102 protein-coding genes, 2 tRNA genes and 1 riboswitch (2 of these 105 only partly in view) are annotated in these 115343 nt (G+C 53.2%); of the genes, 24 read left to right on the plus strand and 80 right to left on the minus strand.

Translation table 11 applies throughout. The features are described 5' to 3' along the window. The 3 genes from KFE80_04515 to KFE80_04525 all read left to right on the plus strand — a co-directional run. Positions 1-1043 carry the 3' portion of an undecaprenyl-phosphate glucose phosphotransferase gene (locus tag KFE80_04515; GenBank protein UTW46166.1) on the plus strand. The gene continues 376 nt to the left of window position 1, outside the view, so 1043 of the gene's 1419 nt are visible here — the last part of the coding sequence; its start codon lies beyond the left edge, outside the window; it ends in the stop codon at positions 1041-1043. 146 nt (positions 1044-1189) lie between these two features. After that, positions 1190-1266: transfer RNA gene (locus KFE80_04520), tRNA-Arg, on the plus strand. Between the two features lie 217 nt (positions 1267-1483). Continuing rightward, positions 1484-1573, plus strand: a tRNA-Ser gene (locus KFE80_04525). 129 nt (positions 1574-1702) lie between these two features. Here the strand turns inward: KFE80_04525 and csrA are convergent. From csrA to KFE80_04575, 10 genes are all read right to left on the minus strand, one after another. Next, positions 1703-1888, minus strand: coding sequence for a carbon storage regulator CsrA (gene csrA / locus KFE80_04530; GenBank protein UTW46167.1), 186 nt, complete (start codon positions 1886-1888; stop codon positions 1703-1705). Between the two features lie 167 nt (positions 1889-2055). Beyond that, on the minus strand, positions 2056-3291 hold the full coding sequence (locus KFE80_04535; GenBank protein UTW46168.1) for an aspartate kinase: 1236 nt from the start codon (positions 3289-3291) through the stop codon (positions 2056-2058). 107 nt (positions 3292-3398) lie between these two features. Continuing rightward, positions 3399-5996, minus strand: coding sequence for an alanine--tRNA ligase (alaS, locus tag KFE80_04540; protein ID UTW46169.1), 2598 nt, complete (start codon positions 5994-5996; stop codon positions 3399-3401). A gap of 45 nt (positions 5997-6041) precedes the next feature. Next, positions 6042-6407: a histidine triad nucleotide-binding protein gene (locus KFE80_04545; GenBank protein ID UTW46170.1), complete on the minus strand. Its 366-nt coding sequence runs from the start codon at positions 6405-6407 to the stop codon at positions 6042-6044. A 7-nt stretch (positions 6408-6414) separates the two neighbouring features. Further along, complete coding sequence (locus tag KFE80_04550; protein UTW46171.1) at positions 6415-6597, minus strand: Trm112 family protein; 183 nt, start codon at positions 6595-6597, stop codon at positions 6415-6417. A gap of 110 nt (positions 6598-6707) precedes the next feature. Next, a complete protein-coding gene (locus tag KFE80_04555; GenBank protein UTW46172.1) occupies positions 6708-7514 on the minus strand; it encodes a M23 family metallopeptidase in 807 nt (268 codons plus the stop codon). 31 nt (positions 7515-7545) lie between these two features. Beyond that, complete coding sequence (locus KFE80_04560; GenBank protein ID UTW46173.1) at positions 7546-7962, minus strand: hypothetical protein; 417 nt, start codon at positions 7960-7962, stop codon at positions 7546-7548. Between the two features lie 86 nt (positions 7963-8048). After that, on the minus strand, positions 8049-8516 hold the full coding sequence (locus KFE80_04565) for a regulatory protein RecX (GenBank protein UTW46174.1): 468 nt from the start codon (positions 8514-8516) through the stop codon (positions 8049-8051). 56 nt (positions 8517-8572) lie between these two features. Next, the gene (recA, locus tag KFE80_04570) at positions 8573-9604 is read right to left on the minus strand and encodes a recombinase RecA (GenBank protein ID UTW46175.1); all 1032 of its coding nucleotides are present in this window, start codon (positions 9602-9604) and stop codon (positions 8573-8575) included. Between the two features lie 126 nt (positions 9605-9730). Then, a complete protein-coding gene (locus KFE80_04575) occupies positions 9731-10222 on the minus strand; it encodes a CinA family protein (GenBank protein UTW46622.1) in 492 nt (163 codons plus the stop codon). A gap of 228 nt (positions 10223-10450) precedes the next feature. On the opposite strand from KFE80_04575, the gene KFE80_04580 reads away from it, so the two are divergent. From KFE80_04580 to KFE80_04595, 4 genes are all read left to right on the plus strand, one after another. Beyond that, positions 10451-11626 carry an efflux RND transporter periplasmic adaptor subunit gene (locus KFE80_04580; protein ID UTW46623.1) on the plus strand — a complete coding sequence of 392 codons (1176 nt, stop codon included), beginning with the start codon at positions 10451-10453 and terminating at the stop codon, positions 11624-11626. Next, positions 11623-14742, plus strand: a complete 3120-nt coding sequence (locus tag KFE80_04585; protein UTW46176.1) for an efflux RND transporter permease subunit — start codon at positions 11623-11625, stop codon at positions 14740-14742. Before KFE80_04580 ends, KFE80_04585 begins: the two co-directional genes overlap by 4 nt. A 170-nt stretch (positions 14743-14912) precedes the next feature. Further along, complete coding sequence (gene mutS / locus KFE80_04590) at positions 14913-17477, plus strand: DNA mismatch repair protein MutS (protein ID UTW46624.1); 2565 nt, start codon at positions 14913-14915, stop codon at positions 17475-17477. 68 nt (positions 17478-17545) lie between these two features. Beyond that, complete coding sequence (locus tag KFE80_04595; protein UTW46177.1) at positions 17546-17869, plus strand: ferredoxin family protein; 324 nt, start codon at positions 17546-17548, stop codon at positions 17867-17869. A gap of 82 nt (positions 17870-17951) precedes the next feature. Here the strand turns inward: KFE80_04595 and KFE80_04600 are convergent, their stop codons facing one another. The 54 genes from KFE80_04600 to xerD all read right to left on the minus strand — a co-directional run bounded on the left by KFE80_04600 (position 17952) and on the right by xerD (position 81380). Next, complete coding sequence (locus KFE80_04600) at positions 17952-21335, minus strand: ExeM/NucH family extracellular endonuclease (protein UTW46625.1); 3384 nt, start codon at positions 21333-21335, stop codon at positions 17952-17954. 242 nt (positions 21336-21577) lie between these two features. Next, positions 21578-22408, minus strand: a complete 831-nt coding sequence (gene rpoS, locus KFE80_04605; GenBank protein UTW46626.1) for an RNA polymerase sigma factor RpoS — start codon at positions 22406-22408, stop codon at positions 21578-21580. Between the two features lie 113 nt (positions 22409-22521). After that, the gene (locus KFE80_04610; protein ID UTW46178.1) at positions 22522-23331 is read right to left on the minus strand and encodes a peptidoglycan DD-metalloendopeptidase family protein; all 810 of its coding nucleotides are present in this window, start codon (positions 23329-23331) and stop codon (positions 22522-22524) included. Beyond that, positions 23309-24196 carry a DUF368 domain-containing protein gene (locus KFE80_04615; protein UTW46627.1) on the minus strand — a complete coding sequence of 296 codons (888 nt, stop codon included), beginning with the start codon at positions 24194-24196 and terminating at the stop codon, positions 23309-23311. The genes KFE80_04610 and KFE80_04615 overlap by 23 nt, the downstream gene beginning before the upstream one ends. A gap of 73 nt (positions 24197-24269) precedes the next feature. After that, positions 24270-24911 carry a protein-L-isoaspartate(D-aspartate) O-methyltransferase gene (locus tag KFE80_04620; protein UTW46179.1) on the minus strand — a complete coding sequence of 214 codons (642 nt, stop codon included), beginning with the start codon at positions 24909-24911 and terminating at the stop codon, positions 24270-24272. Between the two features lie 38 nt (positions 24912-24949). Continuing rightward, complete coding sequence (locus KFE80_04625; GenBank protein ID UTW46180.1) at positions 24950-26029, minus strand: tRNA pseudouridine(13) synthase TruD; 1080 nt, start codon at positions 26027-26029, stop codon at positions 24950-24952. Between the two features lies 1 nt (position 26030). Then, positions 26031-26507, minus strand: a complete 477-nt coding sequence (ispF, locus tag KFE80_04630) for a 2-C-methyl-D-erythritol 2,4-cyclodiphosphate synthase (GenBank protein UTW46181.1) — start codon at positions 26505-26507, stop codon at positions 26031-26033. Next, positions 26504-27238, minus strand: a complete 735-nt coding sequence (locus KFE80_04635; protein UTW46182.1) for a 2-C-methyl-D-erythritol 4-phosphate cytidylyltransferase — start codon at positions 27236-27238, stop codon at positions 26504-26506. The genes ispF and KFE80_04635 overlap by 4 nt, the downstream gene beginning before the upstream one ends. Next, positions 27235-27534, minus strand: a complete 300-nt coding sequence (gene ftsB, locus KFE80_04640; protein ID UTW46183.1) for a cell division protein FtsB — start codon at positions 27532-27534, stop codon at positions 27235-27237. The genes KFE80_04635 and ftsB overlap by 4 nt, the downstream gene beginning before the upstream one ends. 165 nt (positions 27535-27699) lie before the next feature. Then, positions 27700-28992, minus strand: a complete 1293-nt coding sequence (gene eno, locus KFE80_04645) for a phosphopyruvate hydratase (GenBank protein ID UTW46184.1) — start codon at positions 28990-28992, stop codon at positions 27700-27702. A gap of 126 nt (positions 28993-29118) precedes the next feature. Beyond that, entirely contained in the window at positions 29119-29967 is an 849-nt protein-coding gene (kdsA, locus tag KFE80_04650) for a 3-deoxy-8-phosphooctulonate synthase (protein UTW46185.1), read from the minus strand. A gap of 9 nt (positions 29968-29976) precedes the next feature. Next, on the minus strand, positions 29977-31632 hold the full coding sequence (locus KFE80_04655) for a CTP synthase (protein ID UTW46186.1): 1656 nt from the start codon (positions 31630-31632) through the stop codon (positions 29977-29979). A 247-nt stretch (positions 31633-31879) separates the two neighbouring features. After that, complete coding sequence (gene tilS, locus KFE80_04660; protein UTW46187.1) at positions 31880-33154, minus strand: tRNA lysidine(34) synthetase TilS; 1275 nt, start codon at positions 33152-33154, stop codon at positions 31880-31882. A 65-nt stretch (positions 33155-33219) separates the two neighbouring features. Further along, complete coding sequence (locus KFE80_04665; GenBank protein ID UTW46188.1) at positions 33220-34173, minus strand: acetyl-CoA carboxylase carboxyltransferase subunit alpha; 954 nt, start codon at positions 34171-34173, stop codon at positions 33220-33222. Positions 34174-34333: 160 nt separating this feature from the next. Continuing rightward, the gene (dnaE, locus tag KFE80_04670) at positions 34334-38032 is read right to left on the minus strand and encodes a DNA polymerase III subunit alpha (GenBank protein UTW46189.1); all 3699 of its coding nucleotides are present in this window, start codon (positions 38030-38032) and stop codon (positions 34334-34336) included. Between the two features lie 121 nt (positions 38033-38153). Then, positions 38154-38789: a ribonuclease HII gene (gene rnhB, locus KFE80_04675; GenBank protein ID UTW46190.1), complete on the minus strand. Its 636-nt coding sequence runs from the start codon at positions 38787-38789 to the stop codon at positions 38154-38156. Between the two features lie 9 nt (positions 38790-38798). Continuing rightward, entirely contained in the window at positions 38799-39971 is a 1173-nt protein-coding gene (gene lpxB / locus KFE80_04680) for a lipid-A-disaccharide synthase (protein UTW46191.1), read from the minus strand. 66 nt (positions 39972-40037) lie between these two features. Next, positions 40038-40808, minus strand: a complete 771-nt coding sequence (gene lpxA, locus KFE80_04685; protein UTW46192.1) for an acyl-ACP--UDP-N-acetylglucosamine O-acyltransferase — start codon at positions 40806-40808, stop codon at positions 40038-40040. A 3-nt stretch (positions 40809-40811) separates the two neighbouring features. Next, positions 40812-41246, minus strand: a complete 435-nt coding sequence (gene fabZ / locus KFE80_04690; GenBank protein UTW46628.1) for a 3-hydroxyacyl-ACP dehydratase FabZ — start codon at positions 41244-41246, stop codon at positions 40812-40814. Between the two features lie 357 nt (positions 41247-41603). Continuing rightward, the gene (lpxD, locus tag KFE80_04695; GenBank protein ID UTW46193.1) at positions 41604-42644 is read right to left on the minus strand and encodes a UDP-3-O-(3-hydroxymyristoyl)glucosamine N-acyltransferase; all 1041 of its coding nucleotides are present in this window, start codon (positions 42642-42644) and stop codon (positions 41604-41606) included. A gap of 82 nt (positions 42645-42726) precedes the next feature. Beyond that, positions 42727-43242, minus strand: a complete 516-nt coding sequence (locus tag KFE80_04700) for an OmpH family outer membrane protein (GenBank protein UTW46194.1) — start codon at positions 43240-43242, stop codon at positions 42727-42729. Between the two features lie 65 nt (positions 43243-43307). After that, positions 43308-45845 (minus strand): outer membrane protein assembly factor BamA, encoded by a 2538-nt coding sequence (gene bamA, locus KFE80_04705; GenBank protein UTW46195.1) that lies wholly within the window; start codon positions 45843-45845, stop codon positions 43308-43310. 14 nt (positions 45846-45859) lie between these two features. Continuing rightward, complete coding sequence (gene rseP, locus KFE80_04710; protein ID UTW46196.1) at positions 45860-47248, minus strand: sigma E protease regulator RseP; 1389 nt, start codon at positions 47246-47248, stop codon at positions 45860-45862. Between the two features lie 22 nt (positions 47249-47270). Continuing rightward, positions 47271-48467 (minus strand): 1-deoxy-D-xylulose-5-phosphate reductoisomerase, encoded by a 1197-nt coding sequence (gene ispC / locus KFE80_04715; protein ID UTW46197.1) that lies wholly within the window; start codon positions 48465-48467, stop codon positions 47271-47273. Further along, the gene (locus KFE80_04720) at positions 48464-49324 is read right to left on the minus strand and encodes a phosphatidate cytidylyltransferase (protein UTW46198.1); all 861 of its coding nucleotides are present in this window, start codon (positions 49322-49324) and stop codon (positions 48464-48466) included. Before KFE80_04720 ends, ispC begins: the two co-directional genes overlap by 4 nt. Beyond that, positions 49317-50066 carry a di-trans,poly-cis-decaprenylcistransferase gene (gene uppS, locus KFE80_04725; protein UTW46199.1) on the minus strand — a complete coding sequence of 250 codons (750 nt, stop codon included), beginning with the start codon at positions 50064-50066 and terminating at the stop codon, positions 49317-49319. Before uppS ends, KFE80_04720 begins: the two co-directional genes overlap by 8 nt. A gap of 40 nt (positions 50067-50106) precedes the next feature. After that, complete coding sequence (gene frr / locus KFE80_04730; GenBank protein ID UTW46200.1) at positions 50107-50664, minus strand: ribosome recycling factor; 558 nt, start codon at positions 50662-50664, stop codon at positions 50107-50109. Continuing rightward, positions 50657-51412 carry a UMP kinase gene (gene pyrH / locus KFE80_04735; GenBank protein ID UTW46201.1) on the minus strand — a complete coding sequence of 252 codons (756 nt, stop codon included), beginning with the start codon at positions 51410-51412 and terminating at the stop codon, positions 50657-50659. The genes frr and pyrH overlap by 8 nt, the downstream gene beginning before the upstream one ends. A 98-nt stretch (positions 51413-51510) precedes the next feature. Beyond that, positions 51511-52365: an elongation factor Ts gene (locus KFE80_04740; GenBank protein ID UTW46202.1), complete on the minus strand. Its 855-nt coding sequence runs from the start codon at positions 52363-52365 to the stop codon at positions 51511-51513. 132 nt (positions 52366-52497) lie between these two features. Beyond that, complete coding sequence (gene rpsB / locus KFE80_04745; GenBank protein ID UTW46203.1) at positions 52498-53244, minus strand: 30S ribosomal protein S2; 747 nt, start codon at positions 53242-53244, stop codon at positions 52498-52500. Positions 53245-53586: 342 nt separating this feature from the next. Next, a complete protein-coding gene (locus tag KFE80_04750; protein ID UTW46204.1) occupies positions 53587-54342 on the minus strand; it encodes a hypothetical protein in 756 nt (251 codons plus the stop codon). A 2-nt stretch (positions 54343-54344) separates the two neighbouring features. Further along, positions 54345-55604 (minus strand): S8 family serine peptidase, encoded by a 1260-nt coding sequence (locus KFE80_04755; protein ID UTW46205.1) that lies wholly within the window; start codon positions 55602-55604, stop codon positions 54345-54347. Beyond that, complete coding sequence (locus KFE80_04760; protein ID UTW46206.1) at positions 55604-56332, minus strand: zf-HC2 domain-containing protein; 729 nt, start codon at positions 56330-56332, stop codon at positions 55604-55606. Before KFE80_04760 ends, KFE80_04755 begins: the two co-directional genes overlap by 1 nt. After that, positions 56329-56913 (minus strand): RNA polymerase sigma factor, encoded by a 585-nt coding sequence (locus KFE80_04765; protein ID UTW46207.1) that lies wholly within the window; start codon positions 56911-56913, stop codon positions 56329-56331. Before KFE80_04765 ends, KFE80_04760 begins: the two co-directional genes overlap by 4 nt. A 268-nt stretch (positions 56914-57181) precedes the next feature. Beyond that, a complete protein-coding gene (locus KFE80_04770) occupies positions 57182-58405 on the minus strand; it encodes an MFS transporter (protein UTW46208.1) in 1224 nt (407 codons plus the stop codon). A 4-nt stretch (positions 58406-58409) separates the two neighbouring features. Continuing rightward, positions 58410-58625: a hypothetical protein gene (locus tag KFE80_04775; GenBank protein UTW46209.1), complete on the minus strand. Its 216-nt coding sequence runs from the start codon at positions 58623-58625 to the stop codon at positions 58410-58412. Positions 58626-58682: 57 nt separating this feature from the next. Continuing rightward, positions 58683-59093 carry a hypothetical protein gene (locus tag KFE80_04780; protein UTW46629.1) on the minus strand — a complete coding sequence of 137 codons (411 nt, stop codon included), beginning with the start codon at positions 59091-59093 and terminating at the stop codon, positions 58683-58685. Positions 59094-59101: 8 nt separating this feature from the next. Next, a complete protein-coding gene (gene ligA / locus KFE80_04785) occupies positions 59102-61132 on the minus strand; it encodes an NAD-dependent DNA ligase LigA (GenBank protein ID UTW46210.1) in 2031 nt (676 codons plus the stop codon). Continuing rightward, the gene (gene zipA, locus KFE80_04790) at positions 61132-62076 is read right to left on the minus strand and encodes a cell division protein ZipA (GenBank protein ID UTW46211.1); all 945 of its coding nucleotides are present in this window, start codon (positions 62074-62076) and stop codon (positions 61132-61134) included. Before zipA ends, ligA begins: the two co-directional genes overlap by 1 nt. A gap of 118 nt (positions 62077-62194) precedes the next feature. Then, on the minus strand, positions 62195-65698 hold the full coding sequence (gene smc, locus KFE80_04795) for a chromosome segregation protein SMC (GenBank protein ID UTW46212.1): 3504 nt from the start codon (positions 65696-65698) through the stop codon (positions 62195-62197). A gap of 249 nt (positions 65699-65947) precedes the next feature. Then, on the minus strand, positions 65948-67174 hold the full coding sequence (ccmI, locus tag KFE80_04800) for a c-type cytochrome biogenesis protein CcmI (GenBank protein UTW46213.1): 1227 nt from the start codon (positions 67172-67174) through the stop codon (positions 65948-65950). After that, positions 67174-67644: a cytochrome c-type biogenesis protein CcmH gene (locus KFE80_04805; protein ID UTW46630.1), complete on the minus strand. Its 471-nt coding sequence runs from the start codon at positions 67642-67644 to the stop codon at positions 67174-67176. The genes ccmI and KFE80_04805 overlap by 1 nt, the downstream gene beginning before the upstream one ends. Before the next feature lie 120 nt (positions 67645-67764). Continuing rightward, a complete protein-coding gene (locus tag KFE80_04810) occupies positions 67765-68661 on the minus strand; it encodes a carbon-nitrogen hydrolase family protein (GenBank protein UTW46214.1) in 897 nt (298 codons plus the stop codon). Between the two features lie 145 nt (positions 68662-68806). After that, positions 68807-69694 carry a cobalamin-binding protein gene (locus KFE80_04815; GenBank protein UTW46215.1) on the minus strand — a complete coding sequence of 296 codons (888 nt, stop codon included), beginning with the start codon at positions 69692-69694 and terminating at the stop codon, positions 68807-68809. A gap of 20 nt (positions 69695-69714) precedes the next feature. Next, positions 69715-70497 carry a heme ABC transporter ATP-binding protein gene (locus KFE80_04820; protein UTW46216.1) on the minus strand — a complete coding sequence of 261 codons (783 nt, stop codon included), beginning with the start codon at positions 70495-70497 and terminating at the stop codon, positions 69715-69717. A gap of 7 nt (positions 70498-70504) precedes the next feature. After that, a complete protein-coding gene (locus KFE80_04825; GenBank protein UTW46631.1) occupies positions 70505-71488 on the minus strand; it encodes an iron ABC transporter permease in 984 nt (327 codons plus the stop codon). A gap of 40 nt (positions 71489-71528) precedes the next feature. Further along, on the minus strand, positions 71529-73022 hold the full coding sequence (locus KFE80_04830; GenBank protein UTW46217.1) for a cobyric acid synthase: 1494 nt from the start codon (positions 73020-73022) through the stop codon (positions 71529-71531). A gap of 2 nt (positions 73023-73024) precedes the next feature. Next, positions 73025-73651 (minus strand): cob(I)yrinic acid a,c-diamide adenosyltransferase, encoded by a 627-nt coding sequence (gene cobO / locus KFE80_04835; GenBank protein UTW46218.1) that lies wholly within the window; start codon positions 73649-73651, stop codon positions 73025-73027. 184 nt (positions 73652-73835) lie between these two features. Further along, positions 73836-75650, minus strand: coding sequence for a TonB-dependent receptor (locus tag KFE80_04840; protein ID UTW46219.1), 1815 nt, complete (start codon positions 75648-75650; stop codon positions 73836-73838). Positions 75651-75790: 140 nt separating this feature from the next. Beyond that, positions 75791-75973, minus strand: a riboswitch (cobalamin riboswitch). 272 nt (positions 75974-76245) lie between these two features. Next, the gene (locus KFE80_04845; protein ID UTW46220.1) at positions 76246-76722 is read right to left on the minus strand and encodes a peroxiredoxin; all 477 of its coding nucleotides are present in this window, start codon (positions 76720-76722) and stop codon (positions 76246-76248) included. 13 nt (positions 76723-76735) lie between these two features. After that, positions 76736-78127, minus strand: coding sequence for a threonine synthase (locus KFE80_04850; protein UTW46221.1), 1392 nt, complete (start codon positions 78125-78127; stop codon positions 76736-76738). Further along, on the minus strand, positions 78124-79428 hold the full coding sequence (locus KFE80_04855) for a homoserine dehydrogenase (protein ID UTW46222.1): 1305 nt from the start codon (positions 79426-79428) through the stop codon (positions 78124-78126). The genes KFE80_04850 and KFE80_04855 overlap by 4 nt, the downstream gene beginning before the upstream one ends. Positions 79429-79656: 228 nt before the next feature. Then, positions 79657-80394 carry a DsbC family protein gene (locus tag KFE80_04860; GenBank protein ID UTW46223.1) on the minus strand — a complete coding sequence of 246 codons (738 nt, stop codon included), beginning with the start codon at positions 80392-80394 and terminating at the stop codon, positions 79657-79659. A 98-nt stretch (positions 80395-80492) separates the two neighbouring features. After that, on the minus strand, positions 80493-81380 hold the full coding sequence (gene xerD / locus KFE80_04865; protein ID UTW46224.1) for a site-specific tyrosine recombinase XerD: 888 nt from the start codon (positions 81378-81380) through the stop codon (positions 80493-80495). Between the two features lie 320 nt (positions 81381-81700). Between xerD and KFE80_04870 the strand changes: the two genes are divergently transcribed. Further along, a complete protein-coding gene (locus KFE80_04870) occupies positions 81701-82228 on the plus strand; it encodes a GNAT family N-acetyltransferase (protein ID UTW46632.1) in 528 nt (175 codons plus the stop codon). A gap of 91 nt (positions 82229-82319) precedes the next feature. Here the strand turns inward: KFE80_04870 and KFE80_04875 are convergent, their stop codons facing one another. The 6 genes from KFE80_04875 to ffh form a co-directional block, all read right to left on the minus strand. Next, on the minus strand, positions 82320-84179 hold the full coding sequence (locus tag KFE80_04875; protein ID UTW46225.1) for a M48 family metalloprotease: 1860 nt from the start codon (positions 84177-84179) through the stop codon (positions 82320-82322). Between the two features lie 130 nt (positions 84180-84309). Next, entirely contained in the window at positions 84310-84675 is a 366-nt protein-coding gene (gene rplS, locus KFE80_04880; protein ID UTW46226.1) for a 50S ribosomal protein L19, read from the minus strand. Positions 84676-84764: 89 nt separating this feature from the next. After that, positions 84765-85529 (minus strand): tRNA (guanosine(37)-N1)-methyltransferase TrmD, encoded by a 765-nt coding sequence (gene trmD / locus KFE80_04885; GenBank protein ID UTW46227.1) that lies wholly within the window; start codon positions 85527-85529, stop codon positions 84765-84767. 9 nt (positions 85530-85538) lie between these two features. Continuing rightward, positions 85539-86096 (minus strand): ribosome maturation factor RimM, encoded by a 558-nt coding sequence (gene rimM / locus KFE80_04890; GenBank protein UTW46228.1) that lies wholly within the window; start codon positions 86094-86096, stop codon positions 85539-85541. A gap of 33 nt (positions 86097-86129) precedes the next feature. Further along, positions 86130-86378, minus strand: a complete 249-nt coding sequence (gene rpsP, locus KFE80_04895) for a 30S ribosomal protein S16 (GenBank protein ID UTW46229.1) — start codon at positions 86376-86378, stop codon at positions 86130-86132. Positions 86379-86690: 312 nt separating this feature from the next. Further along, the gene (ffh, locus tag KFE80_04900; GenBank protein ID UTW46633.1) at positions 86691-88142 is read right to left on the minus strand and encodes a signal recognition particle protein; all 1452 of its coding nucleotides are present in this window, start codon (positions 88140-88142) and stop codon (positions 86691-86693) included. Between the two features lie 292 nt (positions 88143-88434). Here ffh and ccsA point away from each other — a divergent pair, with 292 nt between their 5' ends. The 7 genes from ccsA to KFE80_04935 all read left to right on the plus strand — a co-directional run bounded on the left by ccsA (position 88435) and on the right by KFE80_04935 (position 97379). Beyond that, positions 88435-89247 carry a cytochrome c biogenesis protein CcsA gene (gene ccsA, locus KFE80_04905; GenBank protein UTW46230.1) on the plus strand — a complete coding sequence of 271 codons (813 nt, stop codon included), beginning with the start codon at positions 88435-88437 and terminating at the stop codon, positions 89245-89247. Between the two features lie 87 nt (positions 89248-89334). Then, positions 89335-90630 (plus strand): HlyC/CorC family transporter, encoded by a 1296-nt coding sequence (locus KFE80_04910; GenBank protein ID UTW46231.1) that lies wholly within the window; start codon positions 89335-89337, stop codon positions 90628-90630. 95 nt (positions 90631-90725) lie between these two features. Next, on the plus strand, positions 90726-91535 hold the full coding sequence (locus tag KFE80_04915) for a hypothetical protein (GenBank protein UTW46232.1): 810 nt from the start codon (positions 90726-90728) through the stop codon (positions 91533-91535). Beyond that, the gene (locus KFE80_04920) at positions 91536-92570 is read left to right on the plus strand and encodes an extracellular solute-binding protein (GenBank protein ID UTW46233.1); all 1035 of its coding nucleotides are present in this window, start codon (positions 91536-91538) and stop codon (positions 92568-92570) included. Next, the gene (locus KFE80_04925; protein ID UTW46234.1) at positions 92567-94078 is read left to right on the plus strand and encodes an iron ABC transporter permease; all 1512 of its coding nucleotides are present in this window, start codon (positions 92567-92569) and stop codon (positions 94076-94078) included. Before KFE80_04920 ends, KFE80_04925 begins: the two co-directional genes overlap by 4 nt. Continuing rightward, on the plus strand, positions 94078-95100 hold the full coding sequence (locus KFE80_04930; GenBank protein UTW46235.1) for an ABC transporter ATP-binding protein: 1023 nt from the start codon (positions 94078-94080) through the stop codon (positions 95098-95100). Before KFE80_04925 ends, KFE80_04930 begins: the two co-directional genes overlap by 1 nt. 179 nt (positions 95101-95279) lie before the next feature. Continuing rightward, complete coding sequence (locus KFE80_04935) at positions 95280-97379, plus strand: TonB-dependent siderophore receptor (protein UTW46236.1); 2100 nt, start codon at positions 95280-95282, stop codon at positions 97377-97379. A gap of 90 nt (positions 97380-97469) precedes the next feature. Here the strand turns inward: KFE80_04935 and KFE80_04940 are convergent, their stop codons facing one another. From KFE80_04940 to rarD, 3 genes are all read right to left on the minus strand, one after another. Further along, the gene (locus KFE80_04940; protein ID UTW46237.1) at positions 97470-97964 is read right to left on the minus strand and encodes a cytochrome b/b6 domain-containing protein; all 495 of its coding nucleotides are present in this window, start codon (positions 97962-97964) and stop codon (positions 97470-97472) included. A gap of 42 nt (positions 97965-98006) precedes the next feature. Continuing rightward, the gene (locus KFE80_04945; protein UTW46238.1) at positions 98007-98291 is read right to left on the minus strand and encodes a PepSY domain-containing protein; all 285 of its coding nucleotides are present in this window, start codon (positions 98289-98291) and stop codon (positions 98007-98009) included. Positions 98292-98421: 130 nt separating this feature from the next. Further along, the gene (gene rarD / locus KFE80_04950; GenBank protein ID UTW46239.1) at positions 98422-99309 is read right to left on the minus strand and encodes an EamA family transporter RarD; all 888 of its coding nucleotides are present in this window, start codon (positions 99307-99309) and stop codon (positions 98422-98424) included. A gap of 78 nt (positions 99310-99387) precedes the next feature. Between rarD and KFE80_04955 the strand changes: the two genes are divergently transcribed. Both KFE80_04955 and KFE80_04960 read left to right on the plus strand, forming a co-directional pair. Further along, positions 99388-99762, plus strand: coding sequence for a VOC family protein (locus KFE80_04955; GenBank protein ID UTW46240.1), 375 nt, complete (start codon positions 99388-99390; stop codon positions 99760-99762). A gap of 50 nt (positions 99763-99812) precedes the next feature. Next, complete coding sequence (locus tag KFE80_04960) at positions 99813-100655, plus strand: hypothetical protein (protein UTW46241.1); 843 nt, start codon at positions 99813-99815, stop codon at positions 100653-100655. Between the two features lie 10 nt (positions 100656-100665). Here the strand turns inward: KFE80_04960 and KFE80_04965 are convergent, their stop codons facing one another. From KFE80_04965 to KFE80_04975, 3 genes are all read right to left on the minus strand, one after another. After that, positions 100666-101553 carry a class I SAM-dependent methyltransferase gene (locus KFE80_04965; GenBank protein UTW46242.1) on the minus strand — a complete coding sequence of 296 codons (888 nt, stop codon included), beginning with the start codon at positions 101551-101553 and terminating at the stop codon, positions 100666-100668. Further along, positions 101550-102899: an HD-GYP domain-containing protein gene (locus KFE80_04970; GenBank protein ID UTW46243.1), complete on the minus strand. Its 1350-nt coding sequence runs from the start codon at positions 102897-102899 to the stop codon at positions 101550-101552. Before KFE80_04970 ends, KFE80_04965 begins: the two co-directional genes overlap by 4 nt. A 70-nt stretch (positions 102900-102969) precedes the next feature. Next, positions 102970-103554, minus strand: a complete 585-nt coding sequence (locus KFE80_04975) for a uracil-DNA glycosylase family protein (GenBank protein UTW46634.1) — start codon at positions 103552-103554, stop codon at positions 102970-102972. Positions 103555-103652: 98 nt separating this feature from the next. Between KFE80_04975 and gcvP the strand changes: the two genes are divergently transcribed. Continuing rightward, a complete protein-coding gene (gene gcvP, locus KFE80_04980; protein UTW46244.1) occupies positions 103653-106499 on the plus strand; it encodes an aminomethyl-transferring glycine dehydrogenase in 2847 nt (948 codons plus the stop codon). Positions 106500-106540: 41 nt separating this feature from the next. Here gcvP and galE read toward each other — a convergent pair whose 3' ends face one another. Next, positions 106541-107557 (minus strand): UDP-glucose 4-epimerase GalE, encoded by a 1017-nt coding sequence (gene galE / locus KFE80_04985; GenBank protein UTW46245.1) that lies wholly within the window; start codon positions 107555-107557, stop codon positions 106541-106543. A gap of 339 nt (positions 107558-107896) precedes the next feature. Further along, positions 107897-108181, minus strand: coding sequence for a polyhydroxyalkanoic acid system family protein (locus tag KFE80_04990; GenBank protein ID UTW46246.1), 285 nt, complete (start codon positions 108179-108181; stop codon positions 107897-107899). Between the two features lie 260 nt (positions 108182-108441). Here KFE80_04990 and KFE80_04995 point away from each other — a divergent pair, with 260 nt between their 5' ends. Both KFE80_04995 and KFE80_05000 read left to right on the plus strand, forming a co-directional pair. Then, a complete protein-coding gene (locus KFE80_04995; GenBank protein ID UTW46247.1) occupies positions 108442-108939 on the plus strand; it encodes a hypothetical protein in 498 nt (165 codons plus the stop codon). Between the two features lie 74 nt (positions 108940-109013). Next, positions 109014-109481 carry an RDD family protein gene (locus KFE80_05000; protein ID UTW46248.1) on the plus strand — a complete coding sequence of 156 codons (468 nt, stop codon included), beginning with the start codon at positions 109014-109016 and terminating at the stop codon, positions 109479-109481. Between the two features lie 186 nt (positions 109482-109667). Here the strand turns inward: KFE80_05000 and lptG are convergent, their stop codons facing one another. Further along, positions 109668-110732, minus strand: a complete 1065-nt coding sequence (gene lptG, locus KFE80_05005; GenBank protein UTW46249.1) for an LPS export ABC transporter permease LptG — start codon at positions 110730-110732, stop codon at positions 109668-109670. Beyond that, positions 110732-111844, minus strand: coding sequence for an LPS export ABC transporter permease LptF (gene lptF / locus KFE80_05010; protein UTW46250.1), 1113 nt, complete (start codon positions 111842-111844; stop codon positions 110732-110734). The genes lptG and lptF overlap by 1 nt, the downstream gene beginning before the upstream one ends. An 88-nt stretch (positions 111845-111932) precedes the next feature. Between lptF and KFE80_05015 the strand changes: the two genes are divergently transcribed. The 4 genes from KFE80_05015 to KFE80_05030 form a co-directional block, all read left to right on the plus strand. Beyond that, positions 111933-113411, plus strand: a complete 1479-nt coding sequence (locus tag KFE80_05015; protein ID UTW46251.1) for a leucyl aminopeptidase — start codon at positions 111933-111935, stop codon at positions 113409-113411. Between the two features lie 88 nt (positions 113412-113499). Then, positions 113500-113928, plus strand: a complete 429-nt coding sequence (locus tag KFE80_05020; protein ID UTW46252.1) for a DNA polymerase III subunit chi — start codon at positions 113500-113502, stop codon at positions 113926-113928. Positions 113929-113939: 11 nt separating this feature from the next. Next, positions 113940-114119 carry a hypothetical protein gene (locus tag KFE80_05025; protein UTW46253.1) on the plus strand — a complete coding sequence of 60 codons (180 nt, stop codon included), beginning with the start codon at positions 113940-113942 and terminating at the stop codon, positions 114117-114119. Positions 114120-114185: 66 nt separating this feature from the next. Beyond that, positions 114186-115343: the 5' end (the start) of a valine--tRNA ligase gene (locus KFE80_05030; protein UTW46254.1), read on the plus strand. 1722 nt of this gene lie beyond the right edge of the window; only the first 1158 of its 2880 coding nucleotides appear in the window; the start codon lies at positions 114186-114188; its stop codon lies off the right edge, out of view.

Consider the following 115343-nt stretch of genomic DNA (forward strand, 5'->3'; position numbering starts at 1 on the left):
TGCTACGCGTCGTGCTGCGTTACTGCCGAGCACACGACTTTAATACCCGCACAGCCGCGATACTAGGCCTGACTGAATCTGGGCTGAGGCTCGCGGCGGATCAAGCCAAGAACCCTCACTACGGAATTCGTGTTACCGGCTTCTACGATGACCGAATAACCAAACGCGACATCAGCGAAAGCGATTATGTACTAGCCAATGGAGAACTGCCTAGATTTGGCTCGTCAGCTGAGCTAGTAGAAAGAGCGAAGAGAGGTGAAATTGACATTGTGTACATTGCTCTTCCCATGAAAGCACAAGAGCGTATCGCCGGTGTTCTGAAAGCATTATCAGACACAACGGCGACGGTGCATCTGGTTCCAGATTTCTTTGTGTATAACCTGCTGCACTCACGCTGGCACCAAGTAGGTGACACCATGCTGCTCAGCATACACGACACGCCTATCGAAGGTTTTGGTGGGTGGATGAAGCGCATGGAAGACCTGATCATATCCTCTGCCATTTTAATTCTGATCTCTCCATTGCTGGCACTCATTGCAACAGCCATCAAAGTGACGTCTCCAGGCCCAGTGCTATTTAAACAAACTCGCTACGGTCTAGCCGGCGAAGCGATTAATGTCTGGAAGTTTCGCTCAATGAGAGTTCAGGAGAATGGCGACAAAGTCGTTCAGGCAACCCGTCATGACACTCGTATCACCCCACTCGGTCGCCTACTCAGACGTACCTCATTGGATGAACTCCCTCAATTCATCAATGTCCTTCAAGGCCACATGTCGATTGTAGGCCCAAGGCCTCATGCAGTGGCTCATAACGAAGCCTATAGGTCAGTGATTGACGGTTATATGCTGCGCCATAAAGTAAAACCAGGCATTACCGGCTGGGCGCAAATTAACGGCTGGAGGGGCGAAACAGATACCGTTGAAAAAATGGTAAAACGCATAGAATTCGACCTGCAGTACATTCGTAATTGGAGCCTTTGGCTAGACATGAAAATCATCGCTCAGACAGTAGTAAAAGGCTTTGTAGGCAAAAACGCCTACTAACCTTATAACCAGTTAAACAAACCTGATTCACACTAAAATCCGTCTACCACAAGGCCAACATAAAGAGCCATAAATTACTGTTATTTTTTATAATTGAAGGCTTGACGGACAGAACCCAGATCCCTATAGTACGCGACCTCAACCACGCACTCGTAGCTCAGCTGGATAGAGTACTCGGCTACGAACCGAGCGGTCGAAGGTTCGAATCCTTCCGAGTGCGCCATAAAACAAGACCTCAACTCGCAAGAGCTGGGGTCTTTTTTTATAGTAAATACAAGGGAAAATTATTCTACCTGAGACAGCACCCTCTTCCTCATTGCTGCTTCAAGAATTGTTAGAACTACCCCTTTGAATTTCCTTATGTTGTGGTATTATGCCGCCCTCGTTTTGCAAGCATCCGGATGTTGAAATTTAGTGCTCGTAAACGAAATTAACAATAAGGTGAGCTGGCCGAGTGGCTGAAGGCGCACCCCTGCTAAGGGTGTATACGTTGATCCGTATCCAGGGTTCGAATCCCTGGCTCACCGCCATAAATCGAAAAGCCCGAATCTGTTGATTCGGGCTTTTTGTTTTCATAAAGATAGCTCTGAAAAACAACAAAGGCGAGAAATTTCTTCCTCGCCTTTGTTCGACTATCAGCAACAGTCAAAATACCCGATTCAGGACTGCCCCTGCATCATTTTTTCTTGCTGGATACGCTGATAGATCTCTTCCCGGTGTACCGAGACATCTTTGGGGGCATTAACACCCAGGCGAACCTGGTTGCCTTTAACACCCAATACAGTAACGGTGACATCATCACCGATTACCAAGGTTTCACCAACTCGACGAGTGAGAATTAACATGGTTTAGCTCCTATACTGCTTCCTGCGGTGTCCACACCGCATGCGTTTATTGACCGGCTGTTGTATTGTTATATACCGGCCACCCTTCCAGAAAAGGGGCTAATCGCTCCCCATTCCCAAAACTGGATTTCAGTGCCAATATCTAAAAGCACTGCTTGAGTGACGTGCTATGCGGCGTTACTTGGGGTTTCTAGCTCAAAAGCATCGTGTAACGCGCGCACCGCCAACTCCAGGTATTTCTCTTCAACCACTACCGTAATCTTGATTTCAGACGTGGTGATTAGTTGAATATTGATATTGTGATCAGACAAAGCCTTAAACATCGTGGAGGCAACACCGGAGTGGGATTTCATACCCACACCCACCACTGATATCTTAGCGATCTGGTCATCGGTTTCAACAGCCTTGGCTTGCAGCTCTTTAGCCACTCGTTCAGCCACGGCCTTGGCTTTGGGCAATTCGCCGCGACTCACCGTAAAGGTCAAAGAAGCCGGTGCATCATCTTCTGCAACGTTCTGACAGATCACATCAACGTCTACCCCAGCTTCTCCTACAGGGGCCAATACGTTGTAGGCAACACCAGGGTGATCGGGAATACCGCGAACGGTGACTTTGGCTTCTTCACGATTAAAAGCGATGCCGGTGACAACCGGTTTTTCCATCTCTTCTTTCTCCTCAAAGGTAATCAGGGTACCGCCGCCCTCACCAAAACTGGACAGCACGCGCAGTGGCACTTTGTATTTACCGGCAAATTCAACAGAGCGGATTTGCAGTACTTTGGCGCCTTCACTGGCCAATTCCAACATTTCTTCAAAGGTCACCGTTTCCAGGCGACGGGCATTGGGCACCACCCTCGGATCGGTGGTATACACACCGTCCACATCGGTGTAAATCTGACACTCATCGGCCTTGAGGGCAGCGGCCAGTGCAACCGCAGTGGTGTCTGAGCCACCACGCCCAAGGGTGGTGATATTGCCCTCGGCATCGGTACCTTGGAAACCAGCGACCACCACCACTCTGCCGCGGTCGAGATCGTCCTTCATACGATGGACATCAATATCTTCAATTCGTGCCTTGGTATGGGCACCGTCCGTCAAAATACGTACTTGCGAACCGGTATAAGAGCGGGCATCGCAGCCGCGTTTGTGCAGCGCCATAGACAGCAAGGCAATGGTGACCTGCTCGCCGGTGGAAACCAGCACATCCATTTCCCGAGGGGTGGGTTCGTGATGTATTTCCCGTGCCAGGCCGATCAAGCGGTTGGTTTCGCCACTCATGGCAGATAACACCACCACCATACCGTTGCCGCGACGATGAAAATCCGCCACTTTATCGGCCACCGCTTCAATGCGCTCTACTGAGCCAACCGATGTACCACCGTACTTTTGAACAATTAAACTCATTCTCTAAATAAAACCCTGTGGCTTTATGAACAATAGTTTACAAAAAGGAGCCGATTAAACAGCAAATTGATGCAAAAGTTAATATTCAAATACAAATTGACCAACATTTACTGCAATTTGTCAGTTACCCAGCTCAATACGCTGTCAATAGCCACCGGCAGTGCAGATACATCCGTACCACCACCCTGAGCCATATCCGGCCTACCACCGCCTTTGCCGCCGACCTGGCCGGCAACGAATTTCATCAGGTCACCGGCTTTCACTTGGTCAGTTACCGGCTTGGTCACACCAGCCACCAAGGTGATTTTTTCACCATCTACGGCGGCCAACAGGATGACGCCTTTTTCTAACTTGGATTTGACTTGGTCCATCAGGTCTCGTAATGCTTTGCCATCAACGCCTTCAACAACCGCAGCCAAAACTTTTACCCCAGCCACGTCTTTAGCCTGACCGACAAGGTCACCACCCGCTGAGCTGGCCAACTTGGCTTTGGCAGTATCCAACTCTTTGCTCAATTCACGGTTTTTTTCCACCAGCTGGGAAACCTTATCTTCTACCGTGGCTACTGAACTTTTAACGGTAGTTGCTACTGAATGCAGACGCTCTTCCAATTGATCAAACAAAGCCATGGCACCGGCACCGGTAACGGCCTCGATACGGCGTACACCGGCAGCAATACCGGACTCTGCGGTAATGCGCATCAAACCAATATCGCCAGTGCGATTTACGTGAGTACCACCACACAGCTCCACAGAAAAGCCGCCACCCATGGTCAGTACGCGGACCTCTTCCCCGTACTTTTCACCAAACAGCATCATGGCGCCACTTTCCTTGGCGGCATCCATGGTCATCAGTTCGGCAGTCACCGGGCTATTTTGACGTATTTGCTGGTTAACCAACTGCTCAACCGTTTTGACCTGCTCGGCGGTCATCGCTTCAAAGTGGGAAAAGTCAAAACGCAGGCGTTCCGCATTTACCAAAGAGCCTTGTTGGGTAACGTGATCGCCCAGCACTTGGCGCAACGCGGCATGCAACAAGTGCGTTGCCGAGTGATTCAAGGTAGTGGCATTGCGCACCGCGGCACTTACCGAGCTGGTCGCTGTGTCGCCGACTTGCGCAGAACCCTGCAATAAAACGCCCACGTGCAAATGGTTGCTGCCCTGTTTGATGCAGTCACGCACTTCAAAGCGGCCATTGGCCAGCTCCAGGTAGCCACTGTCACCCACCTGACCACCACCTTCTGCATAAAATGCCGTGCGATCGAGAACAACGATAGCGTCCTGATCGACATCCAGCTGCTGTACCGGGTTTCCATCTACCAACAGGGCGGTAACAGTGCCCTGCTGCTGCAGTTCTTGATAACCGGCAAATTCGGTAATCCCCTCAAGATTCAGTGATGCACTGTAATCCACAGAGAAGTTACTGGCCGCGCGGGCGCGGGCTTTTTGCGCTTCCATCTCCCGCTGGTAACCGTCCAGGTCGATACCCAAACCGCGTTCGCGGCAAATATCGTTGGTCAGGTCGGTGGGGAAGCCATAAGTGTCGTATAACTGAAACACCACACCGCCTGGCAGCTCATCTTCCGCAAGGCCTTTAAGCGCTTGCTCGAGTACAGCCATACCTTTATCCAGAGTCTTGGCAAATTGCTCCTCTTCGGCCTTGAGCACTTTTTCCACCTGCCCCTGCTTGCTCGCCAGCTCCGGGTAAGCCGCCCCCATCTCAGCCACCAACGAACTGACCAACCGGTAGAAAAACGGCTCGTTAACACCCAATTTATGGCCCTGGCGCAATGCACGGCGAATAATGCGGCGCAGCACATAACCACGGCCTTCGTTAGAGGGCAGTACGCCGTCCACAATCAGAAACGCCGACGAGCGAATGTGATCGGCGATAACTCGCAGCGCTTTGTTCTCCAGATTTTTTTCGCCAGTGGCTTCTGAGGCGGCAGCAATCAAATTGCGGAACAGGTCGATATCGTAGTTGTTGTGCTGCCCTTGCATCACTGCCGCGATACGCTCCAAGCCCATACCGGTATCGATAGAGGGCTTGGGCAGTGGGGTCATGGTGCCATCGGCAGAACGCTGATACTGCATAAACACCAAATTCCAGATCTCAATGTAGCGGTCTAAGTCGTCGTTTTCACTGCCAGGAGGCCCACCGGGCACATCTGCGCCGTGGTCATAAAAAATTTCCGAACTGGGTCCACAAGGGCCAGTGTCACCCATCTGCCAGAAGTTATCCTCATCCAACCGGGAAAACCGCTCTGGACTGACACCCATCTCATTCAACCAAATATCCGCCGCTTCATCGTCGGATACATGCACCGTGACCCACAACCGTTCTGGCGGCAAGCCCAGCACCTTGGTCAAAAACTCCCAAGCGTATTCAATGGCATCGCGTTTAAAATAATCACCAAAGCTGAAGTTACCCAACATCTCAAAAAAGGTGTGGTGGCGAGCCGTGTAGCCAACGTTTTCCAAGTCATTGTGCTTGCCGCCTGCGCGCACGCAACGCTGAGAGCTGGTGGCGCGAGTGTAGTTGCGCTTTTCATCGCCGAGGAAAACATCCTTGAACGGCACCATGCCGGCGTTGGTAAACAACAATGTGGGGTCGTTGCCCGGTACAAGGGAGCTGCTGTCTACAACCTGATGGCCCTTGTCACGGAAAAAATTCAGGAAGGCATCGCGTATTTCTGCGCTCTTCATCAGTGGTCGATCCTTAAAATCAGGGGATGGCCTATGGCCAAAAATTCAAAAGCCCAACTGGTCTTCGGAAAACGCGCTGTTGCCCGCTTCCTTGTTTGCCAGTATGTGCAAGTGCAAGTGAAAAACGGTTTGGCCTGCACCTTCGCCATTATTCACTATCAATCGAAACGCATCACCAACGCCCGCCTGTCTGGCCACCTCTCCTGCCGCTAGCATCAAGTGGCCCAGCAATGCCTTGTCGTGACTGTTGGCATCCACCAGTCGCGGAATGGGCTTTTTGGGAATTAATAGCAGGTGCGTCGGTGCCTGCGGCGCAATATCGTTGATAACGATACAGTGTTCATCTTCGTAAAGAATATCAGCGGGAATATCGCGGTTGATAATCTTGGTAAACAGGGTTTCCTCAGCCATGGCTCACCTACGACAGTTTTTCATCGGTGGAGAGTGGGCGCGCTTCCGACTCCAGCATCACCGGAATACCATCTCTTATGGGGTAAGCAAGGCCACTGGCTTTGCACACCAGCTCTTGTTTTTCACGATCGTATTCCAAAGGTGCTTTGCTGACCGGACACACCAAAATACTCAGTAGTTTTTTGTCCATAGAATGACCTACCATCCCTAGCTTCACGTAGTAGGAAGCAGGGAAATATTAGCTACCAGAAAGAAGATGCGGATTTTACGGGAAAGCGGGCAGTAACACCACGACTGCCACTACTTCGGCAGCGCCTTTAATACCAATTGGGGATCGATACGAACATCAAACCAATTCATACGCCAGTCCAAATGAGGTCCTGTGGAACGGCCAGTAGAGCCAACCCGGGCGATGGCATCACCAGCAGCGACAACATCACCCACCGACACCAACGACTCACTCAGGTGAATAAATGTTGATGAAAGGCCATGACCATGATCGACGATAAGGGTGCCACCTGAAAAGTACATATCCGGGTGCACCAAGTTCACCACACCAGGAGCTGGCGCATAAACCAGCTCACCGCTGGGTGCAGCAATATCAATGCCGTAGTGAGGATTTTTAGGGACACCGTTGTAGATCCGCTGACTGCCATACACACCGGTGATGGTACCCTTCAAGGGCCAGCTAAAACCCGCCAGAAAATCTTCCTGTTCACTTTGGCTACGGCGAGCTTTACGGACTTGGGCGGATTCTTCACGAATACGTTCCAGTACCTCGGGAGGCGGGTTGACTGTGCGTGATGGGACACCATCGACTCGCTGTACCTTGTATTCTCGCTGGGCAACGGGGAACGCTTTTGAAACCACTTTGCCCGAGGGTGAAACGGAACTCAGTGTCACCTGAGGTTCAGCATCGCGACCAAGGCCGACGATGAATTGGCCAGCTGAGCCAAGCAATAGTTCACGAGATTCCAGGCGTACCCGATATCCTGTTTCAACCTGGCCAACCAAAAGGCCACCCTGCCGTAGCTGCCCTTGAACAACAACGCCGGGGAGAACCTGTGTCTGTGCCTCCGCTAAAACAGGGCTCGCCACAACGAGCATTGCCAAGCAACACCATAAATAACCAAGGCTTTTATTCATCATCTACAACTTCAGGCTCATCGGGCAACAGGTAGGGGTCAAAACTCTTGATCTGGCAGCTAATACCTGTTTCCAAAGATACGATGCGGTCGAAACGGGCACACAAGCGGCCTGTACGCGACTCATAGGAAACACCCCGCCGTTGAACACCACGGCAAGGGCGTGATAGCGTCATCAATATGTATTTTTTACCGGAGACTTTGAGTACCGCACTCTGATCACTGACAAAATTCATACTGCGAATACGGTTGGTGCGAATACAGCCACTGTTGATACCCCATTTTTTAGGGTCAAGGTCGTAATCACTGGGCAACTCGTCCACTTCCGAAGCCATCACTGTGTTTAACAGTCCAATGGCAAGTGCAGCAACAAAAAGAGTCAAGCGATAGCTCTTGTAGAGCAAAGACACGTCCGATCTCCAAATGGGTTATTCAGCGTAGAAAACGGCAGTGTATAGGGATTCGTTGACTGTGCCTACTGCATAACCGGCCGGGCTCAGTCTTCTGACTCCAAAGCATAGCGTACCTGCTCTGAACTGAAGCCTCGGTACTGAAGGAAACGCGCTCTTTTACCCCACTCTTTTTGATCGCCCGGCGCACTACTACGAAAGCGCTGACAGGCCACGTCCCTTGCTCGCTCAAACCAGTCCACACACTCATCATTGATAAAGCGGTCGATCAAAGGCTGTGCAATACCCCGTTGTTTAAGCTCACTACTGATTCTATAGGGGCCTTGGCCACGCTGCCAACGGCTGCGAAAAAACGCTTCGGCAAAACGTTCATCCGACTGCAAACCCTGCTCGCGAAGCTCTTCCAATACCTCTTCAAAAGGTGACTGAGCCCCATAGCGAGCCACCAACTTTTGCTGCAATTCACGATGACTGTGCTCACGACGAGCCAACAGATTCATCGCCGTCAATCGAACCACCGCCCTATCAGTATTTGCAGATTCGTTATAGGCCATTTACACCCACCTCAAAACAAAAAGCCCCGCAGTGCGGGGCTTTACTTATTCCTTGCTCAGTCCACCAATTCCGGCCCTTGGTCTTCTTCGCTGGTGGTTGTGGCATTCAGTAACTGGCTGCGAATAGCCCCTTCGATCTCCTGGCCAATTTCAGGGTTTTCCCGCAGGTACTCACAGGCGTTGTTCTTGCCCTGGCCAATCTTGCTGCCTTTGTAGGAATACCAGGCTCCGGCTTTGTCCACCAAGCCCAGCTTAACGCCCATATCAATGACTTCACCTTGGCGGTTGATGCCCTTGCCATAGAGTATCTGGAATTCGCTTTGCTTGAAGGGTGGCGATACCTTGTTCTTCACCACCTTCACACGGGTCTCGTTACCCATGATTTCATCGCCCTCTTTCACCGCACCGATACGGCGGATATCCAGGCGCACAGAGGAATAGAACTTCAGAGCGTTACCACCAGTGGTGGTTTCCGGGTTGCCGAACATCACGCCGATTTTCATCCGAATCTGGTTGATAAAGATCACCAGACAGTTGGCGTTCTTAATGTTGCCGGTAATTTTGCGCAGTGCTTGGGACATCAAGCGGGCTTGAAGGCCCACGTGGTGATCGCCCATTTCACCCTCAATTTCCGCTTTGGGCGTCAGTGCGGCTACAGAATCTACTACCAACACATCAATGGCACCGGAGCGCACCAGCATATCGGTCACTTCAAGTGCCTGCTCACCGGTATCCGGTTGGGAAAGGATCAAATCGTCTACATTAACCCCAAGCTTTTCCGCATAAATGGGATCAAGAGCGTGTTCTGCATCGATAAAAGCACAGGTACCACCCTTTTTCTGAGCCTCGGCAATCACCGACAAGGTAAGTGTGGTTTTACCGGAGGACTCCGGGCCATAAATTTCCACAATGCGCCCTTTGGGCAATCCACCGATGCCGAGGGCCACATCCAGCCCCAGAGAACCGGTAGATATGCTTGGGATAGCCACCTGCTCCCGCTCCCCCATACGCATTACGGTGCCCTTGCCAAACTGGCGATCAATCTGCGCTAGCGCCGCCTGTAGTGCCTTTTCTTTATTTGCGTCCACTTCCGTTACCTCGCTCAAAACTGTTTAAATCGCAACACTGAAAAATACTGTATAAATAATCAGCTTTATATCTGCAAGCCAATATAAATCAAAAACCATTGACTGTATAGTCATACAGTATAATTTTTAAGAGGATGACGTCACCATCTCTAGTAACACACTCAGAGCCACTTCTACTGCCTGCTGACGCACCCGTTGACGATCCCCAATAAAATGACGGCATTCGGCATGTCGACTGTTTTTGCTGCACCAGGCAAACCAGACAGTTCCCACTGGCTTGCCCTGTGTGCCACCATCCGGACCCGCAATACCACTGACAGCGACTGCCACATCTGTATTCATCAGCTCCAAAACTCCTTCAGCCATTGCGCAAACGGTGGCTTCGCTAACGGCGCCATTTGTCTCAAGCATCGTATCGGGCACTCCCAGTAATCCAGACTTCACCCGATTTGAATAAGTGACCACACCGCCATCAAACCACTGGGAACTGCCAGCGACTGCGGTAATGGCACTGGAGACACCACCCCCGGTGCAAGACTCTGCACAGGTGACTCGCCATCCGCGACGCAACAGTGCATCGCCAAGCTGTTTGGCCAAGTTGTAACCGAATTCAGGCATGGCCACATTATCGATACTTTGTTCAAAACCGCCAATGACATTTTTCCCCAATCACTGTCTGTAATTTTTTTCAGCACCCTGCATCCAAAACCGTCAGTCGGTGCGTCTATAGAGGTTGAGGCAACGCAGTTGTCGTTCGTCTACAGAGCACAATGCATTCAGACCGCAACTTGTAAGGGAAACAGGGGCACCCACATCGTGAAACGAGCACACAAAATCATCCTGCCAATCGCTGTATTGGCTGTGAGCGCCGTTGTTGTCGGCGGACTTAACGCGTTTAAGCCAGAGCCGGAGAAAAAAGACGACTCAGATCGGCCTTTGAGCGCCTTTGTGGAAACCGTCAAATTCCAGCCTACGGTACTGCAGGTACAAACCCGTGGCGAGGTGCAGCCACGTACAGAAATTGACCTGATCAGCGAAGTCAGCGGCCGTATTCAGGAAGTGTCCAGCCAATTCGTGCGGGGCGGCGCAATCACACCGGATACGGTACTGATACGAATCGACGATGCTGACTACCGACACGCGGTGACCCGCGCTCAAGCCAGAGTCACCGCCGCTGAAGTACAGATTCTACAGCGGGAAGCCGAAGCCCAAGTGGCCAAAACTGAGCTGAAGGGAAAACCCCATACCCCACTGGGCCTGAAAATCCCACAACTGAAAAATGCCCAGGCAGAATTGTTGGCAGCACAGGCCGATTTGCGTCAGGCCCAGGAAAACCTGGCTCGTACCCGTATCCGCCTGCCCTTCAACGGGCGAGTACTGGAGAAGCAAGCAGGAATTGGAGAATTTGTCAGCGCCGGAACCCGCCTCGGCAAAGTGTTTGCCACCGATGTGGCGGAAGTTCGCTTGCCCCTGACTGACGAGCAGTTGGCCTTGCTGAACCTGCCCATTGGCTATCAAGCCAACAACAATGGCCCGGAAGTGCGCTTTGAGGCAGAGCTGGCTGGGCAAAACCACCAATGGTACGGCCGCCTGGTACGTATCGAAGCCACTATTGACCCGCAAACCCGGCTGATTCACGGGGTGGCTGAGGTCAAAGCGCCCTACAGCCCGGCCTCTGCCAGCCAGTCCGGGCAACCGTTTGCTGTAGGGCTGTTCGTTTCCGCCACCATCGACAGTAAAACCATTGAAGCCCACGTGATCCCCAGCGCCGCCCTGCATTCCGGCAACACCATCTACGTGATTGAGAATGATCGCCTGCAAATACGGGAAATCGATGTGCTCAGCCACCTCAACAACCAAGTGATTGTCAGCGACGGTTTGGAAGCGGGCGAACGAGTGGTGATATCCCCCATCAAGGACCCTATCAACGGCATGTTGATCAACCCGGTGGATAACCTGCAGCCTGCCTCCAGCTCTCCGGATAACAGCGCCGCAGGCAGCAACGGAGTCAGTGCGCGATGAACAGGGCAATCGCCTGGTGGGCGAAAAACCCGGTAGCTGCCAACCTGATGATGGTGGGCATCGTGCTCTCTGGAATACTCGGCTACCTGGGCATGGAGCGGGAAATCTTCCCTACCTTGCGGGTACCACTGGTGCAGGTAACCGTGCCCTGGCCCGGTGCCGGCACTCAGGACGTGGAAGAACAAATTGTTATCCGGGTGGAAGAAGCGCTGTCGGATATGGACAACATCGACCGCCTGCGCTCCACCGCCAGCGAAGGCTTTGGCCAGATATCCGTTATTGCCAAGAACGACGTGGATATGGCCCAGTTTGTCAACGACATCAAACTGCGAGTGGATTCCATCAGCTCGTTTCCGCGCAATATCGAACGCCCGGTGGTGCGGGAGTTTGTCACCCGGGAAGAGATGATTCGTATTGCCGTACACGGTCAGGTAGGCGAGCGGCAGCTAAAGCGCCTGGCGGAGCAAATTCGTCAGGAAATGACGGTTTTGCCCGGCGTGGCCATTGTCGACTTGTTTGGCACCCGCCTGGAAGAAGTGTCCATCGAACTGTCTGAGCAGGCCATGAGTCGCTACGGGCTTACCTTCGACGACGTGGCCAACGCCATTCGCAGCCATTCCATCAATCTATCCTCCGGCCAGGTGCGCACCGCCACCGGCGACTTGCAGTTGCGCGCCCGCAACCTGGCCAATAATCAGATGGATTTCGAAGCCATTGTGGTACGCCAGGGCGCCAGCGGCGGCACTGTCTACCTGAAAGACGTGGCACGGGTTATCGACGGTTTTGAAGACAATGAAATCCTCGCTACCCTCAACGGCGAACCGGCCATACTGGTTCAGGTAATGACCACGGAGAACATGGACGTGGTCAAAACCAGCGAATCGGTCAACGAATGGCTGGATGGCGCCAAAAAGAGAATGCCGCAAGGGGTTGGCTTAACCCTGTGGTGGGACGCTGCCACCCTCTACGAAGACCGCATGAACACCATTATCGGCTCCGCAGGCTATGGCCTGATATTGGTGTTCCTGGTATTGCTTTTAACCCTGCGCCCGAAAGTGGCCCTGTGGGTAACCGTGGGCATTGCCACCGCCTACGCCGGTGCCTTTGCCCTACTGCCCGCCAACGATGTTTCCCTCAACATCCTCTCCACTTTTGCCTTTTTGCTGGTACTGGGGATTGTGGTGGACGATGCCATTGTGGTGGGCGAGAGCATTCACCAGGCGGGCAAAACCGAGCCTGATTCCAGCAAAGCAGCGATTCTCGGCACCCAGCTGGTGGCCAAACCGATTCTGTATGCGGTACTCACCACCATGATAGCCTTTATGCCCTGGTTTTTTATCTCCGGGGTGGAGGCACAGATCACCCGCCAGATATCCATCATTATCGTGGCGGCACTGTCGTTCTCGCTGATTGAAGCGTTTTTTATTCTCCCGGCTCACTTGCGCAAACTGCAACCCCGCAGTCACGAACAGCAACAGCGCAACCGCTTTACCCGTTTGCAATACAAAGTGGAGCACAGCATTACCAAACTGGCCACCGGCCGTTACCAGCGTTGGGTCAACAGCGCGGTGAAACACCGCTACCTGACCGCCAGCGTGTTTTTTGGTTTTTTTGTTGTCAGTGTTGGCCTGTTCAATACCGGTTGGGTGAAGTTCTCCTTTATGCCGGAAATCGAGAGCGAACAGATCATCATCAATGTGGATCTGCCGGACGGCACCCCCTACTCCCGTGCGCTGGAAATACTGACCCAGTTACAAAATGCAGAAAAGGCGCTGGAGCAGGAAGTTAACGACATGGCCGAGGACAATCAGGGCGAACTGGTGGAAAACTGGTACACCCGCTCTCGCCGGGACAGCGTGATCGCCATCGTTAAATTGGCACCACCGGATGTGCGCGACCTCAGTGCCAAAAAAGCCGCCGAACGCCTGCGGGAACTAATTGGCGAGATTCCCGACGCCGACGACATTACCGTGCAGTACACCACCAACAATCAGGATCCGGATCTGCAGTACTCCGTCAGCCATCCGGATCTGGATGCCCTGCGCAACGCCGTACTGGATCTGCAACAACACCTGCGCAGTTACGAAAGCGCCTACGATGTGCACCACGACCTGCAAAGCAACGCCCGTGAGCTGCGTTTCACCCTGTTACCCGGTGCCAGCAAATTGGGGTTGACCCTGGCAGATATCTCCCGGCAGGTTCGTCAGGCCTACTACGGCGAGGAAGTGCAGCGCCTGCCCCGCAACGGCAACGACGTCAAGGTGATGGTGCGCTACCCTAAAGAAAGCCGCACCAGCCTGCAAAGCCTGCAGGACTTTCGGGTGCGCACTGCAGACGGCCGCCAGGTGCCACTGCTGGCGGTAGCAGAAGTGGAATACGAGCAGGGTTCCAAGCGCATCAACCGCCGCGAACGCCGCCGTTCCGCCGTTATCAGCGCCCGCCTGAAAGGCGACATTCGCCACCAGATTCAAACAGACCTGGACGACAACTTTTTCCCGGAATGGAAACAGCGTCACCCCGGTATCATTCTCGGTGCAGTGGGCGAAGCAGAAGGTGAGCAGGAATTTATTCAGGAGGTCACCAGCCTTTACCTGGTGGCGCTGTTCCTGATGTACGCGCTGATTGCCGTGGCCTTCCGCTCCTATTGGCTGCCGTTACTGATTATGACCGCTATCCCCTTTGGCTTTATGGGGGCAGTATTTGGTCACCTGATTATGGGGCAATCCATGGCGCTGTTTTCCTACTTTGGCATCGGCGCCGCCGTGGGCGTGGTAGTAAACGACAACCTGGTGCTGGTGGACTATGTGCTCAGACTGCGAGCGGAAGGTAAAAACGCCATTGAAGCGGTTACCCAGGCTGCGGTTAAACGCTTCCGTCCGATTTTGCTCACCTCACTGACCACCTTTATCGGCCTGATGCCGATGATGGCAGAGCGCTCCATCCAGGCGCAGTTCCTGTTGCCCACGGTGATATCCCTGGCCTTTGGCGTCGCCTTTGCCACCTTTGTCACCTTGCTGCTGGTACCAGCCCTGTACGCCATCAGCGACGACTGGCTACAACGCCTGCGCCGGTTGCGTCCCAAAGCTGCTGTTCAGGAACCCAGCAGCTCCGTGTGATTGATTCTGAGTCACCCTTCATCACTGAAATGTGGCTCAGAAATCACTGCCTCCCCAAAACCCGCATTTGCGGTTTTTTCCCGCGCCCCTATCCCGTAGAATTTCCCTTTTGCCGTAACCACTCAGTTAGACACTCCATGACCGTCAAAACCCTAGAACAACACACCCCCATGATGCAGCAATACCTGCGCATCAAAGCCGAACACCCTAACGAGCTGGTGTTTTACCGCATGGGGGATTTCTACGAGGTGTTTTTTGACGACGCCAAAAGAGCCGCCCAACTGCTGGATGTGACTCTTACCGCTCGGGGTAAATCCGGTGGCAACCCCATTCCCATGGCGGGAGTGCCCTACCACGCGGTGGAAGGCTATCTGGCACGGCTGGTGAAACAGGGTGTCTCCGTGGCCATCTGCGAGCAGATTGGCGACCCGGCCACCAGCAAGGGGCCGGTGGAGCGCAAGGTAGTACGTATTGTTACCCCCGGCACCATTTCCGATGAAGCCCTGCTGGAAGAACGCAGGGATAACCTGTTGGCAGCGGTGGCCTGCCAGGGGGAATTCTTTGGCATTGCCACTTTGGATATCGGCAGCGGCCGCCTGCAAGTGCAGGAAGTCATCGGCAGTGAAGGCCTGCTGGGTGAACTGCAACGGCTGAGCCCGGCAGAGCTGTTGCTCAGCGAAGAATTTCCCGCCATCGACTCTATTGAACAACGCTCCGGCACCCGCCGCCGTCCACCCTGGGAATTTGACAGCGACAGCGCCCAGCGCTTGTTGTGCAGCCAGTTTGGCACCCATGACTTGAGCGGTTTTGGCTGCGAGGAATTGCAACTGGCGGTGTGCGCCGCTGGCTGTTTATTGCAATACGCCAAAGACACCCAGCGCACCGAGCTGCCCCATATTCGCGGTATCTCCGTGGAGAACCGCGACGACGCCGTAATTCTCGACGCCGCTACCCGCCGCAATCTGGAAATTGACAGCAATCTCAGCGGCGGCATCGACAACACACTATTGGCGGTGATGGACAACACCAACACCGCCATGGGTGGCCGCCTGCTGCAGCGCTGGCTCAACCGCCCACTGCGCAACCTGCAAATTCTGGTGGGTCGCCAGCAGGCCATTGCCGAACTGCGTAACAACTACCGCTACGAATTGCTGGCGGAGCAGCTGCGCCAGGTGGGGGACATGGAGCGTATTCTCGGTCGAGTAGCGCTGCGCTCTGCCCGCCCCCGCGACCTCACTCGCCTGCGGGACTCCCTGGCGGTACTGCCGCAACTGCAAAACGAACTGAAATCCACCGAAGCCCCGCAACTGGAGCAACTGGCGCAGGAAGCCGGCGAATTTCCTGAACTGGTGGACCTGCTGCAAAAAGCCGTTATCGACAATCCACCGGTGGTGATTCGCGACGGCGGTGTGATTGCCGAGGGCTACGACAGCGAGCTGGACGAATTGCGCGGCATCAGCGCCAACGCCGGTGACTATCTGGTGCAACTGGAAACCCGCGAGCGCGAACGTACCGGCATTAGCACCTTAAAGGTGGGCTACAACCGAGTACACGGCTACTACATCGAAATCACCAAAGCCAATTCCGAGCAAGCTCCAGCGGAGTACATTCGCCGCCAGACCCTGAAAAACGCCGAGCGCTTTATCACCCCCGAATTAAAAGAGTTTGAAGACAAAGCCCTTTCTGCCAAAAGCCGTGCCCTGGCGCGGGAAAAGGCCCTGTACGAAGCGCTGGTGGAAACGCTTAACGAACAGTTAGGGCCGCTGCAAATCTGTGCCGCTGCGGTATCGGAACTGGATGTGCTGGCCAACCTGGCAGAGCGCGGTGACAGCCTGAATCTGATGCAACCGCAACTCAGTGAGGAACCGGGGCTGGCCATTCAGGCGGGCCGTCACCCGGTGGTGGAAAAAGTGCTGGATACACCCTTTGTAGCCAACGACCTCAGCTTTCACAATGACCGCCGCATGCTGATCATCACCGGCCCCAATATGGGCGGTAAATCCACCTATATGCGTCAGGCGGCGCTGATTACCCTGCTGGCTCATATCGGCTCGCCGGTACCCGCAGAAAGCGCCACCATCGGTTTGGTGGATCGCATATTTACCCGTATTGGTTCTTCTGACGACCTGGCCGGTGGCCGTTCCACCTTTATGGTGGAAATGACCGAAACTGCAAATATTCTTCACAACGCTACGGATCGCTCATTGGTACTGATGGACGAAATCGGTCGCGGTACCAGTACCTTCGATGGCCTGTCACTGGCCTGGGCCTGCGCCGTGCACCTTGCCAAGCAAGTCCGCGCTTTCACCCTGTTCGCCACCCATTACTTTGAGCTCACCGCGCTGCCCGAAAAAATGCCCAACGTGGCCAACGTGCACCTGGACGCCACCGAGTACAACGACAGCATTGTGTTCCTGCACGCTATTCAGGAAGGCCCGGCCAGCCAGAGCTACGGTATTCAAGTGGCCAAGCTGGCAGGGTTGCCAAACAGCGTATTGGCATTGGCCCGCAAGGAACTGGCAATTCTGGAATCCGGCAGCCACCAGGCGGTAGCCGCTGTTACACCAGAGGCTCCGGCCAAAGCACCGCTGCAGCCTGCTCAGGCCGAGCTGTTTAGTGACGACAGCGGCAAAAAACTGCGCCAGGCCATCGCCGCTATTGACCCCAACAACCTGACACCGCGCCAGGCTCTGGATGAGCTGTATCAGCTGCAAGAATTATTGAAAAAGGTATAATGCGCGGCGTTTTAGAACAGCGTCATTTCTGCGCGGGATGACGAATACATTTTTCAGGAGAACTAACCATGACCTTTGTGGTGGGTGAAAACTGCATCAAGTGCAAACACACAGACTGCGTTGAAGTGTGCCCGGTAGACTGCTTTTACGAAGGCCCCAACTTCCTGGTGATTCACCCGGATGAATGCATCGACTGCGCCCTGTGTGAACCGGAGTGCCCAGTTGACGCCATCTTCTCCGAGGACGAACTCCCGGATGGGCAGGAAGTGTTTCTAGAGTTGAACGCCGAGCTGTCAGAAGTGTGGCCCAATATCACCGAGATGAAAGAGGCTCCGGCGGATTCCGCAGAGTGGGATGGTAAGCCGGGGAAATTGGCGCTATTAGAGCGCTAAGCCTGCAAATAGCACCAAGAACAAAAAACAAAAAAGCGGCAAGGTCACCCTTGCCGCTTTTTTGTTGCAGAGCAAATAGCGTTTACCAACAATTCAGCTGGCTGCTACGCTGTATGATCAGCCTGTTAAACGCTGCAACACCATCGCCTTGAATAAAGTCACGGTGCACACCGTCAGAACGGGCTTCAGCTTTCGCCAACAACTTACATGCTTTTCCAGTGCGCCCATTTTCCTCAAACCACTGGGCTTTCGCCAACAGGCGGTAATAGCGGTGTAAGTTGATAAACTGGCGGAAGCGGTTGCGACCCACGCCTTCAATAGCTCCCTGACGCAATGCCTGGTAAAAGGCATCCAGTAAGTCCACAGATTCCGGCAACGGATTGAGGCCGATAAACAGCGGGTCGTGATCCGAGTTGCGAGTGGCAGTGCTGCCATCAAAGTAGCTATCGCTGCGGCCAAAGTCCAAGTTGTAGTCCAAGGCATCGGCTTCATCCGCATTGATGTGCCAAACGCTGACACCAGACAATTTCGCCAGCAAGCTGTCGCTAACCAACAGATAGTCCAGAGTACCTACCTGACCATCGAAGACAAACGAATACGCATCGTCGTCTTCCACATTGTTAAAGCCATTGGCGATCAGGTACTGCACTGGCTCTTCCTGAGCGTAAGCATTGAGGTCACCGAGAATCACCCGATCATCATCTTCCAGCCCGGTAGGGTTGGTCGCCAACCATTCATTCACCGCCACAGCACCATCGAGACGGCGCTGATTCCAGAAGCCAGCCCCATCTGCCTGGTCGAAGTTGGGGCTGGTGGTATCGGACAAGCCAGAGGGGCCTTTGGATTTGAAGTGGTTAGCCACCACCGTCAACGAATCACCACTCTCCAGATGAGTAAAGCTGGCTGCCAGGGAAACGCGGTTGGTGGCCGGGCCATTGAAGATGGGATCAGCGTCAAAATCACGACCGGCAAACACATCCAGTGTTGCCGCCACCCCGTCATCCAGCATCGCTACTGAACTGCCTTCTGCCAGACTGACCACGGCAGGCTTGTAAATAAACGCCACGGCAATGGCATCGGTGCCCACAAACTGTTGCCCTGGGTACACGTAAGTGTACTGGTTACTGCCCAACTCTCCATTAACTGCATTCACCAGAGTTTCGATAGCAGTACTGCCGTCGTTGATGGCGTCAAACTCGTTTTCCATCTCCACAAGGCCGAGGATATCGGCATCCATAGCAATAATGGCGTTCACCAGCTTGGCCTGCTGGCGGTTGAGCTCGGCGGTGGCTGGCTCCACACCAAATCGCGTCAAGTCGTCAGCACCTCGAGGTGACAGACCCACCGCGGTATTGGTATCGCCGTCATCCAGAGTGGTAAAGAAGTTCAAGACATTGAATGAAGCAATTTTCAGTGTGCCTTCAACAGACTCCGGAGCCAACGGGCGCAGATTCGGTGAATCACCACCTTCTGTGGACGTAAACCCATTGGTACCGTCTATGTGGGAGCGGACTCGCCAGGTAGCGGCGGAAGAAGAACTGCCTGCCCATTTGTAATCCAACACACCGGTGAGATTATCAATGGTGTCTCCCATACGCTTGGCGGAAGCCTCACTGTAAGGCGCAAAACCATCCAGCTTATCAATGCTGACGTTTTGAGCATTAAGGCCATCGTCGTAAGTAATACGGCGTGCACCCAAAGCCCGTTGAGCCTGGTCGAAGAGAATCGCATCTGGTGTATGTTGCTGGCTGAATTGCACCGGGCGTTCGCCAGCCACCAATTTGATCTCGTTAAAGCGATCCAGATTAAACTGCTCGGTAATCTGCAAAGTCTCAACGAACGTCACCAACATACCTTCATAGGATTCCAGATCGGGCTGGAAGTTACCGCCTTGATCGGTGGTGACATCGCTGCTACCTAACAGGGCAACAGACGCCGGGGTCACTGCATTGAGTAGGCCGGATTCGACAACCTCCACTGCTGTCACGTTGGTGATTTGCGACTCGCCAAAAAACTGGCCAACGGTACCGGTAACACGCACCCGATCACCCAGATTCACATCGGTGCCAAAATCCCTGTCGAACACGAAAATACCTTCCGAGGAGCTGACGTCACCATCTTCATCAGTGCTTTCTTCTTGAAGGAAGAAACCGTTCAAATCCCGGCCAGTGTCGGCATCACCATTCTGGAAGTCACCCACCACGATGGCATCCACCATGACCATTTCACCGAACAGTGGGCTAACATCGGTATCGCCAAAATCATTGCTAACGTAAGTATCAGGATTGCCCTGAATTTCAGAGATCAAACGCAGTGTCGCAGCCACCGTACAGTTGTTGGCAGCTCCCGGTGTGGGTGTAGCCTGCCGGTACGTGTTGGTATTGCGCAGTCCACCTTGACCATTTTCACAGCGCTGGTTGGAGTCTGTTGCACTGCCCGCGCCAGCGGCTTCATTCACTTGAGGCTGGCCTGCATTGAGCAACGACAGCAAAGTAGCGTTGTCCCCGTCATTGGTGTCATAGACGATGGCATCCAGCAGATTCTCACCCGGTAGCGGTGAGTCGTTGGGAAAATCGCTGGCATCCCCTGACACCAAAGCCACCGCATCGGCACCATTTTGAATGCTGTTGCCCGCAACAACCAGGCCGATATTAGCAACACTGGCGTTGCCCACCACAAAATAGCCATTGGCATCGGTGGCAAAACCGTCCAGGTCAATAGCGCCATAGCTGAGGTTATCGCTGCCGTTATACAGAACCAGGCTGAGTCCACTGAGATCGGTGGCACCGACGCCGCCGTCATACAGCTCGATAAACTCCAGCACATCACTGCCTTCAGTGTCCGCATCTACTTCGTTAATCAGAACCGTGGTAGAAGAACCGGAACCACCACCGGAGCTGGTAAAGGTGCCAACAGGTATGGGGGACGACGCTGTGGCATTAGCGGCTTCTCCGTCCAGCGCATTGGTGCCACTGAAGCTCCAGTCAGAGACAGTAAACGTGCTGTTGCGTACAGTGCCTGAATTGCGGTAAGCCCAACCATCCAGGTATTCCCAGGGCTCACCGGTACCATCCGTATTAATGTCGCCAAACAGATCAACGACACCCCCATTTTGAAACAACTCAATGGCATCATCGCCATTAATGCTCATTGAACCGCTGGTGTAGTCCGGCGCAAAGCCAAAGAAATTGTTGAATTGCACGGACTCAGAAGCGACGTAGATGTATTGCCCCGCTGAAGCCGCAACCGCGGGAAAGGTAAATTCCTCGCCATCGCTGCCACCACCGTTATTGGCACTGCCGAGGCTGTACACGCTCAAGTCAGCAATATCACTGACGACATACAACTCAACTCCTTTGGGCACGCCACCGGTAAGCGGCCCATCAAATACCCCGGTGATGGCCATATCCGCTTGTACGCCCAAAGACGCACCCGCCAATATCGAAGCTATCGCTAGTTTGTTCATCATTTTCCCTTCATGTTATTTGAATCAGAGCGAAAAATTCTGGTTGAACAGATTTCTGAATTTGAAATCTGCGAAGGGATATCTCAACAAAGCAAGATGACAGTAGCGCAATAGATTTGTGTAATTGAGGCTACGGTTTTTTGACGGTGGAAAATTATGGTGATATGGCGGCTAGGAAAGAGAATCGCCTTAACCGGGCTGCTTTATGCAGATAGATAATCAGATCGAACTTAAGATTGATATTACTCGTCAAATATCGTGTGACTGTCCAATCCTTGGCGCTTTAGAAGCTCTTTTAATCGCTGCAATGCATCAATCTGAATCTGTCGCACCCGCTCTCGGGTCAGCCCTACTTCCCGACCCACTTGTTCGAGGGTGGACACTTCATAACCTTGAATACCAAAGCGGCGGGCGATGACTTCACGTTGCTTTTCGGGGAGCTCATCAACCCAGTGCTCCAGTGCAGCCACCAGATCGTCATCTTCCACCAAGTGTTCCGGGTCATCGCCCTGCTCATCGACGATGGTATCGACCAGGGTGCGAGTATTGTCGTAGCCAAGGGTCACGTCCACAGAGCCCACCCGCTCATTCAACCCCAGCATTCGATAGACCTCGTCGATGGGCTTATCCAGTACATCGGCAATTTCTTCTGCGGTGGGGTCGTGGTCGAGCTTTTGCGACAGCTGGCGCGCCGCACGCAGGTAGACATTGATTTCTTTAACCACGTGGATGGGCAAACGGATGGTACGAGTCTGGTTCATCAGCGCCCGTTCAATGGTCTGGCGAATCCACCAGGTGGCGTAGGTGGAAAAACGATAGCCCAATTCCGGGTCAAATTTTTCCACCGCTCGCATCAATCCGAGGTTGCCCTCTTCGATCAAATCCAGCAAGGCCAGGCCACGATTCACATAGCGGCGGGAAATTTTAACCACCAAGCGCAGGTTGCTTTCGATCATTCGCTTGCGGGCGGATTCGTCCCCAGCGCGGTATTGGCGAGCGAAAAGAACTTCTTCCTCAGCGGTTAACAACGGCACAAAGCCAATCTCTTTCATGTAGAGACTGGCGGCATCCATTACCTGTTCGCTGTGCTCCACTGGCGATTCCCCGCCGCCATGGGGCTTGTTAGTGGTATCCCGTTCCACCCGCAACCCTCGTAATTTTTATTGGGTTCCACGTTACACGCGATTCAGCGCTTGGGCAACAATCGAATAGGGTCCGTAGATTGGCCGTCGCGACGAATTTCAAAGTAAATACGGTTTCGATTACTCAAGTCACCACCCACTTCAGCAATTTTCTGCCCACCAGACACACGATCCCCTTCTTTTACCAGCAGTTTGCGATTGAGTGCGTAAAAGCTCAGGTACACATCGCTGTGTTTGATGATAATGGATGGACCATAGCTGTGCAGGCCATTGCCCGCATACACCACTTCACCGGGGGCAGCCGCTTTTACCGCTCTCCCCTGGGGGGCTTGAAGGTAAACGCCTTTGAAGCGCTTGTTCACATCGTAATAGCGTACCAGCCTGCCCGTCACCGGCCACTGCCAGCGCCAGTTTTTTGGGGTTACGGGTTTACGGGTTACGGGTTGCGGGTTGGCGGCAGGCTTGGGGGTTTGAGGTTTTCGCGCTATCGGCTTAGGGGCAGGTTTGCTGACAGGCTTTGTCGATGTGGGCTTGGATGCTTTTGGGGTCGGCGCTGTCGCCACTTTGTGCGTACCGGCCTTCGAGGTATCCAGGTTCAAGCGTTGACCGGGAAAAATCGTATAGGGTGCGCGAATACCATTAACCGCTGCCAGCTTGCGGTGTTCCAGGCCGAAGCGCCAGGCAATGGAATAAAGGGTTTCACCAGAAGAGACCACGTGGGTGGTGACAATGTCGGGGCCCACCACTTGGCGATCGGATATGGGCGCAGTCACATGACGTGCGCAACTGCTGATAAACAGCAGTAGGCTCAATACCAGTAAACACCCTTTGTTAAGCCCGTTTAAGGCGGCCACCAAGTTGCTCCAGACCCAATACCAGTACCACGCCCAATACAGCTAAGCCAATAGCCGCAAGGGTTTGCGGATTGTCACCGAACAAATCGTAGTAAGCTGTGGGCATCAAGTTTTGTTGCTCCAGTACTACTTCCTTACCGGAGGCGGTAAACATAACCACCAGCTTTTCTTTCCAGGGCCAGACAATGGCCAAGGAACCCACCAAAAAGCCGGTAAGCAACCCCAATGTGGTGCTGCGATAGTTTTGCAACAACCAGCCCAACAGGCGAGAAAAGGACAATAATCCCACCAGGCAGCCACTGGCAAAGGTGGCAAGTACAGGTATATTAAATTCGCTGATGGCTTCGATCAGAGCCGGATAAATGCCAATAAGCACCAGAATAAAGCTGCCGGAAACGCCGGGTAGGATCATTGCGCAAATAGCCAGAGCACCGGCACCAAACACAATAATCAGACTATCCCCTGCTACCGCCCCTGGCATCCAAAACAAGCCTGCAGCCACCGCACTGCCCACCACAATGGCAAGCCCCTCTTGCCAGCGCCAACACCCCAGGTGAGTCAGCATCCAGATGATCGACGCGACAATAAGCCCAAAGAAAAACGACCACACCAGAATCGGATGCTCCTGCATGCCGTAATTCACCAGTTTGGCCAAGGACAATATACTCAGCAAGATACCGGCAAACAGTACCACCAGAAAATTGCCGTTTACCGCCCGCCATGCTCCGCTGATGTCACCACTAAACAGACGTTTGATGTTGGCCAGGTTGATGGCGCGAATTGAGCTCAACAGTTCGTCGTAGATGCCGCTGATAAAGGCAATAGTGCCGCCAGACACACCGGGCACTACATCCGCTGCCCCCATGGCGGCACCTTTGAAAAACAACAGCAAGTATTTGAAGGCTCCACCCATGAATCAACCGGTTTTATTGGCAGGACTAGCGGGTAACGCCGCTGAGTAAAGGCACGAAGCGCACCGGTTCAATCACTTCTTCAGAAAAGTTATTGCTGTCGCCTTCCCGGGTAATTACACGCAGCTCTTGCTCACCATCCGGGCCGATAGGAATCACCAAAATGCCGTCAGGGGCCAGCTGGTGTAACAATTCTTCCGGTAAATTCTGCGGAGCCGCGGTGCTGATAATACCGTTGTACGGCGCGTAATCCGGCCAGCCAAAACCACCATCGGAAAGCGCGGCGGAAACGTTGCGATAGCCCAGGCGGCGCAACAGATCCCGGGAGCGATTGAGCAATGGTCGAATGCGCTCCACGGTATAGACTTTATTCACCAGTTGAGACAACACAGCGGTTTGGTAACCGGAGCCGGTGCCGATCTCCAGCACTTTATCCAGTGGGCCACGAGACAGCAGCAATTCGGTCATGCGCGCCACGATATAGGGTTGCGACAAGGTTTGCTTGTGACCAATAGGCAGCGCGGTATCTTCGTAGGCACGATGAGACAATGCCTCGTCCAGAAACAAATGCCGCGGCGTGGTGCGAATCACGTCCAACACCTGCTGGCTGGTGACGCCTTGTTCAACCAGACGTTGAATCAGCCGCTCCCGGGTACGCTGCGAGGTCATGCCAACTCCACCGACTTTAGCGGAAAGCCCAAAGGTACTCACCCATCACTCCTGTTATTGTTACTTTCTATACCAGTTGCCGCGCCATTAACTGAGTCATTTGACACCACAGCTGGCGATGGCGCGACTATATCACGGCTCACCACCAGATGGGCCAATTCACGCAGTACAGCGGTTGCATAACAACCCGGCGGCAATGAAAACTCCAACTGCAGATCTTGCCCACAAAACTGCCAATTCCACTCGTCTGGCAACAGTTTCAGTGGCCGCCGTTCCTGACTCAGGCCGCTGTGTTCCAGAGCATCACACCAGCCGGGCAAACTATCGGCTGTGGCTTTTTCAAGCATACTGACGGCTTCAGAGACATTACTGCGCCCACGGCCCCAAAGTGGCCCACTGGAGTCACGTTCTCCGGGCATCAGCTGATTCCATGTACCCTCCTCTACCCGCTTGGCCAATACGCGGTTAAACAGATAAGAGCGACCGGCGGATACATACAAGCTGCTCTGACCGCCGCGCTTGCCCTTCCCCGACTGGCGTTTGTAACGAGCCCGATCATCACCACTGCGATGCACAAACCCATCTTGAAACTGCTGCAAATTGCCACCGTTATGGCCAAAGCGTTGCTCACCAAAATAGTTGGGAACCCCTTGCTCGGCGACAGCCTGCAGCCGTTGTTGCAGCGTGCTCCTATCTCCGGTTAGCGAACCCAAACGAATTCGAAAGCGGTTAGCGCGATGAGTGCCACGGCGCAATTTGCGCGGATGGCGACCGGACTGCAACAGCTCGACACCCTCGATAGCACAGAGATCGGTTACGTCCAATTCTCGCTTTGGCAGATAGAGACTAAACCACTGGCTGGTTACTGCACGGCGATCTTTGAGGCCGCAGTAACCCACATCCGCAGGCCGAACTTGCGCACGCTCCGCCAGTTGACCCACCAACCAGCGGGTATTTTGATTGGTTTTTCGCAGGTGCAGTAACAGGTGCTCACCATCCCCAGAGGGCTCGAAACCCAATTGCTCATCCACCACAAAATCCGCAGGTTCAACACGAAAGTTTGCCTCACCCACAGGGCCACCATGGGCAAACGGAAAATCCAGGGAAAGGTCAGACATTTCAGAGAGCCTGAATCAACACCACCGCGTGACAGGCGATGCCTTCCTGGCGGCCTTCAAAACCCAGCTTTTCGGTGGTAGTGGCTTTGACATTGAGCTGGCTGACGTCGGCGTTAAGGTCTGCGGCCAGATTATCTTGCATCGCCGAGATATGGGGCGCCATTTTGGGTGCCTGGGCAACGATGGTGATATCTGCATTACTCAGCTGCCAGCTGCGTTCTGCCAGCAGTGATACCACATGACGCAGAAGCTCACGGCTATCGATGCCTTTGTATTGAGGGTCAGTATCCGGGAAATGGCGGCCAATATCACCCAACCCGGCAGCGCCCAGCAGCCCGTCGCAAAGAGCGTGAATCAATACATCGCCATCGGAATGAGCCACAAAGCCTTGATTGTGAGCAATCGCCACGCCACCCAGCATCAAATGATCACCGGGGCCAAAGGCGTGGACATCGTAACCGTGGCCAATTCTTATCACTGTTGATGTTCCTGGATTTTCTGTTCGATTTCACCCTGAGCAAGCAGGATAGCGGCGGCAATAGCCAAATCTTCCGCCCGGGTAATTTTGATATTGTCCCGCTGCCCTTCTATCACTTTATGAATCAAGCCAAGCTGCTCAATAGCGGAGGCCTCGTCGGTGGGCTGAATGTTGTTTAGTGCAGCACTTTCCAGAGCTTTGCGGAGAGTGCCATAGCGGAACATTTGCGGTGTTAGTGCACTCCACAGCTGGCGACGATCTTCGGTAGCGATCACATCGTTGTCACCACTGACTCGCTTTACGGTGTCAGCCATAGGGGCTGCCAGCAGGCCGCCAACAGGGTGATTGCTTAGTTGTTGCATTAGCTTGGCGATATCCGTGGGCCGCACACAGGGGCGAGCAATATCGTGTACCAACACCCAATCGTCCTCCGCCGCGCGACCATCCAGCGCTTGCAAAGCCAGACGTACAGTGTCCGCTCGTTCTGCACCCCCAGTGGCGGTTGTGATACGAGGGTTATCCAGCCCCAGTGTTGGCCAATAACTGTCGTCCCGGCCAATGGCCACCACACATTGTTCTATGTCGGGCAGAGAAAGGAGTCGTTCCAGCGTCCAACAGGCCACCGGTTTGCCCAACAGACTCTGGTATTGCTTGGGGTGGGAACCACCGAAACGACGGCCAACACCGGCCGCCGGTATCACTGCCCAGTATTTGCAATGGACACTGCTCACTTGTCGCCGCCCTTTTTCTCCTGGTCTTTTTCAACCACGATATAAAAGGTTTCCCCTTCCTTGATCATGCCTAAATCGCTGCGTGCTCGCTCTTCAATAGCCCCCATGCCATCTTTCAACGCCTTTACCTCTTCGGCAATGGCTTCGTTGCGAACCTGAGCCTCACTGTTGATGGCTTGTTGTTCTTCGACCGCTTTTTCCAACTCTACCTTTTGGGCAATACTGCCCTCACCAAACCACAGGCGATACTGCAGGGCGACAAGGAAAATAATCAGAATTGCGATAAGCCAGCGCATGGGGGCAGTTTAATGCAAAACGGCGGGGCCAACATATAGATAGCCCCGCCGTTTTTTCGAAACAATCGTCATTGCGAGGCGCCCGAAGGGCGACGTGGCAATCTCCGTCAGGCTACTGCCACACTGGCTGAGATTGCTTCGCTGCGCTCGCAATGACGGAGTAAATCAATTCTTAAACTCACCTCGGCCACGATAAGGTGCCTTGTCACTACCCAACTCTGCTTCAATGCGCAGCAGGCGATTGTATTTGGCAACCCGGTCAGAGCGACACAGAGAGCCAGTCTTGATCTGACCAGCAGCAGTAGCTACCGCCAGATCGGCGATGGTAGTGTCTTCGGTTTCGCCGGAACGGTGCGAGATCACTGCAGTGTAGCCAGCGTCTTTGGCCATCTGGATAGCGTCCAGGGTTTCAGTCAGTGAGCCGATCTGGTTGAACTTGATCAGGATGGAGTTACCCACCCCCTTCTCTATACCCTCTTTGAGGATTTTGGTGTTGGTCACAAACAAATCGTCGCCCACCAGCTGGCACTTGTCACCAATTTTATCGGTAAGCACCTTCCAGCCGTCCCAATCGCTTTCATCCAGACCGTCTTCGATGGAGATAATCGGATAGCGGTCCACCAGCTCCGCCAGATAGTCGGCAAAGCCTTCGGAATCAAATACCTTGCCTTCACCGGCCAGGTCGTATTTGCCTTCTTTGTAGAATTCAGAAGACGCGCAATCCAGCGCCAAAGTCACGTCTTTGTCCAATTCATAACCGGCATCTGCCACCGCATCGGCGATCACCGCCAAAGCTTCTTCGTTGGAAGCCAGGTTAGGCGCAAAACCACCTTCGTCACCCACTGCGGTATTGAGGCCGCGAGCTTGCAGTACTTTCTTCAGAGAGTGAAAAATTTCGGCACCCATACGCAGGCCTTCAGCAAAGCTGGGGGCACTGACCGGCTGTACCATAAATTCCTGAATATCTACGTTATTGTCGGCGTGCTCACCGCCGTTGAGGATATTCATCATCGGTACTGGCATGGTGAACTGACCGGCGGTGCCGTTGACTTCGGCAATGTGCGCATACAGGGGCATGCCCTTTGCCTGAGCCGCCGCTTTGGCCGCCGCCAGGGAAACTGCCAAAATGGCATTAGCACCCAAGTTGGCCTTATTGTCGGTGCCATCGGCAGCAATCATCTGGCCGTCCAGCTCACGCTGGGCAGTCACATCCTGGCCCACCAAAAGGTCGCGGATGGTGGTATTGATATTGGCCACAGCGGTCTGTACGCCTTTGCCCAGGTAGCGAGCCTTGTCGCCATCACGCAGTTCCAGAGCCTCACGGGAGCCGGTGGAAGCACCGGAAGGGGCACAGGCAGAACCCACAATGCCGTTTTCCAGAATAACGTCTGCTTCGACAGTGGGGTTGCCGCGGGAGTCCAGCACCTCGTAGGCGCGAATATCAGCAATAGTAGTCATTGAGGTTATCTCTCTTGAATGTTAAATGCTTTGTCGTTCCCGCGAAGGCGGGAAACCATCATCTTGCGTAATTGGCAAGATGGATCCCCGCCTTTGCGGGGGTGACGGTCTTTCTATAAACGGTGATTAGGTAATGTCCAAAGCTGGGAAGTTTTTCACTAAATCATCCACCGCCTTCACTTGCTGCAAAAACGGTTTTAGCTTATCCAGCGGCAATGCGCTGGGGCCATCGCAAAGGGCTTTGTCCGGATCTGGGTGAGCCTCCAAAAACAAACCGGCAATACCTACCGCCATACCGGCACGGGCAAGTTCCGCCACCTGGTGGCGACGGCCACCGGAGGCTGCGCCCATTGGGTCACGGCACTGCAGTGCGTGGGTGACATCAAAAATCAATGGTGCGCCTTTGCTCACCTCCATCATGGTGCGGAAGCCCAGCATATCCACAACAAGGTTGTCGTAACCAAAACAGGCGCCGCGCTCACACAGCATCACCTGCTCGTTGCCACATTCGGCAAACTTCTCCACCAGGTTATTCACCTGCGGCGGGCTCATAAATTGAGGCTTTTTGACATTGATGACTGCGCCAGTTTTGGCCATGGCTTCTACCAGATCGGTCTGGCGCGCCAGGAATGCGGGCAACTGGATAATATCTACTACATCCGCCACCGGCTGGCACTGTTCGATTTCGTGCACATCGGTAATTACCGGCACATTAAAGGTGTTCTTAACCTCTTCAAAAATCTTAAGGCCTTCATCCATACCGGGGCCGCGGAAGGAATGCACTGATGATCGATTGGCCTTATCGAACGAAGCCTTAAATACGTAGGGAATACCCAACTCGCCAGTGACCTTTACGTAGTGCTCAGCGATTTGCATGGCCAGGTCGCGAGATTCCAACACATTCATGCCGCCAAACAAGGCAAAGGGTTTATCGTTAGCGACCTGAATACCGGCTACGTTGATAGTTTTTTGCATAACTGCTCCTTACTCGCCTTTGTGCGCCTTTTCATTATAAGACTCTTCACTATAAGAAAGTGCAGCGCGAATATAACTGGAAAACATAGGGTGGCCATCCCGCGGTGTGGAGGTGAACTCCGGGTGGAACTGGCAGGCAAAAAACCACGGGTGATCGGCAATTTCCACCGTTTCCACCAGGTGATTGACCTCAGACCAACCGCCAATCTTCAGGCCCGCCGCTTCCAGCTGGGCCACATAATTGTTGTTCACTTCATAGCGGTGGCGATGGCGCTCCATGACCACTTCGCTGCCGTAAATTTCCGCGGCTTTGGAGCCAGGCACCAACAGCGACTGTTGGGTGCCCAGACGCATGGTCCCCCCCATGTCAGAGTCGGTGTCGCGCACTTCTACCTGGCCAGTTTCATCAACCCATTCGGTAATCAAACCGACGATGGGGTGATCGGTTTCCGGGTCAAATTCGGTACTGGTGGCACCACTGAGGCCACACATATTGCGAGCGTATTCGATCACTGCCACTTGCATACCCAGACAAATGCCCAGATAGGGAACTTTGTTTTCACGGGCGTAGCGCACCGCAGCAATTTTGCCTTCCAAGCCTCGTTGGCCAAAGCCCCCGGGCACCAAAATGGCATCGGCGTCTTTTAAAATTTGAGTACCCTGCTGCTCCACATCTTCGGCGTTGATGTGCTGGATATTCACCTTGGTCTTGTGGTGAATACCAGCGTGGCTCAGAGATTCGTTAAGGGATTTGTAGGCATCCAACAGCTCCATGTACTTGCCCACCATAGCCACAGTAACCTCACGTTCTGGGTTGAGGTAGTTATGCGCCACCCACTCCCAGTCGCTGAGGTCCGCCACACCACACTGCAGGCGCAAGCGATCCACCACAAACTGATCCAGACCCCAGCGGTGCAGATAGGCGGGTACGTGGTAAATGGTTTTGGCATCCAGCAAGGGAACCACTGCACGCTGCTCCACATTGGTAAACAGGGCGATCTTTTTCAGTTCCGATTCGCTCACTTCCACTTCCGAACGACACAACAGCACATCCGGTTGCAAGCCAATGGAACGTAATTCTTTTACCGAGTGTTGAGTGGGCTTGGTTTTTACCTCACCAGCAGTGGCGATATAGGGCACCAATGTGAGATGCATCAGCATGGCACGTTCCATGCCCAGCTCCACTTTCAACTGGCGAATGGCTTCCAGGAACGGTTGCGATTCGATGTCACCTACCGTGCCACCAATCTCTACGATGGCCACATCGTAACCCTCGCCACCGGCAATCACCCGGCGCTTGATTTCGTCGGTCACGTGGGGAATCACCTGTACGGTGCCGCCCAGATAGTCGCCACGGCGCTCGCGGCGCAAAATGGTCTCGTACACCCGGCCACTGGTGAAGTTATTACGCTTGCTCATTTTCGAGCGTAGGAAACGCTCGTAGTGGCCCAAATCCAAATCGGTTTCAGCGCCGTCCTCAGTAACAAACACCTCGCCGTGCTGAAACGGGCTCATGGTGCCTGGATCCACATTCAGGTAGGGATCCAACTTGAGAATAGTGACCTTGAGGCCACGGGATTCAAGTACTGCACCCAAAGAAGCGGAGGCAATGCCTTTGCCCAGTGAAGAAACCACACCGCCAGTTACAAAAATAAAACGTGTCATAAAAGCTCGCTCAAAACTGCCGTTAACCGCGTCAGACAATTCCCATCAAGAAAAGCAAAACACCAGCACCATTAATAGTCAGCACCAAAAAGTATTCAGATTCTTATTGTGAGTCGCCTTTTGAGTTACACAAAGGGCGTAAATAGAGAGACTTGCAGAGCAGACTTGTGTAGAAAAGTCACCTGTGCCCATCTCGATCAAGATGGGTGGGCAGGATACCAGAAAGGCAAAATGGAAACCACCAGAATCAAGCAACTTGCCAATCGAAACAAGGCCATCCTGTACTCGTAAATAAGCCTGCAACAGCAATAATTTCCTGGCCCGTAGTGTTGTAAATCAACGGTACTCGCTGCCGCAACCAGGGCTCCAAATGATATTCCTGCAGCAATTTTTTAAGAGTTTGCGAGCTGTTGCGCCCTTGGGGCTGACAGCGCTCCCCACCCTGCCGGAAGCGAACGATTACCGGCTTGGCAAACGGCTTTGCGGCAAATAATTTGCCACAACCTTCTATGTGCAGCGGCTGGTTTCCATCCCAGTTGATTTCAGTACCTATTGCAGGTGGCGCGGGCAGTGGCGGCAGCAAGTAAATACGTTGGTTGTAGCGGTGCAGCTGGCAATCACCAAAGTCGATTATCGGGCTGGCGTCCTGCTGAGCATCCAACAGATTACTATGGATACTCTCCAAACGTGTTTTCGCTGGCAACGAATAGCCGCTTTGTTCACACCAATAGCGAATAAGGTTGTGGCGCCGGGCAATATCCATATTGGCCAACACGGATTGTTGAATGCTGACACCAAAACGCTCTCGCCGAACTTCCGCCACATCCAGATCGATGGCGGCCAATCGCTGATTTAATTGGTCAGTATCGTGGCACAGGGTAGACACCTGCCCCAGCCGCTTTGTAGCATCCGGCCAACGGGTTTCCAGTGCCGGTAGGACCTGATGGCGCAGGTAGTTGCGATCGTAATCCAACTGCTGATTGGATTCGTCTTCCACCCAGTTCAAATTGTGCGACTGGGCATAACGCTGAATATCCTGTCGCGAGATATCCAGCAATGGCCTCAGCAACTGGCCTTTACCCAAAGGCCGGCTGCGAGGAATACCGGCCAAACCGCGAGGGCCGGCACCGCGCATGAGGCGGTAGAGTACGGTCTCTGCCTGATCATCGGCGTGATGAGCCAGTAGTAATAGTTCATTGGTCCGCAAGGCCGATTCAAAGACCTGGTAACGTGCGTTGCGGGCAGCCAGTTCGGTGTTTTCATTGCTGTCCAAGTTTACCCGAAATGCCTGTAACTGCACTCCCAGCTGGCGGCATTGCTCCGCGCAGTGGGCTTGCCAGGCATCGGCGTTTGCGGAGATTTGATGATTAATGTGTAAGGCTGTCACTTTTTCCGCACCCAACACAGCGACTACAGCATGGAGAAGGGTTTGGGAATCCAAACCACCACTGTAGCCCACGTACACTCGCTCAGCGTTTTGCAGAGTCGGCAGGTCGGACGCTAACAAGTCAGAGGTAACCATGCGGGCAGTGTAACCAAAAAAGCCAGAGCAATGCTCTGGCTTTTTATGTTGCGACGGAGATGCCTCTACTCAGGATTACCGTAGGCCATCAAGCGCTCAAAACGTTTTTCCAACAGGCGTTCCATGGGAATATCCCGCAGGTTTTCCAGCTGGGCGCTAAGGCGATCACGCAAAGTGATAGACATAGCTTCAATATCCCGGTGGGCACCGCCCAATGGTTCAGGAATGGTTTCATCGACAATACCCAAGGCTTCCAGTGTGTCTGAGGTCACACCCATCGCCTGAGCCGCATCAGAGGCTTTTTCGGCGGTTTTCCAAATGATATTGGCGCAGCCTTCTGGAGAGATCACAAAGTACGTAGAGTACTGCAACATATTGAGGTAATCGCCAACCCCGATCGCCAAGGCGCCACCGGAACTGCCCTCGCCAATCACCGTACAGATCATCGGGGTTTCCAGTCGCGACATCACCGCTAGGTTCTGGGCAATGGCTTCAGAGATACCTCGCTCTTCGGAGTCAATACCGGGGTAGGCTCCCGGGGTGTCGATCAGGGTAATAATCGGCAGCTTAAAGCGCTCTGCCATTTCCATCAGGCGCAGGGCCTTGCGATAACCCTCTGGCTTGGGCATACCGAAATTGCGGTGAATTTTGTCGTTAACACCGCGGCCCTTTTCTTCACCAATGACCATCACTGGAATGCCATTAAGGCGTGCGGTACCGCCGACAATAGCGTGGTCATCACCAAAATGGCGGTCGCCGTGCAATTCATCGAAGTCGGTAAATACCCGCTTGATGTAATCCACTGTGTAGGGGCGCTGGGGATGACGGGCCACCTGAACCACCTGCCAGGGGGTCAGGCTGGAGTAGATGCTTTCCGTCAGCTTGTGGGATTTGTCCCGCAGTTTGGCAATTTCCTCGGTAATATTGAGGTCATTGTCGTTGCCAACCAGCTGCAGTTCTTCAATTTTGGCTTCCAGTTCCGCAATGGGCTGTTCAAAATCGAGATAGTTGAGATTCATTCGCCGTCGATTCCGTAATTAATTATTAGTGGCAAAAAACGCGGGTAAACAGACACCTAGAGTACTATTTGTTACCCAAAATGGCCACTAACTTTGTGGGGTAGGCTATATACAAGGGCTTTGGGTATCCGTTGTTATTCTGAGCTCTGTCACCCTGGCTTTATTCACGGGGGCGACGGTAGCGGTTGGCACCCTTGAGTTCAGCGGTTTTTAGCTTGCCGGCTTCATAGGCCAAAGATACGTTGCCCGCACCCAGTTGTTCTCGCAACCGATGCAATAATTCATCTCTCACTGAGATACGCCACTCTTCACCAAGAATGACTTCACCGCTTGCCTGGGTATTGCTGCAACTGACCTTCACAGCAACCGGCCCCTGTCGATAATCCGCCAACACTTCCGCCAGCTGCCTGGCACTGTCCGCCTGGCGATTTTCCGGACAATAACTCAGTGACAGGTCTTTGACCGCCAAATCCCTGGCGTCGGACAGGGTGCGTACGGTTTCTACGCGAATCGCCAGGCCACCGGAGAAGTCGTCGGTTTGCACCTCCCCTTCCAGCACCAGAATTTCATCCTTGGCGATCTTTTCCCGGTAGTCGCGAAAACGGTCGGCAAACACCAGCGCTTCCATACGGCCGCTGCGATCATCCAGGCTGACACTGGCCCAAGGCTCGCCCTTCTTGTTTTTACGCACACGCATATCCACCACCAGCCCGGCAACCACCTGCACTTCCCGGGGCTTGGGCTGCAAATCACTGATACGGGCAGAGACAAATTGCTTCAACTCACGATCGTATTCATCCACTGGGTGACCGGTGAGATATAACCCCAAGGTGTCCCTTTCACCGCCAAGGCGTTCTTTAATGCTCAGGCCGCGCACCCGATCAAAGCTGGTGTAGCTGATTTCCGGCGCACTTTCCTGGGGGGTACTGCCGAACAGGTCGCCCATGCCGCTGTCTCGGTTGCGGGCGTTCTGATCCGCCAGTTTGACTGCCTCTTCCATGGCCGCGAGCATAATGGCGCGACTGCGACTTAAGCGCTGTTCATCGTCGCCTTCAACATCGGGGCCGATACGATCCAGTGCACCGCTGCGCACCAGGGCTTCCAGAGCGCGCTTGTTGACCTTGCGGGAATCCACCCGGTTGCAGAAATCGAACAAGTCTTTAAACGGGCCGTCTTTACGGGCTTCGAGAATATTGTCGATAGGGCCTTCCCCGAGCCCCTTGATGGCGCCCAAGCCGTAGATAATGTTGTCCTGCTCGTCCACGGTAAAGTAAAACTCACCGGTATTCACATCCGGTGGCAGCAGGGTGAGCTCCATCTCCCGACACTCTTCGATAAACGTCACCACTTTGTCGGTTTTGTCCATATCCGACGACATGGTGGCGGCCATAAATTGCGAGGGGTAGTGAGCCTTGAGCCAGGCGGTCTGGTAAGACACCAGCGCGTAAGCTGCGGAGTGGGATTTGTTAAAGCCGTAACCGGCAAACTTCTCCACCAGATCGAAGATTTTCATCGCCAGCTCGGGATCAACCCCCTGCCCCTTGGCGCCCTCCTCAAATGTGCTGCGCTGCTTGGCCATTTCCTCTGGCTTCTTCTTACCCATAGCTCGACGCAACAGGTCGGCACCGCCAAGGCTGTAACCCGCCAGCTCCTGAGCGATCTGCATCACCTGCTCCTGGTAGACGATCACCCCGTAGGTGGGCTCCAGAATCGGCTTGAGTTTATCGTGCTGGTACTTGGCATCCGGGTAGGCCACTTCCGCGCGGCCGTGTTTGCGGTTGACGAAGTCGTCCACCATGCCTGAATCCAGCGGGCCCGGGCGGAACAGCGCCACCAGAGCGATCATGTCTTCGATATTGTCTGGTTGCAGACGTTTGATCAGGTCTTTCATACCACGGGACTCCAGCTGGAATACCGCGGTGGTTTGGGCTTTTTTCAGCAGTTTGAAGGTATCGGCATCATCCAGGGGGATGGCATTGATATCCAGTTCTTGTTCACCTTGGCGAGCTCTGGTTTTATTCACCATATCCAGCGCCCAGTCGATAATGGTGAGCGTGCGCAAGCCCAGGAAGTCGAACTTCACTAGCCCCGCATCTTCCACATCGTTCTTATCGAACTGGGTAACCAAACCCTCACCGGATTCGTCACAGAACAAGGGCGCGAAGTCGGTAATGCAGGTTGGGGCAATCACCACACCACCAGCGTGTTTGCCCACGTTGCGGGATACCCCCTCAAGCTGCACCGCCATATCCCAGATTTCCTGGGCTTCGTCGTCACCATCGAGAAATTCCCGCAGCACTTCTTCGCCAGCCAGTGCCTTGGCCAGTGTCATACCCACATCCGGGGGAATCATTTTCGAGAGTTTATCTGCAAGCCCATAAGACTTGCCCTGCACCCGTGCCACATCCCGCACCACCGCCTTGGCGGCCATGGTGCCGAAGGTGATGATTTGCGATACCGCGTCGCGACCGTAAGTCTCGGCCACGTAGTGGATCACCTTGTCGCGGTTATCCATGCAGAAGTCGATATCGAAGTCCGGCATGGATACCCGTTCCGGATTCAAAAAGCGCTCGAACAGCAGGTCGTATTGCAGTGGATCCAGATCGGTGATTTTCTGGGCGTAGGCCACCAGAGAACCGGCACCAGAACCCCGCCCCGGCCCCACCGGAATGTCGTTGTCCTTGGCCCACTGAATAAAGTCCATCACGATCAGGAAGTAGCCGGGAAAGCCCATCTGCATAATGATGTTCAGTTCAAATTGCAGGCGTTCAATGTAAGGCTGTTTATTGGCGGCGTAATCCGGATCGGCTTTGTCCAAAATGCCCTCAAGACGCCACTCCAGGCCTTCGTAGGAAATCTTCTGGAAGAACACATTGGTGCGCACCATATCCGCGTAGCCATCTTCCTCTTCCCTGCCCTGCCATTTTTCCGCCATGGCCTGTTTGGCAAAATCTTCGAGTTCTTTATAGGGCGTGTGATCTTTGAAAAACGGGTCGTTTTCAAAATCCTCAGGGATCGGATAATCCGGCAGATAGTAAGTACCCAACTCGATATCCAAGGTACAACGTTTGGCGATTTCTACGGTGTTTTGCAGGGCTTCCGGGATATCCGCAAACAGCTCGGTCATTTCCTCGGGAGAACGCAGATATTGTTGCTCACTGTAATTGCGAGCGCGACGGGGATCGTCCAATACCCGGCCATCGTGAATGCAAACCCGGGCCTCGTGGGCATCAAACTCATCCGCCGTCAGGAAGCAGACGTCATTCGTAGCCACCACTGGGCAACCCACTTCGGCGGCCAGTTCCACAGCGGCGTGCAGGTAACGCTCCTCTCGAGGGCGACCGGTGCGCTGTAATTCCAAATAAAAGCGATTGGGAAAATCTTTCTGCCAGCGAGATAAAAATTCCGCCGCCTGGTCACGATTCCCCGACAATAGCGCGCGGCCTACATTGCCCAGACGACCACCGGAAAGCGCAATCAAGCCTTCGGAAAATTCACTGATCCAGGCTTTTTGCACAATCGGTCGCCCTTGGGATTGCCCCTCCCGGTAAGCACGGGAAATCAGTTTGGTAAGATTTTTGTAGCCAATACCGTTTTGCACCAGCAAAGTCAGCAGGCTGGGCTCGTCTTCGCTGTCCTCACCGGCCACCAGCAAATCGCTGCCAGCTATGGGTTTGATACCGCTGCCCTGGGCTGCTTTATAGAACTTCACCAAGCCGTAGAAGTTGCAGAAATCCGTCACTGCCAGCGCCGGCATGCCCAACTCTGCCACCTTTGCCACCAGGGGTTTGACGCGAACCAGGCCGTCAATCAGAGAGTATTCGGTGTGCAGGCGGAGGTGGACAAATGGCTCAGGCATCGGCGAAACGATCTCGTATACAGGCTAAAAGCAGAGCCGAGATTCTAGCAAGAAAGGTAACAGGATACAGGGCAATCCACTCAACGCAGAAAGATATTTTATCTACCTGAGAGTATGGTATTTACACCAATGGCAACTGCTCTATTTCGAGCATGCTTTTGACCGGCTCAAATGAGCGGCGATGAATATCACAAGGCCCCAACAACTTAATGGCATCGGTATGTTGTTGGGTGGCATAGCCTTTGTGGGCGGAAAAACCGTAGCCGGGATAAACTTGGTCAAAGGAGGCCATTTCCCGATCCCGAGTGACCTTGGCCACAATGGAGGCGGCGCCGATTTCTGCTACTTTGGCGTCACCCTTGATCACGGTTTCACCCTTGTAAGGCCACTTGGGCATTTTGTTGCCATCCACTGCCACATATTCAGGCTGCACCGGCAAACCCGCCACCGCGCGATACATGGCCATCATGGTGGCTTGCAGGATATTGTAGCGATCAATTTCTGCCACGCTGGCGCGGCCCACACACCAGGCTAACGCTTTCTGGGTAATTTCTTCGTACAGTTGTTCGCGACGCTTTTCAGAGATTTTCTTGGAATCACCCAGACCTTCAATGGGCAGCAACGGGTCGAGAATCACGGCAGCAGTCACCACATCCCCAGCCAACGGCCCACGACCCACTTCGTCAACACCCGCCAACAGCTGACCGGTGTAGTTCAGTTTGTAGGGCGTGGTCGTTGGAGGGCTTTTCTTTGCCATAGGTGATGATTATGGAGCCAGCGACTGAGTTGGGTCGTTTTCTATCAAGTTGGCTAATGCATTGGCAGCGGTTTCGCTGGCATTGCGGCGCAGCAGTTGATGCAGCTCGGTAAAGGCCTCTTTCAACTGATCAGTGTGCTGGGAGTTATTGAGGTAGTTCAGCAGCTCGCTGGCAATATTTTCCACCGTCGCATCGTCCTGAATCAACTCTGGCACCAGGCGTTTATCCGCCAGCAAGTTGGGCAGCGCCACATGGGGCACTTTTACCAAGCGCGAAAATATGGCGTAGGAAAACTTGCCCATACGGTAACTGACCACCATCGGCTTTTTCAGCAACATGGCTTCCAGAGTCACTGTGCCAGAGGCTACCAGCAGAGAATCCGACGCTGCCATGGCCAACAGAGCGTTGCCATCGGTTACGGTGATATCCAGAGAAGGGAACTGCTTTACCAGCTCGTCGATCTGCTGGCGTCGATGAAGGTTGGCAGCAGGAATCACAAAGCGAATGCCCGCTACCTGTTGCTGCAGCTTTTCCGCCACCTGCAGGAACAACAAACCGAGCTGCGCCACCTCAGAGCCGCGACTGCCCGGCAATAGCGCCAGCAATGGCTGATCACCGGTTAAACCCAATTGCTCACGAGCAACAGCGGTATCGTTCTCCATGGGCAGCTTATCCGCCAGGGGGTGGCCCACACAGGTTTCAGGCACCCCGTGCTGCTGGTAAAAGCGGGACTCAAAGGGAAACAGGGTGAGAATATGATCCACCGAGCGGCCAATGGTTTTTACCCGCCCCTGGCGCCAGGCCCATACCGAAGGACTGACGTAATGGGCCGTGGTTATTCCAGCACGCCGTAGTTTGCCTTCCAAGTGAATGGTAAAGTCCGGGGAGTCAATACCGATAAACAGTGCCGGCTTGGTATCGCGGAAGTGTTTGTACAGGTTGCTGCGCATGCGCAGCAGTTCCGGCAGGCGTTTCAGGGGCTCAACAATACCCATCACCGACAGCCGCTCCATGGAATAAAGGCTGTGAAAGCCTTCGGCGATCATTTTTTCGCCACCAACCCCTTCAAAACGAGCGTTGGGGTAGCGCTTGCGCAGTGCAAAAATCAGCCCGGCACCCAGTTGATCCCCAGAGGCTTCGCCGGCGACAATACCGATGGTAATGGATGAGTCTGGGTTCATAAGCCATTTACTGTCATCGCGAGACGAATCAACAGGATTGTATGGTTTGTCTCGCAATAACGGGATTTAACGAATTATCCCGCCTTTAGCGGTTTTAATGCTATCGACCATCACCTGCACGGCGGGTTCTGCATCAGCGGTTTTTTGCATTTCTGCCAGTGCATCTTCCAATGACAAGCCACGGCGATAGAGCGTTTTGTAAGCACGGTTGATATCGCGGATTTGGTCCTTACTGAACCCGCGGCGCTTTAAACCTTCAATATTGACTGTTTTGGGTTCCGCCGGATTGCCTGCGGCCATTACATAGGCGGGGACATCGCGATTAATAAAACCCGCTGCACCGATAAAGCTGTGGGCTCCCACTTTGCAGTACTGAGCCACCATGGCGTAACCCGCCAGAATGGCCCAGTCACCGATCCATACGTGCCCTGCCAGTGCAACGTTATTCACCAGAATACTGTGGTTGCCGATCACGCAGTCGTGGCCCACATGGGCGTAGGCCATCAACAGGTTGTGGTTGCCAATGGTGGTTTCTGAGCGATCCTGAATGGTACCCCTGTGAATAGTGACGCCTTCACGAATGGTATTGTGATCCCCCATCACCAAACGGGTAGGCTCACCTTTGTATTTCAGGTCAGGGGTGTCTTCACCCACCGACGAAAACTGAAAAATACGATTGTGTTTACCGATCACCGTCGGCCCTTTAATCACCACATGGGGGCCAACCACAGTACCTTCGCCAATCTCTACATCGGGGCCGATAATAGAGAACGGCCCCACTTCCACGTCATCGGCCAGTTTTGCCGATGGGTCGACGACCGCGCGCGGATCGATCACGATTTATACCTTTTTCAGTGCACACATGAGTTGAGCTTCACAGGCCAACTCACCATCCACGGTCGCGCGTGCTTCAAACTTGAGGATGTGGCGTTTGCGGGAAATCAGCTTTGATTCCAGCACCAACTGATCACCGGGCACCACTTGACGGCGAAAACGCACCCCATCGACACCAGCAAACAGGTACAAAGTGTCTTCATTGGGGCTATCTCTACCATCAGAAAAACCGAGTATGCCGGAAGCTTGCGCCAGGGCTTCAACAATCATCACACCAGGGAAAATTGGGGCACGGGGAAAGTGACCATTAAACACCTCTTCATTCGCGGTGATATTTTTGTAGGCCACAATGCGTTCGCCTGGCTCCAGCTCGGTAACGCGATCTACCAACAAGAACGGATAGCGATGTGGTAGATATTCTTTAATTTCATTGATGTCCATGGATGCTCCAAAAAAGTCTTCAGCCAGCCCGAAGGCGAGGGTCTGTTGACGTTTCATATCCACCTCTGCTGAGAGCGATTTTTGCGCTCAACAAGGCGTAAAGAGTGCCGTGTAGTCATTCTACATCAGCGATTTACAACGCAGTGGAGCTGCAAAAATAGCCTCAGCCCTGCGGGTTGGGACTGAAAAGGCGTCCCTCGTTGTTGCTTGTTGCTACTCCCCATTATAAAGAGGGGAACGACCAAACAACACGACTCGCGCCTAGACGGACGCCTTTTCAGCCACCAACAGTGGAGGATATGAAACGTCAACAGACCCTAGACAAGCCGCGGATTATAATGCAACTAAGGCTGGCATTCACTCACTTTCCAGCCGCTTTTCGAGGCGCCTCAAGCGTTTGCTCATATCATCCAGCTGATTGAATCGCGCCGCATTTTTTCGCCACTCTCGGTAAGTAGACATAGCTGTACCAGAGGAATAAGTCCCTGGTTCCGGCAGGCTTTTGCTCACCACAGTGGCTCCGGTAATATTTACGTTATCGGCTATAGTGACATGCCCTACACAACCAGAACGCCCTGCCCAGGTGTTATTGGCACCAATCTGGGTGCTGCCGGATATTCCAGTGTAGGCAGCCATGGCGGTATTTTTTCCAACCTTCACGTTGTGAGCGATCATTACCTGATTATCGATAATCACTCCATCGGCAATTTCTGTATTGCCCAAAGCACCGCGGTCAATAGTACTGTTGGCGCCAATTTCAACGCGATCACCAATGACCACACCACCGAGCTGGTAAATTTTTACCCAACCGCCCTGCCCCTCAGTGGAACTGTCCGGTGCAAAGCCAAAGCCATCGGCACCGATCACAGCGCCGCTGTGAATCGTCACTGCATTGCCAATGCTCACTCCGTGATAAACCGACACATTGGCAGCCAAATGGCAAGATTCGCCGACAATACTGTTATCACCGACACAAGACCCTGCACCTACTACGGTATTGGCACCTATACGCACGTTTTCGCCGATCACTGCATTGGCAGCAATACACGCAGAAGGGTGAATATCCGCAGAATCGGCTACCACCGCCGAAGCATGAACCCCGGCGATAGCCTTGGGAGCATTGTTCATTAATCTGGATAGGTGGGCGTAGCCAAGATAGGGGTTATCTAACAGTAATGCGTTACCGTTGTATTTGTCCGCCACTTTCGGGCTGAGTATCACTGCTGACGCGTTGGTTGTGGCCAAAAAGCGCTCATAAGCGGGATTGGCCAAAAAAGATATCTGCCCTGCCTCAGCCTCTTCCAGTGTGGCGATAGCGTCAATGGTGCAATTCGCATCACCGCGCAGCTCGGCTCCCAGCTGTTGGGCTATTTGGCCCAGAGTGTATGGCGTTGTCATAGCATCTCCCATGGCATTGCAAACGAAACGACCCGCAGTGTAACACTGCGGGTCGCGACAGAAACCACCTAAACTCGAGTAATTATTTGGCCGAGCTTTTGTTGATACGATCAATCAACTTATTGGTGATGTCCACAGCGCCGTTGTTCCACAGCGCCGCTTCTTTGTTGATCAGAATATCAATCTTTTCTTCATCAATCAGTGCCTGCAACTGCTCAAAAGCGATGGGCTGAATTTCTTGCAGCAGAGCCCGCTGAACCGCCTGTTGCTCTGCCTGAAATTTACGCTCCAGCAACTGCAAGTCGGCTTTATAAGCTTCCATTTCACGGTTGGCCTTGGCTTTCTTTTGGTCATCCCAGCTCAGATTGTTGGTTTCAAAATCTTTTTGCAGCTTTTGGGCATCAGCAACAATGCCATCGGACTCTGCCTTGAGCTTTGCCAAATTGGATTCGGCAGCCAATTCTTCATAGCGTTTTTTCGCCAACTCAGAACTGGTGATGGCTTTACCCAAATCGCACACGGCTATTTTACTTTCCGCAGCAGCCGCTACGCTGAACAGCGCAATCAAGGCAAAGACTGTTGTTTTAAATTTACCCACGTTGTTTCTCCAATTAGTACAAAAGTTAAGTGTAAAAAATACTGTTTAAAACCAGTTGCGACAGCTTAGAACTGGTTACCCAGTGAAAACTGAAAGCTTTCTTCTTCATCCAAAGGCCCGGCGTTAAAGGGTTTGGAAATACTGAAAGTAATAGGACCAAACCCAGACAGCCAAGTGGCTCCCAAACCAAATGAATAGCGCAACTCGCCCACATCTGGCTTAAAGCAGTTCAAATCCGTTTGACCTGGCAACAGGATCGGTTGGTCTCGAGCTTGAAGAACAGTGCCATTAACGCTCAGCAATGGGCCCCGAGGGTCATCGAAAGTGGTAATCCCAGTGGTACATTCCGTATCAAAAATGTTACCCGCGTCGACAAAAAAGCTGGCCTGAACTTGCGACTGATCTTTAATAAACGGCAGCGGGAAAATCACTTCCGCACTGGCTTCAACCGACACATTGCCACCGAAAGCAGACGTATTGTCCACATTCAGTCCACCCGGAAACTGGCTATTGAGGAATGCCTGCAAGGCCTCAGGGTCGTTTATATCCACTGTATCATTTACGGGCAACACAGCACGGATACTTCTCGGCCCCAAGGTATTTCGTTCAAAACCGCGGATGGAGTTAAATCCTCCGCCAAAGAAGTTTTTATAAAATGGCAAACGCTCAGTGTCACTGAGACCATCTCCATAGCCTAATTCAGTGCGCAAACGCAGTGACCAGCCATTGAGGAATTTCGCCCAACGCCCCAAAGGAAAATACTTCTGACCGCTATAGGTGAGTCGATAGTAAGAAAGATCACTGACGCCGGGAGGTGATATTTCCAGGCCGACATTCTGCCGCGCTCCGCTGGTAGCAAATACACTGCTGTTCAAGGTTGACTGCAGCCATCCAAAGTTCAACGTAAGAAAGTCGTTTTTAAAACCGTTATCCGCGACAAACTTCAACACTTCCGCAGAAGTGGTGCTCTCGCCAAGCTGCTGAAATTCATAGCCAAAGCCGTAGCTCAACCGCTGGGTGTTGGACAGTGGATAGCTGAAATTGACATTAATGCCCTGGTTTTCCGTATTAAAACCGCTCAGGTTAAAACGGGAAAAATCACTCTCACGGGCAAATACACTGAATCCTGCGCTCACCCCATCCACGGTAAAGTAAGGATCGGTGTAGGAAATACTGAGGGACTTCTGGAAGTCGTTACGGTTCAGCGCGAAACCCACTGTTTTTCCGGTACCCAGGAAGTTACTTTCACTAAGGTTACCACCCAGCTGCAAACCGGATGTTTGCGAGAAGCCAAACTGGGCGCCGATCTGACCCGACGGCTGTTCTTCAAAAGAAAAATTTACATCCACTTGGTCGTCAACACCCGGCACCTCTGGCGTATCCACCTCAATGGAGTCGCGTTTTACAAACGCGGTGCGCTGCAACCTCAGTTTACTGCCTTCGATACGGGAATTAGACGCCACCGCCCCTTCCATTTGCAGCATTTCCCGGCGCACCACATCATCGGCGGTTTTGGTATTGCCGCGAATGTTGATGCGACGTACATACACCCGTTTTTTCGGGTTGATGGCGATAGTCACCTTGGCGGTGCTGTCTTCACGATTCAGTTCCGGCACCGCCTGCACCTCGGCAAAGGTGTAGCCATCGTTACCCAGACGCCGGGTAATCAAATCGACGCTGTAGTCAGCCAAGCTCTGGGAATAGGTCTTGTCTTCCTGTAAGACGATCAGGAAACGTAGCTGCTCTTCGGGAATCACCAGATCTCCCGACAGAGCAATTTCGCTCACGGTGTAGATATCCCCTTCTTCGATATTCACGGTCAGGTAAACCGATTTTTTGTCCGGACTCACGGACACCTGTGTGGATTTAACATTAAAGCCGAGATAGCCGCGATCTTTATAAAAAGATTCCAGGCGCTCTAAATCGCCTTGCAGCTTTTCACGGCTGTACTTGTCGTCATTGCGAAACCAGGACAGCCAGTTGCTGGTGGTCAATTCAAAGTCTTCCCGCAACACCTCTTCATCAAAGGTTTCGTTGCCGACGATATTGATATGCTTAATGGCTGCTGGCTTGCCCTCGGTAATATCCAGAAAAACCGCCACCCGGTTGCGCGGCAACGGTTCAATGCGGCCTTCAACAGAGGAACCGTAAAGGCCGTTCTTGGCGTATTCCCCTTTCAAGCTCTGAGCAATACCGTCGAGGACATCGCGCTTGAAAATACGGCCTTCCGCCAGACCGTTGTCGCGCATACTGATCAACAATTGCTCTTCGGGAATTTTTTTACTGCCATCGATGGTGATGGATTCCACCGCTGGGCGCTCTTTCAAGCGAACGACCAGGCGGCCATTGTCTTCGGAAAAGGCAATATCTTCAAAATTTCCGGTTTTAAACAAGCTTCGCGCGGCTTGGCGTAACGTCTCTTCGTCGACCAGATCACCAACTGATATGGGGAATGAGGCAAACACCTTGCCCGCAGAGACCCTTTGCAGCCCCTGAATATCAATATCGCGCACTTCAAAGACTTTGCCGTAAGCTGCGCCACTGAATAATCCCAGGGCCAGACAAACCCCTACCCACCTCTTTGCACTAAATAGATTTGCCATAAACTTCTTAGCAGTCATCGTTGTTGTTGGTTGGTTATTGTACTTTCATCGGAACTGTCATCTGGCAGCTCACGGCGAATATCGTTGCCAATAGCAAAAATCATCAGACCCATCACCATGAACAGGCCTATTTTGTAGCCAATCATTTGTGTTTTTTCAGACACCGGGCTGCCTTTGATGGCCTCAGCGATGTAGTACATCAGGTGGCCACCGTCCAGCACTGGGATGGGTAGCAGGTTAAGTACACCCAGGCTAACACTGAGCAGAGCGAGGAAGCTCAGATACGAAACCAGCCCTCCCTCCGCTGTTTGGCCCGCCACTTTAGCAATGCCCAATGGTCCACTCAAGTGTTCCGCAGAAATCCGCCCCACAATCATTTTTTGGAGCGTTTGCAGAGTCATGGTTGTGGTGTCCCAAGTCTTGGCCAATGCCAAGCCAATAGATTGGCCGGGCCCATATTGATCCAGGCGCCAGTAGCGGTTTAGTGCGGTAACACCAACCTGGCCAATGGTTTCACCATTAACGGTTACCGCTGCTGGCGTTACCGTCAATGACAATTCAGTACCTTGACGCTCTATCACCAAATCAATGGGCCGCTCCGCTCTGGGACGCACGTGCTCCACCCACTGGACCCAGTCTGCCAGTGGCTGCCCATCAGCGCTGATAATACGATCTCCCGCTTCAAGGCCAGCCCGTTGCGCCGGGCTGCCATCTGCAACCGAGCCCACCGCCGCATCCAGTGACGGCACCGTGAGCTGCAAACCAATGGCTTTGAGTAAATCCGGATTTTTGCTGTCCACATCCCAGTCGCCCAAATAGGTGGCGTAACTCAAGACCTGATCAGAGCCGAGAGGAGATGCGGTGAATTGAATCTCCGACGTGTCGCCGAGACGCAGAATTAGTTGCTCGTGGAAGCTCTGCTGGGATGGGGTTTTCACACCATCCACTGTCAATATTTCCAGGCCGGGTGTGAGACCAGCGCGATCGGCAATGGAGCCCGGCTCAACATCACCGACAATAGCGGCAACACCGATAACCCCATGCATAAAAATAACCCAATAAAACACAATGGCCAAAACAAAATTGGCTACTGGGCCGGCCAGCACCACGGCAATGCGCTGCCACACAGGCTTGCGGTTAAAAGCATGGGGAAGGTCTTCGGCGGCAACATCCCCTTCACGCTCATCCACCATGCGCACATAGCCGCCCAGAGGGATCCAGGCGATTGTGAATTCCGTGCCGAGTTTATCGGTCCAGGAAAAAATAGGTTTACCAAAGCCTACCGAGAAACGCAGCACTTTGACGCCGCAGCGGCGGGCTACCCAAAAATGACCGAATTCGTGGAAGCTCACCAATACGCCCAAGGCGACAATGGTGTAAAAGACCGTGCTAACTATATCCACTCAGGACAACCTCATTTAAACACTACTCTGCCAACAGCGACTGCGACAAAATATCCATGGCTTTCTGGCGAGCCATCTGGTCGCTGGCTTGGACAGCTTCGATACTGCCCGGTTCACTGACCTGCCACTGTTGCACTACCCGATCCACCAGCTGAGCAATTTGGTCAAACTTCAACTGACCTTGTAAAAACGCCGCCACAGCCACTTCGTTTACGGCGTTGAGTACAGCGGGGTAATCACCACCACTCTGGGCCGCCTGACGGGCCAGACGAAGACAGGGAAAACGCTGTTCGTCCGGCGCTTCGAAATCCAGCCTTGACGCAGCCACGATATCCAGTGACGACACCCCTGAATCAATGCGTTGAGGCCAGGCCATGGCATGGGCGATGGGGGTACGCATATCCGGGTTGCCTAACTGGGCGAGCACACTGCCGTCTACATATTCCACCATAGAGTGCACCACGCTCTGTGGGTGCACCACCACTTCCACTTTCTCAGGGCCGACATCAAACAGCCAGCAAGCTTCAATCAGCTCAAGCCCCTTGTTCATCATGGTGGCCGAGTCCACCGAGATTTTACGACCCATGGACCAGTTGGGATGAGCGCAAGCCTGGTCCGGCGTTACCGCTGACAGCTCTGCCAGTGGCTTGGTGCGAAATGGGCCGCCAGAACCGGTCAACAAAATTTTGCGTACTCCGGCTCTGTCAAGGTGGTCATACCCCTCTGGCAAACACTGAAAAATCGCATTGTGTTCACTGTCGATGGGTAACAGCTCAGCACCACCGCGCCGCACAGCATGGATAAACAAGCGCCCGGCCATCACCAGGGCCTCTTTATTAGCCAACAGCACTCGCTTGCCATTTTCGGCAGCAGCCAGTGTGGGCATCAGGCCAGCGGCGCCAACAATGGCCGCCATCACCATATCCACCTCTACTGCTGAAGCCACCTGGCACAATGCACCCTGGCCCGCCAACACCTCAGTGGGCACATCAGCCAGCAGTTCTTGTAACTGCGCTGCATGAGCACTGTCTGCCACCACTGCGTAACGGGGCTTGAACTGGCGACACTGTCTGGCCAACTGCTCTACCTGACTGTTGCAGGTAAGGGCAAATACGTGAAACTGCTCCGGGTGGCGAGCAATCACATCAAGGGTACTCACCCCAATAGAGCCGGTAGCACCAAGTACCGTGATGGTTTTTACAGATTGGGTACAGGTCAAAGCAAGTTGCCAGAAAAATTAAGCAGATAAATCAGAGTAAATACTGGAAACGCTGCGGTCATACCATCGACCCGATCGAGAATACCCCCGTGACCGGGCAGAATAGAACCGCTGTCTTTGATATTGCGCTGCCGTTTGACCATGCTCTCCAGCAGATCGCCCAATACCGAAGACACCGCTGTGGCAGCAATCAGTAACGCCAACAGCAACCACTGTTGTCCGCTGGCATTCAACTGCCAACCCAACACCACCAGCAAAAGGCCATTCACAGTTAGCCCGCCGACAACTCCCGCCCAGGTTTTTTTGGGGCTGACCGTCGGCGCCAGTTTGCGGCGACCAAAGTGCTTTCCAGCGAAATAGCCTCCGGTGTCCATAAGCACCACGATCGATACCACCACCAACAGTGCCCAACGGCCACCGTTGTCAGTGGGTAACGTTGCGAAACCATTCGAATAAAGAAGCAAAGTCATCGCCAACCAGGTGGGCACCAGCACAAACCATCCCATCAGCACCTTAACCCAGGTATTTGCCCACAGCACCACTGTGTTTGGGAAACTTTTCACCCAAAACAGGGCAATCAACCACCAACCGCAAGCGCTGGCCAACAAGGTCAGTTGACTACTGCGAGGCCCTTCCAGCAGGTAATGATTGGCAGCTAACACCAAAGCCGCACTGCCCACCACAAAACCCAGGCGCGCGACGATGGACCGCAAGCCCGCAAGATTGCTCCACTCCCAGGATGCAAGCAGCACCAACGATGCGCTCAACACCGCAAACCAGGGTTTGGGCAAGAAAAACAGTGTCGCCAGAAACAGGCCAACCAGAGTCAGTCCAGTGATAATCCGCACTTTAAGCATCGGCTGCTTCCTCCGCCTCAATCTGTTCGGCGGTCATGCCAAAGCGGCGTTGGCGATGGCGGTAGTCTTGCACCGCAGCGGTAAACGCGGCTTCATCAAAATCTGGCCACATCAATTTGGAAAAATGAAATTCTGCATAGGCCATTTGCCAAAGCAAAAAATTGCTGATGCGCTGTTCAAAGGCGGTGCGGATGCAGAGATCCACCGGCGGCAGATCCGCCAGCGAAATTTGCTCGCCAAGTAAAGTTTCGTCCACTTGGCTACTGGCTAGCTCACCACGTTCAACCTGCTCAGCCAGTTTGCGCGCGGCGTTGGCAATATCCCAATGGCCGCCGTAATCCACCGCCAGCACCAGGGTTTGCTTGCCACCCAGCGTTTGCTGTTCGGCGTCTTCAATCAGTTTGCTCAAGCGACCGCTAAAGCGCTCGCGATTGCCGATAACTCGCAGTGCCACCCCCTTTTGTTTGAGGGTTTTGACTTCTTTTTTCAGATATGAGGCAAACAGCGACATAAGCCCCTGTACCTCTGCTGCCGGGCGGCGCCAGTTTTCGCTGCTAAACGCAAACAGGGTCAGTACATCCACGTCGTGCTTTTTACAGGCTTCCAGGGCATCGCGTACCCGTTCCACACCGGCCTGATGACCAGCCAAGCCACCCAGACCACGCTGTTTGGCCCAGCGATTGTTGCCATCCATAATGATGGCTACATGCCGCAACGGACAGTGATTGACTGTGGCGTTCATAGAACGATTCCTGCAACAACAGGCACCATGCACCCGGGCATCAGATTTCCATTAAGTCTTTTTCTTTTACCGCCAGCAACTCGTCCACCTGGCCCACAAAACGGTCGGTGATTTTCTGTACATCATCCTGGGCTTTGCGATCTTCGTCTTCGGTAATCTCTTTTTCCTTGAGCAAGTCTTTCACATCAGAAAGTACATCGCGGCGGATATTACGGATGGAGATACGGGCGTTTTCCGCTTCACTGCGGGCCTGTTTGGTGTAGCCCTTACGCGTCTCTTCAGTGAGCGGTGGCATCGGGATGCGAATCAACTCACCGGTAGTGACTGGATTAAGGCCCAGATCCGATTTCATAATGGCTTTTTCAATTTCCGGCACCAGCTGTTTTTCCCACACGCTGATACTCAGGGTACGGGCATCCAGCACAGAGATATTGGCCATTTGATTCAGGGGCGTATCGGCACCGTAGTAAGACACGTTAATGCCATCCAGCAGGCTGGGGTGGGCACGACCGGTACGAATTTTGGAGAACGCCGTATTTAAAGCAGTGATGCTTTTTGCCATGCGCTCTTCGGCGTCTTTTTTGAGATCATTAATCATCGTTCTCATCCTTAGCTTCTTCAATCAGGGTGCCCTCTTCGCCACCCACAACAATACTCAGCAATGCGCCGGGCTTGGACATGCGGAATACCCGCAGGGGCATATCCTGTTCCCGGCACAGACAAATAGCGGTGAGATCCATCACACCCAATTTTTTGTCAAGCACTTCATCGTAAGTGAGGTTGCTGAACATTTTTGCATCCGGGTATTTCATCGGGTCGGCATCGTAGACGCCGTCTACCTTAGTGGCCTTCAGTACCAGCTCTACTTCCACCTCAATACCGCGCAGGCAAGCAGCGGAATCGGTGGTAAAGAACGGGTTGCCAGTACCGGCGGAAAAAATCACTACCTCGCCTTGTTCAAGGTAGCGCATGGCTTTACGGCGATCGTAGTGCTCCACCACACCGCTCATGGGAATGGCAGACATCACTCTGGCAGAAATATTGCTGCGCTCAAGGGCATCGCGCATGGCCAGGGCGTTCATGACCGTGGCCAGCATCCCCATATGGTCACCGGTTACTCGTTCCATGCCCGCTTCACTGAGGGCCTGGCCGCGAAACAAATTGCCACCGCCAATTACCAAACCGACCTGCACACCAATGCCCACCAGTTGACCGATTTCCAAGGCCATGCGGTCGAGCACCTTGGGATCAATACCGAAGCCCATATCCCCCATTAGCTCTTCACCGCTGAGCTTCAACAGGATGCGTTTATACTTCTTGTCCTTGGTGGCAGCGCTATTAGGCATGATTTCCTCATCGAGCAAATAGGTTAGTCAGAAAAGAATACGGGAGCCCAATTTTGGGCTCCCGTATTGTACAGATTTTCTGTCTGTTGTCCTCGGTCTTATGCACCTTGAACAGCAGCAGCCACCTCAGCAGCAAAATCCGTTTCTTCCACTTCGATGCCTTCGCCCACTTCATAGCGGGTAAAGGAGGCCACTTCGCCACCGGCATTCGCCACCAGCTTGCCCACTTTCACGTCTGGATCCTTCACGAAGGGTTGCTCAACCAGGCTGTTTTCTGCCTTGAACTTGTTCATGCGGCCAACAATCATCTTCTCGATGATTTCTTCCGGCTTGCCGCTCTCGCGCGCCTGGGCGGTAAAAATTTCCTTCTCTTTATCGAGAACGTCCTGAGGCAGATCTTCTGGCTTGGCCACTTGCGGGTTAACCGCGGCAACGTGCATAGACACGTCTTTGGCCACTTCGTCGCTACCGCCAGTCAATGCAGTAAGAACGCCGATACGATTGTTACTGTGCACGTAACCGTCAACCACAGCACCTTCTACAACCACAGCGCGACGAACACCGATGTTTTCGCCAATTTTCTGAACCAGCGCTTCGCGAGCTGTTTCCAACTCACCGGCCATCAAAGCAGCAACATCGGTTTGCTTCTCGGCAAATACTTTATCCACAACGGTACCAACGAAGCCCAGGAAGCCTTCGTCGCGGGCAACGAAGTCGGTTTCGCTGTTAACTTCAACCAGTACGCCGTAGCTGTTGTCGTCGGCCACTTTGATGGCAACAACACCATCGGCAGCGGTACGGCCAGCCTTTTTAGCCGCTTTCATACCACTGGATTTGCGCAGCTCTTCGATAGCCACTTCGATATCACCACCGGCAGCAGCCAGTGCTTTTTTACATTCCATCAGCCCGAGGCCTGTGCGCTCGCGCAATTCCTTTACCAACTTCGCTGACATGAGTTTGTCCTCTTGAATTCACATTGTGCCCGGTTCACCGGCAACGGCCAGTAAACCCGATAATTGTTTCAGATAAGTGCGTATTTCAAAAAAGGGGCCGTCGGCCCCTTTTGTACTGCTGCTGGAGAATAGTTACTCCGCTGCAGCTTGCTCAGCTTCCACTTCAACAAATTCGTCTTTGCTGGTGATGCTGCTGCCTTTTTGCTTGCCTTCCAATACCGCATCGGCAATGGCTGCGGTGTACAGCTTGATGGCGCGGATAGCGTCATCGTTACCGGGGATGATGTAGTCAACACCGTCGGGGTTGCTGTTGGTGTCGACAATGCCAATCACGGGAATACCCAGTTTGTTGGCTTCCTGGATGGCAATGCGCTCGTGGTCTACGTCAACGACGAAAAGCACGTCTGGCAGGCCAGCCATGTCCTTGATACCACCGATGGAACGGTCCAGCTTTTCCATCATGCGAGTGCGCATCAGCGCCTCTTTTTTGGTCAGCTTTTCGAAAGTACCGTCCTGGCTCTGAGCTTCCAGGTCGCGGTAGCGACGGATAGAGCCACGAATGGTTTTGTAGTTGGTGAGCATGCCACCCAGCCAGCGGTGGCTGACGAAAGGCATACCACAACGCTCGGCCTGCTCGCGAATGGATTTCTGGGCAGCGCGCTTAGTGCCAACAAACAGAATCTTGTTGCCGTGAGCGGCCAGATCGTGAACGGCTTGCAGCGCGTCATTAAACGCGGGAACAGTTTGCTCGAGGTTGATGATGTGAATCTTGTTGCGGGCGCCGAAAATGTATTGACCCATTTTCGGGTTCCAGAAGCGGGTCTGGTGACCAAAGTGAACACCAGCCTGCAGCATGTCTCGCATGGAAACAGAAGCCATGATAAATCCTTAAATTGTATAAAACGTTCGCATAAGCAGAGATTTTGTTCATCTGGCAAGGCAAAGATGAGCGAAAATCGGGAGTTTGTTGAAACAAATGACCGATTTGAGCGAATCTTTAACGCCGTCAGGGGGCAAAAGATCAATTATGCGAGCGTTTTTGGGTTGGGTCTTCCATATATCCCACTGTTCAACCTCATACCCTTAACGCAGGGGAAAGGCACCCAGAACAGTGTGTCGATATATGTGCGACGTTTATTGGCCATTGCAAGGCGTACCTTGCTCGGCGGCGCGCTTTATACCACAAAAGCAAGTCACAGTAAAAGCAGTCTTTGCAGCCCTCTATCTGGAAAAGTGGTAACTCACCCCTACAACCACCTGGCTGCCGGTGCGCACGTCATTAAAAAAGCCACTGGTATTGCCACTGTAGTGGTATTCCAAAGAACCCACCCAATGCTTGGCAAATGGGCGACCAATGCTGAATCTCGCGTAGTGATACTGGTCGCCATTCAGCTGCCCCAAATCCACTAGCCCAACTTCTACTTCACCAACGCTCTGCCAGGGAAGGTGCTGACGAACCGTCGCAGAAACCACCAGTTGGTTCTGATTGGTATTCCAAATGGAATCGGTGTAGGCAGCGAACAAAGTCAGGCTATCCTGGTAGTCCAGCTGAATTCGCCGCTCCTGATAGTCGGCATTGCGAGATAGATTTTGCTGACGATATTCCAGCCAGGCATTGCTGACACTGAGCTGCCAATCGTCAGTTAACAAACGACGATAACCAATACTGTACTCCGCTTCCCAGTCCCTCGACTGAGCCTGGCCACCTAAACCGCCAATATCCGCTTTCGCCAACCAGGCTGATGCAAACCAACCGGACTCATGCCCCAACCAGGCTTTTACCTGTGGAGTCACAGTCTCCTCAGCCAGAGAAATACCGCGATAAATGTAGTCAGAAGAAACCGACAACGCACCATTAAATTGCCAGGGGCTGCGATCATCATCGGCTTGCACAGAATACGCACACAGCAAAAAAAGCAACACCACCGTGTGGAGTTGCCAGCGACTGTTAACAGGAATAGTCAGTTGCTTATTCAAGGTTATTTGAGAGGGCTCCTGGAATCACGAGGCGTGTTTTCAACAGGCACCATCTGTTTAAGTTGGGCCACCACCTGCCCAGGGTTCAAATTGGGCTGTTTTTCTTTCATTAATGCCGCCAAAGCCGACACCTTGGCTGCGGACATGGAGGAACCGGAGAAAAAGTCGAAACCGCCATCGGGGGCGGTGGTGAGCACATTGGCGCTGTTGAGGTGAACGAGCAATCTGCGTTCGTCACTGTCTGGTGGTTTCCGGCAAACACCAATCACACCGGGCAGCCGAGCGGGATAACCTATGTTTGCATCCCCGGGATCTGCGGCCACCACCAGAATATTCCGTTTCAGGGCTTGAGCCACCAAACGGGCAATCAACGGATCTTGAGGGCCTGCCAGGCTCATATTGATAATATCCGCACCACTGTCTATGGCGTGACTGATGGCACTGGCCACGGTAAAGCTGTTGCAGTGGGCTTTACTGGTACTGTCACCAAGCTGCCAGCAAGCCTTGAGCACTGACACGTCTGCGTCGGGGGATAAACCAACAATGCCCAGCTCATTGTTGGGCTGGGCAGCGATGATACCGGCAACGGCAGTGCCATGAATATCGGCTCGAAAACGTTGACTGTTGTTATCAACAAAATTTTCCACCGCCTTAATTTGGGGTTTTAGCTCCGGGTGGCGAACATCGGCACCGGTATCGATCACCATTATTTTCACCCCTCTTCCGGTAGCTTCCCGGTGGAGGCTGGCAATGTGCTCACGACTGTTTTGGTACTGCAGTTCGAAGTAAGGATCGTTGTACGGAGCGCTCTGAACCGAATAACTGACCATCTGCTGTACAGATTCAATGCGGCGATCGTTGCGCAGCTGCTGCATCACATCCGCCACGACCAAGCTATCGGGGATCCCCAGCAAAACGCAGTAAATGGACAGGGAATTAATCAACCAACCGCGCTCTTCCCGCAATTGGTAATCTCGGGCAATGTCTTTTACCTGGCGTCGCACCAGCAGTGTACTGTTGTAATTCAACGGTGCCTGATAATTGCGCCCAAACGAACGCACAGCGGCATTCTCTTTAGCAGCATCGTGAGTCAGTGTTACCAGTATTGGAGTGAACCCACTGGGCACACTAACGCCCCGCTCCGGGATAAACTGATCCAGTGACACTTGCTTATGTTGTGAGCTGCCACAGGCAGACAGCACCAGGGCAAACAACACTGCCGTCACTGTTTTTAAGCGAGCACTGCCAATCACTAAAGCCATTACTGCATTTCCTGCTGAGATGCCCTGGGGGAATGAACCGACGGCTCTGCCAGTTTTACCCAAGGGCTGCCACGCAAATTGTGCAATACCAATTCCTGCTGAGCTGAGGGCTTAAGGGTGGATATGGTATACAAACCCGCTTTTGATGGCCCACTGATAATCTGTGCATCCACATTATTCAGCAAATTTCGGATATCCACTTCTGTTGCAGCAGGCTGAAAGATTACCCGGTACACCTGGCTGTGCTCTGCTGCAGCACGCACCAAATCATCATCACTGGAGTAGGTTTCCAGGGTAACACCTTGCGGCTTCCCAGGCAGCACAACCAGTAAGCTCACCACCAAAACCAGGCACGCTGCCTGAGCCCACATCACTGTTTTTGCAGCTTTCGGTGTGCCAGACCACTGGCGTTGCCAACTGGATAGCCAGGTGACTTTGCCACCGTGGCTGCTCTGAGGTGCGGCTTGGCCATCGATTGCTCTCAAGGTCTTTTCCAAGTTGGCTTCCATCCGCTGGGTAGTGAGTAACTCTTCCAGCTCTGTAGGCTCAGTGCGGATGGCATCCACCACTTGCTGGGCTTGCTGCAACTCAGCGAAACAAACTTCGCATTGGGCCACATGCTCCTGAACTTGGCGCTGTTGAGCCGCATTTAACTGGCCGTTGACAAAACTCGGGAGCATTGCCTGGCATTGGTCGTGGTAAAGCGGCCTGGGTGCGTCGCTTTTCATGGTGTTTCCCCCTTTACTGCCGGGATTGGCACAGTATCGTGGCCAAATACCCTTTTAAAAATTTTGCGTGCATGGAATAGACGCGTTTTAACCGTATTGGCCGGACATTCCATAATTTGGCCGATTTCCTCGCAGGTGTAGCCGGATTGGTAAGCCAGCTCAACGCAACTTCTCTGTTCTGGCGACAGATGTTGCATGGCCTGCTCAATTTCCTGACGGCTATCCCAGCGCTCCACTTCATTGTCGGTGGCCTCCTGCTCTGGCACTGCGTCCAGATCCTGGCTGGCATGCTTCTCAAGTTTACGGGCTGCTTCCCAGCACTTGCGCATACCAATCCCCATAATCCAGGTAGATACACGGGATTCGCCACGAAAATCGCTGGCTTTTTGCCAGGTAGTCAACAGAGTATCGTTAACCACCTCCTCAATAACATCCAACTGCTTCAGATAGCGATAGGCAAAGCGGGTCAGCAGTGGGTAGTAACGGCGATACAGGGCTGAAAAAGCTTTTTTATCCCCTGCACCCGACGCCTGCAATAACTGCAAATCCAGCTGATCCTGTTTTTGAACTTGGTTATTCAATAGTCCACATCCACTCGCTTTCGACACCTGTTAGTGGCCGCTACCCAAAAAAAGGTTCATTCAATGGAATGAATTTTTATTGAACTCAAAGCGACTTCCCCCCCACTAATAGAGTGAAGGGGCTTCCCCCCGAGAATCATGTTGGGTTACCAGTCTTAACCCGGCAGCAGTTGGTTCTGTATTTTTAGGCCCGGCTGTCTGTCAGAGAGTATCCCCAAACTCAATCAACCGGGTTAGACTTTTTGCCCCGCCAACTGGCGGGGCTTTTTTATGGAGACGTGGCCACTTCGCCGGAGAACAGAGTGCTGCGCCATACCATCCACAGGCCAGCAATAATGGTGAGCGAACCAAACCAGGCGATGGCAGGCAACAGCCCCAACCAGGCCACCAGGTGACCACAGCTCCAGGCACCCAGCGGAGCGGCACCAAATAAAGACAGCTGATACACCGACACCATGCGGGATGCATAGCTGCTGGGGGCCACCTCGTGCACCATGGTGCGGCCCAATACCATGGACCAGCCAGAAAACAGGCCCCAAAAAAATATTACCGCGAAAACCCCCCAGCTGGGCAGGTGACAGGCCAGCAGAACCAATAAACCGCCGCGAATGAGCAGGCTGACAACCATAAACCGCCCTGCTCGCCAACGGTTACTCAAGCCGCGAATAACCAAGAGGTTGGCAACTATCACCCCCGCCGTAAAAGTGAGCTGCAGCCAGGCGAAAAAGGCGGCACCACCGCCATAGAACTCTCTGGCCAACAGTGGCAGCACCACCAAATACACCCCCAGCCCCAGAAAGCCGGTGGCAAACACCGCAGCCATCAAATGGCGCAGCTGCAAATGCTGCCAGGCCAACTTGAGGCCCGCGATCACACGGGTGTTGACGCCAACCCGGCGAACCGTTTCAACATCGGGGTTTTGGTGACTGTACTTTAATAAAAAGGCGGTAATCACGACTGCTGCCATCTGTAGCGAGACCATCACCACCAGCCCCAGCTGGTCCAGCCAACCGGCAGCGAACATGCCCAGGCTCTGGCAAGCGAACTGCACCAGGCTCATGCGGGCAACGGCGCGGTTTAAATGCCCACTGGCCACTTTGGGCAGCAGACTCTCTCTGGCCGGCTGTATAAAAGCAGTGATGGCGCCGTAGCCAAAACCAAACAAAACCACCAGCAAATAACTGATGGAACCGGTTAACACCAGCCCCATCATCAGGCCATAGGGAATCAGGTAAAGAAGATAGAGCCGGAACAGCAACCGCCCCTGATGACGATTCTCCGATAAGGCGCCACCCCAGAGCACAAACAGCAGAGCTGGCAACATCGCCATCATTTGAGCAAAGCCCACTCGATCGGCGCTTTCCTGCAACACACCGGCTATCAGCCAGGGGTAAATCACAATTTGCAGGCCACCCAGCAGCGACCCGGTGCCTACCCCGGAGAGAAAATAACGAAACCCCGATGAACCGGGTTCAGGGGTGGAGTCAGTCACTGAGTCAGCGGTCTCTGCGGCGTTGCAGTGCGCGGCGGATCAATGACATCAACGTACCCGCCACAAACGCCAGACCAATCACCGCAGCCAGCCCCAGCAGCAGGGTAAGCAGGGCCACCAATGCACCCTCCGGGGTGTCGAAAATCGCCAGGATACCCACCAGCAATACCATGCTGGCAATCAGGCCGAGCATCAGGGTTTTTGGGCGTTTAAACTTCATAACACGCTTTCTATCGATGGTTTATCGTGGGCAGCCTTTGACTGGTCAAAATCGCAGTTACAACTGCAGCATCTCACGGCCCCACTCACATTTGAGTTGTAGGCTGTCGTCACCGGGTTGGTGATAATCCCCCTCAGCCTGCCAGTTGAAGGTATGCACGCCGTACAATTCTGTTTCCAGCTGCACAGTAGCGGATATCCAGTACATTTGCTTGAGCAGGGCCTCAAACTGGGCCAGCCACTGGGCCCATTCGTACTCAACACCCCGGTAGCAAGCCCCAAAGTGTACCACCTGGCTGCCCAGATCCTCCTCGTTCACCGGGGCGGCAAACATATCGCGGCTTATAAGGGGCCAACCGTCTCTGTCTGGCAGTGTTTTTAAAGCCTCGCAATTCACCTGGTGGCGGTTATCACCATCGCCAAAATTCATATCGCGAATGCAACCGTAGACAAGGGACTCCTGGCCCATAAACCGGGTCATTGATACTGCTCCAGCAACTCAATTAACTGTTGTTCATTCATCACCTCGACCCCCAGCTGCTGCGCTTTACTGAGTTTGGAACCGGCCCCCGGCCCCGCTACCACACAGCTGGACTTGGCCGATACGCTGCCTGCGACCTTGGCGCCCAGCTGCTGCAATTTTTCTTTGGCCTCGGAACGACTCATGGACTCCAGTGTGCCGGTCAACACCCAGGTTTGACCTGCCAATGGCAGCTCACTCTCTGCCCTGGGGGTAATATCCGGCCAGTGGACACCCGCCTGCTGTAACTGCTCCAGCACGGCCCGGTTGCTCTCGCCGGCAAAAAACTCCGCCACAAAATGAGCCACCGCCGGGCCGACATCATCGACCTCCTGCAAACTCTCTTCATTCGCATCCTGCAAAGCTTGCAGAGAACCAAAATGATTGGCCAGATTCTGTGCGGTGGCCTCCCCCACTTCGCGAATGCCCAGAGCGTACAAAAACCGCGGCAACGTGGTTTGACGGCTTGTTTCCAGTGCCGCCACTAAATTGCTGGCCGACTTTTCCGCCAGCCGTTCCAGGTTGGCAATTCGCTCTACAGTGAGGGTAAACAAATCTGCCGGTGTCTGTACCAGATCGCGGTCTACCAGCTGCTCAACAATTTTATCCCCGAGGCCGTCTACATCCAGGGCCTTGCGGGAGGCAAAGTGCTTGATCGCCTCTTTGCGTTGGGCACCACACACCAGCCCACCACTGCAGCGAGCAACGGCTTCGTCCGCCAAACGCTCTACCGGCGAACCACAGACCGGGCACTCGTCGGGAAATACAATGGGCTCGGCATTGTCCGGGCGCTTGTCGTGAATCACACTCACCACTTGGGGAATCACATCTCCGGCACGACGCACCACCACGGTATCACCCACCATCAGTTGCAGGCGTTCCACTTCATCGCGGTTGTGAAGAGTGGCGTTGCTAACCGTAACCCCACCGACAAACACCGGCTCCAGGCGCGCCACTGGCGTCACTGCCCCGGTACGCCCAACCTGAAATTCCACATCCACAAGCCGGGTTGATTCTTCCTGGGCAGGAAATTTACGGGCAATGGCCCAACGGGGAGCTCGAGCCACAAAGCCCAGGCGACGCTGCAATTCCAGATCATTGACTTTGTACACAATGCCGTCGATGTCGTAATCCAATCCATCGCGCAATTGCGAAAGCCGTTGATAGTACTCAAGGCAACCGTCAATGCTACTGACCGATTGCAGATGCTCGTTAACCAGAAAACCCCACTCAGCCAACTGTGTCAGAACACCGGTATGGCTGTTTGCCATTTCACCACCTTCCACTACACCGACACTGTAGGCACACATCTCCAGGGGGCGGCTGGCGGTAATGGCAGAATCCAACTGGCGCAAACTGCCAGCCGCGGCATTGCGAGGATTAACAAAGGGCTTCTCCCCCGCGTCACGGGCGGCCTGATTCATGGCTTCAAAACCACTGCGAGGCAGGTATATCTCACCACGCACCTCCAGCAGCTGAGGGTGGCCAGTACCCATCAAACGCAACGGAATAGAACCAATAGTGCGTACATTTTGAGTAATGTCTTCGCCGGTGGTGCCATCCCCTCGGGTAGCGCCACGCTCAAGCACGCCATCCCGGTAAATCAAACTAACCGCAATACCGTCAAGCTTGGGCTCACAGGCGTACTCAACCGCACCGTCGCGATTCAGGCGCTCGGTCACCCGACGGTTAAAGTCCACGACTTCGTCGTCGTTAAAGGCATTGTCCAGAGACAGCATGGGCATTAGATGCTGGGCTTGCTGAAACACATCCAGCGGCGGTGCACCGACCCGCTGGCTGGGGGAGTCTACTGTTTTTAGTTCTGGGTATTCTTGTTCCAAAGACTGTAAACGGCGCATCATGCGGTCGTATTCCCCATCGGGAATTTGCGGATCGTCGAGTACGTAGTAAAGGTGATTGTGGTGGTTTAGCTGATCTCTGAGCTGGGCAGCCTCAGCCACCACTTGCGCTGAACAAGTAGCCGACATCAGGCGCGCTCAGAAAGGGCTCGGCGTTGAAAGTCGCGAACCCGCTGTTTGTAATGCTCCACCGTTTGCTTGGTGACTGCACTGCGGGTTTCGTCCTTCAATTCACCACCCAGCTTTTCCATACAGCCGGCAATGGTTTCCAGCAGCGTACTGAACGCGCTCTTCGGGTCGTCCACCGCAGTGAGATCCATAAAGAAGCTGACCCCGGGGGTTTGCAGCTCGTCGATGGTATTGAGGTCGAAGGTACCCGGTTCCATGCTGTTGGCCATGCTGAACAGCACGTCTCCAGAGCCGTCGGCCTCACTGTGACGGTGAAAAATATCCATGGCACCAAAACGCATACCCTCTTCTACCAGGGTTTCCAATAGCGCTTGACCGGCAAACTGCTTGCCACTGCCTGCGCGAAGGTGGAACACGATCACATCCTGGGGGGCACCCGATGATTTGCTCGGCTGGGTCAGTTCCAAAGTGGTTTGTTGGGGCTTTTGTTTCTGAGCTTCAGGTTTCGGCTTTTGAGCCGCAGGCTCCGGGCTACGGGCCTTGGGCTGCTCGGCGCGAGATTCAAGTTCCGACTGCTCAGCTTCGGGCTCCGGGTCCGAGCTGCGGGCCTCGAGCCGCTCGCTGGCAGCGTCCACTTGGGGGTTGTCCGCTTCCAGGCTTTCTGACTTCTGAAAAGCGAGTTTGGGCTTTCTGTCCTCTGCGGCTTCGCGGATTTTGCCGTGCAGCTGCTCGGCGTCGTCTTCGTCACGCACACTCACCACACGGGCACCGCCATTGGGCAGTTCGCTGCCATAACCGTCGTCAGCGTCGTCATCAAAAATCGGTTGTTTGCGCTTTGACATGCGAATGCGGTCATAGCGAGATTTGCGGGCCCGGCGAACGCCATCAATCAATATGGCTATTACCAGCAGCGCGCCCAGTGTAATCAGTAGTTCCTGGCTCATAGGTCGTGAAACGAACAATCAATTCGTAAGGTGGACCAGCACAGCCTAATCCACCGGTTATCGCAAAACAATGACGGGCAACATAAGTTGACCCGCCCTACTAAAAATCGGTTATCCGTCAGGCTTCCGCCAGCTCAACCGCTTCATTCACATCCACGGATACCAGGCGCGACACGCCGGGCTCATGCATGGTTACGCCCATTAACTGATCCGCCAGTTCCATGGCAATCTTGTTGTGGGTGATAAAGATAAACTGCACCGTTTCCGACATCTCTTTTACCATGCGGATGTAGCGCCCTACGTTGGCGTCATCCAGCGGCGCATCCACCTCGTCCAGCATACAAAAAGGCGCTGGATTGAGCCGGAAAATAGAGAATACCAGGGAGATCGCGGTCAGTGCCTTTTCACCACCAGACAGCAAATGGATGGTGGAGTTTTTCTTGCCTGGGGGGCGAGCCATAATCGCAACACCAGTATCCAGCAGGTCTTCGCCGGTCAGCTCCAAATAGGCGTGGCCGCCGCCAAACATTTTCGGAAACAGTTCCTGAATACCGCTATTCACCGCATCAAAGGTTTCTTTGAAGCGTGTACGGGTTTCACGGTCAATTTTTCGAATGGCGTTTTCCAGTGCCTCCAACGCCTCTTCCAGGTCGTTGTTCTGGGCATCGAGATAAGTCTTGCGCTCTGATTCCACCTGATATTCGTCAATAGCCGCCAGGTTGATGGGGCCAAGGCGGGAAATCCGTGCCGCCAAACGTTCCAGCTCCTGTTCCCAGGCCTGCTCACTGGCGTCTTCCGGCAGGTTTTCCACCAGCGTATCCAGATCGAAATCCTGCTCCATGACCTGCTCGCGGATAGTGCCACTGCGAGTGGCGATTTCCTGAGCGGCCAGTCGCTCCTGTTCCAACTTGGAACGCAACACCTGCACCTGTTGTTCAAGCTCGTTGCGGCGCTGTTCGTGCTGGCGCATTTCGTGCTCGACGTTTTCCAGATTGCGGCGGGCCTCGCCCAACTCCCTTTCCACGGTAAGGCGCTGCTCCAGCTTTTCTTCCAGCTGGATCTTCAGCTCTTCACCGGGGTTGTCGTTTTCGGCAAAACTGGAACGCAGTTGATCACGACGTTCCTGTAGACGCTGAGCCTGTACTTCGAGGCGGGAAATACCGTCGCGAATCGATTGCAGTTGGGTGCGTATGGACTGCTCGCGCATGGCCAACTGATGTTGGCGATCCCGTTCGTGGCGGGCATTCTGGCGGGCCAGGTCAAGCTTGGCGCGGAGTTCGTCCCGTTGCAGCATTAAGGTTTCGCGGCGATGGGTGTCGTCTTCCATGGATTCGATCGCCTGCTCCAGCAACTGCCGAGCCTCAGCCAGGCTTTCCTGCTCCAGCTGTTGTTGCTGCTGGATATCCGCCTGCTCCTGTTCAGCGCGCAATCGGCGAGCGCCCACTTGCTCCATCTGTACTTCACTGGCGCTAAGACGAGAACGCAATTCCGTAAAGCTGCGCTGCTGCTCACTCCAGCTGCGGTTATGGGCTTCGCGCTGTTGCTCCAGCTCTGCCAGGTTGTGGATGTGCTGTTGGTGTTGCCCACTCAACTGTTCAATCAGTTGTTCTTGAGTGGCGATCTGTGCGTTCAGTTCTTCCAGCTCTTGCTTGCGCGCCAACATCCCCACAGTAGCATCGCCACTGCGGGCAACCCGCAGCCAGTTGCTGCCCAACCACAGACCATCGCGAGTCACCACCGATTCGCCAACACTGAGCTGTGGGCGCAACACCAAAGCTTGTTCCAAGGTATCTACGGCGTAAATACCTGCCAACAGAGCGCTGGCTGCATTGCTGCCACTGGCTTTGCTGGCCAGGGTTTCGGCTTTGTCCGCCGTCACCTGAGCACCGCTGGCGTTATCCACCAGAATCAGCTCACCCTGTTCAAAGGATTGCGCCAGCTGGGCAACCCCATCAATCTGCTCAATACAGGCGGCTTGCAGATAGCTGCCCAAGGCAGTTTCAATGGCGGTTTCCCACCCCTCAGCCACCACCAGGCTGTCAGCCAGGCGCGGGCTGGCGGACAAATAATTGTGTTCCAGCCAGCGCTGGGCACCGGCCTCCCCTTCCATGGCCGCTTGTTGCAAGGCATCCAGAGAAGCCTGCCGACCGCGCATGGCCTGCAGCTGGCCCCGGGCCTGATCCAGTTCAACCGCACATTGATTACCTGCGGCACGGCTCTGTTCAATACGCTCGGCGTAGCTGTCCACCTGCTGTTGCAAGTGTTCGAGATTCAGTTCCTGCTCCGCCAGCTGTTCTTTCAGCAGCTCAATTTCTTCCTGCATGGGGCTGACGCTGAGCCCGGAAGACTCATCGCGCAGTTTTTCCATGCGCTCGCCCAAACGGCGCAGTACCTGTTCCAGGTGTTGAATGCGAGATTGCTGCACTTCCGCCTGTTGGCGGGGAGCGGCGGCGGTCTGGTTAAACTCGTCCCACTGGGCCTGCCAACTGTGCATACCGTCTTCCGCCTCTTGCAAGGCAGCGCCGGTCACCTCTTCCGATTGCTGAGCCACTTCCAGTTGGGGAACGATGTCTTCCAGCTCCGCTTCCCAAGCGGCAATTTTCTCTCGGTCCTGACGCAGGTGTTCGTCAGTTTCAGCGAAGTTGCGCTCAGTTTGCTCCAAATCCTGCTGTAATTCCCGGGCGCGATCCTGAGCGTGCTGGATAGCCTGCTCCATCTTGGCCACTTCTGCACCAATGCCGTAGTAGCGCCCCTGCACTTCGCCAAAGGCGTCGCCCAGGTCGGTGTAACTGCCGCGCAGCTTTTCAATAGAGGTATCACAGCTCAGACGCTCGGTCACCAGGGCTTCTACACCCAACTCGAATTCGCTAATGGCCTGCTTGCGGGCTTGATTCTGGTCGCTGAGTTTTTTGAAGCGCAAGGCGTGAAGCTGAGCTTTTTGCAAGCGCTCTTCTTTTTTGTACTCGGCGTATTTTTCCGCGGCTTTGGCCTGGCGCTCCAGGCGGCTCAGCTGGCGACCCAGCTCTTCGCGAATATCCGTTAGCCGCTCCAGATTTTCGTGAGTGCGGCGCATGCGGTTTTCGGTATCGCGGCGGCGCTCCTTGTACTTAGAAATACCCGCCGCTTCTTCGATGTACACCCGCAGTTCATCCGGCTTGGCCTCGATCAGGCGGGAGATCATGCCCTGCTCAATAATGGCGTAACTGCGCGGCCCCAGGCCGGTGCCCAGAAAGATATCGGTGATATCCCTACGACGACATTTGTTGCCGTTCAGATAGTAGGTATTCTGGGCATCGCGGGTCACTTTGCGCTTGACCGAGATTTCCGAGTAGCTGGCGTATTCGCCACCCAGAGTACCGCTGGTGTTATCAAACACCAGTTCAATGGACGCCTGGCCCACCGGTTTGCGGCCACCGGAGCCATTAAAGATCACATCGGTCATGGATTCGCCGCGTAGGTGCTTGGCGGAGGACTCCCCCATCACCCAGCGCACGGCGTCAATGACATTGGACTTACCACAGCCATTGGGGCCGACAACCGAACACATATTGCTGGGAAAGCTAACGGTGGTCGGGTCTACAAAAGATTTAAACCCGGCCAGTTTGATGCATTTGAGCCGCATGGAGGTGGTGATCCAGAAATCGAAGTTAATTGCGCGATTTTACACGCTCAGAGCGTGGGCACAACGGAAGAAAGTCGGGTTTTGAGGAGTGGGTTTAGGTAGAGGAGTACGAAGGTGAGTGGCGATCCGGAATTTGAGGTGCCTTTTCAGACACGCCGTACACTGTTTTTCAAATTAAGCTCCTTGTAGGCTCTTCTGCGGCGTCCCTACCGCAGACGGTCTGAAACTCCAGACCTTCGTATTAAGTTCTTATAGTTTGTTATTAATGACTAGCTCAACGGGAGAGTCATTTCCCACTGCGACTGAGCCCAAATTACCCTGTAAATCACCGGGCTGGGCCTTTACACCACCGGAAGCCGAAACACGCGCTACCACAGATATTTCGTCCATATCCGCCAGACTGGCTCCGGGCAACATCAGGTTACTGTCATCCAATATCACTTGCAGAGGGAATACGGGGTTCGCAATGCGTTGCACCGCCAAGGGCGCACCAGTGGTTTGGCCAACCGGGCGAGCAATAACAAACAGTGTCCCCCCCTGTGGCGATGCCAACTCGGGAGCCAACTGAACTGCCAAGCGCAATTGGCCCTTGGCCAGCTCGTTGTGCTGCTCCGGTGTCAACTGAGCGCGGGCTTTTTCCAGTTCTGCTGCAATCTGTGCCGTGGTTGCCTGTTGTGGTGGTAAGACTTTGAGCACTTTGCTCCAATCGCGCACCGCGGTGAGGAAGTCCCCCTCCTCATAAGCCAGGCGACCCCGCAACCCCAATACAGGCAGGTTGTCGGGGGTCTTCGCCAATATACGATCGGCCAGAGATTTCATTTCTGCAAAGCTGTCTGGCTGCTGCAAGGCAAACGCCACTTGCAGGTACTCCTGCATCAAGGTCACATCCTGGCCACCAGACAACTCATCGGCGCGACGATACGCCGTCAGTGCTTGGGGAAGTTGGTTTTGTTCGGTATTGAGGCGGCCACTCAGCACCCAATAATAAAAGTTATCTGGCCGCTGCTGCAGTTGCTGCTCAATCTCAGCCAGCACTTCTCGACGCAGCGCAGCTGCCCCACTGTCACCGCGGGATTGCAGTTGGCTACTGCGCTCCAATTTCTCCACAATGGACAAATCGGCACTGGCTCCCAACTGCTGGTAAGTCCATATGGCCACGATTGGCAGCAACACCACCAAAGCTACCATCAGCCACAGCGGCTTTGACGCTTTAGTGGTGGAAGCTTCCGCTGGTGACTGATTTTCAGCCAACAGGCTGCGCTCTAGCTCGGCGCGCAGAGCGGAAAACTGATTATCGTCAATATCGCCACGGTCATACTGCTGCTGCAACTCAGCCAAGTGTTCCTGAAACAGCTCCGTATTGGCCTGAGGTTGTTCTACATTCACCGAACTGCGACTGTTGCGCAACAACGGGTAACACACAAACAACAAGGCCAGTGCAGCCAACGCGGCCAACGGCCACCACAACGTTGCCATCAATTGGGCTCCTTACGGTCTGCATCCCCATCGGAGGCGAGCATATCCGCCAGCTGCGCTTGTTCAGAGTCACTGAGTACGACTGGCTCAGCCTGACGTTGGCGTCGAACCACCACAATCACCACAGCGCCACCAATCACCGCCAGCAGCAGTGGCAACAGCCAAAGGCTGTAAGTGCCGGGCTTAAACTGCGGCATGTAGATAATGAAATCCCCGTAACGATCCACCAGGAAATCCACCACTTCGTCATCACTTTTGCCCTCTTCCAGTAAACGCAGCACGGTGCGGCGCAAATCCTGGGCAATGGTGGAATCGGAGTCACTGAGGTTCTGGTTTTGACATTTCGGGCAACGCAAGTCATCGATCAGGGCCAGATAACGAGCCCGGATATCTTCATTGGAGAAAGTTTCCAGCTCAGCGGCCTGAACAGACAACGCCAGCAGCAAGGTGATCGCAACAACAATGCGCAATGGAGAGAAAAGCACGGTTTGGCCTCAACGGTTGAGTACAGCAAGCGCGGGAATTATAGCCATAAGCGCCATAGAATTCAGGGCCTGCTGCACTCTTTTATACCGTCAATTAATGCCGGTTTAAGATCCCTGTTGAGGCTTTATCAGTGGCCCAAGGGACGCCAGGTACTCGTTATAAATGGTATCCGGAGAGGTGTTATACACCTCATAGTCACCAATGGGCCGGTCGCGGAACGACTTCAGGCTCTGATCCAGATAACGAACCCCTTCAGTACGGCTTTCCTGTACCGCGTTAGTATCTATTTCAATGGGGAATATCTCTTCCCGACTGCCAGCCGTGTGTAACACGTAGCCATTGGGGCCGCAGACAATGGATTCACCCCAACCACAAGTACCAGCGGTGCCGCCAAAACCATTAATATGGAAAATGTACATCTGATTGATGGCCGCCATGGAGTGAATAATGGAATGCTCTATAGGCAGATCGATGCCATCGGTCATGGTGGGGTTAATCACCACATCCACACCAGAACAGGCCAAAGTGCGCCATAACTCTGGCTGCCAAGCGTCATAACACACCAACACGCCAAATTTGCCCACTTCGGGAATATCAAACGTGACAAAGTGATCACCGGCAGTCACACCCTCTTCGTAGGGGTACCAGGGAAACATTTTGTCGTATAAAGCAATGACAGCACCGGTTGGATCAATCACTGGGCAGGTGTTGTACACCACACCGCCGACTTCGCGATACAACGTGCCAGGCACCAACCAGATGTTGTATTTCTTCGCCATCTGGCAAAACTGTTCCAGCGTTTCTTCAAAATAAGTCTTGTAGTACGTCAATGGACCGTAGGTACAAAGCTCACTAAAGACCGCCATATTCACAAACGGATAAACCGCTGTTAGATCGATCAGGCTTTGTTCGATTTTTGCAATGTTGTTATAGCCATCCATAACCGGATTGGACGGGATGGCAAGTTGAATACCGGCGATAGAAAATTTTGAAGATGCCATATTCAGTAACACTCCTTATTGATGAATAAGTAAATAGAAAGACCCCAACGGGCGGGTGTTTGTAACACCGCACGGGAGTCTGGACAAACATTATGACTATTGTGTTGCTGCCAGAATGTGTAGTGAGCATGCACTTGATGCATGGCTAGGGGTTTGAGCTGGAAATATCCGCTCTCACTCGATCCAAATGCCCGCACACCTGCTCAGCACCCAGCAAAATACGCGGCGAATGGCGATGGAGAATATCCGGGTCAATCCAATAGAGGTGGCTATTTTTTACAGCGGAAATACTGGGCCATTTCAACCAGTCGTCCAGCCAGGGGGGGCGAGTCTCATCGGCACCGCTGGCAACAATCACCCGGGGATTGGCAGCAATAACAGATTCCACATTCAGGCGCGGCACTTTGGGCTTGGCATCAGCGAACAAGTTGGTGCCGCCACAAAGTTCAATCACATTGGAAATCAAGCTATCGCCATTAAGAGTCATCAATGGCTGGTGCCACACTTGGTAGAACACCATCACCGATTGCTTTGATGTGTTTGCCTGACGCAGTTGCTGTAAGCGTTTTTGATAACTTTGCTGTGCTTTACGCCCCTGCTCTACCTTGCCAGTGAGCTGGGCGAATACCCCTAACATATCGCCCACATCTGCCAATGTGCTCGGATCACCCACATAAACCGGTATGCCTAATGTTTCCAAGCGGCCGACAATATCCCGACCATTGTTGGCGTTCCAGGCCAACACTAGGTCCGGCTCTAGGCTTACCAGGGTTTCATAGCTGATTTTTTGGTGTGAACCCACCCGTAGAATACGCTTCGCCGCTTCTGGGTAGTCACTGTATTCCATGGCACCCACAATGTTTTCCCCGGCGCCTATTTCAAAAAGGACTTCGGTAATGTGCGGAGCCAGACTAACTATACGCTGAGCAGGTTTTTCCAATTGCAGGTTGCGCCCCAAATCATCGGTGACACGGATTTCTCCTTGGCACAACGCGGAAAAAAAGCACAAAACTGAAAAAAGGCAATAGCGCATTTGGATTGGTTTAACGATGATTAATAGACAATAAGTTTTTGACCGTTACTGGGGTTGGCGATAACGTCAATTTTTGCTCTGAACACCCGCTGCAATATCTCCGGCGTCATCACCTGTTCCACATCACCCTGTGCGGCCACCTCACCACAGCTCAATAGCATAATTTGATCCGCCAGCTGGGTTGCCAGATTCAGGTCGTGGGAGACCATCAGAATCCCCACCCCCTGACCGGAAAAATGCCGAATCACATCCACCATTAATTGGCGATGGGACAAATCAAAGGAGGACGTCGGCTCATCCAATATCAAGCAGCGACCATTTTTTGTATCGCTGTCTTCTGGTTCATCCCATATTTGGGCCAACACCCTGGCCAACTGTACCCGCTGTTTTTCACCGCCGGACAATTGTGTGTAAAAGCGTTTCGATAAATAACTGCTGTCTACCATTTGCAGTGCCGCCGCCACGATCTCCCGATCCCGTTGATGGCCACTGCTGTGAGCACTGCGCCCCAACATAACCACTTCTTCTACCGTAAAGGGAAAGTTCAACGTGGAGTGTTGCGGAAGTATCGCCAGGCGTTGAGCCAACCCACCGGCTGGCCATTGGGCCATAGGCCTTTCCTGAAAAAACACGTCGCCACGATCACTGGTTAATTCTCCAGTGAGCACATTGAGCAAAGAGGTTTTACCGCTGCCATTGGGGCCCAGTATAACCATCACTTGCCCAGACAGCAGCAACAATTGCACATCACTGAGAATGGCTGCGCCACGCCGTGAAAGATAAATATCAGTGGCTTTCAGCATGGGTGTTCTACCTGGCAAACCGGCGCTGCTGAATCAACAGCGACACAAAGAATGGCACACCCAGCAGAGCCGTTAAAATCCCTGTGGGCAATTCCGCCGGCGCCATAACCACCCGGGCAATCACATCCGCAAGCACCAATAAAATAGCTCCTGCCACGGCAGAAGCGGGCAGCAGGTAACGGTGATCCGGGCCGACCAACAAACGCACCAGATGGGGAATAATCAGCCCCACAAATGAGATCATGCCTGCGATGGCCACAGATATTCCCACGCCCAAAGCGCACAGAAAAATACTCCGCCGTTTTAGCCACTGCACCTGAATACCCAAATGGCGAGCCTCGGATTCACCCAGCAGCATGGCATTCAAAGCGCGACCATCGCGAATAAACAGTGGCAATAACAGAGCCATCACTGCGGTGCCAACCGCCACTCGCTGCCAGTTGGCACCATTGAGGTCGCCCATTTGCCAAAGGCTGATACGGCGCAGGGTATCGTTATCCGCCAAATAGCTCAGCAAGCTGCTGATCGCCACCGCCAAAGAGCTGATGGCAATGCCCGCCAGCAGCATGGTGGATACGGAAGTGCCGTTGCTGGAAGTGGCCAGCCGGTACACCACCAACGCGGCTAACAAACCACCCAGAAATGCGCCCACTGCCACCCAGGGTAATCCTTGGGCGAATACGCCAAAGCCATCGAAAAACAGTGCACCAAAAACGATCATGGCGCTGGCACCGGCGGAGGCGCCAGCAGAAACCCCAATCAAGGTCGGGTCTGCCAACGGGTTGCGAAACAAGCCTTGCAACACAGCGCCGCAACTGGCCAGTACCGCACCGGTGAGAGCGGCCAATAAAACCCTTGGCAGGCGAATGGCAGAGACAATCAATGCCTGCTGGTTCAGTGATTCGCTGCTTAAACCAAACAGGTGCAGTACACCTTGCCACAGTGCCAGCGGATGAATGGAACTGGGCCCCAGCAAGCAGGCAACCGCCATTGCCACAGGCAAGAGCACCAACAACCCACGCAGCAGCTGTTTACCTTGCAGCGGACGCACAATAGGGCTCCTTGGTGGCTCTTGTCAGGCCCGGCAACAAAATAGACAAGCTGGTAAAATCGCAGTGTTGTTCTAGAGTATCTGCCAGTCGCTCCAGTTCCTGCTCACGTAACCCATTTAAATCGACGGTTCCCTGAGAACCACCTCCAGCCCAGCGCAACAGCGCCGCAGCGGCTTCGGGCTGGTCGAACAAACCATGGAGATAGGAACCCATTACCTGGCCGTCTTCAGCAATAGCACCATCATTGCGACCATCGGATATAACTACCAATGGTTGTTGGTTGCCACGGGTAACACCGCAGTGAATTTCATAACCTTCCACAAAAGCGTTATCCAACACCAAGTGGCCACGCACAGGGCGCAGTTGTTTTTGTGGTTCTAATTGAGTGTCCACATCCAACAGGCCCAATCCCCTACTCTGCCCCGGCATACCTTCCACGCCGGTTGGGTCTGCTACTGTGTGGCCGAGCATTTGGTAGCCGCCGCAAATACCCAGCACTTTGCCGCCGTAGCGCAGGTGTTTTTTAATCGCCTCCGGCCAATGGTTATCACGCAACCATTGCAAGTCGGCGCGCACGCTTTTGCTGCCGGGCAGAATAATTAAATCGGCCGGTGGAATGGGTTGACCACTGCCCACGTAAGTCAGCTTGACCTGGGGGTTGAGTCGCAGCGGATCGAAATCTGTGTGATTGCTGATTCGAGGGAATACCGGCACCACCACATGCAGTGGCTGTTCTTCGGTGAGTATTTGGTGAGTATTGATGGCGTCTTCCGCATCCAACTGAAAATTGGGCAGGTAAGGCAGTACGCCTATCACCGGTATACCGGTTTTTTGTTCCAACCATTCCAGGCCGGGTTCCAACAGCGCAATATCGCCACGGAATTTGTTAATGACGAAACCGCACACCCGTGCCCGTTCCGATTCGCTCAACAATTCCAAAGTGCCTACCAAATGGGCAAACACGCCGCCGCGATCAATATCGGCAATTAAAATAACCGGGCAGTCCACCGCTTCGGCAAAGCCCATATTGGCGATGTCGTTTTCCCGCAAATTAATTTCAGCGGGACTGCCAGCGCCTTCCACCACAATGGTTTGATACTGTGCAGACAGGCGTTGGTGCGATGCCAACACAGCCGCCATAGCGGTTTTTTTGTAGCCGTGATAATCCCCCGCTTCCATATGGGTTAAGGCTTTGCCGTGAATAATAATCTGGGCACCGGTGTCGCTGGAGGGTTTTAGCAACACCGGGTTCATGTCCGTATGCGGCGGTAAAAAACAGGCTTGCGCCTGCACCGCCTGGGCGCGACCAATTTCGCCACCATCGCTGGTGACTGCGCTGTTCAGCGCCATGTTTTGCGGTTTAAAAGGGGCCACCTTGATACCGCGACGAACCAACAACCGACACAGGCCCGCCACCAGGATGCTCTTGCCTGCATCGGAAGTGGTGCCTTGTATCATCAGGGTGTTGGCCATTATTAATAATCCACACCTTTGCGCGCTTTTACACCGCTGGTGTAGGCGTGTTTGTTGTTCTTCACTTCGGATACGGTATCCGCCAATTCCTGCAGCGCGGAGCCACCACCTCGCCCGGTAACGACAACGGTTTGCTCCGGTGGTCGATGGCGAATGGCATTAAGTACGGTTTCTTCATCCAGGTATTTGTAGGCCAGCATATAGGTGAGCTCATCCAATACCACCAAGTGCAGGCTGTGGTCAGACAGCATGCGTTCGGCCACGGCCCAGGTTTTTTGTGCAGCGGCGATATCACCGTCGCGATCTTGAGTGTCCCAGGTAAAGCCAGTGCCCATCTGGTAAAAACCCACTTCCGGGTGGCGATCGCGAATAAAAAGCTCTTCACCGGATTGTTGGGCACCTTTAATAAATTGGGTAACGCCCACTTTGTAGCCATAACCGAGGCTGCGAATCACCATGCCGAACGCCGAACTGCTTTTGCCTTTGCCATCCCCGGTGAGCAGGATCACTATGCCCCGCTCTTCACTGGCGGCGGCGATACTGGCGTCCACTTTCGCTTTTTGCTTTTGCATTTTTCGTTTGTGAGATTCGGCTTTTTTGTCGCTTTCGATTTTAGAGAGGTCGCCCATGACTATATCCATCGCAAAAGGGGCGCAAAGCGCCCCTCGGGCACCCCTAAAAATGCACTATTTCCGCGATAGCGGCGTTGGCGTCGTACTCGACTCCTCATGTATCTCTTATACACTGTGGGTCTCCGTGCGCCGCCGTCTTGCTCTCGTGAAAATATCACTATTTTTAGAAGCACCCTAAGGTTTAAAACTGGTAACGAATCGTGATTTCGCCACGACGACCATCGGTTTCAAAACGCTGTGTCGCACTTATCAAATTCACGGTGTAATCCTTGTCGAGCAGATTCTCTACCCGTGCTGACAGTTTCAGTTGATCGGTAATATCGTACACCGCGCCAGCACCCAGCAGGCCAAAGCCACCCAGGCGCTGACCGCCTCTTTCATGACGGCCCCGTTCGGCCCTCACATCCACCGAAAGGGAAACTGCGCCAAAATCCCTACCGGCTTCCAGGTAAGCAGATACACGAGCGCGGTCGGTCAGGAATACACCAGTGGCGTCGTCGGTGGCGCTCAGGTAATCGGCGTTGGCATCCACAAACCAGTCGCCCCAGGTAAATCCAGTGGTCACTTCAACTCCTTGCAAGGTAGCGGAGTTGATATTAATGGGACGAAAATTTTCGTCAGAGCCAATCAGGTCGTCCACACTGTTGCGGTAAGCGGTGACACTCCAATTCAGTTGGTCATATTGACCTCGCAGTGCCAACTCATAGTTAGTCGATTCTTCCGGCTGTAAATCCGGGTTATCAAAACCGGGAAAATACAGCTCGTTAAAAGTAGGCGCACGGAACGCGCTGCCATAGCTGGCCACCAGAGACAGATTTTCGCTGAGTGCATAACCCACCGACAGGCTGCCAGTGGTGTCGTTGCCGTAGCGCTGGTTATCGTCGTAGCGGAGATTGGCCACAACGGAAAAATCACCCAAGTTGTCCTGCCACTGGACAAAAACCGCCGTATTATCGCGCTCGGTCTCATCGAAAGGCGTCGCTGTAATAACTTCGTCATCGTAGTAATCGACACCAGCGCTCAATTGGGTGTCGGCATCTATTGCCTTATCTACTTGGACAGAAAAACTGTTTCTACGAGTAGTGATGTCAGAGAAGAAAGCGGGGGTTACAAGACGATCGTCACGGTAACCTAACTGAACCTTAACATCTGTGGATTCGTTAGCCTGATAAACAAAACTCAGATTGGTATTTTTCTGTTCACTGTCAGAAAAGAAACCGGTATCGGTGCCAAAAGTATTATCAAATTCAGCACGGTTCTGGGAGCGCAAATAATTTAATTGCCCAACCAGTTTATCAGTCAGTTTGTAAGAGCCATTAAACGTAATGGACTGCTCTTCAAAGCTGTCGCGATCGTCGTTGCCACCGGTGATGATTGAGGTGCGATCAATGCCGTCCGTTTCTTCATCACTTACTGACAAGAAAAAATCGCCGCTCTGGTTGCCACCACTGATATTGGCGGTGTACTGACGGGTATCGTTGCTGCCGTAGCGAACTTTCAGTTCTGGTCTAATGCTTCCTTCCTGGCCCTGGCGAGTGAATATTTGAATAACACCACCCAGGGCATCAGCGCCGTACAAACCAGACAGCGGGCCTTTAACAATTTCGATGCGCTCAATGGACTCCAGCGGAATGGTTTCCAAGGTTGTGCCACCGGTGGTGGCACTGGCGGTACGCACGCCATTTACCAGCACCAATGCCTGGCCAGTACTGGTGCCGCGAATAAAGGTACCGTTCACAGAACCTCTACCACCACTGTCACGGGTGCTAACACCACTGGCTCGATTTAACAGGTCGGGCAAATCCAGAGGTTGCAAGCGTTCGATATCAGCGCGGGTAAACACCTGTGTGGCCGCCAGTACGTCGCTGACCGGACGCTCGGTGCGGGTAGCGGTAGTGATTACTTCTTCATCGATATTCGATTTGGCGAAACTGGTGTGTGGAAAAATAAAGGTACTGACAACAGCCAGCCCCAGTGCTTTTTGGTGGAAGTTCATAAGTGAGCCTCATGCCTGAATGTCTTAACGAAATGGCAATGAGGGAGGGGAACCGGAATAGCCTGCGTTGGGCTCAGCGGTGCTGAATACCCAGGTACAAAAATAACCGGCGATAAAGCCCTCCGCTTCATCGGTACGTAACTGCAAAAAATCAATCAGGCCGGTCTCGGGCTTATCCGGAGTAACCAGAATTACCGTTGCGGGGGCAGCGGTGGTTTTGCACAGGTTCCCAAAAGTCGTTTACCTGTTACGCACCACACTTCCCGTTTACCCTGCTCCAACTGTTGGGACAGTCAGCAGGCACCTGAAGCAGTGCGGGCAATTCTAGTGATCGGAATCGGTGAGTGCAACGAGAATTCGGTGCGTTTCAGGGCAAAAGCCCCGTTTATTGGGCCGTGGCAAGGGGCGTTCAGCTTAAACTTGAAGAGCGTTTTATTTGTTGGGGTTAAAATATCAGGCTCAAAATACCTGTCATCGCGAAGGCGCGTAGCAAGTGTGGAGATCTCCACCTACAGGGTGCCAAAATCAGGAGATTGCCGCGTCGCTCTTGTTTGCAACAAAAGCTCCTCGCAATGACGAGGTAGTAGAGCGTGCTTTACAGTGCCGCTAAAACCGTTTCCGCACTGCTCACATCAAGGCCCTGTTCATCAATATTCAGCAGTTCAACCACACCGTCGTTGGCAATCAAGGCAAAGCGTTTGCTGCGCATGCCCATACCGGCGGCAGAAGCTTCGCGCTCAAGCCCCAAAGCTTTGGAAAATTCGCAGTTGCCATCCGCCAACATCATAAGGTGCTCGGCATTTTGCGCTTTGCCCCAGGCGTCCATCACAAAGGCGTCGTTTACCGACATACACACAACGGTATCGACACCTTTGGCTTTTATGGCGTCCAGATTAACCACAAAACCGGGCAAGTGTGCCGCTGAACAGGTGGGCGTAAAGGCACCTGGCAAGGCAAACAAGACGACTTTTTTGCCGGAAAAGATCTCATCTGTGGTGATATCAACCGGTCTTTCCTCACCCATGACTTTTAAGGTAACGGAGGGAATTTTTTCACCAATTTGAATCGTCATGTTTGCTCCACTGTTACAGGTTGTCTGCCACAAAGTTTTGAATGGTCCCGAGGTCGTTGGGTTTTACCGTATAGCGCTCTTCCCGTTCAAACAGGTCAGCCATATGGTGTGGCAATGGCGGATCCTGAGGGTAGCCCGCTTTGCGAACCGCCTCTGGGAATTTCGCCGGATGGGCGGTGGACAAACACACCATCGGCACTTCTGCATTACGGCGGCAAGCACGAGCGGCATCGACACCAGTGGCGGTGTGTGGATCCAACAGGTAATCACTTTGGTCATACTCCTGAGCGATCACCTCCACCATGCGCTCATCGTCGCAACGGTAGCTGGAAAACAGCTGGCGGGCGCTTGCCAGGGCGCTTTCTTCAAGTGAGGCGTTACCGTTATTGAAGTCAGCCATTAACTGGCGAATCGCGCCGCCGTCCCGGTTGTACAAATCAAACAGCAAGCGTTCGAAGTTGCTGGAGATCATAATGTCCATACTCGGGGACAAGCTGTGTATCAGCGGTTGTTTGCTGAAATCGTTGTTGCTGATGCAACGGTGCAATACGTCGTTGGCATTGGTGGCCACTACTAATTGCTCAATGGGCAAGCCCATTTGCTTGGCAATGTAGCCCGCAAAAATGTCGCCAAAATTACCGGTAGGCACACTGAAGGACACCGCCCGATGTGGGCCACCCAAGGCCAGTGCCGCGTGGAAGTAGTACACCACCTGGGCCATGATGCGCGCCCAGTTGATGGAATTCACCGCCGCCAACTGACGACCTTCTGGCAAAAATGACTGATCCGCAAAGCTGGCTTTGACCATGTTTTGGCAATCGTCAAAGTTACCTTCCAAAGCGATGTTGTGAACGTTGGGTTCGAGGATGGACGTCATCTGGCGACGCTGCACATCCGATACCCGGTTGTGCGGGTGCAGAATAAAGATATCGATATTGTTGCAGCGCTTGCAGCCTTCAATAGCGGCAGACCCGGTATCACCGGAGGTGGCCCCCATCACTACGACCTTCTGGCCGCGCTTTTCCAGAAAGTGGTCAAACAGGTTGCCGAGGAATTGCAGGGCAAAATCCTTGAACGCCAGGGTGGGGCCATGAAACAGCTCCATCACCCAAAGATTGCTTTCCAACTGCACCAGAGGCGCCACCGCGTTGTGGCGAAACGTTTGGTATGAGCGGTCGATAATGTCTTTAAGTTTGGCATCGTCCACTTCGCCATCCACAAAGGGCTTAATAACTTCAAACGCCAGCTCGTTGTAGGGCAAACCGGCCCAGGCAGCGATTTGCTCGCGACTGAACTGGGGAATACTTTCTGGAACATAGAGGCCGCCATCGGTGGCCAAACCAGTGAGTACCGCTTCCTCAAAGCTGAGTGCCGGCGCCTGGCCACGGGTACTGATGTATTTCATTGCAGCAACTCCACACGAATTCTCACCACACTGCCCTGCACTTCTTCCAGCGCTTCCACTTGCTCAATGGCCTGCTGAATCACACTTTCTTTAGCCAAGTCCACCAACAAAATGACCGGCACCAGCTGTTGACCTTGCGCAGGCTCTTTTTGAATAAGGGATTCAATATCCAGTCCGTTGTCCGCCATTACGGTGGTAATCTTGGCCAGTGCACCGGGGTGGTTTTCCACCGTCAGACGCAAATAGCTGGCACTGACAGAGTCCTCGATATCCAGCACTTGGGGCGGATTGGGGTGAGAGGCATTGTAGCCGAGGTGGCCGGTTCGAAACTCCGGAGCCATGCTCAGGGTACGAGCCAGATCGACAATATCTGAAATCACTGCCGACGCAGTGGGTTCAGCACCGGCACCGGCACCGTAGTAAAGGGTTGGCCCTACAGCATCCCCCTGCACCATTACCGCATTCATCACACCGTCTACATTACCCAACAGGCGCCGCTCATTCACCAGTGCTGGGTGCACACGCAGTTCAACACCAGCATCGGTTTTGCGGGCGATGCCCAAATGTTTGATGCGATAACCCAGTTCACCGGCGTAGGCCACATCCTGAGATTCGATCTTGCTGATGCCCTCGGTGTACACCTTGTCGAACTGCAGCGGAATACCGAAAGCCAATGAGCCCAAAATAGTCAGCTTGTGGGCAGCGTCGATGCCCTCTACATCAAAAGTCGGATCTGCCTCTGCGTAGCCCAGCTCCTGGGCCTGGGTAAGCACAGATTCAAAATCCACACCCTTGTCGAACATTTCGGTGAGAATAAAATTGCCAGTGCCATTAATAATGCCCGCCAGCCACTCAATGCGGTTGGCCACCAGGCCCTCGCGCATGGTCTGGATGATAGGAATGCCGCCAGCCACAGCAGCTTCGTACAACACGGCTACGCCGTGTTGGTCAGCGGCTGCAAAAATATCGTTACCGTGAATGGCAATCAGTGCTTTATTCGCCGTCACCACGTGCTTGCCATTGGTGATAGCCAACATCACTAAATCGAGTGCCGTGGTGGTGCCGCCAATCATCTCCACCACCACATCCACATCGGGGTTATTGGCAACGTCAAAGATGTCCCGGGAAACGGTCACACCGGTGGTGTCGCAGTCATCCCGATCACGGCGGGCACCCACCTGAATAATCTCCACCGGTATACCGGCGCGAGCGTGGATGTCTTCGACGTTGCGACGCAATACGTTAAACGTACCTGAGCCCACAGTGCCCAAGCCACAGATACCCAATTTGAGTGATTTCAAGGTGCCTCCCAAGGCATTTGACCGCAAAACGTTGATGGCTAATAACAGCGGCACCGGGCCGCCAGAAAACGGCCCAGACCTTACCGACAGCCACCTTCGCTGTCAATTGGCCCTTGGCATTATCGGTATGTCCAAATGGGATATTCGGTCAACTTGCGGGGGCCTATACCAGTGCCCTAATACGCCGTTGACCGAATCTCTGGGAAACCGCTTGAAAACAGTGAGAAATTACAGGCCCAGGCGGCGTTTTAGCTGAGCAGCGGGTAGATAGCCGGGAATTAAAGTGCCGTCGCTCAGTACCATAGATGGGGTACCTGTAAGGCCCATCTTCGCCACCATATTCATATGGGTGGCAATGGCGTTGGTTTTGCACTCTTTGGCGGGCAAGTCGTAACCTTGTTTAGAACGAGTCATCGCTTCCAGGGGGTCATCAGAGCACCAGACCGAAGTGATTTTTTGCTCTGAGTCAGAGCCCATGCCAGCGCGGGGGAACGCCAGGTAACGCACTTCCACGCCAATGTCGTTCAGGGTAGGTACTTCCTGATGCAACTTGCGGCAGTAGCCACAATCGATATCGGTAAATACATGAAGCACCGCTTTGGTTTCACCTTTCGCCTTATACACCACCATATCGTCGACGCTGGCGGATTGGATCAGGTCCCGGCGAATAGGCGCATATACCGTATCCAGCCAGTTTTCGAAGGTGCCCAAGCTGGTTTTATTGAGGTCGCCCTGAATAAAGTAAGTACCGTCAGCAGAGGTAAAAATACTCGGCCCACCCACAACTTGCACATGAAACAAGCCTTCAATGGGTGTGGCCATCACATTGGTAAAATTCAGGTCGGGACGCCAGTTTTTCAGGCCAGCCACAATTTTCGCCTCCTGCTCCTGGCTGACCTCAGCCCAGGACAGTGCAGATACCAGCGCCAGAGACAAAGCCATCAAGGCATTACGTACACAAGACATAAGCGTATTCCATGTAAAAAAGTCGGTGAATAATGGGCTTGGAGTCTAGGGGAAGCGTCGGGTTCCCTTCAACTAGGCATTGCTGAGTTTTTGAACCATCACCCTCTGGGGTGGTGCTTGGCGTGCAATTCTTGCATTCGAGCATTGGCCACGTGAGTGTATATCTGGGTAGTGGACAAATCGCTGTGCCCCAACAGCAACTGCACCACCCTCAGATCAGCGCCGTGGTTGAGCAAATGACTGGCAAAGGCATGGCGCAGGGTATGGGGTGACAGCGGCTTGCTGATGCCCGCTGTGGTCGCGCACTGCTTGATACGATGCCAAAAGGTTTGCCGGGTCATCTGCTGACCGCGAGTGCTGGGGAACAACACATCGCTCTGGCGACCATTCAACAATTCCGGGCGTCCCTGGCGCAGGTAGCGTTCCAGCCAGTCCTGAGCTTCCAGGCCCAGCGGCACCAAACGTTCTTTACTGCCTTTTCCGAATACACGTATCACTCCCTGGCGCAAATTCACCTGTGGAATGGTCAACCCCACCAACTCCGACACCCGCAACCCGCAGGCGTACAGCACCTCAAGCATGGTGCGGTCCCGCAGACCAATGGCCTGATCCAGATCTGGGGCACTCAGCAGTCGTTCTACATCATCTTCGCTCAAGGTTTTCGGCAATGGCCGTCCCAAACGAGGGTTATCGATATTGTTGGTGGGGTCCTGCTGTAGATGATTTTCGCGTACCTGATAACGGTAGAACCCCCGCAAACAGGACAGCATTCGCGCCATAGAGCGAGCCGCCAAACCCTGCTGCTGGCGATAAGCCAGATAATCCTGAAGCTGGTGAGCGTGCGCACTTAACAAGGGACTTTGCAGCCAGTTGGCAAATTGTTTTAGATCACGGCGATAGGCAGCGAGGCTGTGCTCACTGAGCCCCCGTTCCATCCACACCGCATCCAGATAGCGGTCAATAAGCTGTTGGTTATCCTCTGACATGGGTGCTACTTTACGGCACAAAGGGCCTGTTGACGTATCATATCCACCTCTGCTGAGAGCGATTTTTGCGCTCTACAAGGCGTAAAGAGTGCCGTGTAGTCATTCTACATAAGCGATTTACAACGCAGTGGAGCGCAAAAATAGCCTCAGCCCCGTATTTTCTAACGAAGGGGGTTGGCACTGAAAAGGCGCCCCTCGTTGTTGCTTGTCGCTCATTTGGAATGACCAAACCACTCTCCTCGCGCCTAGATGGACGCCTTTTCAGCCGTCAACAGTGGCGGATATGATACGTCAGCAGGCCCTAAATGGAAGCGAGCTCAATCATGAAACAATCTCTGGAAACTGACCGCCTGATTATTCGCCCCATGGTGGAGAGTGATTTCGATGGCTACCTGACCTACGCTCAGGATGCAGAGGTAATGGCCTATATTCGTGAAGTGGGCGCTGTAGAAGAAATCCGTGAGCACTTTAACGGTTATATGAACACCTGGGCTGGTGAAGAAAATACCTGGATGGGCGCTGCCGTTACCTTAAAAGAAGACAATACACCGATTGGCGATATCGGATTTCGCTATCGGGATAAAGCCAGCGAAATTATCGAGATCGGTTACAAATTCAGCCGCCACCACCACGGTCGTGGCTACGGCTATGAAGCGATGGCTGCTCTTGTGGAGTTAATCAAACAGGATTGGCCAGTGCACAAACTGGTGGCCTACGCCGACCCGGAAAATACCGCTTCAGTACGGTTAATGGAAAAGCTCGGGCTGGAAAAAGAGGGACACTTTAAATCCCATTACAAATTAGGAAATCGGTGGACCGATGAAGTGGCTTATGGGTTGGTGGTTTGACCCATTATCATCCTGGGCCGCGTAGCGGCGTGAGACAAAACGGGCGCCGTAGACGTCCCGTAGAGACGAAAGAGGAAGCATCAGAGAACACCTATAAAATATTAATCCCCTGTTTTTTGACTTTTTTTGCCAGCTTTTTAGTTTCACCCCGAGCAGCCACAAGAAATATATCTCCCTCTCCTTCAAAACCCTGCACGAGGGACTCCAGAACTTTATCATCCGAAAAATAAAATCCTTTCGGCTTAAAGGCAATAATGTATACCGGTTGTTCCTGACAGTATTTGACCACCTTTTGTGCTACCCAGGCAGAGCCCACGTTCTTCTGTGCACTTAGCACTTGCTTCATCTTTTCCAGCAATGGCTGATCAATTACCGGGCTTACGTATTTATCATTCAGCGATGCCGAGTCTCTTTCTGCCTGTGCTTTTTGGTGAATCTCATTTGCGCTTTCAGCTTCTTTCCACCAGGCCTCCGCAGCCTGATTCTGATTATTATCCAGCAAATACTGATAGCCCAAATGGGCCGCTTCCGAAATAGTATCAGGCCTTTTAAAGGCAATACGCAGATGCTCCAGCGCTTCGTCATCCTTTTTTGTCAACAGAATACACCCGATATAGTAAGCAGCTCCCACGCTATCCTTGTGCCTTGATTGAAATGCGCGATACAGTGGTAGCGCCTCATTCTCACCAATGAACTCGTGGCTCCACGAAGCATAATCCCACAATTCATCATCAGTGAGCGCAGCGGCCTCTCTGCTGGCAAATTCCGCTAATGATTTTTGCGCCCCTTTCACATATTCATAGCGATCTTTCCATTTGCCTGCATTGGCTTCCATCCACCGAGCGTCAAAATATTCCAATGTTTTTTCATACAATTCCCCCAACCACTCTTGCGCTGCATTATTTTCGGACATTTCAGGCAACAACACTTCTTGACCCAAAGCCTTGACGCGATCATGCAAACTGGGATGAGTATCAGAATAGTGCGTTACAGCCTTGAGAGCTTCATCAACACGGTCAGCAAGCTCATTAGCCTGAATAGGGCTTGATTTTAAAAAAGATGCAAGCCCCTCATACGGCTTATATGGGGGATCAGATAAAGTATCGGCTTGTTTAAAGTAAGACGACCAAAATTTCTCATCAATATACGGAGCCAATGCGTGCACATTGACAAGTGCCTTTATCGCTACAGGGGGAGACACAAGCTCCGCTGAAATAGCATCTGCTTCGTACTCGTTATTCCTGGCCAAAGCAAACGAATAAGCAGAAAAATAAGGTGAGTACCATTCAAAGAAACGTCTCATCAGACTGGCGCCAAAGGAGCCATGGCCTGAGAACGCATGCATAACACGATCCCAACTCACACGAACGCGGTATACCCAACCAGAGAATCGACTATGATTGCCAGACAGGTGGCCAAACTCATGAGCAAGAACAGATCGCATTTCTTGCGGTGACAAAGCCAGCAATAATTCCAAACCTAAAAACAAGATATTTTGCTGGCCGCCTAAAACTCCGTATTTAGGGTGCTGTACAACGCCAGCATTAAGCTCTTCAGTCAAAATAACACGATGAATTTTTAGTGCTTTCAGACTTTTTGTCAGGTTGTCAATTTCAGCAAATAGCTTTGGGTAGTCTTTTCGTGCAAGCTCGTATCCCTCGGGTCTATCAAACCTTACCCAGAGCGCTTTAAAAAATGTCCAGATCGCAAATATAACGACAAAAATAATTTTTTTCTTTATCAACAAAAACAGCAGGCTTGAACTCACAAAGGCCAGTGCCACCATGCCACCGACCATACCCAGAAGCAATAAGAGGATCGTAAATATCACCACATAACCCAAGGCAGCAAAGAGCGCCAGTCGAGTTTTATAGCTATTGATATTACGTGCTGAGTCTTTTTCTGCTTTTTGAACAACTGCTATGAACTGTTCTTCAGTTTTGATCGTCATTGCTTGCACCTCACAATATCCGTATTAATCCATCTGTGTTAATGGAAAACCATAACAGTATGGGCAAACTTATATCAACAAAAAAAGGGGCGGCTAAATAGCCACCCCTTTTCGTATTCAATCGAAGCAATTAAGACTTGTTGTCCAGCTTCTCTTTGATGCGTGCGGAACGACCAGAGCGCTCGCGCAGGTAGTACAGTTTGGCTTGGCGAACGTCACCGCGACGCTTAACCTTGATGCTGTCTACCAGCGGGCTGTAGGTTTGGAAAGTACGCTCTACACCGATGCCGCTGGAAATTTTGCGCACGGTAAAGGCGGAGTTCAGGCCGCGGTTGCGCTTGCCCAGTACAACACCTTCGAACGCCTGTAGACGCTCACGGTTACCTTCTTTTACTTTCACCTGAACAACAACAGTGTCGCCCGGGGCAAAAGCAGGAATTTCTTTGCCCATTTGCTCTTTTTCGAGCTCGGCAATAATTGGGTTCTTACCACTCATGGTTCGCTCCTCAGTTTGTACGTTAAAAGTTTTACTCTTTTTGAGTAGCGCTGCGCTAAAGAGGAAATTCCCTTCAGGTGAAGGGCGTTTCATTCGCCAGCTTGCGACAACTCAGCTTCAATTGCCGCCAGTATTGCCTGCTGCTCATCACTAAGCTGCAGGTCTTTTAACAACTCTGGCCGCCGGGTCAGTGTCCTTTCCAGAGACTGCCGCAGCCGCCATTGTCGAATCTTTTCGTGATTGCCGGATAGCAACACCTCCGGAACCGCTGCCTGGTAATCATCATCCATTACCGGGCGTGTGTAATGGGGGCAATCCAGCAAGCCCTCAGCAAAGGAATCTTCCACTGCCGAATCCTGGTGCCCTAACGCGCCTGGCAGATGGCGAATAATCGCGTCCATCAGCACCATGGCCGGCAGCTCACCGCCGCTGAGCACGTAGTCACCAATGGACCACTCTTCATCCACTTCCTGTTGGATCAGGCGTTCGTCGATACCTTCGTAGCGACCCGCCACCAGTATCAGATTGCTCTCTTTCACCAAGGTATTTACACCCTGCTGGTTGAGCACCCTGCCCTGGGGAGACAGATAAATGACCTTACAGTCCACACTGTCTCCACCCTGCCATTGACGCGCTGCGGCAATGGCCTGGCGCAATGGTTCAATCAACATCACCATGCCGGGGCCGCCACCATAGGGGCGATCATCCACGGTCTGGTGTTTATCGTCGGTAAACTGCCGGGGGTTGAAAGCCTTAACCTCCAACAGCCCATTGCTTACCGCTCTGCCAGTGACACCGTAATCGGTAACGGCAGAAAACATTTCGGGGAATAATGTGACCAATGCAACTTTCACATGCCACCTCTAGAAGTCCGGATCCCAATCGACTTCTATCTCACCCGCTTCAAGATCAACATTGAGTACAAACTGATCCACGTAGGGAATCAGTCGCTCTTTGCGATCCAGACTGTCGCTGTTGCCCTTTACCATCAATACATCATTGGCACCGGTTTCCAACAACTGCTTTACCACACCGAGGGTTTTGCGTTCACCGCCATGAACGGTTATCGCCGTTAACCCTTCCAACTGGTGCCAGTAAAGCTCGTCGCCAGATAACTCTGGCAGTACTTCTTTTTTCACCGCGATGTTTTGCTGGCAATAATTGCGCGCTTTATCCCGGTCGTCGAGGCCAACAATGTGCGCAATCAGGCCTTTGCCTTGTTTGCGGAAGTCGTCGAACTCAATCTCTTTCCAGCCCCCAGAGGTTTTCAACCACCAAGGGCCGTACTTGAAAAGATTTTCACGGGGCTCTGTAAAGGAGTTCACCTTTACCCAGCCTTTCACCCCGTGGATAGAAACAATCCGGCCAGCAATCATTTTTTCCGCAACAAGTGTCTCACTGTTGTTTGATGCCGGGCGCATTGTTCCCCTTCAGACGCTACGCGTCGTACTTACTTATGCCTGTTCGCCAGCGTCTTTAATCAGCTTGGCGACACGATCGGAGGGCTTGGCACCCTGGCTAACCCAGTGGTTAACACGCTCCAGATCAACACGCAGGCGCTCTTCGTTACCGCGGGCGGTAGGGTTGAAGAAGCCAACGCGCTCAATAAAACGGCTGTTGCGAGCATTGCGGCTGTCCGCAACGGTCAGGTGGTAAAACGGGCGCTTTTTGGAGCCGCCACGAGCCAGACGAATGGTTACCATGTAACTGTTATCCTGTACTTAACGGGGTTAAAAACCCCTTAAAAATTAACGAGATAGACCCATAAAAACAAAGCCCGGGCCAATTGAAACCGGGCTGACTATCTCCGAAAGGCGCGGCATTATACGTATTTGTGGGGAATAAAGGAAGGCTTCGGGCTTCGGGCTGCTAGCGACGAGCTGATCGAGCGGGTTTGTCATTCTGAGCGCAGCGAAGGATCTCTGAGGTTGCAGCACGCATGATCCCCTTCGCTGCGCTCAGGGTGACGGCGTTCTACCAATCTGCACGCAGCCCGTAGCCCGCCGCTCGCAGCTTTACTTCTTCTTAAACGGCAACCCACCCCCAGGTGGCATTCCACCCATCGGCGGCAGATCACCCCCACTCATCCCACCCATGGGAGGCATTCCACCGGGCAGATTGCCCATGCCAGGCATACCACCAAGGCCACGCATCATTTTTGCCATGCCACCGCCCTTCATCTTTTTCATCATCTTGGCCATCTGCTTGTGCTGTTTCATCAGACGGTTGAGATCCTGAATAGTGGTACCAGAACCCATGGTGATACGACGCTTGCGGGAGCCATTGAGAATATCCGGGTTACGGCGCTCAGCCGGGGTCATGGAGTTAATCAGTGCTTCCATTTTGCCAAACTGTTTACCGGCGTTGGCCTGTTCCATCATCTGGGACATATTGCCCATGCCCGGCAGTTTTTCCAGCATGCTGCCGAGACCACCCATATTCTGCATTTGCTGCAGCTGGTCGCGCAGGTCTTCCAGATCAAAGCGCTTACCTTTCTGTACCTTTTTAACCAGTTTCTCGGCTTTCTGGCGGTCGACTTTCTGCTCGACTTCTTCAATCAGGCTGAGCACATCCCCCATCCCCAGAATGCGAGAAGCAATCCGATCTGGGTGAAATGGCTCCAAGGCGTCGGTTTTTTCGCCCACACCAAGGAATTTAATGGGCTTGCCAGTGACCTGACGGACAGACAGCGCGGCACCGCCGCGGGCATCGCCATCCACTTTGGTGAGGATGACACCGGTCAGTGCCAGCGCATCGTTAAACGCCTTGGCGGTATTCACCGCGTCCTGACCGATCATGGCGTCGATCACAAACAGGGTTTCTACCGGGTTCAGAACTTTGTGCAAGTCCTGAATTTCCCCCATCAACTCCTGATCGATATGCAGGCGGCCAGCGGTATCCACAATCAATACATCGGCGTGCTGTTCTTTGGCGGCTTTTAAGGCTGCCTTGGCAATGGCCTGGGGCTTTTGATCCGCCGAGCTGGGCTGATAACCGACACCCACTTCCTCAGCCAGGGTTTCCAGTTGCTTGATGGCCGCCGGACGGTAAACGTCGGCACTCACCACCAGCACTTTTTTCTTTTCCCGCTCAGTGAGGTGCTTGGCTAGTTTGGCTACTGAGGTGGTTTTACCGGCGCCTTGCAGACCCGCCATCAGAATCACCGCTGGCGGCTGGGCCGCCAGATTCAGGGATTCGTTGCGCTCCCCCATGGTGATTTCCAGCTCGCGTTGAACAATCTTGAGGAACTGCTGGCCAGGGTTGAGGCTGCTGCTAACTTTTGCACCCACGGCACTCTGCTTTACCTGCTCGACAAACTGCTTCACCACCGGCAGCGCAACATCCGCCTCCAACAGCGCCATGCGCACTTCGCGCAGGGTGTCTTTAATATTGTCTTCGCTGAGCTGGGCCTTGCCGGTGACTTTCTTTAGGGTTTGCGACAGGCGTTCGCTAAGGTTTTCAAACATGGCCATGGGGGAAATCACTGCTGTATTGAGTTCAAGGGCGAGGAGTATAGCTTGATGTACCGCTGCGCGGTAGCTACGGGCAACGAGCGACTGGCTGCGAGCTGCCCGAGCGAAATTTTCACCCTGAGCGCAACGAAGAAAAACGCGGCTGGAGCACCAAAATGCAAAACTCGCTCGATCTGCTCGCCGCCCGTAGCCCGCCGCTCGCAGCTGCTTATTGATAACCCCTCGCATCTGCAAAGCAACTGTGCGACACTCGCCTTGCACTATAAGGATGAGATACCGCACAACCATGAGCACTTTGTACGCTGGCTATGGGGCCATCGCCCTTTATATCTTTGCCTTTTTTTATCAGGCGCAAAAGGTGCGTGCAGCCAGCCATGGCAATAGCAGTTCACCGTTGCGCAAAGAATGGCTGCTGGTTATGTGCGCTCTGGCTGTAGCCACTCACGGCCTGACCGCTTGGCAGCTGTTGGCAACGGCCAACGGGCTGGATTTAAGCTTGTGGCGAATCAGTGCTGCCATCTTTTTTGTGGTGAATTTGATTGTGCTGCTAAGCAGCCTGCGCAAACCGTCCCACAACCTGTTTCTTTTTTTACTGCCAATTACGGTGCCGGTTTTGGCCATCGCCCTGGTCAGCAGTGCCGGCAGCGCACAAAGCAAACCCGGAACCGGCGCGACTGTGCATATCCTCAGTTCTATACTGGCTTATAGCCTGCTCACCATCGCTGCGTTCCAGGCCATGTTGCTGGCCTACCAAAACTGGCAGCTGCGCCATAAACACCTCAAAGGTTGGGTGCGTGCCCTCCCCCCTCTGCAAACTATGGAAGCCCTGCTGTTTGAAGTACTGTGGGCGGGGGTGCTGTTACTGACCCTGTCGCTGATTTCAGGTTTCGCGGTATTTGAAGATCTGTTTGGCCAGAACCTTGGCCACAAAACGGCCTTTTCTATTATTGCCTGGCTGATCTACGCGGTATTACTTTGGGGCCGCTATCAACTGGGCTGGCGAGGCAACACAGCCATTCGCTGGACACTGATTGGTTTTATCGCCACCGCATTGGCGTACTGGGGCAGCAAATTTGTCTATGAAGTGCTGCTGTCGTAGCCATATATTGGTAGAGCAAAACGGTTGACCTGCCTGCAGCCATATCGCACCATACTGCTCCCATAACAAATAGAGGTTTATCCCTCCTTGGACGCGACGCCCCTGTGGCTATTGTTTAGCCTGCTGGCACTCCTGCTGCTTTGCTCCGCATTCTTTTCCAGCTCTGAAACCGGCATGATGGCGATCAATCGCTATCGCCTCAAACACCTGCAAAAAAAACACCGTGGCGCCCGTCGGGTCAGCCAGTTATTGGAGCGCCCGGATCGTTTGATTGGGGTGATTTTAATTGGCAACAACGCTGTTAATATTTTTGCCGCCTCTATCGCCACTATTATTGCCACACGACTGTGGGGAGACGCCGGCCTAATCATCTCCACCATTGGCCTCACCTTTTTGGTGTTGATTTTTTCAGAAGTGACCCCCAAAACCATTGCCGCGCTACACCCAGAGAAAGTCGCCTTTCCTTTCAGTTTGTTGCTCAAACCCATGCTCACCCTGCTGTACCCGTTTGTACTGTTGGTGAACTATATTTCCAATGGCTTGGTAAGGCTGTTCGGCGTAGATCCGAAAAAAGGCAGCAACGATGCTCTCAGCAAAGACGAGCTGCGTACGGTGGTCGATGAATCCGGCTCCAATATCCCCACCGATAACCAGGGCATGCTGCTCAATATTCTGGAACTGGAAGACGTCACCGTCGACGACATCATGGTGCCGCGCAACGAGATTTACGGCATCGACCTGGAAGACGACCTGTGCACCATTACCGACCGCATTGTTACCAGTGAATACACCCGCCTGCCGATATTTGAAGACAACATTAACGAAGTGTCCGGCTTACTGCATATTCGCAGCGCCAGCCGCCTGTTGCGGGGCAATGCCGGAGAGATGAGTAAAGAGGCCATCAAACGCTTTGCCACTGAGACTTACTTTGTGCCGGAAAATACACCGTTGCACACCCAGCTGATGAACTTCCGCCGCACCAAACATCGCACCGCTTTGGTAGTGGATGAATACGGTGAAGTACAAGGCCTGGTGACATTGGAAGACATCCTTGAGGAAATCGTCGGCGACTTCACCACCAATCAGGCAGAAGAAGCCATACAGGATATCGAACCGCAAAAAGACGGCAGTTTTATTATTGACGCCACCGCGACTATTCGCGACATCAACAAAGCCACCGACTGGGAACTGCCCACTGACGGCCCCAAAACCCTCAACGGCCTGGCTATTGAGCAGCTGGAAAACATCCCCGACGGCAACGTCAGCTTTAGAGTGGGCGAGTACCGCTTTGAAACCATATTGCTGGACGATATGAAGGTGATCAAACTGCGCGCCAACCGCACCCTGAACCTCAGTAGCGATCAAGAACCCGAAGAAATGTAACCGAAGGGCATTTTCTGCCACGCTCTACTTTACCCATTTATTGAGAATGAGTATCATTTAGTGTTTTTATACTGTCATAAAATGGAAACAACTGTATGTCTGTAAAAAGCACTGTATGCCAATTTATCGCCGCCATCGGCACCGTCATTGTCACCGCTTTCAACCCCGCTCTCGCCAGCGGCCCTGTTGGCGATCACGTCAACCACCTCTCCAACCACTTGGATGATTACAGCAAAGAAGTACACTGGCTGATCGACCAGATTGACGACATCGTCATCCGCTATGAACAAAAAGGCAGCAAAGCGGCCGGCTCTGACGCCATTATCGACCACTGGGAAGCAGTGGCCTTTCATTCCGCCATCGAAACCAACTATGTACCGGTTTACGCCTCTATCTGGCAAGGGCTGATTGGTGTTAAAGACAGCATCGAAAAAAACGCTTCAGCAGCCACTGTTCGAGCCGAACAGGATAAGCTGGAACAGGCATTGTGGCAGGCGCTGGGTGCGGTTAAAGTAGCCGCCCAATATCAAGATCGCGGCCTATTGAAAACCATACAGCTGCGCGATGGCGCCCCTAGAAACTCCATTGAAGCACTGCTGGAAATCAAACACCGTCTGGATAAAGTCGTGGCCAAATACGCCGAAGGCGAGAACAAAGAAGCCGTCAGCATTGTCCATGATACTTATCTAAACCTGTTCGAAGGGGTTGAAGGCGAACTGATTGCCCTGGATGCCGACCTGGTGGAAGATTTGGAAAAAGACTTTAACGTCACTCTGCCTAAGGCAGTACAGGACAAAACCAGCATTGATAATGTACGCGCGGTTGTAAAAACCATGGGTGACAAATTGAAACGTTGTAAAAGCCTGCTTGAGCAAGCCAAGCAAAACAAGAAGGACGTCTTTTAAGTGCAACGCAGAGCATTTCTTCAGTCCCTGGCACTACTGGGTGTTGCCGGAGCATTGCCCGCCAGCATACGTGCCTTGGCAGCAGCGCCGGCAGCTGTATCTGTAGACGACTTGCCGGCTCTGGAAGGGGAACTGACCCTGTACCTGGGGCGCGGTGAAGGCGGACTCTATGAAGACGTGCTCAACGCCATTCAAAAACGCAACCCCAAGTTCACCCTCAATATTCGCCGTGGACCCACCGCTGCTCTGGCCAATGCCATTGTTGCCGAAGCCCGCGCCGGCGTGCGCCGCGCCGACTTGTTCTGGGCGGTGGATTCCGGCGCCATCGGCCTAGTGAACTCTGCAGGCCTGGCACAACCACTTCCGCACAGCCTGACCGGGCAATTGCAGCCGGAATTCCGCTTTCCAGACTGGACACCCATCAGCGGCCGAATTCGCACCCTGCCCTACAATCGGGAAAGGCTGGCAGCAGAAGATATTCCCGATGATATTATGGCGCTGGCCGACAGCGACCTGAAAATTGGCTGGGCACCGGCTTATGCCTCATTTCAGTCTTTTGTGACTGCCATGCGCCTGTTAAAGGGAGACAAAGTCACCAAGGAGTGGCTGCGCGCCGTCAGCAAACACGCCAAAAAATACGCCGGTGAACTTGGCGTGGTGATGGCCGTAGAGCGGGGCGAAGTGGATGTGGGCTTTGCCAATCACTATTACACCTTGCGCCTGAAGTCCGGTAAGCCGGATGCCCGCGTCAACTTGGCGTTTACCAACAACGACGCCGGCTGCCTGGTCAACGCCTCTGGCATTGTTGCCCTCAGTGAAGGCGAGCTGCCGGTGAACTTTATTCGTTACCTGCTTACCCGGGAAGTGCAGTCCTACCTGGCCAATGAGGCGTTTGAAATTCCCCTGGTATCAGGCATAGCACCGCCTAACGGCTTGCCGTCATTGGGTACCGTATCCCCCCCTACCGTAGACCTCACCAAACTCGCCGACTTGCGCCCTACTCTGAACCTGATGCGCAGTGCCGGCGTGCTATGACCCGCTGGCCCTATTCGTACCCTATAGCATTATTGGTTGCCCTTTTTGCGCTGCTGCCAGTGGTGGTTCTGTTCACCCTGGCCGTGGATACCGCGCAACTGTTCGATAGCCGCAATCTACAGGTGCTGGGAAACACACTGTTGCTGATGGCGATAACAGCAGCAGGTGCTGTTGTCATTGGCGTGCCTCTGGCGCTGCTTACCGCTTACGTGCAACTGCCATGGCGCCGTTTCTGGCTGGTGATTTTGGTAGCACCGCTGGCCATGCCCAGCTACATCGGCGCTTTTACTCTGTATGCCGCCTTTGGCCCCGGCGGCGAAATTAATCAATTGTTTGGCTTAGCAACCCCAGCCTTCGAAGGCTTAAGCGGTGCAGCCATTGTAATGACTTTATACACCTACCCGTTTGTGTTGCTGGCCACTCGTGCCTCTTTGCTCAATCTGGACCCGAGTATGGTGGATGCCGCCCGCACTCTGGGTATGCCCTTGTTGCAGAGCCTGTGGAAAGTGGTACTGCCCAGAGTGGGCAATGGCATTGCCGCCGGTGCGCTACTGGCAGCCATGTACGCACTATCGGACTTTGGCACACCGGCGATTTTGGGCCTCGACACGTTCACCCGAGTTATTTACGTAGAATACAACGCCTTTGGCCTCAGCCAGGCGGCTATGCTGTCGTTGCAACTGTTGGCGGTGGCCGGGTTAATTCTGTTTCTTGAGTCACGGGTAAAGAGCACCCGCGAGCGCCCTGGGCGGCCATTGGTTCTGTGGCCAAGACGTTCGCAAGCGACACTGATGATTGCCGCTGTATTGCCGATTATTTTGTTGGCTATTGTGTTGCCACTGGCGGTGTTGTTCCTGTGGTTATGGCGGGAAGGCAGCGGTACCTTTACCTTGCAGTACGCATGGAACTCCACCTACGCATCTTTGTTGGCAGCGGCTGTGGCTGTGTTATTGGCCATACCCGTGGCCCACGCCGCCATTCGCGGCAAATTAGGGCGCTTTATGGAGCGCGTTATTTACCTAGGCTTTGGCGTGCCCGGCATTGTGATGGGCACTGCACTGGTGTACCTGGGTTTGCAATTGCCCGCCTTGTACCAAACTCTGGGGCTGTTGGTGTTTGCCTATGTGCTGCGCTTTTTGCCGCTGGCGGTTGGCACCATTCGTTCCAATGCGGAAAATCTGGATGGCAGCCTGGTGAACGCCGCTCGAGTACTGGGGGCCTCACCCAGCGAAGCGTTTCGGCGGGTTACCCTGCCGCTTACCTTGCGCGGTATTATTGCCGGTGGCGCCTTGGTATTTTTAGAAGCCATGCGCGAACTGCCCGCCACCCTGCTGTTGGGGCCAACCAATTTCGAAACCTTGGCCACCTATCTTTGGCGAGTATATGAAGCGGGCTTATTTGGCCAGGCAGCCATTCCCGGTTTGCTGCTGGTGGTGATATCCGGCCTCGGCCTGGCGTTAATGTTTTCCGGTGAACGCTGGAATTTAAAAGAATCGAAGGAACAGTAGTGCTTAAGGTAACTGACCTCAGCGTTCGCTACGGTGATAATACCGTTGTAGAGAACATCAATTTCTCGCTCCAGCAAGACGAGATACTGATGCTGGTGGGCCCTACCGGCTGCGGCAAAACCACAGTGCTACGAGCACTGGCAGGGCTGGTACCCATGGCCAGTGGCGAAATTCATTTAGGCGACTGGCAAGCAACACCACAAACACCCATTGCACCGGAGCAGCGCAATGTGGGCATGGTCTTCCAGGATTTCGCCCTATTCCCCCATCTCACGGTAGAACAAAACATTGGTTTTCGTATTAACGACAAACAACAAGTTAATCACTGGATAGAACTGCTTGGCCTGGAGCCCTGGCGCCAGGCAAAACCGGACACGCTTTCCGGCGGCCAAAAGCAGCGGGTGGCATTGGCACGAACCCTGGCCCATCAACCGGCTTTTGTATTGCTCGACGAGCCGCTATCGAATCTGGATGCAGCACTCAAAGACGACGTGCGCTGGGAAATCCGCAACGCCTTGAAGTCCGCTGGAGTGCCCGCTGTCTGGGTTACTCACGATCAGGAAGAGGCCTTATCCATCGGCGATCGAGTTGGCGTTCTCAAGAAAGGAAAACTGGAACAGTTAGATACTCCAGAAGCCTGCTACAGCAAGCCCGCCAATCGGTTTGTCGCACGTTTCTTGGGAGAAGCCAGCTTTATGGATGGCCAGCTGGAAACCGACTCAAACCGTGTGGCAACCGAGCTGGGCGGTGCCCCGGGGCTGCCCATCGATGGCGCCAGCGGCGATATTAGCCTACTGATCCGTCCGGATGACCTGTCCCTTGAGATCAACGGCAATGGCAATGGCCAAGTGCAATGGGCCCGCTACGAAGGCAGTGCACGACTCTATGCCGTACAAACGGATAAAGGCGCGCTATTAAAAGTGCGCTGCAGCCACGAAAACCAGGTACAACCTGGCGATCGAGTCAGCCTGCGTATTACGACTACTCACCCCTTGGCAGTTTTTAACAAAGACAGCCAGTAACCCAACCCTCAGCCAGCAAACGGAGAGCCTGACAAATACACTTGCAGGCTATTTATACCCCTGCAAACAAAATAATGAGAATTATTATCAATATTAATTGTCAATAATTTTGCTTATCACTACAATGATCACCATTCTAGTTCACAACAACCTAAAGAAGTAACCAAGGGGCCTCATCAATGAAATTTCACCCACTTCCATTGGCAGTGGCAATTGCCGTTGCCAGCAGTTCTGCTTTTGCAGAGGAACAGAAAAGGATTATCGACGAAGAAATTATTACCGAAGGCAAATACCTTTCTACCGATAAATTGAATTCCCTTAAAACGCCGACACCGATTATCGACGTACCCCAGAGTCTGTCCATATTCACAGCAGACCAAATCACCGAACGCGGTGTTACCAGCATTCGCGATATCGTCGACTACACCCCTGGTGTAAACACGTCTCAAGGTGAAGGTCATCGCGATGCAGTAGTATTTCGCGGCGTGCGCTCAACCGCCGACTTTTACATTGACGGCAACCGCGATGACGTTCAGTACTACCGCGGTCTTTACAACCTGGAGCAGGTTGAAATCCTGCGCGGCCCCAATGCGCTGCTATTTGGTCGCGGCGGTACCGGCGGCATCATCAACCGGGTATCCAAAAAAGCTGAGCTGGGCGTTGAATCCACTGGCTACAAAACCACCCTCAACACCTTTGGCGGCTTCGGCGCTGAGATCGACACCAACCTGAGCACTGGTGAAAGCTCTGCGTTCCGTCTGAACGCCATGTACGAGAGCCTGGAAAACCACCGCGACTTCTTTGACGGCGACCGCATTGGTGTTAACCCAACCGCCAAATTCGAGCTCAGCGAAGACACTACCCTCGACCTGTCCTACGAGTACGCAGACCACGAGCGTTTTATCGACCGCGGCATTCCCACCGGCCCTGACGGCCGCCCGGTAGAAGCGCTGGAAGATATCGTATTTACCGACCCGGAAAACAGTTTTACCACTTTGAAGGCACATATCTTCCGTGCCGCCCTGGAGCACAACATTTCCGATTCCGTGAAAGCCAATGTCAGCGCGTTCTACGGTGATTACGACAAGGTGTACCAGAATTTCTTTGCTACCAATTACGACGCAACCACCAATATCGTTGAGCTCGACGGTTACATTGACGAAACGGATCGTCAAAACCTAATTTTGTCATCCAACTTGGTGGCTGAGCTGGACAATCACACATTCATTGTGGGTGGTGAGTATATCGATACCTCATCAGACCAATTCCGCTTTAACACCGTTTTTGATACCACCAATGACGACCGGGAGTTTTTCCTGGCAACCCGCCCCATCAATCTGCGTGGCGGCACCGGTGTAAACGCTTCCGGCCAGGCCACTAATGTCGCGTTCACAGATCTGAATGATGACACTCGAGTAAATATCGAAGTGACCTCTTTCTACATTCAGGATCAGATTGAAGTATCAGAACAATTCGATATCTTGCTGGGGCTGCGTTACGACAGCTTCGATATTGAAGTTAATAATGTTGACCCAACATCCTCTTCTTTCGGCGTTCGTAACCGCACCGATAACGAAGTGTCTCCACGCGCTGGCTTGATCTATAAGCCACAAGAAAATGTGTCTCTGTACGCCAGTTACAGTGAGTCATTTTTGCCGCGCAGTGGCGAACAGTTTGCCAACATCAACGGCAGCAATGATGCCCTCGACCCCAATACCTTCAGCAACCGTGAAATCGGCCTGAAGTGGGACTTTGCTGAGGGCCTTAGCCTGACCGCAGCCCTGTTTGAGAACGAGCAGAGCTCACCACAGGTTGCTGATAATGACCCATCCACCCTGGATGTGATTGATTCCGTAATTGAAGGTCTGGAACTGCAACTGGCTGGTCGCGTTACTGATTACTGGACTCTATCTGCCAACTACAGCAACCTCGATGGCGTGATCATTAATCGCAGCGGCTCCACTGGCCTGACGCCACGTGAGTTGCCAGAGAATACCTTCTCTGTATGGAACACCTTCCAGGTGAGCGATGTGTTTGGTTTTGGTATCGGTGCAACCTACCAAGACGACAGTTTCATCAACAACGGAAACACCGCCTTGCTGCCCAGCTACACCCGTGTTGATGCGTCTTTCTACTACGATTTATCTGACGACCTACGTGTTCAGCTGAATATCGAGAACTTGACTGATGAGTTGTACTTCCCCAACTCTCACTCCACCCATCAGGCTACTGTGGGCGCACCGATTAATGCCATGTTTACTGTTACCGGTAAATTCTAAGCATTAGACAAACTTGCACTGATCATCGTGCAAATAAAAACCCCGGCTTTTCGAAGTCGGGGTTTTTTCTGTGTAAATACAAATGCGTTTTTAACGCCCAAAAATCATTTGTTTAATCAAAGGCACTTTGGAAATACTCTGCACTACCAAAACCGCCAAAACATGAACACCAGCAGCTATCATAGCAATGTCTGCGGAAATGCTGTGGGTTAGCTGCACCCAGTCTTCCCCCCAGAACATATCCCACTCTTGCATCCAGCCGCTGATACCACACACCAGGATTGAGCCCAGCAAAAACAGCACCATCAGTGCTCCTAATGGGTTATGACCATAGTGTGGTTGTTTAAGTGATTGAGGGGCGCCTTGAATATGGGCTTTCAGCTTCGCCCAAGTGGGCCAGAATTGGCGGAACCGGGCAGTTTCAGTACCAATAAAGCCCCAGATTAATCGCAGACCAATAAACACCAAGATTGCATAGCCTACCCACTCGTGGGGCGGATCACCTTCTTCAAGAAACCAGTAGTTACTGATAAAGGCGCCCGCCATACACCAGTGGAAAATCCGAACAAAAATATCCCAGATCACGGATTCGATGCTTGAGTATCTATTCGGTTATTTAGTGTTTAGTTAGTCCACTTCCTTTTTAACAATTTCGCCGGTTTTCGGGTTGAAATAGACCTCGATCTTGGTGCGCTTGCCATCGATCATCTCCCAACCATAAATTTCGTAGCAATGGCCATCGACTTTGAATTTTTTGATTTCAAAACCGTACTCATTGACGATTTTTTTCTGCATATCCAATGGAGTCATCCATTGATCTTGGGGGAGTTTGGGGCAGTCCGCACCGGCAAGTACCTGGCCCGAGCACGCAGCTGCGATCAACAATGGCAGGGTTTTGATCACTTTATTCATGGCTTTTCCTTAAATGGTAAGAGGAGTTTTTATATAGAGGTGAAAGACAAACTTCACAGAGCAAATAGAAATGATAACCAGTATCAGATTACACAGCAATGACAAAGTCCAACAAGGTGAACTAAAGAGCCTATAACCCCCTGGCCAGCAGGCCGTCGGCGGTAAACACAATCAATCCCAGCCAGATAAACCCAAAGCTCACCAGCTGGTTCACATCAAACGCCTCGTTATAGACAAACACCGCCAACAAAAATGAAATGGTCGGCGTCAGGTACTGAATCAAACCGATAACTGACAAATTAAGGCGCTGCGCGGCGGCTGCGTAACACACCAACGGGGCACTGGTGAGCAAGCCAGCGGAAAGCAATAAAATATCGATCTCTACCCGTGAATGGGCAAACACCAGAGTACCGGACATCGACAACCACACCAGATAACCCACAGCCATGGGCAGCAACAGCAGAGTTTCTACACAAAGACCCAAACTGGCGTCGACCACCGCCTTTTTACGCAGTAAGCCGTACAGACCAAAACTCACCGCCAAAGCCAACGCCACCCACGGCAAATAGCCAATTTGCCACAGTTGCCAGCACACCCCACACACTGCCAGCATCACCGCTACCCACTGAGGACGGCGCAAGCGTTCGCCGAGAAACAGCACGCCCATCACCACATTCACCAGTGGCGTCATAAAGTACCCCAGGCTGGTTTCGAGAATACGATCTACGGTGACGGCCCACGTAAAAATCAACCAGTTCACCGAAATAGCAATGGCAGACAATATCAGCCATCCCATCAATTGACGGTTGCCAAGTACCTGAACCAGGGAGTTCCAGCGCTTCATCAAAACCACTAAAGACAGCAACAACAACAGTGACCAAACCACTCGATGAGCCAACAACTCGAGAACGGGCACCTCCGCGACCGCTTTAAAATAAATGGGGAAAAGGCCCCACATACCAAAGGCGGCGAGTGCAAAGTACAAGCCGTGGCGAGCTTGATAATCCGGTTGGTTCATAACACTGTCTACAACTAGGAGGCGCAAAAGCGCCTATACTGGCAGCACAGCTTCGTACTCACAAGGAGGAACGCAGAAATGGCCAAAGCCCTTGGTATAGGTGGCGTATTTTTCAAAAGTGATAACCCCAAACAGCTAGCCCAGTGGTACCAACGCTGGCTGAATGTTCCCGTGGTGGACGATTACCACTTCGCCAGTTTTTCCCCAGACACCATGCCTGCAAACAGCTGTGGAGTGTGGTCGCCCTTTCAATCAGACACTGATTATTTTGCACCCTCGGACCAATCCTTTATGTTCAACTTGATTGTGGACGACCTGGACGGCGCGCTAGCACAAGTGGTGGAAGGCGGTGCGAAATTGATTGGTGAGATTGACGAGCAAAGCTACGGCCGCTTTGGCTGGTTTATGGACCCAGATGGCAATAAAGTAGAGCTTTGGCAACCCGTCCTTTAAAGAGAATTAGCCCCATTTCTATACGCACTTTTTTTTCCTTATGGCTGCTGATGCTATCGACGCTTAGTGTCGGGCAACAAGATATCCGCTGCGCTTCTTTCCAATGGGTAACTGACACTGATGGCGGCGAAAAAGCGGCCATGGTGGTCAGTGCCGTTATCAACGGCAAAGCCGTGGCCATGCAATTTGACACCGGCTCCGACGTCAGTGTGCTCTATGGTCAACAGCAAGCAGCGTCTTTGGGGCTAGCCGTTGTTGAACGGCCTGGCGACCGTATGATTGCTGAAGGTCACCTGGCTATCGGTGAGATGGATTTTCTCAGGCAGGCTTTACACATTGTCGATTACCCACCAGCCCAGGTAGCAGGCCGCATTGGCATGCGTACTCTGTTGGGCAATATTGTACAAATCGATTACCCCAGCCAACAGATATGCCTGTTGAGTAAGGCGCAATATCACTTGTCACGCAATCGTATTCGCCAAGTACAGGCGCATATCCGCAGCAGCAAGTTGTTTATAAACACAGAATTTAACGGTAACCAAGAGCAGCAGTTATTCTTTGATACCGGTGCCAGTTTGTATGCCCTGCTCACTGACAAACCCCACTGGCAACAGCTAACCGGCCGCCAAGGCAACGAAAAAAGTAATCTGACCATAGAGGGTTGGGCCAATGACCAAGTGGTTACCACAATAGGTGCGCCGTTAAAGGGAGGTCTTTTGCTTGGCGGCTTGGAAGTTGAAAGCCTGCACGCTCACTACATTCGTGAAAGACCCAACTACTTTGCCAATTTGCCTTTGGAAGCAGATGGCTTACTGGGCAATGCTTTGTTTTTCGATAAAAAAATCATTCTTGATCTGCGAAACAAGCGTACCTGGTTTGGCATTTTTAAATAATCACAGACCATTAAGAACAATTGTAGTGCAACAGTTTTAACCCCTTTCGGCGGTCGGCCTCAGGAAACTCCGGATGCTCGGCCAAACGCTCCACAAATACTAGCTGGGGCAATTGTTCCGCAAACGCAGTCTTTAGAAAATCGTCACTGAGATTGGGATCATTCAAGCAGGCCAGTACGTGAGTACCCTTGGACAGAACCCTTGGTAAGTGACGCAGTAAACGGGGATAGTCCTTTTCCGCCACAAAACTGCCCTTTTGAAAACTCGGCGGGTCTACAACCACCCAGTCGTAAGGGCCGTTAGCTGCCAGCTTTTTCCAGCTTTTAAAGACGTCCATTTTCAGGAAGCGACCACCAGACAAACTATTGAGTTGATGATTGCGCTGGCCAATGGTCAGCGCATTGCGGCTCATATCCACATTAATGACTTCACTGGCGCCATTGGCCAGTGCCACACAGGAAAGCGCGCAGGTATAGGCAAACAGGTTAAGGCCTTTTTTCCCGGAGCCGACACCTCGGCAATGATTTTCCAGCCACTGGCGCCCCGGTTCCATATCCACGAAGTAACCCAAATTTTGGCGCTCACCCAATTCCAGCTCAAAACGCAAACCGTCGCGATTGGCGTAAAACGGTGGTTGTGATGGCTCTGTCAGCCACTCATTGCGAACCGGTTTGCAGTAGCGATGCTGTACAAAAACCGGAGCAGAAAGCGCTAATAGTTGTTTGCCTAATTGTTCAAAAACACTGGGCCCTGGGTCTTTATAAAGTGTGGCCACCAGCACTGGCGGGTGCCAGTCTATGGTCAACCAGTCAAATCCGGGAAAACACTGGCCTCGGCCGTGAAACAGGCGGCGGCTGTGCTTTTGTTCCGGATCAAAGGGTGTAGTGAGCGGGATCACTGGGAATCGTCTTCTACCTGCTGGCGCAGCATCATTCGCACCGGATAATCCTCCAGCTGAATGCCTTGGTCGCCATTTTTTAACACCCGGCGCACCAGGTAGCTGCCGCCCAGGTCGCCGTTTTCGGTGTCCAGCAAATCCACTTTGTAGGGCTCAACCGTTTCACCATTATCGCGAATAACCTGTACCACAGGCAGGTGGCGTTTGTTGTGCTTCGAGTGCAACACAATGCCCACCAGACCATTGTGCAACTGCACAATGGTGCCTGCCGGGTAAGGGCCAATCAGGCTGATAAACTCCAACGCCAATTCCGGGTCAAACTGGCTATTGCGGCAACGGTAAATTTCACGCAACGCTTCCAGAGTGGATTTGGCCCGGGTGTAACAGCGGTCGCTGGTCATGGCATCAAAAGCATCCACAATGGCAATAATGCGAGAGTATTCGGTCAATTCATGGGCCCGTACTCGCCGCGGATAACCTTTGCCGTCCATCTGTTCGTGGTGGCTAAACGCCGCATCGATGGCGTATTCACCCACATCGCCACTTTGGCGTAACAAGTCCCTCCCCACTGTGGTGTGCGATTTCATGATGTCGAATTCCCGCTCATCCAACTTGCCCGGTTTGTCGAGGATTTCATCGGGAATTTTGACTTTACCCACATCGTGCAACAGGCCGCACATACCCAGCTTTTCCAGTTCTTTTTCCGGCAATCGCAGGTGGCGCCCGAAAGCAATGGCCAGAATACACACATTCAGGCAGTGCTCTGCGGTGTACTCGTTCATGTGTTTGATTTTGCTCATCCAACCCAAGGCAGCCGGATTGCGCAGCACACTGTCGACACACAGTTTTACCGTCGATCGTGCCGCACTGGTATCCACCATATTGCACAGGCGAACCTGATCGAGAATATTGCCAACGTTTTGCCGGGCTTCCTGATACAACTCCCGGGCGGTTTGGTGCTCCTGCTCTGCAGGCACGGTGGAGTTGTAGGTAGGCCGGGTGGTGAGGGTATTCACCAGGGAGTTGGCATCGCGGGAAACGTAATTGGCAGAGGTGGACTTAACCGTACTGCTGATACCGGAACGGGGCTTGGCTTTGGGCTGGGCAACGCCTTTGAATGGCGTATTTTTACCACCCCAGTTGCGACCGCCCTTCTCCACATACACATAATCACAGTACTCAGAGAGTTTACGCATTTCGGACGGGTGCTGAATCACAAAGCCCTGCAACAAAAAAGGCGTTTCCAGCCAGGGACGATCGAGCTCAGCCACAAACATGCCAATCTTTAGCTGCGATACCGACACCTGAATCAGGTTGTCCTGGCTGAGAAAAGGGTTTTTGCTCATTGGGAAAGTAAAAGAAAAATGGTCAATGTTGTAAAGGCAGCGTGACAGCGAGTATTAACCGGCTATCGGCCTAGCTCAGCAGTTGATTCACCGTTTTTTGCAGGTCTGGCAGCAGATCCGACTCAAACCAGGGGTTCTTTGCCATCCATCGACGGTTGCGAGGCGACGGGTGCACCAAAGGCCACAGGCCCGGTTTTGCCTGTCGTAGCTGACGCCAGTTGGACACTCGTTCAGTCAAGTTTCGATAGCCGTCTTTGCCGCAATACCGGGCTTGGGCGTAATTGCCAATCAGCAGGGTTAGCTGTATGTCCGGCATGTAACTCAACAGGCGCTGGTGCCATTGAGGGGCACATTCTTTTCTCGGCGGCAAATCCCCGGATTTACCGGTACCTGGATAGCAAAACCCCATCGGCATAATAGCGATACGCGGGTCACTGTAAAACTGCTCGCGGTCTACCCCCAGCCAGCGGCGCAAGTTATCACCACTGGGGTCATTCCACGGAATGCCAGTATTGTGTACACGAGTGCCCGGCGCCTGACCAATAATTAAAATGCGAGCCGGTGCGGCTATTTGCACCACCGGATTAGGCCCCAGCGGTAAGTCCGCACACAGGTTGCACTGTTTCACCTCGGTGAGTACATCAACCAGGGGTATGGTGTTTGTCATGGTTCGATCCCAGGGCTGTATTTGGTATAAAATGCGCGCCTTTGCTGCCACTCTTGGCAGTGTCCCTAATCGTTGAGAACCTAGCAATGCAACACGACCACTTCGGCCGCCGTCACATCGGACCCAGTAGCGAGCAAACCAACGCCATGTTGGCAGAACTGGGGCTGTCTTCGCTGGATGAACTGATTCGCCAAACGGTACCCGCCAACATCCTCAACCGTGAAGACCTGTCATTGGAGAGAGGCCTTACCGAGCAGCAGGCGCTGGCGGAGATCAAGTCCATCGCCAGTAAAAATCAGGTGTTTACTTCACTGATTGGCACCGGTTATTACGACACCATTGTACCCCCAGTGGTTCTGCGCAATGTGTTGGAAAATCCCGGCTGGTACACCGCCTACACCCCCTACCAGCCAGAGATATCCCAGGGCCGCCTGGAGGCATTGCTCAACTACCAGCAAATGATTATGGATTTGACCGGCATGGAAATCGCCAACGCCTCACTGCTGGACGAAGGTACAGCGGCGGCCGAAGCCATGGCGATGGCCAAACGCCACCTGCGCAAAAACAAAAGCGTGCGGTTTTTCATCGACGCCGACTGTCACCCACAAACCATTGCCGTGGTGAAAACCCGTGCCGAGCACTTTGGCTGGGAAGTGTTACTGGGTGATCCGCAAACAGACCTCGAAGCAGAGGATATCTTCGGCGCTCTGCTGCAGTACCCCACCAGTACTGGCAAAGTGATTGACCTGACTCCCATTATCGACAGCATTCACGCCAAAGGCGCTATGGCGGCAGTAGCTGGCGACCTGATGAGCATGGTGCTGATGAAGCCCGCTGGTGAAATGGGGGCAGACATTGTGGTGGGCTCCAACCAGCGCTTTGGGGTACCCATGGGCTTCGGTGGCCCCCACGCTGGCTTTTTTGCCTTCCGTGACGAATATAAGCGCGCCTCCCCTGGGCGCATTATCGGTGTGTCGGTAGACAGCCACGGCAAACCGGCACTGCGTATGGCTATGCAAACCCGCGAACAGCACATTCGCCGGGAAAAGGCCAACTCCAACGTCTGTACGGCCCAGGCGCTGTTGGCGATCATGTCCCAATTCTACGCCGCTTATCATGGCCCGGAGGGGCTGAAAGCCATTGCCAATCAGATTTACGACCTCACCAATCGACTCGCTTCGGGCTTGCAGCAACAGGGCTTTACTCTGCGCCACAACACCTGGTTCGACACCCTGACCGTTGAAGTCGGTGAGCAACAGAGTCAGATTATTGAAAAAGCCCTGAGCCAGCGTATTAACCTGCGCCCGGTGGGTGCCAATGCTATTGCCATCAGCCTGGACGAGAAAAGCACCGAAGCATTGATTGCTTCATTGCTCGGCATTTTTGGTGGCGAAGGCGACTCTGCCCTTGAACAAGCTGCATCGGGTATTCCAACGGAATTGCTGCGTACCAGTGAGTTTCTGACCCACGCCGTGTTTAACAACTACCACAGCGAAACCGAAATGATGCGTTACATGCATCGCCTGGAAGCCAAAGACATCGCCTTAAACCTGTCGATGATTCCGCTGGGTTCGTGCACCATGAAGCTCAACGCTGCCGCAGAGATGATTCCCGTTACCTGGCCAGAGTTTGGCGACATCCACCCCTTTGCCCCCATGGATCAGGCAGCCGGCTACCAGGAACTATTTGAAGGCTTGCAACAGCAGCTGGTGGCCTGTACCGGCTATGACGCGGTTTCCTTGCAACCCAATGCGGGTTCCCAGGGGGAATACGCCGGCTTGGTGGCCATTAAAAAATACCACCAGAGCCGCGGCGAGCACGACCGCAACATCTGCCTGATTCCCAGCTCTGCCCATGGCACCAACCCGGCATCAGCACACATGGCGGGCATGAAAGTGGTGGTGGTCAAGTGCGACGATAGCGGCAACGTGGACATGGCCGACCTGCAAACCAAGTGCGAGCAACACAGCCAGCAGCTGGCGGCAATTATGATTACTTACCCCTCTACCCATGGGGTATTCGAGGAATCTGTTACCGACATCTGCGATCTGATTCACCACCACGGCGGCCAGGTATACGTTGACGGTGCCAATATGAACGCCCTGGTGGGCCTGGCAGGCCCTGGCACCTTTGGTGGCGACGTATCTCACCTCAACCTGCACAAAACTTTCTGTATTCCCCACGGCGGTGGCGGCCCGGGCATGGGGCCCATTGGCGTTGGCAAGCATCTGGAGCCATTCCTGCCCGCTCACCCTCTACAGAATGTGCCGGGTACCGATATGGCGAACGGCACTATTTCTGCCGCTCCCTGGGGCTCGGCCTCGATCCTGCCTATCAGCTGGATGTACATTCGCATGATGGGCCGCGGCGGTATGCGCACCGCCACCGAAGTGGCTATTCTCAACGCTAACTACGTGGCCAAAAAGCTCAGCGACCACTACCCAGTGCTGTACACCGGCGCCAACGGTTTTATCGCTCACGAGTGCATCATCGATATTCGCCCCTTAAAAGAAGCCAGTGGTATTTCAGAAGAAGACATCGCCAAGCGCCTGATGGACTTTGGTTTCCACGCTCCGACTATGTCGTTCCCGGTGGCAGGCACACTGATGATCGAACCCACCGAATCCGAATCCAAAGCCGAGCTGGATCGTTTTATCGAGGCGATGGTAACCATTCGCAATGAAATCACCAAAGTGCAGAACGGCGACTGGCCTCTGGACAACAACCCGTTGGTAAACGCCCCCCACACCATGGACGATGTACTGAACAGCGATTGGGACAGGGCTTACTGTCGGGAAACTGCGGTGCGACCAGTAAGCTGGCTGAAAGACCACAAGTACTGGCCAACGGTAAATCGCATCGATAACGTGCACGGGGATCGCAATTTGATCTGCAGTTGCCCAAGCACGTCTAGCTACGCGGAAGAGGTGTAAAGGGCATTTGGTTAAAGGGCCCAAAGGCCCTTAGCCGCCGGTTAGCTGGCATAGCCATTGGGGTTCTGTGACTGCCACCGCCAGGTATCGGCAGTCATATCATCCAGAGTTCGGCTAGGCTGCCAGTTCAGCTCCTCAATGGCTTTGCTGGGGTCGGCCCAATATTCGGCAACGTCCCCCGGACGCCTTGGGCAAATTCGATAATTAATCGGCCGGCCACACGCCTTAGAAAAAGAATCTATCATTTGCAAAACGCTGCTGCCTTTTCCAGTACCCAAATTGTATATGTGATAACCCGCTTGGCGACTTATACAGCGCAGAGCAGCAATATGGCCATCGGCCAAATCCACCACATGGATATAGTCACGCACGCCGGTGCCATCCACTGTTGGGTAATCATCACCAAATACCGGTAACTCCTCCCGGCGACCCACCGCCACTTGGGAAATATAAGGCATCAGATTGTTGGGAATACCTTGGGGGTCTTCTCCCATGGTTCCGGAAATATGCGCTCCCACCGGATTAAAATAGCGTAAAACAATGATGCTCCACTCCGGCTCTGCCTGCTGCAAGTCGCGCAAGCATTGTTCAACCATCAACTTGCTGGTGGCGTAAGGGTTGGTAGTAGCACCCACTGGGGCGGTTTCCAAAACAGGCACCGTTTGCGGATCGCCATAAACCGTCGCAGAAGAGCTGAATACCAATGTCTTGACGCCTGCACGCTTCATGGCATCCGCCAACACCAGAGAGCCGTTAACGTTGTTGTCGTAGTAAGCCAAGGGTTTTTCAACGGATTCACCCACCGCTTTTAAGCCCGCAAAGTGAATGACCGCATCAATTTGATGTTCGGCAAAGATTTGGTCGAGAATCGCCGCGTCACGAACATCGCCCTTATAAAGCACCGGGCGCAGGCCTGTGATCGCCTCTATGCGATCAAGCACCACTGGGTGACTGTTACGGCCATTATCAAGAATTACTGGCTCCATTCCCGCCTGGTGCATTTGTACGCAGGTATGGCTGCCAATATAGCCTAAACCTCCGGTTACAAGTACTTTCATGGATTGTCCCTTCGGATTGCAGATTGTCTCGATTCTACATCGACAAACACAAATAGTTAATATAGGTAAAGTTACGTTAAAGGCTTGTAGGTACTTATTTTTAAAGATTTTTTCAGAAAAACCGAAAATTGCATCACGCCGCTGCCAGCGGTTAAAGTAAGCTCCGAGGTCAACACCATTCCCCCCAATAAGGCTGTTGGCTTCGAATGAGGAGGGAGATGCGAATAAGCCCCCATTTATTCGCTGTTGTAGGGCTGTTCCTCTCGGGCATTTACCTGAATCGGGCCGTACAACTGACAACAGCCCCACTGGCAACAGTGGGGCTGTTTTATTAGGGCCTCACACCACCTGCTCCAAGTACTTATCCAAAGTGCGCTCCACTTCCGCTTCGACCATCGATGCGAAACCCGACATCAGAAAGCCCAGCTCCACAGTTACCTCTACTTTGTCTTCCCCCAACAACGCCTTCGCTGACGCACCAGATTGCTTGTAATGCAGCTCATTGCCCTGCCACTCAGCACTGCCGCCCAACTTGTCGGTCAGCTTGTTCGCCAATTGCTCACCGAGCTCTCTTAATTGACCATCATCAAGCTTATGGTCACGCTCTACGTACACAGTCGCCATAACATTCCTCTGGGCTGAAGCTGTAAAAAATCTTTCACTATTTCTTCATGGTTAAACCGACGAAACGGTGTTAGCATGAAATTAGGTACAGGTTCTCAGACGGTATGAGGCCCTGTTTAATGGTCTACTCATTCAGACTCTGGTTTAAGCCAACGATGGGTATTATCACCGGTATGCAGTACAACTGCATCACAGTTTGTTACAAAGCGTTTGAAAGGGCGCCATGAAGTTATCTAGACTGAGGGAATAGGAGCTTATATATGGCAGACAGAAATTGTTTAATTCGTGTACTAAGGCATTGTTTCAGTGCACGCTTGTTGTGTCCGGCGGCGATTCTGGCTACCTTCGCCTGTGCCACCTCTGCCGATGACAGCCAGTTTCTGCCCAGTACCCTCAAACCCAGTCAAAGCAAGCATTCAACTGCTCACCCAGACCTCGACACCCTTTGCAATAAAGGTTTGGCGGAGCGCTCCCAGCAAATTCGCTCCAACGAGATGTCCGCCACTCACCGGGCATTAAATTACGATTGGCTGGCATCTCACGCTGGCGAAGCACGCCAGTACCACAATGGCCGAGCTTTTGGGAAAATTGCCCAGAAGATGTTGCGCCAATACTGGGATCAAAAACGCCAACAACTGGGCGACAATGCACTGCTCGACGGTAACGGCAAAATTCAGCGTGAATTTCGCGGTATTGATTACGGCTTAACCACCTCCGGCGGCGGCCTCAATTTCGGCCTCAACTATACATTTCAATAGTGACGTTCAAGTAACGGCTTTCGGGCAACCACCACCCCTGCTAGAATCCCGGCTCCTTTTCTGGAGCAAACCCTGTGACAACTGAACCATTTGCCTCCCTGCAAAGTGCCAGCGTATTTCGCCGCCTAAGCGCTCTGGTCTACGATTTTCTGCTCATGCTCGCGATTGTGTTTATCTGCGGTGTGTTGACCGTCATTATCCAGTACCTGATTTACAGCCCAATACCAGAAGGCCAGCAAATGCCGCCACTGCCGTGGTTGCCTGTGGTGTTGGGCTTATGGCTTGCAAATGCCTATTATTTTGTTTACTGCTGGGGAAAACGCGGCCAAACCCTGGCCATGAAAGCCTGGCGACTGCGAGTGCAGCAGCTGGACGGTTCCCTGACTACCACCAAACAACGCTGGCTGCGTGCTGTTATTGCCCCATTATCACTGGCAAGTGTTGTCGGTTTACTGTGGCGGCTATGGGATAAAAATGGCGATTGCCTGCACGACAAACTGACCGGCACGCGGGTGGTGTTGTTACCTAAGGGAGTTAACTAAAAGCTGCGGGCTTCGAGCATCGGGCCCCGAGCAGTATGGTGAAGTCCTGTTATTCTGAGCGTATAGCTAGCCGCTGGTATTAAGATCCTTCGCTACGCTCAGGATGACGACCTCGCTCAATCTGCCCGTAGCCCGTAGCCCGTAGCCCGTAGCCCGTAGCCCGTAGCCCGTAGCCCGAGGCAGTATTTACGCCGCCCGCCTTAACAACAGCACTCCAATTCCCATAAACACTGCAATCGGTACCAGCACAGCAATCACGGGCGGGAATTCATACACCAGGCTTGACGGCCCCAGCATCTGCTGACTGATCCAGAAGGTCATACCAAAGATTACCCCGGTAAAGATGCGAAATCCCATGGTTACCTGACGTAATGGGCCGAAAATAAACGAAATAGCCACTAGCACCAAGCTCAGCACACTGAGTGGTTGCAGCGCTTTATTCCAAAACTCTAACCAGTACGGCTGGGCATCTTGATTTTGGTTTTGCAGGTACTTGGCGTAATTGCGCAGCCCGCGAATGGACAGCGATTCCTTGGGAATAGCAATCAAGTTCAGCAATTCCGGAGACAAATCGGTTTGCCAACGACGCTGGAGTTTTTGTTCTACACGGGTGCGATTGTTGTCGATATAGGTAATATCAACCTTTTCTTCCAACCAGTAATCCTGATAGAAAACCGCACTCTCGGAAAAGCTGGCTTGCTTTAAGTTACGCTGCTCATCAAATTGGTAGCGGGTCACTCCGTAAAGTAGCTCACCGCCTGGAGCAACAATATTAAAGTGCATAAACTCGTTGCCTTCCTTGTTCCACAAATTAGAGCGGAACTTACTCTCTGCCTGGCCACTGCGTTTCAACGCTTTGTAAGTATTCGCGGATTGATCCGCATAGGGCACCAGGTATTCGGCGAGTAATACACCCACAAAAATCACAACCAGGGTTGGCCGCATCACAAACCAGACGATGCGCATTAGCGATACACCCGAGGCGCGCATTATTACCAATTCGCTATTCCCAGCCAGTGCACCCAAACCGATCAAACAGCCTATCAAAGAAGCAAAAGGGATAAATTCGTAAATACGCGCAGGCAGTGTCATACCCGTGTATATCAGAGCATCCAGATAAGTGTACTTATCGTTGATGATTTTGGTTTCATTGATGAACGCTGACAGCGCATCAATACCCACCAAAATAGCCAGCACCCCCAATAAACTGCCGAGAACCGACTTGGCCACATAACTTGCCAAGCGACGCATCAGGTAACTCTCCTAGCTGGTTTTCGGGTGACTTTGTCCCGCAGCCTGTCCCAGTAAAAGATCACCATTGCCAGCAACAGAAAGAACAGGTGTACGCCCCAAATGCCCGCATAAGGGTTGAGTGCCGACTCTGCCACTTTAGAAGCACCGGCATCCACCGCTTGCCAATACACCACAAACAACAAAATAGCTGGCAACAGTTTCATGTAGCGCCCCTGACGGGGATTGGTTTTGCTCAGAGGAATCGCAGCAATGGTCAGTATCAGCACCATGACCGGCCAAGACAGGCGGCGATGAAATAAGGCTGTGTATTGTGGGTCTGACGAGGCGGCCAGCTCAGGGGTACTCAACGCCTCTTTCTGCATTTTTTGAATACGCCAATCGTCATCTTTAGTTTGCGCCAGCCGCTTACCGAACTCAGTAAAGTATGTAATACGGAACAACGCTTCTCCCGGGTTACCTTCAATGCGATAGCCGTCTTCTAATACCAGGAAGTTGTCTTTCAAATTTTCCGAGCGTTTCTGGTAGCCCCGCTTGGCAAGCACCAAAACCTGACCACTGCCACCTTCGGTATTGGCCACTGACTCCGTATAAAACACGTCATCCAGCTGCCCACTGCCCACTTCTTCAGCGTAAGCAACACCGCTCCCAGCTTGAAGCTTTTGAAACCGCTTGGCAGGCATGGCATCCAATTCCGCTCGCTGTTGCTGAGCGCGTTCCAGAGCCGTGGACTTGGCAATGCCACTGGGTGTGAGGTGAATACTCATCAAGCCCACTACCGATGCCACCACCAGTGAACTGACCATCGTATAGCGCAAAACTTGATTGCGGCTCACACCGCAACAGGAAAGCACTGTCATCTCGCTGTCCAGGTAGAGACGACCATAAACCAACAAAATCGATAGGAAAAACGACAGTGGCAATAAAAGCTCAAGAAACTCTGGCAGCCGATATCCCATCAGCGCAAACAGCACTTCGGAGTCGTATTTGCCAAGAGCCGCATCACGCAGATATTTCACAAACCGGCTACTCATAAACACCAGCAATAGCACGAAGCACACAGCCACTGTGCTGCCGAGCAATTGACGTAACAGATAACGAAAAATAATCACGTTCTGGTTTTTCTCGGTGCCGTTGGTAGAGCTAAACAAATTGGAATAGACTAGCGCGCAAGTTTAACCATTTGTTCTGGGAGACACCATGGAATTCTCACTGCGCACCGCTGACGCCTTAACCGCAAAAACCGCCTGCTTGGTTATCGCGGTTTCTGAGGGCCCATTAACCGGTATTGCCCAAGCCGCCGACAAGGCCACAGAGGGCGCTCTTACAACGCTGGCAAAAAGTGGGGATTTCAACGGTAAAAATGGCCAGCAGCTGCTATTACCCCTGGTAACTGGTTTGAGTGCACAGCGAGTTTTACTGGTCGGCACCGGCAAAAGTGCACTGGACGACCAGGGATTCGTAAAACTGGCCACCAGTATCGCCAAGCGACTTACTGCCTTAAAAGTCAAAGACGCTCTGGTATGCATAGAGAGTTTAGAGGTCACTGGCCGTGATATGGCCTGGAAAACTCAGCAGATCACTCGCCTGTGCGGTGAAGCGGTTTATCAGTTCACTAAATTTAAATCACGGAAGCCACCTAAAACAGCCCTCAAAAAGGTATCACTGCACAGCAGCAAAAGCAGCGCCGCAATCAAAGCTGCTCTCGCCAACGGAGCAGCGACTGCCAGTGGTGTCAATCTGGCGCGAGAGCTAGGTGACCTGCCGGGCAACGCCTGCAACCCTCCCCATATGGCCACTCGCGGTCGCGCCATGGCCAAAGGTAACGCCAAAGTTACCTGTAAAGTGCTGGAAGAAAAGCAGATGAAAGAGTTGGGCATGGGTGCCCTATTGTCTGTTTCTGCTGGTTCCGACACCCCAGGCAAAATGGTGATTGTGGAGTACAAAGGCGGCAAAAAAAGCGACAAACCGGTGGTTCTGGTAGGCAAAGGGGTTACCTTTGACTCCGGCGGCATCAGCCTCAAACCCGGTGCTGCCATGGATGAAATGAAGTATGACATGGGTGGCGCCGCTACAGTGTTTGGCACTTTACAGTCCATCATTGAAATGGCGTTGCCTATCAATCTGGTGGGCATTGTCGGTGCAGTGGAAAATATGCCCAGCGGCAAGGCCACCAAGCCAGGGGATATCGTCACGTCTATGTCGGGCAAAACCATCGAAGTACTTAACACCGACGCCGAAGGGCGACTGGTGCTTTGCGACTGTTTAACCTACGCCGAGCGCTACAAGCCTCAGGCAGTTATCGATATTGCCACCCTTACCGGTGCCATTATTATCGGCCTGGGTCATCATGCATCTGCGGTTTACGCCAATGACGAAGGTCTTGCGCAAAGTCTGTTGCAGGCGGGCATCGACTCCACCGATCGAGCCTGGCAAATGCCTTTATGGGAAGAATACAACCAGCAGCTGAAATCTAACTTTGCCGACATCCCCAATATTGGTTCCGGGCGTGATGCGGGTTCCATTACTGCTGCCTGCTTCTTGGGACGCTTTACCAAAAAGTACAAATGGGCCCACCTGGATATCGCCGGTACCTTCTGGCGATCCGGCGCTGCCAAAGGAGCTACCGGCCGGCCGGTACCTATGTTAGTGGAATACTTGACCAAACTGGCCAAATAGCACTAAGTGATGAACATATGGCCATTCCCCATAGACGGGAATGGCCATTAATAGTATTTCACCGCAACGTAGAGACCTACCCTAGCCAATGACCGACGTCCAGTTTTACAACACCTGCCAACCTCTGGAAGACGCTCTGCAGTACACCTGCCGACTGATCGAAAAGGTCAGCGCTCGCAGGCTGCCAATATTGGTACACACCGCAGACGAAGCCATCGGCAAACAACTGGATGACTTGTTATGGTCTTTTCAGGAGACCAGCTTTATCGGCCACACCACCGACAATTCAGATTATCAAGCCATCAATATCAGTTGGGAAGACGACCCCGGCGAGCACCACCACGTTCTCATCAACCTTGGGACACAAGTCCCATCCTGGCACGGCCGCTTTGAGAAAGTGCTGGAGATTATCTACGATCAAAAAGACGTTATCGAAAGCAAGCGCAACAGCTTTCGCTACTACAAAGAACGCGGTTATCCGCTGCGCTACCATGACCTGAAGAAACACCCGATCTGAGGATAGCAGCCATGAACGGCACGCCAGACCCCAAGGAAAATACCGACATCCCGGTTCTGGAAACCCCCGCTACCGATATGGTCAATGACCAATTGCTGGACGAACTGGATATCCCCATTCTCACCACCCCCGCCGCTGACGTCGTCAACCACGGTACTGACGCTCCCAAAGCCGACGACAAGTCGATATAATCCCCCGTTTTTCCCGCTATCACCCTGCCCGCTCAATAAAAGCGTCGGCAGGCTATTGGATTTGTAATGGACAAGAATTACCGCCCGCACGACATCGAACAGAACTGGTACCAGACTTGGGAACAGAACGGCTACTTTGCGCCCTCTGGCGAGAGAACTGAGTCGTTCTCACAAATGATTCCCCCGCCAAATGTTACCGGCAGCCTGCACATGGGCCATGCCTTCCAGCACACCATTATGGACGCCCTTACTCGTTACCACCGCATGCAGGGCAAAAACAGCCTGTGGCAGGTGGGTACCGACCACGCTGGCATCGCCACGCAGATGGTGGTGGAGCGCAAACTGGCCGCCGAGGGCAAAAGCCGTCTGGATCTGGGCCGCGACGCCTTTATGGACAAAGTGTGGGAGTGGAAAGAAAAATCCGGCGGCACCATCACCCAGCAAATGCGCCGCCTGGGTAACTCCGTGGATTGGGATACTGAGCGCTTCACCATGGACCCCGGCTTTACCAAAGCGGTTCAGGAAGTGTTTGTGCGCCTCTACGAAGACGGCCTCTTGTACCGGGGCAAGCGTCTGGTGAACTGGGATCCGAAACTGCACACCGCTATCTCCGATCTGGAAGTGGAAAACAAAGAAGTCAAAGGCAAGATGTGGCACCTGCGCTACGCCCTTGCCGACGGCGCCACCACAGCAGATAGCAAAGACTATCTGGTAGTGGCCACCACCCGCCCGGAAACTATGCTGGGGGACACCGGCGTTGCGGTGAATCCGGAAGACCCGCGCTACAAAGACCTGATTGGCAAAGACATTATTCTGCCGCTGGTAAACCGCCGTATTCCCATCGTCGGCGACGAACACGCGGATATGGAGAAAGGCACTGGCTGTGTGAAGATCACTCCGGCCCACGACTTCAACGATAACGAGGTGGGCAAGCGCCACAGCCTGCCCATGATCAATGTGCTCACGTTTAACGGCGATATTCGCGATAGCGCCCAGTGCTTTAATTCCGATGGCAGCGTAAACGATGCTCTCGACCCCACCCTGCCAGAAAAGTACCAAGGCATGGAGCGCTTTGCCGCTCGCCGGGAAATTGTTGCGGATTTCGAAGCCTTGGGCTTGCTGGAAGCCATTGAAGAAAACGCCATGACCGTGCCTTACGGTGATCGTGGCGGCGTGGTGATCGAGCCCATGCTTACTGACCAATGGTATGTGGACGCCAAAACC

It is taken from the genome of bacterium SCSIO 12696, from assembly GCA_024397955.1.
Taxonomy (GTDB): domain Bacteria; phylum Pseudomonadota; class Gammaproteobacteria; order Pseudomonadales; family Porticoccaceae; genus SCSIO-12696.

Coding starts and splice junctions, on each gene's coding strand:
- KFE80_05015 (UTW46251.1), top strand. CDS start 111,933: ATGGAATTCTCACTGCGCACCGCTGACGCCTTAACCGCAAAAACCGCC.
- KFE80_04830 (UTW46217.1), bottom strand. CDS start 73,022: ATGGCCAACACCCTGATGATACAAGGCACCACTTCCGATGCAGGCAAG.
- ccmI (UTW46213.1), bottom strand. CDS start 67,174: ATGGCAACGTTGTGGTGGCCGTTGGCCGCGTTGGCTGCACTGGCCTTG.
- rimM (UTW46228.1), bottom strand. CDS start 86,096: ATGCGCCCGGCATCAAACAACAGTGAGACACTTGTTGCGGAAAAAATG.
- KFE80_04860 (UTW46223.1), bottom strand. CDS start 80,394: ATGTCTTGTGTACGTAATGCCTTGATGGCTTTGTCTCTGGCGCTGGTA.
- KFE80_04620 (UTW46179.1), bottom strand. CDS start 24,911: ATGACCTCGCAGCGTACCCGGGAGCGGCTGATTCAACGTCTGGTTGAA.
- KFE80_04850 (UTW46221.1), bottom strand. CDS start 78,127: ATGAAATACATCAGTACCCGTGGCCAGGCGCCGGCACTCAGCTTTGAG.
- lpxB (UTW46191.1), bottom strand. CDS start 39,971: ATGAACCCAGACTCATCCATTACCATCGGTATTGTCGCCGGCGAAGCC.
- KFE80_04595 (UTW46177.1), top strand. CDS start 17,546: ATGACCTTTGTGGTGGGTGAAAACTGCATCAAGTGCAAACACACAGAC.
- KFE80_04970 (UTW46243.1), bottom strand. CDS start 102,899: ATGAGCAAAAACCCTTTTCTCAGCCAGGACAACCTGATTCAGGTGTCG.
- KFE80_04960 (UTW46241.1), top strand. CDS start 99,813: ATGCTATCGACGCTTAGTGTCGGGCAACAAGATATCCGCTGCGCTTCT.
- KFE80_04995 (UTW46247.1), top strand. CDS start 108,442: ATGGCAGACAGAAATTGTTTAATTCGTGTACTAAGGCATTGTTTCAGT.
- rpoS (UTW46626.1), bottom strand. CDS start 22,408: ATGGATGCCGCCAGTCTCTACATGAAAGAGATTGGCTTTGTGCCGTTG.
- KFE80_04615 (UTW46627.1), bottom strand. CDS start 24,196: ATGGGGGCAGCGGATGTAGTGCCCGGTGTGTCTGGCGGCACTATTGCC.
- xerD (UTW46224.1), bottom strand. CDS start 81,380: ATGTCAGAGGATAACCAACAGCTTATTGACCGCTATCTGGATGCGGTG.
- KFE80_04955 (UTW46240.1), top strand. CDS start 99,388: ATGGCCAAAGCCCTTGGTATAGGTGGCGTATTTTTCAAAAGTGATAAC.
- frr (UTW46200.1), bottom strand. CDS start 50,664: ATGATTAATGATCTCAAAAAAGACGCCGAAGAGCGCATGGCAAAAAGC.
- KFE80_04990 (UTW46246.1), bottom strand. CDS start 108,181: ATGGCGACTGTGTACGTAGAGCGTGACCATAAGCTTGATGATGGTCAA.
- KFE80_04780 (UTW46629.1), bottom strand. CDS start 59,093: ATGGGCCAGGAGTCCCTTGTCTACGGTTGCATTCGCGATATGAATTTT.
- lpxD (UTW46193.1), bottom strand. CDS start 42,644: ATGACAACGCCATACACTCTGGGCCAAATAGCCCAACAGCTGGGAGCC.
- csrA (UTW46167.1), bottom strand. CDS start 1,888: ATGTTAATTCTCACTCGTCGAGTTGGTGAAACCTTGGTAATCGGTGAT.
- gcvP (UTW46244.1), top strand. CDS start 103,653: ATGCAACACGACCACTTCGGCCGCCGTCACATCGGACCCAGTAGCGAG.
- rnhB (UTW46190.1), bottom strand. CDS start 38,789: ATGGCAAAGAAAAGCCCTCCAACGACCACGCCCTACAAACTGAACTAC.
- ccsA (UTW46230.1), top strand. CDS start 88,435: ATGAGCACTTTGTACGCTGGCTATGGGGCCATCGCCCTTTATATCTTT.
- KFE80_04845 (UTW46220.1), bottom strand. CDS start 76,722: ATGACGATTCAAATTGGTGAAAAAATTCCCTCCGTTACCTTAAAAGTC.
- pyrH (UTW46201.1), bottom strand. CDS start 51,412: ATGCCTAATAGCGCTGCCACCAAGGACAAGAAGTATAAACGCATCCTG.
- KFE80_04820 (UTW46216.1), bottom strand. CDS start 70,497: ATGCTGAAAGCCACTGATATTTATCTTTCACGGCGTGGCGCAGCCATT.
- KFE80_04655 (UTW46186.1), bottom strand. CDS start 31,632: ATGACACGTTTTATTTTTGTAACTGGCGGTGTGGTTTCTTCACTGGGC.
- KFE80_04755 (UTW46205.1), bottom strand. CDS start 55,604: ATGGCTTTAGTGATTGGCAGTGCTCGCTTAAAAACAGTGACGGCAGTG.
- KFE80_04825 (UTW46631.1), bottom strand. CDS start 71,488: ATGGCGGTTGCCTGCTTGCTGGGGCCCAGTTCCATTCATCCGCTGGCA.
- zipA (UTW46211.1), bottom strand. CDS start 62,076: ATGAGCCAGGAACTACTGATTACACTGGGCGCGCTGCTGGTAATAGCC.
- KFE80_04575 (UTW46622.1), bottom strand. CDS start 10,222: ATGCCTGAATTCGGTTACAACTTGGCCAAACAGCTTGGCGATGCACTG.
- KFE80_04925 (UTW46234.1), top strand. CDS start 92,567: ATGACCCGCTGGCCCTATTCGTACCCTATAGCATTATTGGTTGCCCTT.
- KFE80_04810 (UTW46214.1), bottom strand. CDS start 68,661: ATGGCATCTTCAAAATTTTCTATCGCCGGTATTCAACTTGCCATCCCG.
- KFE80_04775 (UTW46209.1), bottom strand. CDS start 58,625: ATGAAGTTTAAACGCCCAAAAACCCTGATGCTCGGCCTGATTGCCAGC.
- KFE80_04875 (UTW46225.1), bottom strand. CDS start 84,179: ATGACGATCAAAACTGAAGAACAGTTCATAGCAGTTGTTCAAAAAGCA.
- rpsB (UTW46203.1), bottom strand. CDS start 53,244: ATGGCTTCTGTTTCCATGCGAGACATGCTGCAGGCTGGTGTTCACTTT.
- KFE80_05025 (UTW46253.1), top strand. CDS start 113,940: ATGAACGGCACGCCAGACCCCAAGGAAAATACCGACATCCCGGTTCTG.
- bamA (UTW46195.1), bottom strand. CDS start 45,845: ATGGCAAATCTATTTAGTGCAAAGAGGTGGGTAGGGGTTTGTCTGGCC.
- rplS (UTW46226.1), bottom strand. CDS start 84,675: ATGAGTGGTAAGAACCCAATTATTGCCGAGCTCGAAAAAGAGCAAATG.
- KFE80_04760 (UTW46206.1), bottom strand. CDS start 56,332: ATGAAAAGCGACGCACCCAGGCCGCTTTACCACGACCAATGCCAGGCA.
- KFE80_04545 (UTW46170.1), bottom strand. CDS start 6,407: ATGGCTGAGGAAACCCTGTTTACCAAGATTATCAACCGCGATATTCCC.
- KFE80_04815 (UTW46215.1), bottom strand. CDS start 69,694: ATGCGCTATTGCCTTTTTTCAGTTTTGTGCTTTTTTTCCGCGTTGTGC.
- KFE80_04585 (UTW46176.1), top strand. CDS start 11,623: ATGAACAGGGCAATCGCCTGGTGGGCGAAAAACCCGGTAGCTGCCAAC.
- KFE80_04555 (UTW46172.1), bottom strand. CDS start 7,514: ATGCTCGTTGTGGCGAGCCCTGTTTTAGCGGAGGCACAGACACAGGTT.
- galE (UTW46245.1), bottom strand. CDS start 107,557: ATGAAAGTACTTGTAACCGGAGGTTTAGGCTATATTGGCAGCCATACC.
- cobO (UTW46218.1), bottom strand. CDS start 73,651: ATGGGCGACCTCTCTAAAATCGAAAGCGACAAAAAAGCCGAATCTCAC.
- fabZ (UTW46628.1), bottom strand. CDS start 41,246: ATGGACATCAATGAAATTAAAGAATATCTACCACATCGCTATCCGTTC.
- kdsA (UTW46185.1), bottom strand. CDS start 29,967: ATGCAAAAAACTATCAACGTAGCCGGTATTCAGGTCGCTAACGATAAA.
- mutS (UTW46624.1), top strand. CDS start 14,913: ATGATGCAGCAATACCTGCGCATCAAAGCCGAACACCCTAACGAGCTG.
- KFE80_04935 (UTW46236.1), top strand. CDS start 95,280: ATGAAATTTCACCCACTTCCATTGGCAGTGGCAATTGCCGTTGCCAGC.
- KFE80_04840 (UTW46219.1), bottom strand. CDS start 75,650: ATGAACTTCCACCAAAAAGCACTGGGGCTGGCTGTTGTCAGTACCTTT.
- KFE80_04600 (UTW46625.1), bottom strand. CDS start 21,335: ATGAACAAACTAGCGATAGCTTCGATATTGGCGGGTGCGTCTTTGGGC.
- KFE80_04665 (UTW46188.1), bottom strand. CDS start 34,173: ATGAATCTCAACTATCTCGATTTTGAACAGCCCATTGCGGAACTGGAA.
- rpsP (UTW46229.1), bottom strand. CDS start 86,378: ATGGTAACCATTCGTCTGGCTCGTGGCGGCTCCAAAAAGCGCCCGTTT.
- dnaE (UTW46189.1), bottom strand. CDS start 38,032: ATGCCTGAGCCATTTGTCCACCTCCGCCTGCACACCGAATACTCTCTG.
- lptG (UTW46249.1), bottom strand. CDS start 110,732: ATGCGTCGCTTGGCAAGTTATGTGGCCAAGTCGGTTCTCGGCAGTTTA.
- alaS (UTW46169.1), bottom strand. CDS start 5,996: ATGAAGAGCGCAGAAATACGCGATGCCTTCCTGAATTTTTTCCGTGAC.
- smc (UTW46212.1), bottom strand. CDS start 65,698: ATGCGGCTCAAATGCATCAAACTGGCCGGGTTTAAATCTTTTGTAGAC.
- KFE80_04565 (UTW46174.1), bottom strand. CDS start 8,516: ATGGCCTATAACGAATCTGCAAATACTGATAGGGCGGTGGTTCGATTG.
- KFE80_04945 (UTW46238.1), bottom strand. CDS start 98,291: ATGAATAAAGTGATCAAAACCCTGCCATTGTTGATCGCAGCTGCGTGC.
- ffh (UTW46633.1), bottom strand. CDS start 88,142: ATGTTTGAAAACCTTAGCGAACGCCTGTCGCAAACCCTAAAGAAAGTC.
- KFE80_04625 (UTW46180.1), bottom strand. CDS start 26,029: ATGTCTGACCTTTCCCTGGATTTTCCGTTTGCCCATGGTGGCCCTGTG.
- ligA (UTW46210.1), bottom strand. CDS start 61,132: ATGTCGGCTACTTGTTCAGCGCAAGTGGTGGCTGAGGCTGCCCAGCTC.
- KFE80_04550 (UTW46171.1), bottom strand. CDS start 6,597: ATGGACAAAAAACTACTGAGTATTTTGGTGTGTCCGGTCAGCAAAGCA.
- KFE80_05020 (UTW46252.1), top strand. CDS start 113,500: ATGACCGACGTCCAGTTTTACAACACCTGCCAACCTCTGGAAGACGCT.
- rarD (UTW46239.1), bottom strand. CDS start 99,309: ATGAACCAACCGGATTATCAAGCTCGCCACGGCTTGTACTTTGCACTC.
- tilS (UTW46187.1), bottom strand. CDS start 33,154: ATGGTTACCTCTGACTTGTTAGCGTCCGACCTGCCGACTCTGCAAAAC.
- eno (UTW46184.1), bottom strand. CDS start 28,992: ATGACTACTATTGCTGATATTCGCGCCTACGAGGTGCTGGACTCCCGC.
- KFE80_04915 (UTW46232.1), top strand. CDS start 90,726: ATGTCTGTAAAAAGCACTGTATGCCAATTTATCGCCGCCATCGGCACC.
- KFE80_04720 (UTW46198.1), bottom strand. CDS start 49,324: ATGCTTAAAGTGCGGATTATCACTGGACTGACTCTGGTTGGCCTGTTT.
- ftsB (UTW46183.1), bottom strand. CDS start 27,534: ATGCGCTGGCTTATCGCAATTCTGATTATTTTCCTTGTCGCCCTGCAG.
- uppS (UTW46199.1), bottom strand. CDS start 50,066: ATGAACGCCACAGTCAATCACTGTCCGTTGCGGCATGTAGCCATCATT.
- KFE80_04740 (UTW46202.1), bottom strand. CDS start 52,365: ATGTCAGCGAAGTTGGTAAAGGAATTGCGCGAGCGCACAGGCCTCGGG.
- KFE80_04535 (UTW46168.1), bottom strand. CDS start 3,291: ATGAGTTTAATTGTTCAAAAGTACGGTGGTACATCGGTTGGCTCAGTA.